The following is a 99,923-nucleotide window of genomic DNA, read 5'->3' on the forward strand; positions in this document are numbered from 1 at the left end:
TAAACTAATAAAATAAGATAAGCACTTTTCAATACAAGTCCTACCTAAAAAAATCACAAATTATCCTAAAAAAAGAACATTCAAAAACATTCATCAGATTCTTAAAATGAAAGAAAGGTAAACGTTTTCAATATGGGGGGGAATCAAATGAATGTCATCAAAAAAATAGGGCTAGTCATCGATGCTATTTTTGAAAAATTCACTCTATTTTCATTAGTTGCTTTAATTTTGGTCGTAACCACACAAGTTTTGACCCGGAAATTATTTAATTTTGTATTTTTTTGGTCAGAGGAAATCACGCTTTTATTACTTGCTTGGTTTGCTTTTATGGCAATAGCGGTGGGATTTCGGGAGTATATCCATTTAGGGATTGATTCTTTCACAAATTTATTTCCGAAAAGCTTTAATAAGGTCTTAGATAAAATCATCAGTGCCAGCATTTTTGCTCTCGGTGTATACCTGGTGGTTCAAGGCTGGGACTTTACGGTTTTGATGATGGATTCAACACTGCCGGCTACTAAACTTCCAAGCAGTATCACTTATGCGGTTATGCCCGTTACAGGAGTAATGATTTGCGTTTATTCACTGTTACAATTCTTTAACATCAACACGACTCGCCACAAAGAGATAGAGGAGGGTATGTAAATTGGACAGCAATACAATTGGAATTATTATCTTACTTTCAAGCTTTGTCCTATTAATCTTACTTCGGTTTCCAATTGCCCTAACGCTTGTTGCATCGTCATTATTAACGGTTATCTATTTAGGGATACCACTTCCTGTAGTTGGCCAGCAAATGATCCAAGGGATGAATTCCTTTTCTTTACTTGCAATTCCGTTCTTTATTTTAACTGGACAAATTATGAGTGAAGGGGGACTGGCTACTCGGATCGTGAATCTTGCTAGTTTAATGGTTGGTAGAATCCGTGGAGGACTTGCAATGGTTAACAGTGTTGCTGCACTGTTCTTTGGAAATATATCCGGCTCAGCGGTAGCAGACGTTTCTTCCGTTGGGTCCGTTATGATTCCAATGATGAAAAAGAAGGGCTACGAAGCAGATTATGCAGTTGGTGTAACGATTGCCTCTGCGATACAAGGTGTAGTCGTCCCGCCTAGTCATAATCTTGTTTTATATTCGTTAGCAGCAGGTGGGGTTTCCATCGCCAGTTTATTTATGGCTGGCATCGTACCAGGCTTTATTATGCTAATTTCCCTCATGATTACAGGCTACATTATTGCTAGAAAACGGGGTTATCAAAAAGCGGACCCTGTTCCGAAATCAGAAATTGGAGGTATACTTTTCCACGGAGTTTTATCACTAAGCCCAGCTGTCATCATATTGGGCGGTATCATGAGTGGATGGTTTACCGCAACCGAATCTGGAGCACTAGCATGCTTGTATTCTTTTATTCTAGCGTTTGTTGTCTACAGAGAAGCAAAAATATCTAATATATGGAAGATATTAACTCGAACAATGCGTACGGTCTCGATGGTATTTTTCTTAATCGCAGCTTCTGCATCCTTTGGCTGGATTTTAGCCTATTTGAAAATACCATCCATGGTAACCAACTTATTTTTAAGTATTTCAGATAATCCGCTTATTATTCTATTGATTATTAATATATTATTGCTGCTTCTAGGGGCACCAATGGACATGGCGCCAATGATTTTAATTATGACACCTATTCTCCTACCGGTGGTAACGAGCTTTGGAATGGATCCGGTACACTTTGGAATCGTCCTTATCTTAAATGCAGGGATTGGGCTTTTAACGCCGCCAGTTGGTACCGTATTGTTTGTTGGCTGCGCAATCGGGAAGGTTTCCATACAACAAGGGACAAAAGCGATGATGCCATTTTTCTATGCGTTACTAATTGTTCTACTGGTTATTACCTATATTCCTGAGGTAGTCATGTGGCTTCCGCATCTGGTAGCTCAGTAACCGAAGGATAGGTGAAAATAAAAAAATTTTAAGGAGGGTTATAGAAATGAAGAGAAAAAAGATTACAGGAATTCTTGCAGCAACGTTGTTAATGGGTACCATCCTGGCTGCTTGCGGAAAAGAGGAAACGACTAGTTCAAAAGAAGGTGGTTCAAAAGCTGAAGAACCAAAGTATACCTTCCGCTTGGCCGATAATCAGCCGCCAGATTATCCAACTGTTGTTGGTGACAAAAAGTTTGCTGAATTGGTAGAAGAAAGATCTAACGGCCGAATTAAAATTGAAGTATTTCCATCCGCACAATTAGGGGATGAAAAATCCGTTCTAGAGCAGGTTCAGCTTGGAGCCATTGAGTTTACGCGGATTAATTCCAGTCCACTTGCCGAGTTTAATAATCAGTTTACGGCTCTTGGGCTCCCATATGTATTCGAAAGTGAGGAGCATTTATGGAATTTCCTAAACGGGGATATGGGAACAAAATTGTTAGACGGATTAGAACAGTCCAAAATGAAAGGGCTTGCTTATTACGATTCAGGATCACGAAGCTTTTATTCTGCGAAACCACTAAAAAGCGTAAAGGACTTAAAGGGTCAAAAAATCCGCGTACAGCAGAGTAAGATCAATATTGATTTCATGGAGGCCCTTGGTGCAAGTGCAACGCCAATGCCATATGGGGAAGTATTTAGTGCCCTGCAAACAGGAATTATTGACGGAGCAGAAAATAACATCCCAAGCTTAGACTCTTCCAACCATTATCAAGAAGCTAAAAACTTTATCTTAGATCACCACCAACGAATCCCTGAAGTCCTGTTAATTAGTAAAGCGGCATGGGATAAGCTTTCAGAAAAGGATCAAAAACTTATTAAGCAAGCTGCATTAGATTCAGTAAAGAAACAAAGAGAAGAATGGGATAAGTGGGAAGAACGTTCCACCAAGAAACTGAAAGAAGCTGGAGTGATTTTTACTGAGGTTGATGATATGACTCCTTGGAAAGATGCTGTTAAAACAATGGTTGAAAAATACTCAAAAGATTATAAAGAGGTAATGGATGCAATTGAAAAAGCCCGTCCATAATCGATAATCTGTCTATCAGCCTAGTTGGTAAATTCTTCTAAAAGCCAACTAGGTCTTTTCTGTTTAAAAAATTCAAAGTGTAAGGAATGGATCACGATGAAGAAAACGTGGAGAAAAATAGCGGCGTTTATTGAAACATACATTCTCTTAAAAAATCAGTCACTAATGATTAAGCTATGCGCTTTCTCCAGTTTTCTGGTTATATTTCCTGTGCTTTCAGTTGGCATCATTTCATACAAGCGTTCATCCGCAGAGCTTGAAAATGAACTCAGGCAATCAAGCAGGCAGGTAATTGATCAAGTAGAGACCCATATTGAATACTATCTACAGGATTTTGAGATTACCAGTCTAAAAATTATCAATTCTCCTGAACTATCAAGTCTATTGAAAATGAAGCCATCAGAAAGTAAGGAGCCCTTGATCGAACCGACACGAAACACTCTAAAAACAGCAGAGTACTCAAGAGCAGATATCTCAAATATCACGATCCTTCTCGATGACGGCCCGGTCATTGATACTCTTGGTAAAAGAAATTTCTATCCTGCCATGAAAATGAGGGATGAATATTGGTATTCCTCCGTCCCGCTTAATGGAATGAGTATGCTCGTCACAAGGAGGCTCAAATTAGAAAATAATGAGCAGCCTGTTATTTCACTAGTGAGGAGACTATTTAACCCAAGAACCCTCCTGCCAGTAGGCATGCTTATTATTGATATTAATTTCCGAAGGATTGAAGAAATCTCTAACAAAGTAACGATTAGTAAAAATGGCTATTTTTTTATATTAGATGCGAATGGACATTATGTCTATCATCCCGAATATTCGAAACTGGGGAAAAAGGTTGAATTCAAGCAGCTTTCCCAACTAAAAACAGAAGAGAGCAGCACGGAAATATTAGAGAATGAGCGAAAAGATTTTGTGACCAATACCTTTTCACGGAACCTTGGCTGGAGGTTCTTAACAGCTGTTCCCTACCGAGATTTAACAGGTGGGATTATTCAAATTGAAAAAGCCATATCTCTTACCATTATTGTTTCTTTAATCGCCGCCTATTTGATCGGCTTTGGATTTGCGACCAGTATCATTCGGCCGATACGCCGTCTCAAGCATTTTATGAAGGAAGTGGAAATTGGAAATCTAAACGGAAGAGTAAGAGTGGATTCAAAGGATGAAATTGGACAATTGACTGCGGGGTTTAATAATACGGTTGAAAAACTCTCGAATCTCCTGGAAGAAGTATATGTCTCGAAGTTGAAAGAGGCGGAAATGTCACTGAAACAAAAAGAAGTAGAACTAAAAATGCTTCAGTCACAGATGAATCCCCATTTTTTATACAATTCACTAGAAACCATTAGGGGAATGGCTTTAGAAGAAAATCAGCAAAATATTGCCATTATGTCTTTCTCGCTAGGAAAACTACTACGGTATAATCTGAATAATTCATCCTCCACTGTTAGTCTTAGAGAAGAAATAAATTTTAGTGAAATGTACCTTCGGATTCAAAAGTTTCGTTTTGAAGATCGTTTTGAGTATATGTTTGATATCCCTGATTGGGCCATGGAACTTAAGGTGGTAAAGTTTTCACTCCAGCCATTAGTGGAGAATTGCTTTGTTCATGGATATGGTCCGGATACTAGAAAAATAGAAATTGTGATTTCTGCCATTCGTCAATCGGAGTCTACCTTCGTGATTCGCATTTTTGACTCAGGTAATGGTATAGACGAAGAACTTTTAGAAGAGATAAGGAATCGCATTCAACAAAGAAGGACTTCTATGGACGGGAAAAATATAGGAATCTTAAATGTTCACCAAAGGATTCATTATTTATTTGGGTCTGAGTATGGAATCACGATGAAAAGTGAGCAGGGTATTGGGACAGAAGTATTAATCCATTTACCTTTTCCAGATGATACGGAGGGGCGAAACAATGAAAAAGAGAACGATCCTGTTAGTTGATGATGAGAGATGGGTTCGAACGGCTCTTAAATGGACAATCAAGCAGTTGAATCTTCCGTTGCTGATAGCCAATGAATGTGAGAACGGATTAGAAGCACTTGATTGGATCAAGCAAAATGAGGTAGACCTTGTCATTACGGATATTCGGATGCCAATAATGGACGGACTTTCGTTAGTTAAGGAAGTGAATCATTTAAAAAAGACACCAGATGTCATCGTCATCAGTGTACATGACGATTTCCAATTTGTTCAAAAAGCACTTCGAAACGGGGTAACGGACTACATGTTAAAACCAGTGGAGGAGCTCGATTTAAAAGCATGCCTTGAAAAATGGCTAGACCAACTATATCAGGCAGAGACAAAAATGAACGCACCCATTATAGTGGATGAGAATCTGCCTTCATCCACGATTGAAAGAGTTTTGCATTATTTAGAAAAGACCCCATTAGACCAAATTACACTGAAAGATGCAGCAGAGAGCGTCCATATGAATCCTAGTTATCTCAGTCAATTATTCAAGCAACAGTTGAACAAAAAGTTTGTTGATTATATTACCGAGCTTCGAATTGAGGAAAGTAAACGGTTGTTACAAAATACATCATTAAGAATGTCCGAGATTGCCGAACGAGTAGGGTATTCCGACTTAGCTTATTTTAGTAATAACTTTAAAAGGATAATGGGTTTTTCTCCATCTGAGTTTCGGAAATCAGTCATCATTCCATAAAATGAAAGTATAAGAAGGATAAATAAATTTTGGAAACAAAAAAAAGACTCCTTAGCTGGAGCCTTTTTCCTATTCAATGCATCTTACCATGTCCCATTTATTAGATGAAAGACGCTCCCACAATGATAAGAAGAATGAACAATACAACAATTAAAACAAAAGTGCCGCCGCCATAAAAGCCACCTCCGTAGCCATATCTGCCGCATCCGAAGCCGTATCCAAACATATTTATCACCACCTATTGGTTTATGCGAAGAGAAACTCTCTCTATAATATATTTCTTAAGAGAAAGTTCGATTGGACAATCATCATGGTAACAAGACAAAATCAGCGTTTTATTTAACAAAGAAAAGAAACGTTTGCAATACATGCAAACGTCTCTTCGGAGGTAACTATCTATGTTTTGGCTTGGCGGTAATAATAATATATGTCGTATAAATAATAAGGAATGGACAAGTGCTGATTTTAAGAAAATTAATAAATAAAAATGATCTCAAACAAACCGAAAAATTATGAGGATGAAGAAGATGAACATTACGATTGATTTTCATTTCAAAGCTAAAAGTAAAGCATCACGACATGGTTCATTACAATTAAACGGACGGAATCCTGAAAAGATGACTTATTACTGGTGGAAACGGATCATTAAGGAACTGTCTTTCCATGCAAATCTAGAAAATGTAATTGTTGAAGGGGATAGGGATATAACCTAGTTAGTCGTGGAATTGGAAAAGCAGGAATTTAGAAATAGTGACGACAATTGGAATTTACCTTTTTAGTTGCTGCGGCGTCATTACTGTATGGCTGGCGAAATCAGGTAATCTATAGGAACGGTTCTCATGGCTCAAAGGATGTTATTTCATAATAGTCCACTAGAACCGTCCCCATGGCCTTTGACACAAATTTTTAAGCAGCTTCATGGGCATAAGTTCGGTATAAAACCGGACTTATGCCTTTTAATTTTGCCCTAATTCGTTTGTGGTTGTTAGCGGTTCTTGATATTGTATCTCCCAAGACAGGGACGAGTATTCGACTAGATGCTTTGTCAGTAGAAATCATGGCATGGCAAGATGAACAGCTTTTTAGAGAATAAGGTATTAATTTAGATACAGTATAGACAAAGTCATGTTTTCTTACTGGAGGAGGCGCTTGCAAAGTGAATAATGATGTTGACCTCCGGGAAATCTATTAACTTAAATACAAAAATAAAACCTAATAGCTTTGATAATTGTAGTAGGTTAAATTTTCCATGTATGTCAGCTACAAAGTATAAATTTTTGAAAAAATAAAATTTTTCAAAAATTATAAAAATTAGTATTGCAATTTGAGAGAGTACTGGGATAAAATCATCTTAAGTCATCGGACGACCAACGTAGGTGGATAGACAAAATTTTGAAATAAGTGAGGGAATAGACAGATGAAAATAGAGCACAGGAGTTTATATATGCAGGCGAGGGATATGATATATGAGCTGATAAAAAAAGAATTTGAACCAATGCAGAAAATTCCATCCGAGCAAAAACTGTCGGAACAGCTTGGAGTTAGCAGAAATACGGTCAGGGAAGCCATTCGGACATTGGAGCAGGAAGGGATATTATTAAGCCGACATGGCGTAGGGAATTTTGTAATCGGTTCCAAAAAGGAGCTGAAAACAACCATCACGACGCTGGAAAGCTCAACCAATATTATCAAGGCACATGGATACATTCCAGGGACAAAAAATGTGGTGTCGAGTGTAATTGATATCTCCGAAGAGGTGAGAGGCCAGCTCTTGCTTGAAGACAATAAAAAGGCGTTTTATATCGAGCGTGTACGGACCGCTGACGGAGAATCAGTTGTTTATGTGGAAGACTATATTCCTTATCAATCAGGCATGGAACTTGAATACAAAGAGACGTATCATGAATCCTTGCTAGAGTTTTTAGAGAAATTCGATCACAAGGTTTCCTTTTCGATTTGTACGCTAAAAGCCGTCATCAGCTGCGAAAAGGTAGAAAAGAAACTCGATTTAAATGAAAAAAGCGCTCTACTATTACTAAAACAAGTTCACTATTCTACTGCAGGTGTACCTGTCCTTTATTCGGACAGCTATTATTTGAGCGACAAATTCGAATTTAATGTGGTACGAAAAAGAGGTTAGAGTCTTTAAAGGAGGTGAGGAAGAAACAGAAAAAGGTAAAGGGTGGTTTTTAAACAGGGGAATAACTAAAACAGGGAGGAATGCAAGTTGACAAAAGAAAAATCAAAACGTCTTACTACGGTTGATATTGTCTTAATGGCCATTTTAGCGATTGTGAATGGGGTAGCCATGACCTATTTGGCGATGTTGAACCAAATGTTAACGGCGATAGGCGGCCCGATATTAACTTCTATTACTCTAGGACTCTTCACTATTTCTGGCGTATTGGCTGCATATATCATTCGGAAACCGGGTGCGGCATTTTTTACTTTAACACTTGCAGGGGTTGTACAAATCCTATCTGGAAACCCGAACGGCCTCATTTCCATTACAGCTGCAATAACGGATGGCTTAGGAGCTGAATTGGGGTACTTATTATTCCGGTATAAGCGTTGGGATTGGTTGAGTACTGCCTTATCAGGGTTGTTTGCTGTACCGGTCTGGTTCGTCATCGCATCCTTTTGGTTCGGATACTACAAATGGGGTTGGGTCGTTTTAATTATTGCTTTCGGAGTACGCTGTGTAAGCGGTATTATTTTATCGGGCTGGCTTAGCAAGGCCATTGGCGATTTGCTAGAAAAGACAGATATTTTAAAAGGCTTTAAGATTGCTAAAGACCGCAAAGCAGGAAGGGTGAATACGATTGACCCCAATTATCGAGCTTAAAAATCTCACCTACACCTATGAAGATGAGACGGAGCCAGTCTTAAAAAATCTTTCTCTTCAAATCCATGAAGGTGAGTTTGTGTTAATTGTTGGACCTAGCGGATCAGGAAAAAGCACCATCTGTCAAACCTTTAATGGGATTATTCCCAATGTGCTGGATGGCGAAATTGAGGGAGAAATTATCGTTGACGGCAAAGAGGTGCTGAATCTTGAACTGAAAGATTTATCCACCAGCATGGGATTGGTGTTCCAGGATCCTGACGCGCAGCTATGCAATATTTATGTCGAAGACGAGGTCGCCTTTGCACCGGAAAATTTAAAGGTCGAACCGCAAGAAATCCATCATCGCATCAAAGATGCACTGGAAAAAGTGGGAATGCAGGGATATGAAACAAGAAAGGTGTTTGAGCTGTCAGGAGGTCAGAAACAAAAAGTAGGAATTGCTTCCGTTCTCTCCATGAAGCCAAAAATTCTGGTGCTGGATAATGCAACCGCCAATCTTGACCCTCAAGCCACAAAGGATATTTTTGATTTATTACAGATGCTTCACAAGGAATACGGCCATACCATTATAGTGGTCGAAAATAAAATTGACGATCTGATGCATTTAGCTGACCGCGTTATTGTTGTTGATGACGGGCAGATTGTCTCACAAGGCACTCCTCGAGAAATTCTTGAACATTCGATTGACATTCTAATCAAGATGGGATTATGGGTCCCTGAAATCTCAGAATTAGCGGTCAAACTTCAACAAAAAGGCTTTTCTTTTGAAAAGTTTCCTATCACCGTAGATGAGGCAACAAAAGAGTTGCAAGGAAAGTGGAGAGATGCATTTTTGCCGTCAAGCCGTCCTTTCCGCTCACAACCCAACTCAGATGATTGCATTACTGTTGATAATTTAAATTATCGCTATCCGAATGGCACCTATGCCTTGAAAAATGTCAGTTTCTCCATCAAAAAAGGGGACTTTGTCGCCATCCTTGGCACGAACGGCTCCGGAAAAACGACATTGGTCAAGCATTTGATGGGCATTATTAAACCTCCTAAAAAAACAATTTTCGTAAATGGTGAAGACATTCACTATAAAAAGCTGCTTGATATGACAGAGCATATCGGCTATGTGTTTCAAAATCCTGAGCATCAATTTGTGGCGGATAATGTATTTGAAGAAGCCATTTACAGCCTTAGAGTCCAGCAGGGCATCGGAAAAGATGAGGACCTGCCGCAGGAGATTATCCAGCAAGGGATTGAATCGCTTGAAAGCATTAAATTGCTTGAAGCGAAAGATAAGCATCCATTTGTGCTGAGCGGCGGGGAAAAGCGCAGGTTAAGTGTGATTGCCTCGTTAATTCTCGGTCAAGACATTGTCATTCTCGATGAGCCGACAACCGGACAAGACTATGCCAGTGCCACAAAGCTTCTTGAATTGTGCAGCCGCTTACAAGAACAAGGGAAAACAGTCATTATGATTACCCACGATATTCGTCTTGTGTGCAAATGGGCGAACACCGCCCTGGTTATGCATAATGGGGAAAAAATCTATAACGGTGATATTGGCGACCTGTTTTTACAGGAAGACATCTTAAAGAAAGCTTCACTGATCGAACCGCCGATTTCACAGCTGGCGAAACGATTGGCGGGCAGGAAGCTAGAGCATGGCGTCATCACGATCGATCAATTTATGCAGACCAGAGAGGGGGTTAAACAAGCCCTATGAGCATGGCCTTTCAATATCAAGAAAAAAAATCATTCATGCATGACGTTGATCCACTGACAAAAATTGTTTGGATGATGTGTATCTCAGTGCTCGTTTTCATCTATGAAACAGCCTTTCCACAGATTGAATTGTTTGTGGTTACCTTGATGACGGCTTTCCTTTTGGCTCGGCTCAGTCCGAAATTTGTGTTCCGCGGTATTTGGATTATGCTGCTGTTCAGCATTGGATTTTTTATCCTTCAAGTATTATTTGTTCCAGGGCATACACAACTTTTTACGGTTGGGCCGCTCCATATCTACAAGGAGTCTGTTGACTTCGCGACAGCTATTACTTTCAGAATATTGACTATTTTCACATCATCTCTCGTATTCGTAGCAACAAGCGATCCAAGGGATATTGTCATCTCATTGACGAAACAGCTGAAAATTCCGTACAGATATGCCTATTCCATCTTTGTCGCGCTTCGATTTGTCCCGACACTTGAAAGTGAAGCGCGCATCATAGAAGCCGCTCAAACCATTCGCGGTGTCGGGAAACAAAAAGGGCTGAAAAATAAAGCGGAAAACTTAAAGCGTTTCAGTCTGCCGCTCTTAATGGGGGCGTTAAGAAGGGTTAGGGTTACAGCCAATACAATGGAAGCAAAAGGGTATGGCGCCTATTCCGACAGAACCTATATTAGGACGATTAAGATAAGTAAAAAAGGGGTTGCCTTTGTCCTAATCTGGGTGGTGTTAACCGTTTATTTAGTAGCGTCGAAGTGGATGTAAGGAAAAGGGAGGGGGGATTTGGATGAATGAAATGAAGTTTGAAGTCGCTTTTATGCCAAAGGAAATTAATGCTGGGCAGACGCAGGTATGTGTGCTGGTAGATGTATTGCGGGCTACTTCAGCGATTGTCACCATGTTTGAAAAAGGCTGTGCCGAAATCATCTTAACAGACGATGAAATCAAAACGCTTGCCGAACGGAACGATTACCTTCATGATGGGACGCTTGTATGTGCAGAGGAACATGACGGAAAGATTTCTCCGTCTGCACAGTTCAGCCCGTCCTTGAGTTCCATCCGCACCATCGGGATTGAGGGGAAGCGAGTGGTGATGCGGACGACAAACGGCACGCTTGCTGGCTTAACACTTTGGAAATCCGGGATAAAAGAAATTTTAATCGGTTCCCTGCATAACGCAAAAGCGGTTATGGAAAAAGCAGTCAGCAAAGCAAAAGAGTTGAAGGGCAGTGTCACCATTGTTTGTGCGGGTAGGGAAAATGGACAAATTGCCGCACTCGATGACGTCTTTTGCGCAGGTGTCCTGCTGCAGTATGGAGAGGAAGCAGCAAGGGCGCAAAATTTGGTGCCATCGCTGAAAGACTCGGCAAAAATCAGCCGTCATTTACTTTCGGTTTATCCGGACACGAATATGGCTTTCGAAGATTCCGGAAGTGGAGAAACGATGAGAAGAATTAATTGCAAAGAAGATATCCGGCTTAGCACCGAAGAAAATATATCAAAGTGCGTGCCTGAAGTTTATTTTTCAAAAGAAGATGGAATTAAAGTGAAAAATTCGAATGGAGTGATCGTACAATGACAGAATGGAAATCAAATGCAACAAAACCGGTAATGGATGAAGGGCTTCAATATCATATTCGCTGCAAGGAAGGCGATATTGCCAAATTTGTGTTGCTCCCAGGCGATCCGGAGCGTGTCGATTTGATTGGCGAAGAGTGGGATGAGAGCAGGAAAGTGGCGAATTATCGTGAGCATCGAACATTTTCTGGAAAAATCGGCGGAGTAGAGATTTCTGCTTGTTCGACCGGTGCAGGGGGAGGCTCTACAGCCAGTGCCTTCGAAGAACTCGCTGAGCTAGGCGGTGAAACGTTCATCCGAGTCGGCACTACTGCCGCGATTCAAGACTATATCCAGCCGGGAGAACTAATCATTTCTTCAGGTGCGGTGCGCCATGATGGGACAAGCCCGTTTTATGTGGATGAGCGTTATCCGGCAAGTGCCCATTACGAAGTGACCGCGGCGCTTGTTGAGGCAGCCGAACAGCTGAATTACACTTACCACGTCGGGGTATCCTGTTCATCTGCTTCTTGGTACTGCGGACAAGGCCGGAAAGGATTTAGAGGATATGATCAAACCTTCTTTGCTAATAAAGTAGAGGATTTACGAAAAGCGAATGTATTGAATTTCGAAATGGAAGCAGCGACGATCTTTACCTTGGGCGGTCTTTACGGACTTCGCACGGGTTCTGTATGTACAGTGGTTGCCAACAGAATTACAGATGAGTTCACTTACGGCGGGATTGAAAAAAGCGTACGAGTAGCAAATTTAGCTGCGCAGATTCTGGCCGAATGGGACGAAGTGAAGAAAGCTCAGGGGAAAAAATATTGGTTCCCGTCTCTTACGAAAGCAGGAAAAATTACGGCTAAATAATCAGAGGAGTGATTTTGATGTTAGTTGGCACCAAGCATGGTATGTACATTAACGGAGAATGGATAAGTGCTGCCGCAGGGGATGTAATAGATGTATTCAATCCGGCTACCCGTGAAAAAATTGCAGAAGTTCCCAACGGTTCTGGGGAAGAAACGGAGCTCGCTGTCCAAGCGGCAAAGGCTGCTTTTGAGCCATGGGCAAACCTGACGGCAAGAGAACGTTCTGGTTATTTGTATAAAGCCTATCACAAAATGATGGAACGCAAAGAAGAACTGGCAAGAATATTGACAATGGAGCAAGGAAAGCCGCTTCAGGAAGCCCGTGGTGAGATTGAATTTGCGGCCAGTTTCCTGCAGTGGTATGCCGAAGAGGCAAATCGTGTATATGGCGAGATGATTCCTTCATCCAAAAAAGGCAAGCGTTTATGGGTGGTGCCAAAACCAATTGGTGTAGTGGCGGCCATCACCCCATGGAACTTTCCTTCTGCTATGGTTACACGGAAGGTGGCGCCGGCGATTGCGGCGGGATGCACCGTTGTCCTGAAGCCGGCGGAGCAAACACCGCTCAGTGCGATTGAGATTGTTAGAATATTCGAAGAAGTAGGTTTGCCAAAAGGCGTCATTAACCTAGTCACCGGAGATCCAGTCCAAATCGGCAATGTGTTGATGGAAAGCTCCGATGTCCGTTCGATTACCTTTACGGGTTCGACAGAAGTCGGAAAGCTTTTAATGAAAGGTAGCGCGCAAAACGTCAAAAAATTATCTTTGGAATTAGGCGGTCATGCCCCGCTGCTCGTATTGGATGACGCGGATCTCGATCTTGCCGTGGAACAGGCTGTCGCAAGTAAATATCGGAATTGCGGCCAGACGTGTATTTGTACAAACCGGATTTTCGTCCACGAGAATGTACAGGAAGAATTTACACAAAAGCTGCAAGAAAGAGTGGGGCAGTTACATTTGGGCAATGGATTGGATGAAGGTGTTACGATTGGGCCGCTTATTGATAAAGGCGGATTGGAGAAAGTGAAAGGGCAGGTAGAGGATGCTGTTTCTAAAGGCGCCGTTGTAACAGCGGGCGGAAAGGAATGGAAAGGCCCGGGAGGATACTACTATGAACCTACTATTCTTACAAATGTGTCTAATGAGATGAAAATCATGGGTGAGGAAACATTTGGACCTGTCGTACCGGTTGTACCGTTTACAAGCATTGATGAGGCGATCCAAGCAGCCAATGATACGGATTACGGGCTGGCGGCCTTCCTATTCACCAATGACCTTTCTAAGGCCATTAACGTGATGGAAAAGCTGGAGTATGGCATCATCGGCATCAATGATGTGTTCCCTGGAACCGCGGAAGCTCCGTTCGGCGGCATGAAAGAGTCTGGCCTCGGACGTGAAGGCGGACATGAGGGCATCCAAGAATTCATCGAGATGAAATACGTTTCCGTTGCCATTAAAGAATTATAAGAGGTGGATACGATGAATCTGCCGAAACTTGTGCATGTAAAGCAGCGATTTCCGCAAAACAAAATACTTAATCTTGAACTTCATGTAAAGAAAGAGCTCAAACGGAATCTGCCTTCCATTCCTAAAGGAAGTTCAATCGCGATAACGGTGGGAAGCAGAGGAATCAGTAACCGGGTTTTAATCGTAAAAACGGTCGTTGATTATCTAAAAGAAGTCGGATGTTCCCCTTTCATTATTGGAGCAATGGGAAGTCATGGAGGAGGAACAGCGGAGGGGCAGCTCGATGTGTTAACTAGTCTAGGCTTTACGGAAGAAACGATCGGCTGCCCCGTCGTTACTTCCGATGAAGTGATTGAAATTGGCAAAACGAAAAAGGGCTTTACGATGTATTGCGATCGATATGCCTGGGAAGCAGACGGGATTATCGTCATGAATCGCATTAAACTGCATACGGCGTTTCGCGGTCCGAATGAAAGCGGCCTATTAAAAATGATTACCGTTGGCTTAGGAAAGGCGAAGGGCGCCAACCAGCTTCATCGCCAAGGCCCTGCCAACATGTCTGAAACCATTCGTGAAGTCGGGGGAGCCTTTCTTCAAACCGGAAAAGTTCTTGCAGGCATTGGGATTGTCGAAAACAGCTTTGATGAAACGGCCAATTTGGAAGTCATCCGTCCTGATGAAATCATTGTGCTAGAGCAAAAGCTTTTAGAACTATCAAAGTCCTATTTTCCTAGAATTCCTATTGAGGAACTGGATCTCCTCATTATTAAAACAATGGGGAAAAACTATAGCGGAACGGGTATGGATACAAACGTAATCGGCCGCAACAAAATATTCGGTGTACCAGAACCCGAGAAACCTACCTATAAACGAGTTGTGGTGCTTGACCTCGATGATGCTTCTCACGGAAATGCGACGGGTATTGGTCTTGCGGATCTAACAACCGAAAGACTGTACCAAAAAGTGGATAAGCAAAAAACATACTTAAACTGTTTGACGAGCACTTACGTACAAAGAGGGATGATACCTCTTGTACTGCCTAACGATAAGGAAGCCATTGGAGCAGCAGTCCAAAGTCTTGGAATCGACAATCCTATGTCTTTAAGACTAGCGGTGATTGAAAATACGCTGGAGCTTGAACATTTGTATATATCGGAAAACCTTGTGGGCGAGATCGAGGGGAAGGCGGACATTCAGTCAACCCCATTTGAGATACAGTTTACGGAAGCCGGTACACTAAATCTCTCCATATCGGTTCATTGAGAGGAGAAAGTATATGAAAAAAACACATACATCTTATGGTGATGCAGGCTTCAGTCAATTCCTCCGCATGGCCTTTCAGCGTCATCTTGGCCATGAAGAAGCGGATTTTGAAAAACCGGTCATCGGCATATGTAATACGTATAGCGAAGTGAACCGCTGCCACAGCCACCTACAACCAATGGTAGAGGCGATTAAACAAGGGGTTCTGATGGCGGGAGGAACCCCGCTTGAGTTTCCGACCATTTCCCTCGGAGAGATGTTTACAAGTCCTACGACCATGCTTTACCGTAATTTGGCGGCGATGGATACGGAGGAAATGATTACGGCCCAGCCGATTGACGGGGTCGTGCTAATCGGAGGCTGCGATAAAGTGCTTCCTGCCCAGCTGATGGGAGCAGCAAGCGCGAACAAACCGGCCATTGCTTTCACAGGCGGGCCGATGAGTAATGGCAAATATAAAGGACAAACGCTTGGCGCGTGTTCAGATTGCCGTTTTTACTGGCAGGAGTATAATGCTGGAACAGTGAGTGAGGAAGAAATTAAAAACATTAATGCCCAATTGGCGCCGACGGCAGGACATTGCATGGTAATGGGCTCTGCTAGCACTATTGCCGCATGTGCAGAGGCAATGGGCATGATGCTCCCAGGTGCCTGCGCAGCACCGGCAACCGTAAATGAACGGATGCGTCTGGCAAGGGAAACGGGAAAAGCCATTGTGCAAATGGTGGAAAACAATATTCGTCCTTCAGACATCATGACAAAGGGAGCTATTGAAAATGCGGTGCGAACGTTGATGGCTGTAGGGGGATCGACGAATGCCGTCATCCATCTGATCGCCATCGCCAGAAGGCTGGGCATCCAGCTTACGTTAGAAGACTTTGAGAGGCTAAGCCGAACCACCCCGTTTATTGCCAATTTAAGACCGGCAGGCTTTTATCAAATGGAGGACTTATATCATGCAGGCGGCATCCCTGCTGTTCTAAAAGAACTGTCCCCACTTCTGAGCCTTGATGAGCTGACCGTTACGGGCAAATCACTTGGCGAAAACTTGAGCAATGTTCAAGTGGATGAAGTGTATCAGGATATTATCAGGCCTTTCCAAGATCCGCTTCATCCAGAAGGAGGCATCGCCGTACTGAGGGGCAACCTGGCTCCGAATGGCGCGATCATGAAACCGAAAGCAGCCATTGACAAAACCTTGCTTAAGCATCGCGGGAGGGCGGTTGTGTTCACTTCTATTGCCGACATGGAAAAGCGGGTGAACGATCCGAATCTTGCGGTCGATCGGGACAGCGTGCTTGTTTTGCAAAATGCGGGTCCAGTCGGTGCGCCGGGTATGCCGGAGGCCGGGATGATCCCGATTCCGAATAAGCTTCTGAAGCAAGGGGTCCGAGACATGGTGCGCCTTTCGGATTGCCGCATGAGCGGCACCGCCTTTGGGACAGTCGTCCTTCATGCTTCTCCGGAAGCAGCAGTCGGCGGGGCCATCGGCTTGATTAAAGACGGCGATTGGATTGAGCTGGACGTTGAAAACCGAACGCTTGAGCTGCTGATTTCAGAAAAGGAGCTCGAACGCAGAAGAAACGAGTGGAATCCGCCTCAGTTTTCCGATTACAAGCGAGGCTATGGCTGGTTATTCCGTCAGCATGTGTTGCAGGCGGATGAAGGCTGTGACTTTGACTTTTTACGACCTGCACCTGAAACCGATAAGCTGGAAGTTCCTTTTTCATTTGAGTTAGAAGGTGAGAAGGTATGAGGGAGATATTCTTAGCCCTGATTGCGGGCATCATTGTGGGGGCTGTCTTTAAGGTCGTACGGCTCCCGCTTCCTGCACCGCCTGTATTCGCGGGGATTGTCGGCATTGTTGGGGTTTGGCTGGGCGGCACAGCGGTCTCCGCAATGATGGAAAAAATATTCGGATAAGGAGGAAACGCATTGAAAATCGGCTTGATTGGCGGCACAGGATTGTATGATCTGTTTCACACACTTACCGAGCAATGCATCGAAACGGATTACGGGCAGGTTACCCTGCTTAGAGGAGAGTTTGAGGATAAAGAGGTTTATTTTTTGCCAAGGCATGGAACGGAGCATGGGGTACTGGCGCCTTTTGTGAATTATAAAGCGAATATGATGGCCCTCAAAAAAGCCGGGATTGAGCAAGTCATCGCCGTTTCAGCTGTAGGCTCCATTAATCCGGACATTCCGATTGGCGGGTTATCCATGCCGGATCAAATTGTCGATTTCTCGCGAAGGAGGGACAATACATACGGCCAATTTTCAGCCGATATGACCTATCCGTTTTGCCCGGATCTTCAGAAGGCAGTGAGTACGGCAGCTACGGAGAATAGTCAGACATTATATGAAAATACGACTCTCATCTGTGTGGATGGACCAATCTATGAAACCCGCAGTGAGCTGCAGCTTTTTTCTTCATGGGGAATGGATGTAGTCGGCATGACGAACTCAACGGAAGCGGCCCTGGCAAGAGAGCTGGGAATCTGTTATTCGGCCGTCACGCTCTCAACCGATCTCGCTACGGGATTTGCGCCGATTCCTCCTGACCTGGGGACGCATAAAAGAGTGGCAGCAATAAACAAAGATAAAGTCAAAGCGCTCATGGTAAAAACTCTTGCCTTACTTCCAGAACAGAAGAGCTGTCAGTGTGCCAAGTCTTATAACGAATATATGATAGTAAAAAAATAACTAATTAGCTGGGGTGTAATGATGAAAATAGGAATTATCGGTGGAACAGGATTCTATCAACTTTTTGATCAAATGGTAGAAAAAACGGTTCATACGGAATATGGTGACGTCACGGTTTTCCGTGCCGTATCAGAAGGTAAGGAAGTTTATTTTCTTCCAAGGCATGGAAAGCATCATGATGCTCTTGCTCCGTTTGTAAATTATCGTGCTAATATTCTTGCATTAAAGGAGTTAGAGGTTACAAGAATCTTGTCTGTTTCTGCGGTTGGGGCGATTAATCCTGAAATTGAAGTCGGAAGCCTATCTTTGCTCGACCAATTTGTGGATTTGACAACCCGAGTGAAAACATATGGAAAATATTCCGTTGACATTACGGAACCGTTTTGTCCGGAATTACAAGAGGTTTTTGTTCAGGCTGCGAAAGAAATCAATGAACCGCTTAGAGAGAAGACCACATTAGTCTGTGTGGAAGGTCCACGTTATGAAACAAAAGCGGAAATACAATTGTTTGCAAAATGGGGAATGGATGTTGTTGGGATGACAAACGCAACGGAAGCATCGCTTGCAAGAGAGCTTGGGATGTGCTATTCCGTGGTCACGGTGGCTACCAACACGGCTCCGGGTATAACCGACCATAAACCTTCTTTAAAAGCACATAAGGAAGTTGGAGAACGCAAACGCGAAACGGTGAGCACCCTTATGCTCGAAGCTATTAAGCTTGCAGGTGAAAGGAAAAACTGCTCTTGCCAGGAAGCCTACGAACGGGCTGTATTGTCAAGGACATGATCGCAAAGAAAACGCTCATTAAAAATCCCTTGATTGTTTCCAACATGTCTTCTGTTGGGAACAAGAAGGGGACTGTTATGGTAGAAGGGCAGAAAATCACGCATGTGTTTTACAATCAAGAGAATCTTGTTAACGCTCTTGAACAATATGCAGATGAAATCATCGACGCTGAGAACATGGTATTAATTCCAGGAATGGTAAATGCTCATTACCATTCCTATACGAATTTACTCAAGGGTACGACCAACAATCTCCCGCTGGAAATATGGGCGCTATATACCATGGCATATGGTTATTCGCTTGAAGACGAGGATATTTATTATTCTGTGCTCCTAGGCTGTATCGAGATGATGAAATCAGGTGTGACAAGCTGCGTAGACCACTTTCCGCATATTGCGGCATCCGAGGCAGCGCTTAAAGCCTATGACGAAGCTGGCATGCGGGTAGCCTTTGCCCCGATGCTGCAGGATGTGCCTGACCAACAATTTTTTCAAGTCTCTTTTCCGCCATCTATTCAGAAACAAAATTCGCAAAAACCTCGCGCTTCAATCGAAGAAATGAAATCCTTTTTTAAAACGCTCATATCAACATGGCATCAAAAAGACGGAAGAATCACTGTCCAACTAGGCCCGAATGCTCCGCAGCGTTGTTCAGAAAACATCCTTCATTTATGCAAAGAACTTAGTGAAAAAGAAAATTTGCGGATTCATACGCATCTGCTGGAAACAAAAGCACAATTTGAGCAAAGCCGGAAGCTGTATCAAGAAGGCATCGTCCGTTACCTCGACCGTCTAGGTTTCTGGAATGAAAAAGTATCGGCAGCCCATTCCGTCTGGCTGGATGACGAAGAAATCCAGCTATTAGCCGATCGAAACGTATCCATTATTCATAACCCAGCGAGCAATTTGCTGCTCGGAAGCGGCATCGCACCCATTCCAGCCTTTTTGAAAAAAGGGGCAAATGTGGCAATTGGAACAGACGGCTCTAATTGCGGAACCGTTCACAATTTATTTGATGCCATGCGTCTGACTGCGATGATTCATCGTCCGCGGGAAAGCGATTATTCCAATTGGCTGACGGATGCGACGATATTTAACATGGCAAGCACATCAGGCGGGAAGGTATTGGGGCTAGAAGGAGACTTGGGTAGGATTGAATCAGGCCAAAAAGCAGATCTGGTGTTATTGGGAACGAAAAATTCATTTTGGACCCCATTGAACAGCCCAATATCCCAACTGATTCACCAGGAAAATGGCTCGTCTGTCGATTCCGTTCTCATCAATGGAGAGTGGACAGTGCGGAACGGGAAAACAGTGAATATTGATGAAGAAAAAATCCTTCATGAAGTGAAAAGAAGACAAGAGAGTTTGCTAGAAAAATGGCAGGAACCATTAAAACGGGCTGAACAACTTAGACCGCACTTTGAAAAAATCCTATTAGAATATCATTGATCATAGGGGGAATTGAGTGTGAAAGAAGAACTTTTGAAAAAAGAATTGGTCCATATTTCTCATAAAGTATACAGCCGGAGACTGACACAAGCGACAGGCGGAAATATCAGTGTACGAGTTCCAGAACGTGATGCCATACTTATAAAAAGATCAGGAATCAGCCTTGGTGAAGTCACAAAAGAGGACGCTCTCCTTTTATCGATGGATGGAGAGGTTTTAGAGGGATATGGGACGCCTTCGAAAGAGTACCGATTCCATTTAGGAATTTACCGGACACGCCCTGATGTCCAGGCGGTAGTTCATTGTCATCCAAACTATGCAATCGGATTTGCTTGCTTAGGAATAGAGCTCCCGCTGCCCACTGTAACGGCTCAAAAGATTCTTGGTCATGTACCCGTTGCGGAAGCGGCGCCCTCCGGTTCAGAAGAGTTAGCTTATTATGTTACCGAAGTTTTTGAAAAGTACCCAGGTATTAAAGCAGCTTTAATGAAAGATCATGGAATATGTACGGTTGGTCCTTCCCTTGAAGCAGCTTATAACATTGCCACCCTTGTGGAGGATACAGCCAATCAGGCTTTTATCAAAATGCAAATTCAAGCATCACTACCACAGCTTAGTAAAAAGGAGGTAATGAAATGAGCAAGCTTGAGCAATTCGTTCGGAATCTAAAAGACCAGCAGCTTTTACTTCCCATTTGGTTTGAAAATGGGGCACTAAAACTGATCAATCAGTTAAAGCTGCCCCATAAAGAGGAAATTCTCACAATCCAGAAAGTGGAGGATCTGGCTGAGGCGATAAGAAATATGACCATAAGAGGGTCAGGGGCAATCGGGATTGCAGGAGCGTGGGGGATGTATTTGGCCGCTCTTCATTCTGGCGGAACGCGGGAAGAAATGATTCGTGCGGCTAGATTGCTCAAAAGCACCCGCCCGACCGCAGTCAATTTGATGAAAACGATTGATGAAATTATGGATTGTGTAAATGGTTTTGAAATGACGCCGATTGACAGAATCGAAGCAAAGGTAATAGAGATTTTAGAACGACAGTTGCAATTCGAGCATTTACTAGGAAGCCATGGAGCCAATTTAATAAATGATGGCGATACGGTACTCACCCATTGCCATTCCGGGGCATTGGCTGGATCTGGTTATGGCGGACGAGCCCTGTCAGTCATTCGCAAGGCTTATGAACAAGGGAAAAACATTCAAGTCATTGCTTGTGAAACAAGACCATATTTACAAGGAGCGAGGATCACCGCTTATGAGCTTCAGAAGTTCGGAATCCCTGTCACGTTAATCACAGATAACATGTCGGGCTATTGTATGAGCGTAGGCAGGGTGCAAAAGGTGGTCGTAGGTTCCGACAGGGTTGCCGCAAACGGAGATTTGGCCAATAAAATCGGAACATATATGCACGCCCTAGCAGCCAAGGAACATGATATTCCCTTTTATACAGCCACCTCTAGTCATACGATAGACTTTTCTATTCAAAGCGGCGCCGATATTGAAGTGGAATTTCGCGGTGCAGAGGAAGTGACTTCCCTAAATGGACAGCGCCTTTCTCCAAAGGGAGTGGAAGCAATTTATCCGTCTTTTGATATTACGCCAAACAGTTATCTTTCGGGAATCATCACCGAAAAAGGTGTCATTACTCATCCCTTTTCCCAAAATCTACAACAGTTAAACAGTAAGGTCGTTCAGTAAGATCGAAAAAGATCAAAATAATCCATTTTGGAGATTAGGAAAATGGAGCAGCAACTAAGGGAAGAGGAGGCAGGTGACAAGGATCCCCCCTTAGTCACCTGCTTTCGTATTAATTTGGGTCGGGTTGTTCATTTCAAATACATTTTCGTTGGGTAAGCCCCATTAAAACAGGCTATACAACGACTGCTTGTATCTGCAAGATTTACATCAACTGCCTCTAATAACCCCTCTGTGCTTAAAAAGGCTAATGAATCTGCTCCGATAACTTGTCCCATTGCTCGTTCATGTTCGTGTTTGTTTGCAAAAAGTTCCTCTTTGGTTGGCATATCGACGCCATAAAAACAAGGGTTTTTTACCATTGGTGAAGTGATTCTTACATGGACTTCCTTTGCACCTGCCTGGCGGATCAATTGAACAATTCGCTTGCTTGTGGTTCCACGAACAATTGAATCGTCAACAAGTACGACTCTTTTATCCTTAAGTATTTCATGTACGGCACTTAATTTAAGACGGACGGCTAAATCACGTAATTCTTGAGTTGGTTCAATGAAGGAGCGCCCCGCATAAGGGTTTTTGATGATTCCCATTTCATATGGAATTCCTGATTGCTGTGCATAGCCAATAGCCGCAGGAACACTAGATTCTGGAACAGCAACCACAACATCAGCTTGTGTTGGGTGTTCTTTAGCTAAAATTTGACCTAATTCTTTCCTGGTGGCTAAAACACTTCTTCCATGAATCACACTATCAGGACGGGCAAAATAAACAAATTCAAAGGAACAAAGAGAAATCTCTCCTTTTTCAGCAAATCTTCCGGTTTTTATTCCCTTTTCGTCTACAAGAATCCACTCTCCTGGTTCAACATCTCTCCAAAACTTAGCATCAACTGCATTTAAAGCACACGTTTCAGAAGCCGCGATGATGGATTCACCAATTTTCCCGAGGCTAAGGGGCCGTAATCCATGACGATCTAAGGCAATTAGCATTTGTTTATCTGTCATGATAAGCAAAGCGAATGAACCGTCGATCCGCTTAAGAACATCAGGCCCAGCTTCATGAAAATATTGTTTACTGGATCGTGCTATTAAGTGAGCAATCATTTCTGTATCAGTTGTTGTCTGAAAGATGGCTCCTTGTTGTTGGAGAACTTTCCGTTCGATATTAGCATTCACAAGGTTCCCGTTATGGGCAACGGCCAAATCGCCCTCACTATATTTAAAGACAAGGGGCTGTGCGTTTTGCAGTAAACTAGCACCAGAAGTGGAATACCTTACATGCCCAATGGCCATATTTCCATTAAGCCCATCAAGGATTTGTCGGGAAAATACTTGGGTTACCAAACCCATTCCCCTATGATGCCTAAATGTTTTCCCATCACTTGCAACGATTCCGGCACTCTCCTGTCCGCGATGCTGAAGGGCATGAAGTCCGTAATATGTTAAATCCGCCGCTTTCGGGTGATTAAACACCCCAAATACACCGCATTTCTCCCGCATTTCTAAATCCATTTGTATAAACCTCCCCATAGAACATCATTTCCTTATTTTTGTCGAGTGATAAATTTCTATCCTACTAATTTACTGTAATGCCAAAAGGATAATTTTTTGGTTATTTAGAGTGGAAAACAGGAGAACATAAAATGATTAAAACGTTTGAGAAGGCTCTTTTCGTAAACTATGTTGCTTTTGGGGCTTAATAAAGGGCATTTACTAAGTCTGTAGGCAATTTTCGCAAATGTTCTTACGAAAAGATGCCACGATGCAAGTAGTTATACGTGTTGATGAACTTATACGAAAAACAATAATCTTTGCGAAAATAGCCTTTGAGAAACTACGGCTGTAAAAAGGAGGAGAACACTGTGAAAGTAATTAAACCCGGCTCAACAATAGGTATATTAGGGGGAGGACAGCTGGGCAGAATGATTTCACTTGCTGGGAGAAATATGGGATACCGCTTCATTACTTTGGATCCGACACCCGATTCACCTTGTGGACAGGTTGCTGATTTTCAAATCACAGCTCCTTTTTCAGAGTTAAAGGCTGCCAAAGAATTAGCGGAATCCTCAGATGTTATTACTTACGAATTTGAGAATGTTGACTCTAATGTAGCCTCCATCTTAGAAACAACTTCGTTTGTCCCACAAGGTAGCACGCTTCTTAAAATAACTCAAAATCGAATTCGTGAAAAAAGCACCTTACAGTCCAGCGATGTGCCTGTTGCCCCTTACATGGTTATAGAAACTGAAAATGACATTACCTCGGCAATAGATTGTCTTGGACTTCCTTATGTAATGAAAACAGCAACTGGAGGATACGATGGGAAAGGGCAATGGGTGATAAGAAACCAGGATCAGATTTCCATTGCCATTGAGGCTTGGAATAAAGCTGGTGTAGACATGATCATTGAACAATTTATTCCGTTTAGCAAAGAATTATCGGTGATTGTTGCCCGAAATGCACATGGTCAAATGAAAACCTTTCCAGTAGCTGAAAATGTACATACAAATAATATCCTGCATCAGTCAATTGTGCCAGCAAGAATCACAGATGAACAACGAAAGTCGGCAGAAAGAGTCGCATTGAGAATCGCAGAATCCTTCCAAGTTGTGGGGTTAATTGCCATTGAAATGTTCCTTACAAATGAAGGTGAAATTATCGTGAATGAGCTTGCACCTAGACCCCATAATTCCGGTCATTATTCAATGGATGCTTGTATTACATCACAATTTGAACAGCATATTCGGGCAATATGTGGACTGCCTTTAGGAGATACTACCCTTTTGAGTCCGATTATCATGGTGAATATTTTAGGCCAGCATTTAGGTGCTGTGTTAGATAAAATGGATCAGCTTCCCTCAACTTCCAAGCTTCATTTATATGGTAAGAAGGAAAGCGTAGAAAATAGAAAAATGGGCCATATCAATTTTTTGGGTCCAACGATCGAAGAAGTGGTCCTGCAAATCAATAAACTTCAAATTTGGACATAAAACAGGTTGCCAGATGAAGTTTTATGGATAGGTATTGAAATGAGCGAATAGGTCGGAGCAGAGGAGTGAAAACAGTGGAAAAATTAGAACTGCTTTATGAAGGAAAAGCCAAAAAGGTGTTTAAAACATCAGAACCTGGAAAGTATTGGATTGAATATAAAGATGATGCCACCGCCTTTAATGGGGAGAAAAAAGCTCAAATTGCTGGAAAAGGAATGCTAAATAACGAGATTAGTACCATTTTTCTTAGTTTATTGAAGGAAAAAGGAGTGCACAATCATTTTATTAAAAAAATCTCAGCCACGGAACAAATCGTACAGCAAGTAGAGATAATCCCTATTGAGGTTGTGGTTCGAAATATAGCAGCAGGATCACTTGCCAAAAGGCTGGGATGGGAGGAAGGAAAAGAACTTTCACAGTCAATTGTGGAGTATTACTTTAAAAATGATGAGCTAGGAGACCCTTTCATTAACAATGATCATATAGGCATTCTTGGACTAGCTAATGAGCAGGAAATGGGTGAACTTCGAGAACAAGCCCTAAAAATCAATGAGATATTAAAAGAATTTGTTTTAAATAAAGGTATTATTTTAGTTGATTTTAAATTGGAGTTTGGGAAAACTCCTGCTGGCGAAGTGATTTTGGCAGATGAAATCTCTCCGGATACCTGTCGATTCTGGGATGCCGAAACAAAGCAAAAGTTAGACAAAGATCGGTTTAGACGGGATTTAGGGAACGTCGAGGAGGCTTATCAAGAAATACTACGGAGAATTGGGGGTAGTGTCAATGTTTAAAGCTACGGTATATGTAACATTAAGGGAGAGTGTTTTAGATCCACAAGGAAATGCTGTTCACGAGTCGCTTCATTCTCTTGGCTATGACGAGGTCGGAGATGTTCGAATTGGGAAATACATGGAGCTTGAAATGAATAGTGAGGATCAAAAGACGGCAGAAGAACGAGTAAGGGATATGTGTGAAAAATTGTTAGCTAACACTGTCATCGAAGACTATAGATTTGAACTTAAAAAGTTAGAAGGATAGGAGGGGAATAAGTTGAACTTTGCTGTACTGGTTTTTCCAGGTTCAAACTGCGATATAGATATGTATAAAGCTGTTTCAGATACGATTGAACAGCCTGTAGAGTATGTATGGCATATGGAAACGGACCTGGCAAAATATGATGCAATCCTGGTTCCAGGAGGGTTTTCTTATGGAGATTATTTACGTCCAGGGGCAGTGGCGAGCTTATCTCCCGTAATGGATCAAGTAAAAATAGCGGCGGAAAAAGGCAAATTGGTTCTTGGGGTCTGCAATGGTTTTCAGATTCTAACGGAGGCTGGGTTATTGCCAGGTGCGTTAAAAAGGAATCAACGTTTAAAGTTTTATTGTGACACCATTGATTTACATGTGGAAAACAACAAAACTCCGTTCACGTTAGAATATGAAGAAAGCGAAACCATTCGTATTCCCATTGCTCATGGGGATGGAAATTATTATTGCGACGAAGAGACACTAAAAGCTTTAGAACAGAATAATCAAATCGTCTTCAGGTATAAAGGAAACAATCCAAATGGTTCCATTTCTGAGATTGCCGGGGTGATCAATGAAAGAGGAAATGTTTTAGGTTTAATGCCCCACCCAGAACGCGCCGTTCATAAATGGCTTGGGTCGGATGATGGAAGGCGGATGTTCTCTTCTATTTTAAGTTACTGGAGGCAACAAAATGGTACAGAATAATGAACCAACTCCTGAGCAAATCATTGAGCAAAAAGTCTATCGGGAAATGGGATTGACTGATGAAGAATTTGATAAAGTAATCAATATTCTGGGGCGGAAACCAAATTATACAGAAACGGGCATATTTAGTGTGATGTGGTCCGAGCACTGCAGCTATAAAAATTCGAAGGTAGTCCTTAAACGGTTTCCCACCTCTGGTCCTCACGTACTGCAAGGTCCGGGTGAAGGAGCAGGGATTGTTGATATTGGAGATAATCAAGCAGTCGTGTTTAAAATTGAAAGCCACAATCATCCTTCGGCCATTGAGCCCTACCAAGGCGCTGCTACGGGGGTTGGCGGTATCATTCGAGATGTTTTTTCTATGGGTGCCCGCCCGATTGCCTTATTGAACTCGCTCCGTTTTGGCGAACTGGACAACCCAAAAACCAAATATATTTTTGAAAATGTGGTCGCGGGTATTGCTGGCTACGGTAACTGTATGGGCATTCCTACGGTTGCCGGAGAGATCTACTTTGATTCTTCTTATGAAGGAAATCCCTTGGTCAATGCCATGTGTGTTGGCTTAATCAACCATGATCAAATTCAGAAAGGGGTAGCCAAAGGGATTGGCAATCCTGTTATTTATGTTGGTGCGGCAACCGGAAGAGATGGGATACATGGAGCTACATTCGCATCAGAAGAGTTGAGCGAAAATTCCGAAGCGAAACGACCAGCCGTTCAGGTGGGAGACCCTTTTATGGAAAAATTGTTACTGGAAGCAACACTTGAACTTATTGCCTCTGGTCATGTGGTGGGGATCCAGGATATGGGAGCGGCAGGATTAACCAGCTCCAGCTCTGAAATGGCCAGTAAAGCGGGAAATGGCATTGAATTGAATCTTGATCTTGTCCCACAACGTGAAAAGGGAATGAGTGCCTACGAAATGATGCTTTCAGAATCCCAAGAAAGAATGCTGGTTGTAGCAAAAAAAGGGAAAGAAGAGGAAGTAAAAAAGATTTTTGACAAATGGGGACTTCATTCTTCTGTTATTGGACGAGTGACAGATGATAATCTACTTCGAATCATTCATAAAGGAGAGGTCGTTGCGGAAATCCCAGCAGACAAGCTGGCGGATGATGCTCCGGTATATTGTAAGCCATCTAAAGAAGCTCCTTATTATGAACAATACTCCTCTTTAGATCCAGCTGTACTCATAGAAGAACCTGACGACTATATTTCCGTCTTAAAGCAGCTGTTAGCTTCGCCTACGATTGCTAGTAAGGAGTGGGTATATCAACAATATGACTTTATGGTTAGAACAAATACAGCGGTCATACCAGGATCGGATGCAGCTGTTGTGGCAATCCGAGGAACACGAAAAGCATTGGCGATGACAACGGATTGCAACGGAAGATATGTTTACCTTGATCCATTCGTTGGTGGAGCCATTGCTGTAGCCGAAGCAGCTCGTAATGTCGTATGTTCCGGTGCGGAGCCTTTAGCCATAACCGATAACTTAAATTTTGGGAATCCAGAAAAACCGGAAATCTTCTGGCAGTTTGAAAAGGCTGCAGATGGAATTAGTGAAGCGTGCCGTCAGTTAAACACACCGGTCATCGGCGGAAACGTCAGTCTTTATAACGAGACAAAAGGAGAAGCTATTTTTCCAACTCCAACGATTGGCATGGTAGGGTTAATTAAAGATATCAATCATATTACTACTCAGGAATTTAAAAAAGAGGGAGACTTAATCTTTTTAATTGGGGAAACCAAAGCAGAAATTGGCGGCTCGGAATACCAAAAAATAATAACAGGAAAAATCGAAGGGCGTCCACCGAAAATAAACCTTGATTTGGAAAAGAATATCCAAGCTTTTACCCTCAAGGTGATTCAAGAAGGATTGGTCCAATCAGCTCATGATACGGCAGAAGGCGGTTTAGCAGTTGCTATAGCGGAAAGTTGTATTGGTGGGAAGATGGGATCAGAAATTCAATTAACTGACGAACTTCGAGCAGATTTTAGCCTTTTTAGTGAATCTCAATCTAGAATTATTCTTTCCGTGTCAGCAGAACAGGCGGAAAGGATAAAGGAAATGGCGAAACAAGTAGAGATACCAATAAAAGAAATCGGTAAAGTGAAAGGTAAGGAACTGTCAATTACACATAATGGAAGAATGGTCATCTCGGAGCCGATTGCTGCATTGGAAACAGCCTGGCGGAATGCAATTCCAGACATTATGCGTTCAGGATTATTAAAAAAGTTCAACATGCAGGAAATCTCTGCAAGTTTACCGTAAAGGAGAGAAGCAAATGAGTGATGCGTACCGTCAAGCTGGAGTCGATATCGATGCGGGGAATGAAGCAGTTGAACGAATGAAAAAACATGTAAAAAAAACCTTTCGTCCAGAGGTGCTAACCGGATTAGGGGGTTTTGGAGCTCTATTTAAGCCAGACCTAACGGGGATGGAAGAGCCCGTTTTTGTTTCCGGTACGGATGGAGTAGGGACCAAATTGAAAATTGCCTTTGCCATTGACAAGCACGACACCATTGGAATCGATGCTGTTGCGATGTGCGTAAATGATGTCATCGTCCAAGGGGCCGAGCCCCTTTTTTTTCTAGACTATTTAGCCTGCGGTAAGATCATCCCCGAAAAAATTGAAGCCATCGTGAAAGGGATCGCAGATGGCTGTGTGCTGGCCGGGTGTGCATTAATTGGCGGCGAGACCGCCGAGATGCCGGGAATGTACCAGGACGAGGAATATGACATTGCTGGATTCACAGTAGGTGTAGTGGATCAAAAACATGTTATTGATGGAACCAAAGTAAAAGAAGGCCAGGTCCTAATTGGTTTAGCTTCAAGTGGTGTACATAGCAATGGGTTTTCGCTTGTCAGAAAGGTTCTATTGGAGGATGCAAAGCTCACATTAGGTGACTATGTGGATGAATTAGAATCTGAATTGGGTAACGTGTTACTAGAACCAACCAAAATTTATGTGAAATCGGTCCTTTCAACCATACGAAAATATAATGTCTCTGGTCTGGTACATGTAACAGGTGGAGGCTTTTACGATAACATTCCACGGATTCTTCCAAAAGGCTTACAAGTTGGAATTAATCGTGAATCATGGAAGGTCCCGAAAATTTTTTCCTTTATCCAAAATGTAGGCAAAATTTCTGATTATGATATGTTTCGGACTTTTAATATGGGAATTGGCATGATTTTAGTCGTAGATTCTGCAGACTCCCGGGCCATTATCGAGCACCTGCAATCGTTGGGTGAAGATGCGTATGTAATTGGTACAGTGCAAAAAGGAACCGAAGACGTCGTATTCAAGAAGGAGTAAGTATGAAGATTGCCGTTTTTGCTTCTGGTACGGGTTCTAATTTTTCAGCAATTCTAGAATCCATCCAATCAAAAAAAATCACTAACGTAGAAGTGGTTTTACTAGTTAGCGACCGCCCTGAAGCCCTTGCTGTTCAGAAAGCTAAGGATGAACTGATTCCTGTGCATACTTTTAGGGCCAAGGACTATCCAAACAAACAAGCCTTTGAAGAAGAGATTGTAGAAAAATTAAGACAAAGGTTTGTCGATTTTATCGTATTGGCTGGATACATGAGACTGCTGGGTCCTGTTTTACTACAAGCCTATGATAGAAAAATCATCAATGTCCATCCGTCCTTATTACCAGCCTTCGCAGGAAAAGATGCCATAGGCCAAGCACTTGATTATGGGGTAAAGGTGACAGGTGTGACGGTCCATTATGTGGATGAGGGAATGGATACAGGTCCCATTATCGCCCAGCGAGTCGTTACTGTCGATTCAGATGAAACAAAAGATTCATTAGTAAAAAAGATTCAAGAGCAGGAGCACCAATTATTACCAGAAGTGATCCAAATGCTTGCGAATAAGGAGGCAGTAAAATGAAGCAGCAAATAAGAATGGAATCGCTATGGTGTATACAGGCATAAGACATTTTAAACACTAGGAGGTATTAGCGGAATGAAGGTGTTAGTCGTAGGGGGAGGCGGCCGTGAGCATGCCGTTGTTTGGAAATTGTCTAAAAGTCCTAAGATTAAGCAAATTTATTGTGCTCCTGGTAATCCAGGAATCGCACAATTAGCGAAATGCGTATCTATTTCTGTTTCAGAGATTGAAAAATTAGCTGATTTTGCAAAAAATGAACAAATAGATTTTACTTTTGTGGGACCAGAGGAGCCTCTCTCAAAGGGGATTGTCAATTATTTTAAACAACAGGGATTAGCGATTTATGGCCCTACAAAAGAAGCAGCACTGATTGAGGGAAGCAAGGCGTTCGCAAAAGAATTAATGATGAAGTATCATATTCCCACAGCAAAATATGCTGCTTTTACAAACTACGATGAAGCTTTAGCCTATGTTCGCAGTGAAGGAGCACCAATCGTAATAAAAGCAGATGGCTTAGCTGCAGGAAAAGGGGTAATTGTAGCAAAAAAACTGGATGAAGCAGAGGAAGCCCTAAATAGTATGATGAAAGAAGTCACATTTGGTTCGGCTGGAGCAAGAGTGGTCGTCGAGGAGTTTCTGGAGGGCGAAGAAATGACCTTGCTCGCATTTGTTAATGGGACTACTGTGAAGCCAATGGTACCGGCCCAAGATCATAAGCCTGTATATGATGGTGACAAGGGACCTAACACAGGTGGAATGGGAACTTATGCTCCATTACCTCATATTGATTCCTTAATGGTTGAGCGGATTGTCCAAGAAATAGTCCAACCAACGGTAAGAGGGATGGCATTAGAAGGCTGTCCTTTTGAGGGGATTCTTTATACGGGTTTGATGCTGACGAAGGAAGGTCCAAAGGTGATTGAATATAATGCACGCTTTGGTGATCCGGAAACACAAGTAGTTCTACCACTTTTAGAAACGGATTTACTTGATATCTTAATGGCAAGCATCTCAAGTGAATTGGAAAATCTAGAGGTGAAATGGAAAAACAAGTCAGCAGTTTGCGTGATTATGTCTTCTGCCGGCTATCCAGGCCCATACAAAAAAGGCCAAGTAATTAATGGATTGGATCAGGTTTCTTATCCAACGATTGTTTTTCATGCTGGAACCTCTGAACAGGAAGGCGAGATCCTAACAAATGGTGGACGTGTTCTTGGGATCACTGCTATTGGTGACACTTTGAAAGTAGCGAGGCAATTGGCATACCAGTCTGTAGAAAAGATATCTTTTACAGGTGCTCATTACCGAACAGATATAAGTTCTAAGGCTTTCTAATTAACATGCTTGAATCTTATCAGGAATAGGAGAGACATCAAGGGTGACTCTCTTTTTTTGATGTTCAACATCTTTTTCACATTCGTTTGAAGCAAATCTATTAAAAATCTGGTTATGTTTTAAAAATCGCGTGGTTCAAATGATATTAGCTGAAATTAGACCATAAGAACCGTCCCCATGAAACACAAAGAAAATAACTAAAAATCAAACGAAATTGCAAAAAACGCCTTCAAAAACGATTTTTGAAGGCGTTTTTTGACGTTTGGCTTTAAAAATGCCCTCAAAATTGAAAAATGCAAATTCGCTTTAAACCGTCTATCTCGATATTGTAGAAGTACCAAGAAGTGGTCTTACATAAAGAGTACGCAAAGGACTATTGAAATACATATGACCATTTCTTTCATTTTTTTCTATACCAAGTATGAAGGAATTTTATTAGGAGAAAGGCAGTGGTTGAAAATGGCAAAATATAGAATGGTACGTACTGATTTTTGGAAGAATCCGAATGTTTCAGAAGAGATGACGCCGGAGGACAAATTTTTCTTTCTTTATCTTCTTACGAATCCATATACCACTCAAATTGGAATCTACAAGATTACCAAAAAAGAAATGGCATTTGACTTGGGTTATTCGGATGAAACTCTAAATTTGATAATGGAGCGATTCATCGAACATCATAAAATGATTCGTTACAATCCAGTAACAAGAGAGCTCGCGATTAAAAACTGGGGGAAATTTAACCTGGATAAAGGCGGTAAGCCATTCATGGATTGTATTTACTCCGAATTAAAAAATGTCAAAGATACCTCACTTATCCAATATGTTTCGGAAGCCATACAAAAACAGGAAATTCGCAGCCTGTTTGAATCATTTTGCGAACAAGAAGAGAGGGATTCCAGCAATAAAGTTAACGACCAAAAAGAAAATAATACATATTCAGCTCCTGATTGTGGAGAGAATGACGACACGTTTACGTCTCGTTATACGATAGGTGGACAAAAAGAAAATAAAAAAGAAAAACAACAACAAAAAGCTTTTAAAACCATAATAGAGAACAATCCAGAAATAGAAAATCATCTAAAAACAGCAGATGCGAAAGAAATTATTGAGTTTTGGGATAACAATGGATTTGGTTTTTCAAACGTAAATGCGAAACAACAGCTGTTATCTTGGTTAGATGACTCTAGCTTTTTACAGCCGAAAGAGGTGATTCTAAAAGCCATGACTATTGCGTGTGCCAATAACAAGCGAAAGCTGAACTATGTGGTTGGGATTCTGAAAAACTGGGAAAATGAATCCTTACTGACCATTGAAGAAATTGATTCATTTCAGACGAAGGAAAAGCCTGGACCAAAACAGAGGCCATTAACTCAATCCATTTCTGCCGGTAGAGATATTCCTAGTGAATTTAAACTCGACCTTACAGCAGGTGAAGATTGGTGAGTATAGCGGAAAAAGCTTTCTTAGGCAGCTTGATAAAGGCGGATTACTTATTGAAGGATACCGTTATTCAACCAGAACAGCTAGAGAGCATTCAGCATAAAGAATTAATGCGGAGAATGCTGGAGTTGCACCGAGCCGGAAGTAATGTTGATTTAATCACATTAACCACTTTACCTGATCTAGAATCATTGGGTGGAATTTCCTACCTTTCGGAGCTGCTATCGTATGCAGATCCAGAAAAATTTGAAGGAATGGAGAAGCTGATTCTTGGCCTTTGGAAGGAACGGGAAAAGAGAAACATTCTAACAGTTGCAGCTATGAATGATTGGGAGATTGCGAAAGTCATTGCCGAATTGGATAAAATTAACCAAATGAAAATGGAGGATCACACGTCCTTACAACAAGCGATGTCCTTTATCTATGAAGCACCCTGGGAAGATCAAAATACGTTGAGAAATGCACCAACAGGTATTAAACAGCTCGACGAAGTAACAGGAGGATTTCAGGATGGAGAAGTAACGATTTTAGCAGCAAGACCCTCAATGGGAAAAACCGACGTCATGCTTCATTTTGCCAAGATGTCGGGTTGGGCAGGATTTTTGCCACTCGTATTTTCACTAGAAATGCCTGAAAAGCTAATAACCACACGATTAATTGCTTCGACAGGAGGCTTTAACCGTGCCAAAATGCGGGATCCGAAAAGGATGCTCACACCAAGACAAAAAGATAAATGGTCGGGTGTGATTAATGAGCTTACTGAAACCAATATACAAATATTTGATGGGGCAGGTCAAACGATTGCGGAAATGAGAGCGAAAACCCGAAAATTAATGCATCAATTTCCTGCCAAGAAACCGATCCTTTTTATTGATTACTTAACACTAATACATTCCAGCCAACCTTTCGGAGGGAATTCCCATTTACAAGTAACGGAAATATCTAAATCTCTTAAAAGGATGGCGAAGGATTTTAATTGCCCTGTTATTTGTTTAGCGCAGTTAAATCGATCGGTAGAATCAAGAGCCATCAAACGGCCTATGATGTCTGATATTCGGGAATCAGGCAGTGTCGAACAAGATGCCGATGTCATTTTGTTTTTGTACCGTGAAAAGTATTATGACAAGGAGTCGCAGGACTATTCCCTTGAAATCATCGTTTCGAAAAACCGAAACGGTCCTGTCGGAACGATCGCTGTGAATTACAACGAACATACTGGAAAGATTGAGGATCAAAAGGGACAGAGTCAAACTGTTGAATCATCTCTTTAAGAACAAGCTTATGAACAATAATAAAATCCCATATTGAGGTGCTATTTATGAACGTAAAAGAACTTTACCTAAATTGTATACATTGTGAAGAATCCTCATTGGCTCATTATATTCACCATTTACTAGGAGAGAAGAAAATTTCATTAGAGGACAACATTTCCAAACTAGACTTAAAACAAGCAAATCATCAGAAGGTAGCAGAAATGATTAAAACAAATCTATTAGGTTTTCGCAGGAGGAATGGTATTTACGCTTTGAAGATGAAGCAGAAAGAATTTGTCTTTATCTATGCAGCCAGCAAGCAAGAGGCCATCCAGTTCTATACCGACACCTTTCACCAAACACCATTGAACTGCCACGAATATTCACTAGATTTCCAGCTTTCTAGAGGAAATGAGGTGATTTCGTTTCGAGATATGAAGAAAGAATTTGATCGTTTTCCAGCTATTGCAGGGTATTCTCATAGGGTGTGATGTTATGCCCAAATATATTTTGTTCTTTTCCACAAGGTCATTTATGTAAAAAGGAATTCCTACCTTGTCCTTTTGGATCATTTTTATCTATATAAAGGGTGTAAGGTGAAAGGATGGTTAGCTAGATTTAGAAATTGCATTTTAGCTAATCAACCTGGCGTGAACAAAAGTATATGTTGGGAGATGATGGTACTGAAGGAATCACAATTGGAAGAAATTTCGGTAGAGAACATCAATTCGTGGATTCTTAGCATTGGTTTAAAGGAAGCCTTTTTATTGTATCAGTTTCATAAATTGATAGAAAACAAAGGACATTTAATTAAAGGTGAGAAATGGGTAAATATCACCTATGATGAGCTACATGAGCATTTGAGTATTTGGTCAAAGAGTTCGATCAAAAGACTGGTACATCTACTCGAAGAAAAAGGATACATCGTTTCTGCCAATTGGAATGAATTAAAATTAGATAAGTCGAAGTGGTACACCTTAAATTATCAGAAACTACTAAAAAAGCTTGATCCTCATACATATCGGAAGTCAATGGATATAAGTGGAAATGCTGTCTCAGATTCAGCTTTAGATTCAACCGATTTAGATTAACTGTAATAAACCAGCAAGGTGTGGAATAAATGCAGCGTGATCGAAGTCATGCTGCATTTTTATGTAGCTTCGATCATCAACCCACATGATAAATGGGCAGTTTGTCAATTTGAGAGGATAGGAGGAGGTTTGGATGAGAAAAAAAATAGTTGGAGTTACTCTATTCGCAGTTGCAATCATTCTTGGGTTTCCACAAATCCAGAATGAAGAAGCCAACCAAAAGCTCAACATTAAGTCGGATGCAGGGAGTTCTACAGGGCAACAACCCATTACCTTAGTAAGAACTATAGATGGTGATACGATTAAAGTGAAAGTGAAGGGAAAAATCGAAACAGTACGTTATCTTTTGGTCGATACACCTGAATCAAAAAAGGAAGGAATGTGTGTACAACCTTTTGCGATAGAGGCTTTTCGAAGGAATAACCAGTTGGTAAACAGCGGCAGATTAACGTTGGAGTTTGAAGAAGGGAATACAAGGGATTCATATGGACGACTTTTAGCTTATGTTTATGTCGATGGAAAAATGGTTCAAGAGACCTTGATCAAAGAAGGGTTGGCACGGGTGGGATACATCATGAATCCGCCCTATAAGTTTCTTAATCTGTTAAGGGAAAATGAAAATTTAGCAAAAAGGGAAAAAGAAAACATATGGAGTCATCCGAACTATGTAACAAAAAGGGGATTTAATGGGTGTGTGCAATAGATAAATAACTCCATAAAATTTATTTACTGTAGTAAGTCTTTTTGAAATCGGACTAATTACTTAACTCATTTCCTAGTAATTTACAAGAAATTACAGAAAATAGATTAATATTTTCAAAGGAAAATGATAGAATTAATAGTATTAAAGACATAAAATGGGGGGCAATATGAGGAAGTTTATTATTTCAGGGTTGTTTGCATTTGGTCTATTTGCTTTTATCATACCAAATGTACAAGCAGCGAGCGTTCAGGGGTGGAAAAGTGTTAAAGGCAATTGGTACTATTACACCTCAAGTACAACTACATATAAAGGATGGCTATTCGATAGAGGACACTGGTACTATTTAGATTCAGATGGAAAAATGAAGAGAGGTTGGCTTCAACAAGACGGCAAATGGTATTATCTCAATGAGATAACTGGAGCAATGAGAACTGGTTGGCAAAAGGATAAATACCAATGGTATTACTTTAATCGATCTGGGGTTATGCAAACAGGCTGGGTAAAGGATAATAGCAAATGGTATTTCATGGATTCCAACGGTAGGATGCAGACAGGCTGGGTATATGATGATGGCCATTATTATCTGGATTCAACTGGAGCAATGAAAACAGGCTGGTTTATAGAAAGACATCCGCTGGGGACCACTAGAGGGGTCGTATATGCATATCCTAATGGTAAGGCTGCATATAACGAAATGGTCGATGAAGCTTATTTTGTCAATGACGAAGGGGTTTGGGTACCGAGTGAAAATCTTGAAAAATATTACAAACCTTTAAAGATGGCAGCACAAGCAAATGGAGCGAGACTTAGTGTTCTTACAGATAGGGGTCCTAGTTCCGAGAGTGGTCCTTTTATTGACCTATTTGTTATAGATGTTGATAAAAATGATATTGCATTTAGTTTTTACTACGAACCGGGTAAGGAAACCGACATTGACTTTACCAGTATCACAGGCAAAGCTGATAGCAAATACACAAGCCTTTATGTTGATTCCGCTATAGCACTAGGATGTCCTTTGGACAAACAGAGTTTAACGGACGTAATTACCCAATCTTTAAATCAAGGCGGTAAGTTTACTGATGGTTCGGTTACAGTAACTACCACTAACCAAACCATTTATATTGATTGGTAATTTTTGAATCTACCCTTCTTTCAGAAGGGTTTTTTTATTGAATAAAGAATTCTTTTCAAAGGAAGGAATATTTTTAATGAAATGACTTATGAATTCATCTATAGGGATGCTGTTTTTCCAGCTTGTATTTTTCCAAAAAAAACTAAATAATGAATATAGTAAATCGTAAGGAATGAGTATAATGATCGTATACGAAGCAACCAAATCGGAATTTCTAAAAGACGTTTTTCAGGATGAATTAGTAAATAATATAGTTAGAAACTATAACTCCAAAATTGGCCGGATTAATGAGCGGGAAGTCCGTGCATGGGATAATTCCATGCAATACATGTACCGAGTGCTAAGTGATCATGAGATACCTAAAGATGCCGGTGTGGCCATTGAGTTTAAAATTCCTTATACGTCCAAGAGGGTTGATTTTTTAATCTCCGGTAAGCGTGGAGAACAAAATTCAGTTGTAATAGTAGAACTAAAGCAGTGGAAGTCTGTTGAAGTCATTAGAGGAAAAGAAGCGATTGTAAAGACCGTTATAAATCGAGGATTAGTGGAAACAATCCATCCATCCTATCAAGCATGGTCCTATGCAGCTTTAATAAAAGATTATAATGAAAACGCACAAAAAGAAGAGATTGATTTGTATCCATGTGCATACTTACATAATTATATAGATCAAGGGCAAAATGATCCGCTGACGGACAAAGTGTATCAATATTATATCGAGGAAGCCCCAGTATTTATTAAGGGACAAGCCAGAAATCTTAGAGATTTTATAAAGAAGTATATTCAATACGGCGATAACAAGGAAAATCTTTATAAAATTGAAAATGGCCGGATTCGCCCGTCCAAGTCTTTACAGGATTCCTTAAGCAATATGTTAAAAGGTAATCCTGAATTTGTCATGATTGATGATCAAAAAGTGGTTTATGAACAAGCGATCTATATGGCTAAAGAAGCAATGAGGACGAATACGAAACAGGTGCTTGTGGTTACAGGAGGACCAGGAACAGGAAAATCTGTGCTGGCAATAAACCTTCTGGTTGAATTAACGAAATAAAGTATGGTGAGCCAATAAGTAACCAAAAATGCAGCACCAAGAAATATTTATGCAACTAAATTGAAGCAGGATTTTCGAAAAGGTCACATCGATAATTTATTTAAAGGTTCTGGAAGCTTGAAATCAGAAAAACATAGTTATCAAGAGATAAATGAGGATTTTAAGAAATACGGAAAGGATAGCTTTGTATTTATAATTTTAACTTATTGTAATAATTCGCAATTACATAGGTTTGAAAAAAGTTGGCTCCAAACATATAGCGAAAAAGAAAAGCTATACAATCAAGTTGAAATTGATAATTGGGATACGGCAAAAGGTAGATGGGTTAGGAATAGGTAGTGAAAAAGATATTTTAATGAAAGTTTTACGAAACAAAATAACGAGGCTTTAGTGAAATAAGATAATACATGAAAAAGGCTTAGAGTTCCTCTAAGCCTTTTTGACTGTGAAATATAATGTGAATTGTGTTGTGAAGTTTATATGATATCCTATGTGTTTAAGTCTGTGATTTACCGTTTTGTACCTCAAAAGTAAACCCGTTAAGTCATTCTGAGAAGGTTTTATTACATAAGTGCTGCAACTTCAGAAAGCTGTTTTTCTATTTCCTTCCAATCTGCCCCTAAGTCAAGTGTTTTAACGCTAAATCGATTCCCGCCAATTTGATAGTCATTGTCAGGTGTTATTTCTTCTTCTGTTTTTGCGTATAAAAGAAACCGGCTTACGTTGCCGCTGCCGTCCCGATCTTTGTTTTTAACATAAGTAAAAATCTGATATAGATTTCCGGAAATGATAGATTTACTATTAAACAAAGGATTTGTTTGCAAGGTTCGGCCATAATATTTGGCATCGATAATGAGTGTCTTAGAACCATCTGTTAGTGTAATGTCTGTTTTCATGGCTGGCAGAAAATCGTTCATGCCATCGTCCACGTTCCATTCAATATACGAAGCATTGGCAGAAAAATGAGGATACTCCTTTTTGAAATAGCCCAATATGAATTTCTCATATAACCGATGCATTTGCTGGTCGTCCAAATACTCTTTCATTTTATATTTGCCAGTTTCTGTCGTCAGTAATAAACCTTTAATGACCAACTGGCAGATGTTGATTAGCATTTTATACGTCGCATTATTACGGTGATAAATAATCGCGCTCCAGTTTATGGAATGTGGATTGAGTGTTTCCACACTTTGAAAAAATAGGGTAAGCTTACGTAATCCCTTCCGATTATCTTCCTTCACATCCCCGTATCGAATAAGAAGGAGCATGGTTGTTTTCAATATTTGATTTAATGGTGTATTTTCGGAAAATTGATCGTAATGACAGACCATCCTTCGTGCAAGGAGGGTGTTCTGTTTAATTGAATTCGTCACGTCAATTTTTCCGCGCAAATTGCTTGTTGCTTCTGTTTGTCCTATATATTCCCGATGTAAACCACGTTTAATTTGATTGCCAATTCCCCGAATAAGTATGGCTGCCATTAGGTCATGGAGGTTTTTAAATTCCTCCGCCTGGATGCTGCGAAATTCAGCTTCATTTAGTGTTTGAAAGGCATATGCGAGCATATAGTACACATTCTTAATCTTAATCACGTAAAGTACCCCGTAGTTTGCCGGTCCATAATTCTACCTTGGATGGTTCGTCAAACCAGTATTCATTAATCAGGGGGATAAGCTCATATTCCACGATTCCAGACAACCACTCGTCGTCTATGGTTTCATTGGTAGAAAAATAGCTATGCCCAATCCGGAATCCTTTACCGAGGGAAGCATCTTCCACAATTACGCTATTAAGCGTAACAACGGTATCGATTAACCGATCAAACTTTTCGTTTGCCACAGCAGCCTGGTATTTTTTAAAACCGTCGCTGTCAAAAGCGGGTTCAAATTCAAAAAAGGCAAAACGCCGGCGAAGGGCATAATCGATCATGGCAAGACTCCTGTCTGCTGTATTCATCATCCCGACAATATTGACGTTTTTTGGTACAGAGAATTGTTCATCTGAATAGAGGAGGCGGACATCCTTTCCTCGCTTATCGTTTTCAATCAGCATTAATAATTCACCGAATATTTTACTTAAGTTTCCACGGTTGATTGCGTCTATGATAAAGAAATATGGGCGATCATCCGGCTCTGCCTTTTTACAGAACTCATAAAATGGTCCTTTTAATAAAGAAAAGCCTTTTTCAGTAGGGCGATATCCCATAATGAAATCTTCATAGCTGTAACTTTGGTGAAATTGGATAATCATTACTCGATTCGTATCTTTCTCACCCATAATGGAATAGGCAAGCCGCTCGGCAGCAAATGTTTTTCCCACACCCGGTGCACCCATTAAAATCAAATTTTTCTTTTTGAGCAGGAGGTTCTTAAGTGTGTTATACCTTTCTTCATCTATATACACTTCGTTTAGGAAGTCCTCAACCGTATAACTTTCATATTGCGATACTTCATCATCATCTGTATTTAATTCTTCTTCGGCTTCCTCCGCAAATATATTTTCGAGCTTTTTGTAGTAATCCGTATAGGGGGTAATATCCGTGAGGGTTTTTAGGACGATTTGGCCTTCGTGATCCCATTCCCCTTTATGAGTCCAGCGGACAGCTCGGATATGCTTGTACTCATTTCTTGTATCGTCATACTGGTAATCCGATGTAACAATACCACGGCCGATGATTTTTTTTAGGCCTTTTTTCACGATAATAACATCACCGATTTGCATTTCATTGGCAAATTGCCAGGTAAGATGACCAGCATTAATATAGGAATATTCATCCCCATAGATTTCTTTCATTTTGGTCTTCATTGCTTCTTTAGAAGGGTAATTTTTTAAATCTCCGAGGCCATCCCAACCAATCCCCATTATCCCTTTGTCATAAAACTCTTCCCACATCCTCGAGCCTTCACCAGGCGCATAAATCCAATAACGTTTTTTATCGTTTTTCGTTACTGCTGTATGAGTGGAGACAGGTACTTGTTCATATGTACCACTGATGATGCTTTCTATGACTTCATTTTCTTCTTTTGTTACACGAAAATTGGTCGCACCTGGAAAGGTTAAGATCTCCATCCGTTTCGTCCGCTCATCGGCTAGCAATGTCGTCCTTTTGACTAAATTGGTTGTAAGTTTCCTTTGTATCAGAATCTCAACTGCCAAATACGGCTCTTTATTTAAATTATCGCTGCGGTTGTAAGGATCATTTAAATCTGGTTCCGTAATTCCTGGGTCACAAAGAATGGAACCTACGGCAATGATCCCTCCGTCAGACCCGGAAAGCCAAATATAGGCTTTGTCTCCTTTTTTAATCTGATTTTTATTTTGGTTTACAGCCCATTTTATTTGATTAAGGTCATTTACTGCACCAATAACATCATAATATTTAGGGTTCCCTTGAAATATCCAACAAGATGGCTCCTCTAATTCCTTAAGAAATTTTGCATATAAAATCAGTGCATAGGAAAATGCCTTCTTGCTGGTGGCTATATCTACTTCATCAAAATTCGTTGCGGATGTAAGGATCGGATATATATCTTCAAATTCAGTGGAATTTGTAATATAGAACAAATCTGTCTGTTGAATATTTTCAAGCTCTAACTTAGAAGATGCATTTTTAAGCGCATTAATATACGAGGTAATGGTATTGGAAGAATACGGTTCCCCATTTGCTTTTTTCTGCTTGCGCATCCAATTTTGGAAGGCAGTTTTTAAATATGTCTTGCTCATATTTTAGCTTCTCTCTCCTTACCATTTTTTTGCAATATATTTGTTTTCCTTAATTTTACCAAGTGTAGTAATAACATTCAGAAATTACCTTCCCTGTGTAAAATTCATCATAACTTTCTATATTAACTTCATAGATTATTCCTATTTGAAGTGGCTACGAAATACCTTGACAAATACCTATACTGTTTCCGATATTTGGAACAAAGTAAAAAAGTTGCTCACAAGAACGTGTAAAGCAACTTTTGTTTAGTGCTATTCGTAATTCAAATTAAGCAACTGTTGATATGTTTAGATTTTCTTAAATCTAACGCTATACTAAGTCGTGAGTTTTTTCAAACTTTTATATATCCATTCTGCAATGAATCCAGCAACAAAACCGTAGATAATTGGATTCAATGAACCACCAAAGGTAAATCCTCCATTTGAGGTTTCTTCAAAATTGAACCAACTGAACAATTCGATATTATACAAATGATCGCATAAGTATAATACTGAGGTTGTAATCATAAATACAATTGTTGGTATCCAAAAAGTCCCCATTTTCATTCAAATACCCCCTTAATTGGATTTTAATGGAAATATACATAAAGTCAATCATTTTCTGAAAGGGACATGCTGAATAACTAAAAATGTGCTGCCTATTTCTCTCCATGGAAAGAAAAAATAGCTCAAATTCAACCGAATGATTTAGTATTTTTATATTGAAATGGCAACTGAATAATTGCAAGGGGAATAGCAACAAGGGTAGTTGAAATAGCTGATTATATTAATCACGAAGGTTTCCATGAAAATGAAGAATATTATATGCATTTGGTGAGGTGAAGGAAGAAAAGTCCTTATCCTATAAGGAAATAAAGGAGCTTCCAAAGACCATATCAACCGTTAACATGCATTGTGTTACCACCTGGTCTAAATTTGATACAACTTTTGAAGGAATTGCACTTAGAGAGTTATTGAAATTTGTTGAAATTAATGAATGCGTAAAATACATTAAAATTTACGGTTACTACAATGGGGACAGATTTGGTTATTGTGCAAACCTGCCGCTAGAGCCTTTATTAGGGGAAGAGCGTGGCTATTCAATAACCGCAAATCCATTTAAAGAAGAGCGGTACCGTTAACACAGATTCGTCTACGAGGGAAGATCACAAAGATCCAATAGCTCTGCAAAATCCCTTCTTATTTCAAAATAAAAAATCTCAAAAACAATTGTTTTTGAGATTTTTAACGCAAGAAGCATAGCAAATTTTTATCATGTTATTAATTTCCATTTATTTAAATGGCCGAATATTCAATAAATAAAATAAACATTTTCTTTATGAACATGATATGAAAGTAGATATCGATTACCCCGCCTCCACCTCATATAGTTCCTTAGCCAGAACTGTATTAATTTTTAATGGCTTTCTTGAAATGACTTGTTCCTTTTCTAATACTCCTAAAAATAAACTAACGGTTTCTCTTGATGACCCGATCATACTTGCGATGTCATGCTGGGTGATTTTGACCCCAATTGTTTGCCATTCCTCACTTCTTACACCAAAACGGTTACTCAACTGCATGAAAAGTAAAAGAATTCGATATTTGACATCTTTATAAGCAATGCTTTCTGTTATTTGGTACATCTCTTTTAGCTTCGAAGTCATAATGGTTATAAGCTTTAAAGAAATATCAGGATTTTGACGAAGAAACTCTTCAAATCGCTCCTTTGTTAGCGTACAAACAAATGAATCAACCATCGTTTCTGCATAAATATCAGACTCTGTTAAGGAAAAACTAGAGGTTTCTCCAAAGATATTACCTTCACTTAAAAGATCAACCGTGAATTCCTTTCCTGTTGAAGATACCTTAAATAAACGAACCTGTCCTTTTTTCAAGAAAAATAACGACCCCATTTGTTGAGTCGGACTTAAGATAATTGTACCTTTTTTAATAGGAGCGGTTAGCGTCACTTCACCTATTTTCTTTAATTCTTCTTCCGGTAGCTCATCTAGTAAATTAATTTGTGATAGAAGCCTGAGTTTATCCAAGTCTACACTCCTTTGTTATACCGTTTCATAATCATTTCATAATCAAGCGACTCCTATATTTACGAACGACTTTAACAATATTCATAATTCTTCTCTATCGTTCGATATGTTCCATTAGATAGGGACAGTACACTTAGGTCGTACGTAATGTCCTTCTTTCCTTAACATTTGTGTATAGAGGAAAAAAGTTCAGTTAATTCCTGCAGTAGAACGTTCTGATAGTCAGTTGAATGATACAACTCACCTATTTCCCCATATACTTTTCCTATTTTCTCTTTGTAATCAGGAGCTTCCTTGTCAGGATTGGAACTTTTAAATCGATCCATGACAGCTTGAATATAGGCAGGACGAGCTCCCCACCTACCTAATACATTACCATTTTTATCTAGAATGACAGCAATCGGTTGATTACGAACTCCATCAGTTAAAAAATGGTCCATAGTTTCCAAGTGTTCTTCCATTAATAATACTTCTGTAGGAATGTTGCATTGTTCCATAACCCGGAAAAGGACCGGGACATTCCAAATAACGTCTGGGCACCAATCGGTACAAAGAATTAAGCAATAAAGATCTTGAGGATTACGAAAAGAATTAAAAAACAATTTGTCCGTTTTATTTTCCCATGAGAAATTTTCATAGTTGTACAAAAATTGGTCCTTCGTATTTAAGATTTTGCTTTGCTGCATTATTCGATTTTCCATATTGTCTATAAACTGTTGAGGAGTTATTCCAAGCCCAAATTTATGTTTTAAATTTATTGTTTCGTACATCTTTATCTTCATCCTTTCAAAAAAACTATCATTTTTCACATCACAATATTAGAACTAAACTGACCCTTTATAAATGGTCAGTTTAGTTCTATTTAAAAAGTCAGATTAGCATGAGGGTTACTGTTTAAGAAGAAAGGGTAACCAAGCCTTCTTTAATAACTCTATTCCTTTTTCCATGTCTTTCTCACTCACTCCAGCGAACCCTAAATACAATCTTGGGAAAGGATCAGTCCTTATGGTCATCCACATTTTTTTAAAGTCATAGACAATTATTCCCTCTTCAGCAGCTGATTTAATCAGGGTCTCTGTGGATTGATTCGTATTAACCGTGATTTGTATATGAAGGCCGGCATTTTGGCCAGTAATTTTTATATGGTTATGAAAATTTTCCTGTATAAGCTCAATTAATTTATGATGTTTTTTACGATATAACTTTCGTACTCTTCGGATATGCCGATACCAATGTCCTTGTTCTATAAAAGAAATCATTGCCCATTGGGTGATTCGAGAAGGGGCAGATGTGAATTCATAAGAACTTTCCTTCAATTTTGTCAATAACTTTTGTGGCAATACCATGTAGTTCATTCGTAAAGCTGGCGTAAATACCTTGGAGAAAGTACCAATATAAATCACTCTGTCATATTCATCTATACTTTGTAGAGAAGGGATAGACTTTCCTATATACCTGAATTCTCCGTCATAATCGTCTTCGATAATATATGCATCTTTATTAATTGCCCACTTTAATAAATGTTCCCTTTCGGAAAAAGGCATAATACCTCCTGTGGGAAACTGGTGTGAAGGAGTGATATAAACAAGTTTTGCGGAACTACCTTCTATATCGTTAACTGAAATCCCTTTTTCCCCTACTTGGATAGGTAATACTTCAAAACCATTCATTATAAATTGTTGACGTACCAAGTTATATCCTGGTTCTTCAAATGCTATTAGGGAATTATCGTTAAACAGATGGCAAAGTATTCGGATACTATCTGCTATTCCACTGCCAATTATGATTTGTTCAGGAGTGCAGCGAACGCCCCTCGCATTAAATAAGTAATCTGCTAGTGCTGCACGAAGTTTAGATTCTCCCTGGAGATCACCATATTTTCCAATATCCATTGAAAAATTTTCAAGAGCTTCTTTCAACATCTTATTCCAGGCTCGAATAGGGAAAGAATGTGGGTCAACAGCAGAAGGATTAAAATCAATTGTCGGTTTAGATTCAATAGGTGAACAGTTAATGCCTTTAATTTCTTGATCAGCATAGAGTTCATATTGTTTGGCAGGCAAAACAGCTTGTGGATTTATTGCGTAAAAACCCGATCGTGGCTTGCTAATTACGTATCCTTCAGCGATTAACATTTGAAACGCTGTTTCTATCGGTGTTTTACTGATATTCAGTTGCATTTGTATTGATCTTATAGAAGGCAGGCGCATACCATTCGTTATTTCTCCATTTCGAATGGCGTCTCGAATGTGCCGATAGACGGTAAGATAAATGGGTGTATTTTGTTCATCTTTTATTAAAATTTCAAACATCTACTATCACTTCCAGATAATAATTTTTTTAAAACTGTTTCAATTTCTAAGCGTTTAATTTATTAAATAAAGTTTTTAGATATTTTAACTAAATACTAACTGATTCAAGATTGTGAATCTATTTTATATGTAAGGCACCTAACATTTTTTTAAGTTGATTCCAAGTATACTCCTAAGTGTAAGTTAAAAAAAACACTTTAGAGGAGGAATTAATCATGGCATTAGTGAATTTCAATATCGAATCTACATCTCAAAAGGTAACAACTGAAGTGAAGGCAGGAGCTCATACATTTTTTGTAGACGAGCCAAAAAACTTAGGTGGAAATGATAAGGGGGCAAATCCATTAAATACACTACTAGGCTCTCTTTCAGGCTGTGAAAATGCCATTGCCAACATGGTGGCAAAGGAAATGAAGTTTAATTTAAATGGAATCGACTTCAAAATTGAAGGAGCTTTAGATCCAAAAGGCTTAAGGGGAGATGCATCCGTAAAGCAATACTTCCAAACCCTTACGATTGAAGCACTTGTTGATACTGAAGAGTCTGACGAAAGAATTCAAGAGCTTAAAGAAAAAACAGATTCAAGATGCCCGGTATTCAACATTTTAAAGGATACAAACTTTATTAAGATTCAATCTACTTGGAGAAGAAAATAATCTTACTGTTTGGCAAGGAACCCTTTATGAACTGAGAGTTATTTAAAAAAATGAAGAATAAATAAGGTCTGGGTAAACTAGGGATATATTGACTATACTGGAGGTCTGTTTATGTCAACACAACATGAATTAGCTACGTTTGCTGGTGGATGTTTTTGGTGTATGGTTCAACCCTTTGATGAATTACCAGGTATTATAAAAGTAGTGTCAGGCTATACAGGTGGGCATAAAGAGAGCCCAACTTATCATGAAGTGTGCTCTAATACAACGGGTCATTATGAGGCAGTTCAAATTACGTTCGACCCTACCATTTTTCCGTATGAGAAGCTGTTAGAGCTTTTCTGGCAGCAAATTGATCCTACCGATGCTCATGGTCAGTTTGGTGATCGAGGAGAGTCCTACAAAACGGCTATTTTTTATCATACAGAGGAGCAAAAGCGATTAGCCGAAGAATCTAAGCAGAAATTACAAGAAAGTAAAAGGTTTTCAAAGCCAATTGTGACAGAAATTAAAGAGGCGTCTGTGTTTTATCCGGCAGAAGAAAATCATCAGCACTATTATAAAAAGAATTCCTCTCATTATAACCTTTATAAGGAAGTGTCAGGACGAGCAGGATTTATTCGAGAAAACTGGAAAAAGCATCAGGCTGAAAACATCAAGAAGCTTACACCTATTCAGTATCGTGTCACACAAGAAAACGGAACGGAACCACCCTTCCAAAACGAATTCTGGGATCATAAAGATGAAGGGATTTATGTCGAGATTGTCTCTGGCAAACCATTATTTAGCTCTCTTGATAAATTTGATTCTGGCTGTGGGTGGCCCAGCTTCACAAAGCCAATCAGACATCAAGAGGTACTTGAAAAAGTAGATACGTCCCATGGAATGAGACGGATAGAAGTAAGAAGCACGTCGGCAGATTCTCATTTAGGACACGTATTTGATGATGGTCCACGTGATAAAGGTGGGCTTCGATATTGTATTAACTCTGCTGCACTTAAATTTATCCCAGTAGACAAGCTAAAAGAAGAAGGCTATGGGGAATATCTTCGTTTATTTAAATAGATATAAAAACGTTCCTGGATACTTCTCTAGCGTTTTTTATATTTAGCATAAAGGAAATTGAATTGAATAAACTTTTTTAGGAGGAAATAAAATTGACACAAAGAATTGATTATTACAATGTAGCACCAGACGCATTTGACATCATTGGGAAATTGGATAAGTATACGGCAACTACAGGTATAGACCGTAAACTTCGTGAACTTATTAGACTTCGTGCTTCTCAAATTAACGGCTGTCCACTTTGTATGTATATGCACACAACAGATGCCCTAAAAATGGGTGAAACGGAAGAAAGAATATATTGTATTAGTGCTTGGGAAGAGTGTGAATTTTACACAGAAGCAGAAAAAGTAGCTTTAGAGTTGACAGAGCACGTAACGTTAATCCCGACAAAACGTGTGCCAGATCAGCTTTATCAACGAGTGCGTAACCACTATGACGAAAAACAGTATGTTGACCTTGTTCTAATAATTAATCAAATTAACACTTGGAATAGAATGGCTATTGCAATGGGGCAAACAGCAATTGAAAAATAATAACTCTCAGCATAAAAGGGCCGTCGGGTGTGTGTATGCCTACGGTCCTTTTTTGGTTTGATACGGACTTTTATTTTTCTTCAATTTCAAATAACTGAAAAATTACGAAAGCAGAATAATCTTCTAAACGGTTAACCTCATAAATGTGAAATAGCTAACATTATTCATTTCCAAAATCAGCTACAGTCAAATAAAATAATGTGACCATTATGATATGAATGCGCTTATTCGATGTAAGAATGGTAAAACAGTGAGGTAAACGGTTATGGAGAAGAAGTACAGTGATTCGATAGCACCTATTTACTTTTTGAGGTATATGATTGAGGTAAAACGGGAAGAATTGACAAAATTATTCAACATTGATAAAAAACTTCAAAAAACTACTATCCTACAATTAAGTCAAGAACTTGACCAATTAATCAATCAATATTTAAAGATACATGAGGAGTCTTCAAAAAGAAAATGATGATTCATGAAGTTAAGAAAAGGGGGGCGAGCACAATGCTCGGTCCCTTGCTTTTATTTAAAATTAGTTGTAAATGTTAGCCAACTAACATTTTTAAATACAGAAAAAAACTATACTCGTAAGTGTAAATAAAGGAAAAAACTATTACAGATTTTAAGGAGATGGATAAGAGATGGCAGTATTAAACGTCACCGATCAAACATTTACGGCAGAAACTAACAATGGAATAGTGTTAGCTGATTTTTTCGCCACTTGGTGTGGACCTTGTAAAATGATTGCACCCGTTCTTGAAGAGCTTGATCAAGACATGGGGAACCAAGTTAAGATTGTAAAGATTGATGTCGATCAAAATCAAGAAACAGCCAATAAATTTGGTATCATGAGCATTCCGACTTTACTAGTCATGAAAAATGGCAAGGTTGTAAATACTTTGGTTGGTTTAAGATCTAAGGAAGCACTTGAGGAAGCATTAAATAAGCATATCTAATCCTAAAAAAGCATTGAGAAGTAACCATCGTTTTGGGGTAGTACCAGCGTTGCTGAGACCACCCGCAAGTGATGCTGGTATCATAATGTATCCCCATAAAGTAATTCAAGACATTGAGTTTTTAAACAAGCTAAGGATCTAGGGTTTACTTTGGAAGAAATTAAAGATCTACTTGCTGCATCAATCGGGGAAAAAGAATTTCATTCAGAAGAAATGCTCGAACTTGCATCAGGAAAAAATGGAGGAACATTTTTTTAGTCTTTCGGTAAATAACAAACTTACAATCGCTAATGGCGGAGGAGGAAACGTTATGTTCAAGTTATTTGAAGCTTTCGGTCAAAAAATTGAGATCATCGGAAAAAAGGGTTTGTTTATCGCACTGGCCATCGTTTATATTTGGATTGGCGCGATGAAATTCACGACCTACGAAGCGAAGGGGATTGCCCCCCTTGTAAACAACAGCCCAGTACTTGGGTGGCTTTACAACTATTTTTCAATTCGTACGTTTTCTTCACTATTGGGCATATTAGAATTATTAGTCGGCCTACTCATTCTCAGTCGCTTTGTGTCTGCAAAGCTGTCAGCTGTTGGAGCGTTTCTTTCCTGCATTCTATTTCTGACGACATTGAGTTTCATGGTCTCCACGCCGGGTGTCTTTGAGCCGAGCCTCGGTTTCCCCGCCCTTTCTTCGTTGCCAGGTCAATTTCTGTTGAAGGATCTCGTCTTGCTGGGCGCTTCTGTGTTTGCCTTGGGCGAGTCACTGAAGGCTGCTAGCCATGGAACGTTTCATAAAACCAGGGAGAGGTGCTATCCGGATGTGGGAAAATAATCAGATCATTTGATGGTTCCGAATGTCTTGATTTGTATCGATTTATTAAAGATCTGCATGTTTTTTACCCAATTTAGAAGCGAAAGCCTATGGAGTTAAATCCGTTCCAGCAGTTGCAATCAATGGGAAATTAGTGAACGCGAATGGTATCGATATTGATGTGTTAGAAGTTGCTGGGTTTTGGTCTATGTTCATAATGAATTCGCAAGGGTGAAGACTTCACCCTTGTTTTCTTATTTAAAGAAAGAAGAGTGGTCCTTGAATACAGTTGTTTCAAAGGTGTCAGCGACGCTGGTACTACCCCGTTTCGGTAGGTCACTTTTCCTATAATTTGTATGATGTTCAAGCAATGGTATTAGCTAATCTGTAATGCAACTGACATTTTTCTTTTAAATTTTCCACTATACTCTTACCTGTAAGGAGTAATAAGTAAAATAAAAGAGTGGGAGGAAATAAAATGAAGAATCAGATTAACGTGACGGAGCAAATTAGAACAGTTTTAAAAGAAGGAAAGATAGAATTATTCATGAAAGAAGAACTGATAGGAAGAGTTTCAATTACTCCAGAAAAACAGGGTAAGGTAGAACTGATTCAAGGCTTTACAGAAAAAGACGGAAAGATATTTAGATTGATAGAGCATTTACAAAATGATCATCCTAAAGCCTATGTGGAGGGCTGTGACCTTGGCTGGTGCTAAATTTGGAAGAGAGGATGACAACATCATGAACGTTCTATTTACAGAAAGAGCAATGGAAAGACTTAGTCAGGAGCCCGCACAGGCGTATCAGTTAAATCCTAGCCTGGGTGGATGCTCCATTGGAGCAGATTGGGTAACGTTTGTTGGGATAAAGGAACTGAGTGCAGAACTAAACGAACAATTCCTTTCAACCAACTTTAAACCAGTCCTACTGGGACATAAGTCAGACCATTTATTTAATGAAGATTTAAAAGTGGACTATAATCCAAATACATCCACGTTTATTCTAAAAAGCAACAGTCAAATTTATACAGCGTATATGAAGCTAGAATATAAAAATTAAAAATGATACAAATCAGGCATCTTGTAATCGATTTGCCCTGATTTGTATTTTTTTGAGGTGATGAGATTGGATACCGTAACATTTGGAATGGGTTGCTTTTGGGGGCCTGAGGCACGATTTGGGTACCATCCAGGGATTCTTAGAACGAGAGTCGGGTACGCAGGTGGAAAAGAAGGTCAACCGACCTCGAAAAACACGTTAGACTACACGGAGGTTTTACAAGTCCAGTTTAACGCAGAGCTTTTAAGCTTAGAGCAAATCGTAAATCAATTTTTTAAGCAACATAATACAATGAGAGCACCTCGTTCTATGAAGTACCGATCTTTATTGTTGTTTGAAAACGAAAAGCAGAAGAGTGAAATGCTTCAAAAACTAGGCACCATGAGCTACGATAAAAGTTTAACACAACCGGCCCCTTTTCTAACTCTTTATACAGATAATATATTGTAAGGTATCTTACATTTACATTTAAAATATATGTGTAAAATAATGTTGACCATACAGACAAATTGTTTGCTGCAACTTTAGAGGATAAGACAACTTATGAAGAAGAGGAAGAGTGAAGGGGAAATGGTTTTATATATATTACCAAGCTGTTGTAAATGCCAAGAAGTTATCAAGCTATTTACCAAGCTAGAGATAGAAGTGAAAGTAATCAATATTTTTGATACGATGAATGCAGACCGAACCTTAACATTGGATAATGGGCTACCAGTTTTAGAGGAAAATAATGAGTGGCTTGATTATGAAATGATTATGAAACGGTATAACAAAGGAGTGTAGACATGGATAAACTCAGGCTTCTTTCACAAATTAATTTACTAGATGAGCTCCCGGAAGAAGAATTAAAGAAACTAGACGAAGTGACGCTAACCGCTCCTATTAAAAAAGGTACAATTATCTTAAGTCCGACTCAACAAATGAGGTCGTTATTTTTCTTGAAAAAAGGACAGGTTCGTTTATTTAAGGTATCTTCAACAGGAAAGGAATTCACGGTTGATCTTTTAAGTGAAGGTAATGTCTTTGGAGAAACCTCTAGTTTTTCCTTAACAGAGTCTGATATTTATGCAGAAACGATGGTTGATTCATTTGTTTGTACGCTAACAAAGGAGCGATTTGAAGAGTTTCTTCGTCAAAATCCTGATATTTCGTTAAAGCTTATAACCCTCTTGACTTCGAAGCTAAAAGAGATGTACCAAATAACAGAAAGCATTGCTTATAAAGATGTCAAATATCGAATTCTTTTACTTTTCATGCAGTTGAGTAACCGTTTTGGTGTAAGAAGTGGGGAATGGCAAACAGTTGGGGTCAAAATCACCCAGCATGATATCGCAAGTATGATCGGGTCATCAAGAGAAACCGTTAGTTTATTTTTAGGAGTATTAGAAAAGGAACAAGTCATTACAAGAAAGCCATTAAAAATTAATACAGTTTTGGCTAAGGAACTATATGAGGTGGAGGAGGGGTAATCGATATCTACTTTCATATCATGTTGATAAAAGAAAATTTGGAACAAAAACAAAACATTCTAAACACCCTCTTATTTGGCATACCCATAGGAGGGTGTTTAATATTATGGGGAAATTTAAACTTCAAATTGTTTGGCCATTATCAATTGTAAAACTAAATAGACTCCCGGATGCTCTTAGGAAGGTTTTTCACAACCAAATCGTAAGAGTGGTCAATCATTTCAAAGATAGCCGACTCTGTCAAAGAACCCTCGAGAATAATCGTATTCCAGTGCTGTTTGTTCATATGATACCCTGGTCGAACGTCCTCATGCTGCTCTCTCAAGTTTTCCGAAATCACCGGGTCGCATTTTAGGTTCAAGTACCCTTTTTCCTCATAAAAAAGAGCGAATATTTTACCTGCAATTTTAATTGCTAATGGATCGTGTCCCAAGGGATAATCCTTAATCGCTCCTTTTTTGTTTAGACAGTATTCGATGAAATTATTTTTCAAACCAGCTCATCTCCTTCGTAAATGACATCGTATAGTCCACGACGTCTATCTAGACTGCTCCGCATGGATGGTCTGTGATGGGCTGCCCTCGAACTCCTGCCATCCAAGACAAAATAAAATTGACTGATAACTCAATGGTATTTGGCGGTTTAGTTTTCAGTATAACATGCTAACCGAAACGACATCTGTCATCTACATTACATTTTTCTGCCGTTTACACAATTTCAAAAATAAAAGATAACTGTAAGCTGCATTACAGAACTCCGATTCTTTTAGAATTATAATCAAGCTATCACTTGAAATTGGAGGTTTCAGAACGATGAGCAACCAGTGGTATGCTAATTTTTAAATAAAAGTTGATCTGATGGAATCCAATTTTACATCCTAACATGGATATTACCAATACAAAGTTTCAGAAAGAAGATGAAACCGATGAACCTTCGAACCTTGTTTATTCGGACCCGTGAACGGAATGTTCGAAATAGTGAAGCAATCTCACAACCTCCGGGAATATTGTCGAAGGCGGCCAACTGGCTTCTGATCGCCGCCCTTTTTATGGCATCTCTGAATCTGAGGCCTACGATTAGTTCAATCGCGCCCATACTAGAGGTCATTCGAAGGGATCTGGGCATGAATGCATTTGCAGCCAGTTTATTAACCTCTATCCCGGTTCTTTGCATGGGCTTTCTTTCGCCGCTATCCATTCGACTCGGCAAACATATTGGCTTTGAACGGGGGATTGCCTGTTCTCTGATTATGATAACGGGAGGCGCGCTTTTGCGTTTGGTCGCGCATTCTGCTCCCATGTTGCTTCTTACCGCCTTTTTAACAGGTGTTGGCGTAGCTGTGATGGGGCCACTATTATCTGGATTTATCAAAAAGCACTTTTTTCGCAACATTCCAATGATGATCGCCTTATACTCTATGGCCTTGTCGCTGGGGGCCGCTCTTGGTGCAAGCTTGTCCGCTCCTATTCAAATGAAATTACACTCATGGCAGTCTGCGCTTGCTTTTTGGGCGCTGTTAGCGGTCGCGGCTGTTCCGGTGTGGTATGCAGTAGTTAAACAGCAGGTCTATTCTCCAATCGTAGAGGCTACGGAACCGTCTCAAATGTCCGCGTTGCCGTGGGGCAATAAAAAGGCATGGCTGTTAACCTTCCATTTTGGACTTATGGCTTTTGTTTTTTATTCCTTGATGGGATGGTTGCCGCCTATAATGGAAAGTGCGGAGTTCTCACACTTTTACTCTGGAATTCTACTGACGATGTTTGCCTTGATTCAAATACCGAGTGGGCTGGTGGTTCAGATGCTGCTGAAACGCTTTCCTTCCCGCTTGGTCTGGCTTCTTTCAGCCTCATTTCTGCAGCTAATTGGGCTGATCTTAATTTTTTTCGCTACACTTCCATGGTTGGCGGCTCTTTTATGCGGGTTTGGCTGCGGGATGCTATTTACTCTAGGCACCTTGCTGCCGATAGACGAAGCGGAAAATCCACATGAGGCGGCATCCTGGGCAGCTATGACACAATCTGTAGGATATTTGATCGGGGCGATGGGACCGGTCTTTGTCGGCTGGGTTAATGATACTACACATAAATTTGGCTTTGCGATATCGGGATTGATTCTTATCACGCTGATATTGGCGATGGTTCAATGGCTGATAGTTCCGCGAAAAGCAAAATCGGGAGTTGAAACCGCAGCGAGAATCATGAATAGCATTTGATAATAAAAAGTTGGTAGTTGTGCATATGGAGATTTTGTAGCATGTTCTACTGGGGTAATCGGCAAATTGCTTCTTCCCAAATTAGTGCAAGCAGGGCACGAAGTTATTGGGAGTCTCATATCCCGGAACGCACACCGTTGATTTGAGCTTTCGGTGCAAAGGCGATCGTGGTTGATTCATTTGATCGAGAAGAGCTATATTCAGCACTTGTCTACATTCAGCCCGATGTGGTTATTCATCAGTTAACTTCATTAAGCAATTGGAACTTTGAGGATAACACCAGAATCAGAATAAAGGGAACGTGTAATTTGGGAGACGCCGCTCGCGCGCAACTTGGTGAGATCGTCCAGCTGGTCCGGGATGGTCGGCTGCGGACAAACATCGGCAACGTGGCGTCCCTCGACGATGCTGTCGCCGCCTTCAACCCGACGGAGCGGATCAAAGGGAAAGACGATCATCCGCGTTCGTCCGTAAGGGCTCAGGGACAGTGACCGGGCCTCGTGGAACATCGTCAGCCGGGAGGCCCGGTCATTTCCAGCTTCGGACATGGGAACTAAATAGCAATTTACGACATATGTCCTTAAAGAGTAAAAGCAAAGACCACCGGAAATCCGGTGGTCTTTGCATATCAATGTATAGAGTTTCGAGGAATATTTTCTTCAAGTATTGTAACAGCAAGTTGAACAGACATGCGTGATGTCTTAACGACGCCCTCCTTGGCAAGCTCGCTCATCACGCTACTGACCGATTCACGGCTAGCACCGATCATATTGGGAATCTCTTGATGGGAAAGCGGCAGATCGATCAACGCATATCCGTCTTGATTGACGCCGAATTTGGCGCCCAGTGTGGAAAGGAGATGGAGCGCTTGCCCTCCTTGACGAAATAGAGTCCCTCGCGCGCGGACTCCGGGGTTTGGACCAATGTGTTTTTTGTGATCCGATTGAGATGATGGATGGTATCTAGCGGATCAATCTCTCTCATTTCTTCTAGCGGCATTTCTTCAAAAATACTTATTTGCGATAAATACCAAAGCTTGTTCATCGGATATATCGGTCCTCCAAAATAATGTTGGTAAAGTCATTGGCGTTCTTTGCAATAACATTATTGCAAAGAACGGACTTTTTTAAGGCTTCGGACGGTTCCATCCGCGCTCTATGGCTTAAATCTGAAGCACCGGCTATGACGGTTCCTTTTTTATCGATAATATATGTGGCTGTGAGAGGAAGCCCAAATGTATGGTCACTGTTATATTGATGTAGCTCAATACCTGATCTTTTCGGAATGGCTTGCATAAAGTCAGGCAGCTTGTATTTAAGATTGTAGTTTATCGGAATCTGTCATCTCATTGATCTGCGTTTTACACAATTTCAAAAATAAAAGATAACTGTAAGCTGCATTACAGAACTCCGATTCTATTAGAATTATAATCAAGCTATCACTTGATATTGGAGGTTTCATAACGATGAACAACCAAAATTTAACCGAACAACTGGAAGGGGCCACACAGCAGTTTAAGGCCAATGCACCGATTGAAGCGCAGATCCAGATCGGTCAAATGGATTGAGGAACTTCAGAAATCGGGGATCGCTTCCCGGAAGCAACCAGGCGAAAAGGCGGTAGACTTTAAATTAACAAACGCACTAGGCCGGGATGTAGTTTTATTTGAAGAGCTCGCGAAAGGACCGGTTGTGCTAGTCTTCTATCGCGGCGGATGGTGTCCTTTTTGCAATATGCAATTAAAGGCTTACCAGCAGATATTGCCAGAAATCCAAGCGATGGGAGCGCAGCTTATCGCGATTAGCCCACAAAAGCCGGATCATTCGTTATCCCTTCAAGAAAAGGAAGGATTGGAATTTCAAGTCCTTAGCGATCCGAACGGCTTGGTAACAGCCAAGTACAATCTGCTCTTCGATGTTCCGCCGGGAGTAAGGGAAATCACGGAAGGTATCGGACTTGATCTTGCGGAGTACAACAATACCTCCAAATGGATCTTGCCGGTTCCTGCTACTTTCATGATCGATGAGAGCGCCATTATCCGCTCCGCTTATGTCAATCCGAATTTCATGCAGCGTCAAAGCCCGGAGGAAATTTTGCGAGAGCTAAGAAAGCTGTAACGGATTGACATCAATCTACAAAGTGGTTGTGATTACAAGATCGGTTATCAAAGAAAGTAAAATAGAAGGAAGGTTGATTCCACATGATAGCAACGGAGAGTAAAAAACAAGAAATTTTAAAAGCTTACCAGTTCAGACGTGCTTATAAGGCATTTGATACCAACAAAAAGATTTCGGATGAAGATTTTCTCTTTATTTTGGAGACAGGAAGATTGTCTCCAAGTTCATTTGGCTTCGAGCCGTGGAAGTTTGTTGTAATCCAGAATGCAGCACTTCGCGAAAAATTAAAACCTGTATCTGGCGGTGCCCAGGGACAACTGTCCACTGCAAGCCATTTTGTAGTTATATTGGCCAGAAGAGAAAAAGACTTACGGCTTGGCTCGGTTCACGTGAACAAAATGTTTAAAGACATTCATCATATGCCTGAAGAAGTTGTACAAGATTGGTCCGATTTCTACAAATCCTTCGTCGAAACAGAACTCGAAGATAATGACCGTCTCATTTTTGAATGGTCAATCAGACAAACCTATATAGCATTGGGAAACATGATGACAGCCGCAGCTCAAATCGGTATTGATTCCTGTCCGATCGAAGGTTTTAATAAAAACCAGGTGACCGCTATTTTACAAAATGAGGGTATCATTAACGGCGACGATTTCGGTGTAGCCTGTATGGTCGCTTTCGGATATCGTCAAGAGGATCCCAAACGTCCACAAACAAGACAACATCTTCATGAGATTGTTGAGTGGCGATAAACTTAAGAAGATATTTCTCAGCATCAGGGGACATGTTTCGCTAACAGGTATTCGAGTTTAAGAATGGGGTTGCTGCGGGTGCGGCAACTCCTTTTTTATGGTGCTACCGGGTAGGATTCTTTGGGGGACTGTGAAAAAGAAGCTGCTTTAAGATTGGCTGCAAATTATAACAACGATAAAAGAAAAAAATGTAATTTATTTGGGGTTTTATCAATTAAAGAAAAAGGGAGCGTTTGATTTAACATGGCACAAGTTCTATATATTACCGCTAATCCAAAATCAATTGAAAGCTCAGTTAGTCATCGAGTAGGACAAGCTTTTCTTAAAGCTTATTTCGAAACTCATGCAAATTATGAGATTCAGGAAATAAATTTATATGAAGAGCAATTTCCAATCGTGGATCGCGATATCCTTAACAGTTGGGAGAAAATGCGTCGAGGGGGAATGCCATTTTCAGAGTTGAGTCAAGTCGAACAACAAAAAATCAATGCTTTAAATCAATTTATAGATCGAGTAGCGAGCGCTGATAAATACGTATTTGTATCTCCTATGTGGAACTGGAGTATTCCACCACGATTAAAAGAATTTATCGATTCCATTGTGGTGGTCGGAAAAACATTTCATTACACCGAAAATGGTCCTGTCGGACATTTAATAGGTAAAAAAGCCATTCATATTCAAGTTAGCGGCGGTATTTACTCACAAGGACCTTCAACGAAAATGGATCATAGTCACCCGTATTTAAAACAAGTGCTTAACAACATAGGTATACATAATGTAGATGTATTATATGTGGAAGGACATGATTTTGACCGAGAGCGAGCAGATGAAATTATTCGCAAGGGTATATCGGATGCAGAAAAGCATGCGATGACTTTTTAATCACGATGTCGATTTTCATTTCCGGTTACAGACATGGGAACTAAATGGCCATTTACGACATATGTCCTTAAAGTAAAAGCAAAGACCACCGGAAAATCCGGTGGTCTTTGCTTATCAATGTGTAGAGTTTAGAGGAATATTTTCTTCAAGTATTGTAATAGCAAGTTGAACAGACAAGCGTGATGTCTTAACGACGCCCTCCTTGGCAAGCTCGCTCATCACGCTACTGACCGCTTCGCGGCTAGCACCGATCATATTGGCAATCTCTTGATGGGAAAGCGGCAAATCGATCAACGCATATCCGTCTTGAATGACGCCAAATTTGGCGCCCAGTGTGGAAAGGAGATGGAGCAAGCGTTTTCTAAGACCATGAAGCGCAAGCTGTTCCAATTGATCCTCCCGCTCCTTTAACCGGTCACTGAGTGCTTTAAGAAATTTGAGCGCGAGCTGAGGGCGATTGATCATCAGCCGTTCGAACTTAGGCTCGGACATGGTGCAAAGAAGCGTGGATTCCATCGTTTCAATAAAAACCCTCTTGGTTCCGAACGAGAATGAATTTAACTCTCCGAATATATTTCCTCTTGTGAGAATGCCAAGCGTGAACTGTTTTCCTGTGTCGTTCAGTTTATAGAGTCTAAGCTTGCCCTCCTTGACGAAATAGAGTCCCTGGCGCGCGGACTCAGGGGTTTGGACCAATGTGTTTTTTGTGATCCGATCAAAATGATGGATGGTATCTAGCTGATCGATCTCTCTAATTTCTTCTCGCGACATTGCTTCAAAAATACTTATTTGCGATAAATACCAAAGCTTGTCCATCGGATATATCGGTCCTCCAAAATCATGTTGGTAAAGTCATTGGCGTCCTTCTCAATAACATTATTGCAACGACCGGACTTTTTTTAAGGCTTCGGACGGTTCCATCCGCGTTCTATGGCTTAATTCTGAAGCACCGGCTATGACGGTTCCTTTTTTATCGATAATATATGTGGCTGTGACAGGAAGCTCAAATGTATGGTCACCGTTATATTGATGTAGCTCAATACCTGATCTTTTCTGAATGGCTTGCATAAAGTCAGGCAGCTTGTATTTAAGATTGTAGTTTTCCGCCGTTTTGTTGTTCGCATCACTAAGGACGAAAAAGCTCAGTTCATGTTTTTCTTTCATGGAAAGCGAATGATCCGATGTTTGCGGGCTAATGGCAATCAATTGAGCACCGGCAGCTTTAATCTCATTCATGATGCGCTCATAGGCCCTCAATTGCAAATTGCAGTACGGACACCATTCACCCCGATAGAACACGATAATGACGGGGCCCTTGGCTAGTTCTTCAGATAATGTGACGGGTTTGCCCGTAGCATCTTCCAGGGTAAAATCGGGAGCCTTATCTCCGATATTCAGTCCTTTGCCTGCACCTTGATCTCGAAGGTCCTTTATCAATCTGGCAAATGTCGCCGCGGCATCTGGCGACATATTACGGTTTTGAGCCTGGAGTGCATCAAATTCATCTTTTAAGCTTCTTTCCCATTTAAAAACACTGTCCTGGACCATAAGCGAAATCGATTTTTTAATTGGCGGAAATTCAAATCCTAAAGATGCTGCTCTGGCATTCAATATCTTCCAAGTATAAGGATCCATGGCGTAGGGGGATAAAGTTTGTTCTTCATGTCGGCCTACATGAAACAGCGGGGTCGTATTCAAGCAGTCCCCTATCGCATAACAGAGTTCTTGGATGCTTAAGTAACCGCTATTCGCCGCATTGATTGGTCCGACAAAATCGGATTTGGCTCCGATAAAATGAAGAAATTCGGCCGCATCCCACGCTGTCACATAAGTAATAGGATGCTCGGCTTCCAACACACCGATAGATTTATGTTCAGCAACATGCCTCACATAGTAATCAAAACGACCTGTATAATCGTCGGTTCCCGATACGACCATGGCTACGCGAACCGCAACGACGGGAAATGCTGCATTCCGGAAGAAGTAGGCTTCGGCTTGGCGTTTTCCTTCGGCATAGTCATATTTCTGAGCGTCTAAATCATAGCTGTATTGTTCCGGCATTAAATCGTCTTCGGTGATTTCGGTATCTTTACTGTTATAAACCGCCATACTTGAGGTTAATACATACCGCTTAACGCGGTTTCCAAACGCGTCCAGAGCAATCTTGGCATCCTGAGGATTAAAGCAAATTTGATCGTAGACGACATCATAATAACAATTGCTGAACGCTTTCATCATGGCATCCTGATTCGTCCGGTCCACCTTTATTCGGGTCACGGCGTCGCCAAAATCATCCGGTGTCTGACCTCTTGTTGCAATGGTCACATCGTGGCCATCTCCGAGTAATATATGGACTAACCGGCGACCGAAAAACGCTGTTCCTCCTAAAACGAGTATCTTCACCTATATTCTCCTTTCACATTTTTATTCTTATTTAATTAATTGAACGAATTTTATCCTGCCATCAAGACAAAATAAAATTGACTGATAACTCAATGGTACTTGGCGGTTTAGTTTACAGAATAACATGTCAACCGAATCGGAATCTGTAATCTACATTACATAGTTCTGCCGTTTTACATAATTTCAAAAATAAAATGGAGAACTGTAAACTACATTACAGAACTCCGAATTTTATAGAATTATAATCGAGCAATCATTCGATATTGAAGGAGAGAATATATCATGATAATGACAAAGGAAGAAATTTTGGAAGTTCATCGTTTTCGGCATGCAACCAAAGTATTTGATCCTAGCAAAACCATCTCTGAAGACGACTTTGAATTTATTTTGGAAACGGGCCGGCTCTCGCCCAGCTCGTTTAGCAGTGAGCCTTGGAGATTTGTTGTTGTTCAAAACGAACATCTTCGAAACAAAATAAAAAACGCTTCGTATGGGGCGGCCAGCAAACTGCCGGAAGCCAGTCATTTCGTCATAATTTTGGCCCGGACCCCGCTGGATACGAGATATGACTCTGCCTACCTGAAGGAGCAGCAGTTCAAAGACGTTCCGGAGGAACATCTGACAAGGCGGCTTGAATTGATTGAAGAGTTCCAAAGAAATGATTTCAAACTCCTAGATCATGAACGCTTTCTTACCGATTGGGCCATCAAGCAGACGTACATACCGTTAGCGAACATGATGACGGCTGCTGCTCAAATCGGCATTGACTCATGTCCAATCGAAGGTTTCCCCATTGAGAAAATGAATCAGCTGTTGGATGAAGAGGGGCTGCTTGAGGACGGACACTTTACCATCTCGGTCATGATTGCCTTCGGCTATCGCAAAAAAGAGCCGAGACCGAAAATACGCAGACCGTTTGATGATGTTGTAAAGTGGGTCAAATAAATATAATCTATATAATCTGGCGGCATATGTAGCGGCGTAGGGAGGGATGAATCCTTGCGCCGTTTTTTTATGCACAACGTTAGGATAATCGAAGGGAACGCTCGGTTAAGCCGTCTGTGATTGGAAGAAAAAACTTTCAGTTTAGCAACACACCGCGCGGAGCCAAGGCAAGTGCGAGCATTTACAGCATCGTGGAAACGGCGAATCCAAATGGTCTGAAACCACTGGCTTACCTTTAGCATCTGTTTGAACAGTCGCCACAGTTTGCAGATACGACAGATCCTGAAGCCTGATTAAGCTGGCTTCCTGGTCAGCATCATTGCCACTCAACTACCGTTTATTCACGAAATAACTTGAGCTAGGTACCCACTTTGCATAACGGAGGGCTTTTTGGCATACTCGGCCTCTTTATCCGTATCTATTCCTCGCGCGAGCACGCTATATTCATATTCTCATAAAACTGGCCTTACTTCCTTGTGTAGGGGATTTAACGCTTACATTGGTAGTCAGGATGAAGGGAAAATTACTTTCTATGTTGAGAGGAAAGAAAATGAAATATTACCTACTAAGCTGTATGTCCCATTAAAAGATGGCACAAATGCGTATTTTAAAGGCCATCGAAATTATGGCTGAGATGATAAATGTGCTATGAATAGACTAAATTGCATTTTAATAAAAATCAGTCAAAGTACGTGAATTTGCTTATCAGTAAAAAGATTGATACTCAGAATGCTAAGGAAACATTGCTAAAAATTGCAAATTTAATTGGGATAATTTATCATATTAGAGCATTGGCAATTATTTACGATTCCAGTTCGCAAATTGTTACGATTTCTGTTTTGTTACTTAACAAGGAGGCTGTCATTGAGACAGCCCCAAGGTTAAGTTTATTTAAAAACTTTTATACGTTCTTGTACCGGATTAAATTTCTTTTCTCCTGCTGAGGCAGTCGGTTTACCGAACGGCATTTGGGCAATCAGTTTCCAGCTTTCCGGCAACTCCCATTCTGTTTTTACCCGTTCATCGATCAATGGATTGTAATGCTGCAGGTTTACACCCAGCCCTTCAGCCTCCAGCGCCATCCAGATCACCAATTGGTGCATTCCATTTGTTTGCTGTGACCAAATCGGGAAGTGTTCTTGATAAGTTGGATATTGTTTCATAAAGCTATCAATAATTGACTGATCTTCAAAGAAAAGCACTGTACCGTATCCGTTCCGAAATCCGTTCATTTTTTCTTGAGTAGAAGAAAATTGTTCGGCAGAAACTTCTGCTTTGAGAACTTCGGTCGTAATATCCCATAACTTGTCATGTTGTTCACCCAAGAGCAGAACAACCCGGGTAGTTTGATTGTTAAACGCCGATGGTGTATGTTTAACGGTTTCCTCGATTATTTCTTGGATTCTTTGATCCGAAATTGGTGATCCTTTGCTAATTCCATAAATGGAGCGCCGTTCGCGTAGTGCAGTGAATAAATCTTTCTCCAAGGCTATCATGATATCTCTCCTTACCATATTTTTTGATTTTCAATGTTCCAATTTCCTATTTCCACGGAACACAAATTTATTATAACCATTACAAAATTAAAGTTATGTAAAGTAAATTACATACTTGAATCGATCATAGTGCGTAAGGGAAAATTAGTTCTATTAATTAGTGAACAGGAGCGATTTAAGACAATACGTCACATGTTTTTTCGTGGTCAAAGGCTGTACGATTTTCCTCAAGTGGGCATCAACCAAAAAGCGCAAGTTCTGAGGTGAATTCCCTTTTCGAACTTACGCTTTTTTTCATGACTAATGATGATGGACTGCTCATTTAAGCTGTTCCTAATAAAATAAACAACTTATGGGACAACCCCTTCTCACCATCAGGCTTATGATTCTTTATTTGCGTTTCAAGTAGGGGTACCGCCAACATAACGCGAAAACGTACACTAAGCTCCCATATCCCCAAAAAAATTCCGGATTTCCCGTACGTAATGGAATACCTTTTTGTCAATGAGTTTGCAGAAACAGTCTGCAGCGACTTGATCCCGTTACTGGATACCACAATGCTTTTCCCGTAGCCGCCGCCAGTACCCATTCAATAGCCTGACTGAACAACGACGTACAGATCATTGCTCACAGTCCTTGATCAGTCGAAATTTTTTGTGATTCCACGAATGGATAAAAGAAAAGTTTTTACAAAAAATAACATGGTGCCATAAAGAACATTTGGATACTTTAGCCAGGAAGGATTTATTCGCAATGAAAAAAGAAATTAAAAACCTCGATCAATTATTAAAATTATCTGTACAATCGAGTGACTTTAAGACAACAGTGATTTTACTTGGTAAACAAGAAGTGAGTATTTTCTATTATAGTACCTTAATCGATGCGAAGTGGATGCAGCAACATTTGATTCTTGTGATGCAAAATCGATCATTGGATTCCGAAATCAAGGAAATTGAGGATATTAAGACCTGGATTCCCATTAATGATATAGAGATTACCGACGATTTAACAAATATTCAATCTAAACTCCTGAAAGGTTATGCGATCGTTCAACTTCATGAAAACGATCAAAAGTGTGCATTGGTTAATTTAGCCGATAATCATGGATTGCGAGAAAACAATGATACGGAAAACGAGTTTAGCGTCGTCGGACCTAAAGTCGGTTTCGTTGAGGACCTGGATACAAACATCGGTTTGCTAAGAGCACAAATCAATCTCCCAAACTTGATTATAAAAGAAATTATCGTTGGAACAACTTCAAAAACAAAAGTCGCAATCATTTATATCGATGGGTTGACAAATGAACAGTATATTCAAACTGTTGAGCAAAGGCTTACTGATATTGATATCGATTTCGTGTTTGATTCGTCCTTACTGGACCAAATGATGTCAGACAATTCTTTGACGCCATTTCCATTGTTTGCATCCACGGAACGCAGGGACCGAGTGGTGTATTCACTTATTAACGGGCAAGTCGCGGTCATTAGCGACGGATCACCTTATATTGTTACGGGACCCTCTACATTGTTTGATTTTTTTATTTCCGCGGAGGATTATTATTTGCCATGGATATTAGGTTCTTTTTTTCGATTGATTCGAATCTTTGGTGTCATTTTTTCGCTGTTTAGCACGTCAATGTATGTTGCGATAACCACATTCCATTATGAAGTCATTCCAAAAGATTTGCTTAGTCCCCTTATTTTTTCCAGAATGAATGTTCCATTTCCGCCCGTCTTTGAAGTGCTTTTTTTAGAAATAACCATTGAATTTCTTCGGGAAGCAGGGGCCAGATTACCAACAAAAATTGGCCAAACCTTAGGTATTGTCGGAGGAATTGTTATCGGTCAAGCTGCGGTCGCAGCAGCTTTAACAAGTAATATTTTACTCATTCTTGTCGCGCTATCGGCTTTAGCCTCATTTACGACACCGATATTTAAGATGTCAAATACGATACGATTTTTACGCTTTCCTTTCATCATTCTGTCAGCGATATGGGGGGGAATTGGCATATTTATCGGGGTGGGTTTTCTGTTCGTCCATCTTATTCGTTTAAAATCATTTGGCGCTCCTTACGCTGTTCCGATATTCCCTTTAAGGATTATGTCTTTTAAAGACAGTTTTATACGTTCATCTTTTCAAATTCTGAATAAAAGACCCCAACATTTAAGACCAAAATCTTCAGTTAAGTATTTGCCTAAACAAGTTAAACAGAAAAATGACTTAGATGAAGAATAAATTATGGAAAGAGGGCCATTATGTATAGGAGGAAAATTTTCCCTGTTATCATTTTGTGTGCAGTTTTATCGGCTTGTGCCGATCAAAAAACTGTGAATGAGATTAGTCTTGTCCATGCAATTAGCTTTGATACCGTTGCGAATGGGCTAAAAAGCGCTGTTCTAATTTCTCACTTTAAAGAACAGGGAAAAACAGAACTAGATGTTTTATATACGGAATCCAACTCTAATATTGGCGCTGTGTCACGACTAAATACGCGGACAAATGATCCCCTTGAAAGGGGACAGCTAAGGATGGCGTTATTCGGAAAAACGAGTGCAGAAAAAGGGATTGAGACTGAAATCCATCAATTTTTCCGCAATCCTAAAATTTCATCGCGGCTTCAGCTTGGAGTCGTGGATGGGGACGCTTCGGAACTGTTGGAAATCACCACAAAAACCCAAGAACCGTTTTTTTTATCGGATATGATTGAGCAAAACATAAGAAGCGGAAATTTACCATTGATGAACCTTCATGTATCCTTGTTTAATTATTATGGTGAAGGACGAGACATGTTTTTACCGTATTTTAAAATAGATCACGGAGAAGTAGGAATCGATGGTCTGGCTTTATTTAGAAGTGATAAGATGATAACCGAAATTAGCATGAAGGACGCTTTCTTATTAAAAATGCTTATTCAGAACTCGAAGAATGGAAACTACAGGGTTCCAGTTGGAGGAAAAGCATCAAACAAACAGGGTGAAAATTTCATTTTATTGAGAAGCATGCATTCAAAGGCAAACTATATTGTGAATAAAGTTAATCCAATCCCTTCTATTTCAATTCGGTTGAACTTGGTGACGGAACTTCAGGATGTCCCGGATTGGGTGGATTTGAGATCAGAAGAGCAGCTTGCACAACTTGAAAAAACGTTGGGTTCTTATTTTAAAAAAGAAATTGAAAAATTCCTGTCACTATTGAAGGAAAATAAGGTTGATCCAGTCGGCCTGGGCGACTTAGTAAGAAGTCGGTCTAAGAAATGGAGTGACAAAGATTTTGAAGAAATTTATCAAGGAATAAAAACAACAGTAAGCGTTCAGGTTAAAATCGCCAATAATGGTAGTAGTTGAATGATGTCTGGAAGTACAGTTTAGTGAGGTGTTTCGTATATGAAAAATGCTGTTGACGAAAAACACTTAATATCTCCCTTCTTAATTGTTCCTCTTATGTATGTCAGTATGGTCGGGGTCGGAGTTCTGAATTTCCAACGAGAATTGGCCGAACATGCCGGATATAATGCTTATATTTCTGTTGTTTTAGTAGGGATTAGCATTCATTTAATCTTATGGATGATTTATAAAATTTTACGTTCTAATCAAGAAGGTCTAGATGTAACTGCAATCAACAATACATGTTTCGGGAAAATGGCAGGGAACATAATCAATTTCACAATCGTTCTTTATTTTTGTTTCGGAGCTTTTATTGAATTTAATGCCTATATTGAAGTTATTCAACTCTGGGTGTTTCCCTCAATGAAAATTTTACCCATAAGCACCATTTTGGTGTTGCTTATATACTATACCGTATCCGGCGGGTTTCGGTCCGTTACCGGGCTAAGTTTTTTGGGATTAATAATTACACTTATTTTTATTTTACCACAGAATTTGTTAGTTTTGCCTTATACACATCCGTTAAACTTGATGCCTCTTTTTAACCATTCATTAACCGACATATTACTATCTTCTAAAAGCATGATATATCAATTCATGGGATTTGAAGCTCTTCTATTCTTTTACCCATTTATTAAATCACCGGAAAAATCTCAAAAATGGGCACATTTGGCGGTATTTTTTGTTACATTAATGTATTTGGTGATAATAATCATAACGTTTATGTATTACAGTGAAGGGCAGCTGCGCAAAATCTTTTGGCCGACGCTTAATATGCTTAAGATTATTGAAAGTCCTGTGTTCATGAGAGTAGAATATCTAGCCATTTCAATGTGGTTGATTAAAATATTAGCAAACATATCTTTAAGCTTATGGGTGGCATGCCGTGGAATGAAAAGCGTTTTTCAGATCAAACCGCGTGTGAGCTTGCTTGCTTTTCTGGTCGGAATTCTGATAGTAGAGTATTTTGTGAAGGACCGTAGCATATTTCGATGGAGTTCCGAGTTTTATTCAGACGTCGGACTTTATTTTATTTATGGATATATCCCGATTATGTTCGTAGTCACGCAGGTAAGGAAAATTTGGAATAAGGGGTAGTAAAAAAGGTTAAGTAAGATTTGACTAATCATAAGTAGAAGGAGGATTTGAAATGAAATTTACGATTCGTATTTTCTTCAGGGAAAACTTTAATAATTCAATATTTGAAAGAGAATTAAAAAAATCCTTAGAGGAGATAAGTGTATCTGTTACAAGTATTCATTTTAATCAATTTGAAGAAAAATACATACATAATAAAAGGAATATTATTGAGATAAATGTTGAAGTTAAAGGGGACTTTATCGATTACAGAACCGTTTTCGGTTGTGTATTTTTAGTATTAGATGAACTTTCTTTAAATTTATCTGGATTAGATATAAATGAATAATAGGCTTCCCTAAGTGCTTGAAGAAGAGAAAAAAAGAGAAGTTTATGATGGATGATCTATATCACAATACAGACTGAAGTGTTGACCATTTTGTCAATGCTGCAAAATTCATAGCTAAAAATTATCAAAAATCAGGCTGCCAAATTTGGTGGCTTTTCTTATTGAACGGGGCAGGATAGGTAAACATTCTGTATATATTGCTATTTTTAGAAAAAAAATCCTAGACATAACATTTAAGGATGGTAGAAGTGCATAAAATCCGAACATACAGCAGATTTTTCTGATTGTTACCATCCCTAAAGTATGTCTCGAGAAGTTTCCATTTCTTGATTAGCACCTGCCACCGTTTCTATTTATGTGACCAATTAGACACAGGTGGTTCATTAAACCAATTTTTCCTAATTAATAACTTCAGCCCTTTCTCTGAGTAGTTTTCAATCATCTTGATTAGTTCCTTTAAAGAATCTATATGATCCTTTTTATAACTGGATACCACTGCATATTGTAGATTGGTTATACTTACTGGATTTAGAAACATTATTAAGTTTGCCATTAATTTATCTGAAAAAGGTGATTCCTTTACTTTATTAACGTGAGCCTCAAGTCCAGTTATAGTTGGAATTCCATTTTCTCTATAGATATCGGATAAAGAGGCTGATTGATAAAATGCTAACTTTTTCCCTTCCAGTATAAATTTCTTTGTGTCCATATCCTCTGCGACTTCAGAAAAACCGGTACAAAGAGCAACTCCAACATTGTTACATTGAAGGGCACTGAATATATTTGCCAATTCTACCGCATTAAGTGGCCGTTGCTGAGTTGATGCGACTTTGAATAGTTTCCCAGCCCTTTCATCTGCTTTTTTGTAAGAGAAGGAATTATTTTGTAATAAATCTTTATCATTAAGCAATTTTAATAAAGAAAAATCTAATTCAATTACATCATTGAGTAGTTTTTTATAAAAATTTTTTACTTTATAATCTGTTAATTCAACATATTGAGCAGCAAGCGCTCGCAATCCATTACCCGTTATATGCTTTAAGATTTCTAGAATCAATTGGTCAGAAAATAGCTTTGCTGTTGAAATATATAAATCATCTTCCCTGAAGAAGGGCGTATCTTTATAACCTTCCTCAAACAATAATTGAGTAGCCTCTTGTTCTTGATAGGTAGAGATTTCATATATTTCATTTAAGATATTCCTTAAATCAGTATCCTCAGAAGTTTCACGAAGATATTTTAAAAATAAATTGATCATGTTTGAACTTGATTGTAAGTACCAAAGGAAACCTAATTCATTTACGTTCATGGTATACCCCCGAAAGACCGAATTTTTTTTTAGTTTGTCAATAAAATTCTTGATTATTCATGAATCAGTAATTCTTCCTAAATACACATAGAGTTTCCGTTCAAATTATTTTTAAGAAAAAAAGAGACTCCAATTCCTTTATGAAAAGGGGTCTCTTTATGTCTGTATATATGTTCCGAAATTAAGTTTCCTTTTTAAAATTTACCTTTCCTCCGCAATACTCCTTTCTTCACAAGATTTACTAAAATCCCTTTATTTTTAAATTTGTTAAAAGCAATTAACTTATTCAAATCTTTCACCGTCAAAGTTGCAGGATCAGCAGCAAGCTCATACTCATTTTTTACTTTATCAATTATGGAGAGGGCAAATTCAATTTGCTTTGGTGTTAATGTATAGTCCTCTTGATCCGTTGCCTGAACCGCTGAATTCATTTTTTCTTCTACTGATTTTTCAATCGTAGCAGCATGCTCTTTTAACCTTGCCTCAACTAATGCCTCTACTTCCGCTTGACTAATGGAATTGAGCTCTGGCCGGGGAGGTTTTTGATTGGCATTAAATAATTTATCAATGATTCCCTTCAGCATTTTTTTCACATCGCTTTCATTTTTTCTTCTCTATGTATGGAAATAATTTCTATCTTTCTATTATTAAAACAATCTTTCAAAAAAACAAGACTTTCGGTTGATTTCTTGTATATTTTTGTAGAAAAATGCTGTTTATCTAGGGTAATTATAGTAATTGTTTAGGACAATGTTCCTAATTGTTGTATAATGGAGAAAAATGCAAATTTTGGAGCGGTTGTTATGGCCATTACGATTCCTGAAACGATTCGATCATCTGCCACTGCTGGAGAACGATTATTTTTTCGAACGCTAAAAAACTTTCTGCCGGATGATTATATTGTCTACTTCGAACCTGAGATTCAAGGGAGAAGGCCTGATTTTGTCATTATTGGACCAGACCTTGGTCTAGTGGTGTTAGAAGTAAAGGATTATACCAAAAATACTCTTTTCCAAATTAACCATGATGAATGGCATATTGTCACGACTTCCGGAGATCAGGCTGTTCTCAAAAGCCCAATGAAACAGGCTAGAGATAATATGTTCCATGTGATAGATGTACTGAAAAAGGATAAAAATTTGGTTCAATTAGATGGAAAATATAAATTTCAATTAAAATTTCCTTACGGGCATGGTGTTGTTTTTACCAGGATGTTCTCTAAGGACTTTATCAAGGAAGGGCTCTACTCGGTGATTGAACCCCATCTATGTTTAACGAGGGATGAGATTGATCCAGATAAAGTGGAATTTTCTGAAGAGGTCCTTATGGAGAAAATCTTGAATATGTTTGTCGTTCCTTTCCGCTTAAAAGAGCCGCTTTCGATAGAGGATATTAATGCCATTCGTTATCATTTATTCCCTGAAGTGCGGATCAGTGCTGAATATAAGCCACCTGTTCCTTACCAGGATCAGCTTTTGTTATCTCTTCATGATATCAAGACGATGGATCTTCACCAAGAGAATTTGGCCAAACAAATAGGCGATAAGAACCGTTTAATACGCGGGGTAGCAGGCAGCGGGAAAACGATTATTTTGGCGAGCCGGGCGAAAATGCTGTCAAAACAGCATCCTGATTGGAAAATTCTCATCCTTTGCTACAACATTTCCCTTGCCAATGCCATTCAGCAAATGATCAATCATATGTTGAATGAACCTGAGGATTTATTTGATTTTGATCCAAATCATAAAGCGGTTCAAAATCAGAACATTCTCGTAAGGAATTTTCATGCTTGGTTAAAGAATGATTTAAAGATAAGGGAACAGCAGCTTCCTCAATTCATTGAAAAACTCGAGAAGAAAGAAGCCATTCTGCCAACCTATGATGCTGTTTTGATTGATGAAGGTCAGGATTTTGAGGCGGATTGGCTGCATCTAGTAAGTTTACTCATAAATGGTGATACGAAGTCGCTTTTATTAGTGGAAGACAGGGCTCAAACCATTTATCGCAGGAAACGTTCTTATTTGCAGGATACCGGTTTAAGCTTTCAAGGAAGATCCAAGGTGCTGTCGATCAATTACCGAAATACGCAGCAAATCGTCAAGTTTGCCTGGGATTTCTATCGCAAGCATTCCCTGTTTAAAAATAAAGTAGTAAACCGCGAGCTAGAAGGGGACATTATTGCCCCGCAGAGTACCAAGCGAAAAGGTCCGGAACCGGGCATGGTGAAGGCAGCCAATTTTTTTGACGAAATGAGACTTGTCTCAAGGCAAATCAAAAAGCTGCATGAAGAAAGAAAGGTTCCTCTAGATGAAATGTTAATCCTTTACCGGGTCAAGCGGACACATAAATACCCGATTATCGATATTATTAAGAAGGCATTAACTGAAGCAGGGCTGCCATACTTTTGGATTACGGAGAATGATGTTTCGAAGAGAACATTCGCAAAAGAGGATGGAAAAGTCAAAATCAGTACCATTGATAGCAGCAAGGGCTTGGATTTCAGAGCGGTATTTATTGTAAATGTTGATTCCATGCCGTTTCCTTTGGAAGAGGATAAAGAGCGGGAAGTTTCACTTTTATACATAGGGATGACTAGGGCGAAGGAATTCCTTTGCTTGTCCTATTCAGGGGTATCGGAGTTTACGGAGTATCTTGATCAAATATTGCTTGAGAGAAATAAGAAGAAGACGGGGATTGAAAAAGTAAATTAACTTTTAAATCAAAAACCCCCAAAAAACAAAACATACGTTTCTGTTTTAAGCTGTGAATGAATTACTTAATTGGCAATAGAATAGAATGACTCCAGGGTGGTCGGCACCACTCCTAAGAAAAAAGGGGGTGGTGCTATATGACAGTGTATGAAACATTTATGTTTGCGATTGGTTTTGCAAGTAATCGTAACTATACTGTCCTTTTAATCAAAAAAATAATCCACCCTATAATTATCTTTTATTAACATTCCTATTATGCGTTTCAGTCAATTCTCTAAAACAATTGCATTTGCTCGGAGGCATCACTTTTCTCGTTTACTGAAACATATCCCATTGATTTATAACCGTTTAGCCGCTTATCAAACATGGATTTTAAGACGGGGACATGTATATCAACGTAATCATATACTTTAACCTCTTGTTTATTGGCATGTAGTCGATGCAAGCGCCCTACATATTGCTGAAGTGTCCCTTTCCATGAAATAGGCATCGCTAAAAACAATGTATCTAGTCTCGGATCATCAAATCCTTCGCCAATGTATTTTCCGGTTGCTATTATTAGCCGTTCCTCGTTATCCGGAATTTTTGCAAGACGATCCAATTCATTTCTTTGTTCTTTTTTCATCATTTTTCCGGATAGGACAATAATATTTTTAGCAAAACCTTTAAACTTTTTAACGAGATTTTCCAAATGTTCAATTCTCTCTGTCAAAATAATGGGAGAACGTTGATTATCCAGCTCTTTCAATACATCATCAAACAACAATTGAATTCGAGATTCATCACTGGAGATTACCTGGTAAATTTCTTTAATATCAGTTGAACTGGACCTGAAATTTGTATACCTCGGGATTAATTTATGATTATATGGCCGAATTTTTGCTTGTATTTTGGCATCCGTTTTATATCGAATTGGACCGCACTGCATCAAAATAATAGGATGAAGCCCATCCTTTCGTATGGGTGTTGCAGTAAGTCCATAAACAAATTTTGTACGAACTTGTTTCAAAACCTTTTCAAAACTAAATGCAGAGATATGATGACATTCGTCCACTATAATCATACCGTATTGAGTAATAAAGGATTTCAATTCTCCTTTAAAATTGAGGCTTTGTATCGTCGCAACATCTATTTTTCCTGTTATTTTCCTCTTACCTCCGCCAATAAGACCGATTTCTTGTATCGATACTTGGAGAAAGGCAGATAAACTTTCACTCCATTGCTGAATGAGCTGAGTCCGGTTAACAATAATTAAAGTATTTGTTTTTCTTTTTGCAATAAGTGCCGCAGCTGTAACAGTTTTTCCAAAACCTGTGGCTGCTGCAAGTGTACCGTTATTATGCTTTAATAACTCAATGAGAGCTTCATCCTGTTGAGAGGTTAATTGGCCGCCAAAGTTTACTTGAATGTTTTCTCCAGCATAAGACTCATCAACTATTTCCATTTCAATCGAATGTTCTGTAAAAAGCTTTTGTACCTCTTCAAAACATCCCCTCGGAAGGATAAGATATTCAGAATCTTCGTCAAAACAGCTAATGGATCTTTGCATACCATTTGTAGACATTCTCCTAGACTGTGCTTTGTAGAATTCGGGGTTTTTTATTGTCGCTAGTGTCATCATCTTCGAAATAATAAAAGAAGGAATACCTTGCTTTTTTATAAAAATTCCATTTTTAATAGTCACGTTCACTTTATCTGGAACTGGCATGTTCTTAATCTCTTCTTTTACTTGCACGTACATCAGTTTATCAATAACAGACAAAATTTTTGGTTTGTCTATTTTTTCAATCGAAGAAAGAAAAAGCCACTGATCTGGATAAGGAACAAAATTTTCATCCACAAATACACTATTCCCTTTATTTTTTGAATGGAGCTGAAGTGGTAATGCGATTAGGTTGCCGAAACCTCCTCGAGGAAGCGTATCCTGGTTCGGGAACATTCGATCAAACGAGTCTACCCCAATTTGATGCCTTTTTTCTAATGTTTTCGTTAGAAGATGGACCCCAAGATTCCTCGCTAAAACTGCAGGAATTTTCTCAGAAAAGAAGATCCAGATATGTGCACCATTACCAGATCTTGATCTTTCTACATAGGCTGGTATTTTTGCATTTTTACATTCACTTACAAATGCCAAAACGTCCTGTTTCCAGTTCTGCTTGTCAAAATCGAGCGCTAGAAAAAAACAGGTTTCATCATGAAGTAAAGGGAATAGCCCTACTGTTTTTTCTCCACTTAGATGATTATAAAGAACTTGATCAGTGAGTGGTATCAGCTTTCGATGTTGACAAGCGGAACATTTAAGCTGTGGTTTTTGACAAATCGGTTTTTGCCATTCGAAGTCGCATGCTGGGGTATAGCCACTTCGCCCATCCTTGGACTCCCACCGATTAGCAAAGACATCTGTTCTCCCTTTGAATAGACTTTTAAACAACTGAATCTTTTCTTCTGGTAATGACCTATGACTAATCATTTTTTGTTTTTCGGAGATGTCCTCCTTTTTATCCTTCTGATGCATCATATTAGATAACAGTTGTTTTAAATAATTATTTTCTTTTCTCAAATACTCCAATTCTTTCAAAAGATGTTGATATTCCACGATAACTCCTTCTAAATTATTTGTATAATATTATTGTACCTTATTTTCTATGATATATTCAAAGAGTGGAATAATATGGAGGATTATGATGAAAATTAAAGTAACTGAATTAAAAAAACGGTTAAATGAGTATGAGCATAAAGAATTAATCGAATTAGTTGTTGAAATATTCAAAGCAAATAAAGAGGTCCAAAACTACTTATCCAGCAAATTTCTAGGGGACGAAGTCATTGAAGAAATTTATAAGGTGGCCCGTAAAAAAATTAAGGATGAGTTTTTTCCGGAGAGAGGATTTGGAAAGCTCCGGTTAGCAGATGCAAAAAAAGAAATAACTGCTTTTAAGAAAGCCACAAAGGATGATAAAAGAACGGTTGACCTCATGCTTTTCTATGTAGAACAGGGGGTTGATTTTACCTGCTCATATGGTGACATTAATGAAAATTTTTACTCCAGCATGGTTAAAATGTTTGATCAAGTAGCCATGGAATGTGACCGGGATGAAGAACTATACCAAGAATTTTCGACTAGATTACGAAACGTAATATCCAACACAGAGGGAATTGGCTGGGGGTTCCATGAAGCGTTGGTAGATTGCTATTATTACATTGAATGGGTCCATGAGGAAGACGAGGATGAATAGGATATGTTCTGTATATGCTTTTTCAGCTTAGGGGTTTAAATATTGATGAAAGATAAAAAATCAAAAGAGGAAAGGCAAAGAGATAGAATAATCGTAGAGCTATGCCACCAATAGGTGACAAAGGAAGCACTTGAACCCCTAATATTTATTGAATAAACAAGACAAAGAAAAATATCAAAATTGATTAAAAGAGTGGGAGTAGATGGCAAAAAATAAAAATAAAAACAATACACCAAGACGAAAGCGGTATAATCGGAATGCCAGGCTTCAAAATGCAATGAAATGGATGGAGCAATACACCGGAAAAAATATTGCAAAAGGCTATAGTAATTGGTTTGGGGTAGACTTATTTTGTGCGATCAAGGAACTAGAGCTGCTTGGTTATAAATTTAAAGAGTCGTATAAAAAACAATTACAACAATCATTAATAGCCAGACAGAAACAAAAAGAAAGAAGAAAAAAAGAAAAAGAATTGGACTATGAATACTATGACGGTACCTATTATTACGTTGAAGGTTTTACATTAAATGGTATACCAGATGGAATAATGGATGTAGAAGAAAATGAGGATGATGAATATAGAGAAATAATATTCAAAAACCTACGTTCTATTATTGATGACGAGGATTTACCGTTTTGATAATTCAACTAATAAGACGGATATAGGAGAATACAAAAAAGTAAAGAAAAATCCGGTAGAAATGATCTTGCACTAGGGGAAATGGAAAAAAGTATAAATTTTGTTGCTTCGGAGGTAATTGGAATTGCGGGGGAGCATGTCCCTAATTAAATATGTGCTAGGAGCAATACATTATCAGGTTGTTCCTAGCACTTTTTTGTGAATATCATATAGCCTATAGGAGTAAATCCTTTAACAGATAATTTTCTAATGAAATTTCTTGATACGAAGGTTCAACTCGATATGCATATTTTTCAGGGTAAGTAATGTATTCTTTACCACTAATAATGTCTTTAGGTTCTAAAAATAGATGAATGGGTTCATTAGAATAGATATCAATCTCTTCATACTTATTTCCGTAGGCTCCCCCGAAAACATAACAAGAATCTTTATTAATTAGGTTCTCATTATTGATAAAGTTGGCCAAAGCAAAATGTTTCTTTAGGTCATCATTTGGCCCTCAATAACAAATATTTGTTGGTTTTATGATAAACCTGGATATTCCAGCTATATATACTTCATCATCTTCTTCAAACTTTATATCAAAAGGAAGTTTTTCCTCAGATAAAAATGTTTTTAAATTAAAATCTACTCCTCAAATCTCAATCGCAAGAATGTTTTTAATGCTTAAAATGCGTACAAAACGTGACTCACCGAAACCCATTTCCTCTTCAAATTTATCAAAGGTTAGTTTAAATTGTAATTGCAATTAAGGCAACCTCCTAAGTACAACTTGTTTTAGGGTATATATTCGTGACAAGCTGTGCCATCTGATATGAAACTTTCTTGTAAATCAGGATAAGGAGGATTTGATTTTGATATTAATTCAAACCCAAAACCTTCTAATTCATTTGATGAAGCTTTCCAAATTGATTTAAAATATCGATTTCTTGTACTTCCAACTACAACTAATAATCCTCCAGGTTTTAATACTCTTGCTGCATCTGATCTTAATGGATAGTATAAATAAGGACTAATCATTGTTACAACATCAATTGTACCTTTTTGATATTTAAGATCATGCACATCTCCATAAACAGCCTTCTCAAGTCTGATATCTATATCTATGTTTTCTGCACAAGGATAACAGACTTTTCCACAACCTACATTTATTATTTTTTGCATATTTCTCTTTCTCCCATATTATCTAATATGTTAATTTTACCAAATATTGGTTCAATAGAGAAAACCATTTTTAGCAATTCTTGGGAATATCATATTTAGAATGCAATAAACAATGAGAAGTGAGAGAAATGTCCTTCATAATGTAGATGTATGAAAAACTGGCAGAAATCAACAACCAACCTTTCAAATGGTCATCCAACCCCCGTGTTGATATTCTATGCGTAATAGAAAAATCCTCTACTAAAAAAAATCTTACCAAAATATTTTTTAAAAATATTGAATTTTTAGTCATTTTTGAATATCATTATCTCAAAAATGACTAGGAGGTAAAAATGAATCTAAGTGAGAATGATACGATTCTATTAAAACATATTTTAGAGCATTCTTTTGATGAAATTTTTATTGCGGATGCATCTGGAATGGTTTTATATACAAGCCAGACCACTGAACAAGTATTTGGCATTCCCCGCGAGCAAATCGTCAATCACAACCTTTTCGACCTTGAAAAACAAGGGCTTTTTTCACCTTCTGTCATTGCCAATGTGTTAAGAACCAAAAAGAAAGATACCCTTATTCAAGAAACCATCCGTAATCGAAAACTTATCATCTCCGGGTACCCCATTTTTGATTCATCAGGCCAATTAATCGGCGCCATGAGTGTTTCAAGGGATGTAACGGAATTCGAGTATTTAAAAAAGGAAAATGACCAGGTCGCAAAGGCATTACAGCTCTATCAAGAGGAAAATGAAAAACTACGAAAACAGGCTGCCAGCCCCTTCTTACATAGGAATGAAAAGATGGCAAAAGTTTTCGATATTGTTTCAAAAGTAGCCAATATAAACGTTACGGTCTTACTTGAGGGGGAGTCAGGTACAGGGAAAAACCATATTGCCCATACGATCCATCAAATGTCTTCAAGAAAGGCTGAGCCCTTTATTGAAATGAATTGTGGGGCGATACCTGAATCTTTATTTGAGTCAGAGCTTTTTGGATACGAGGAAGGGGCTTTTACCGGTTCTAAAAAGGGCGGGAAGAAGGGATATTTTGAATGCGCAGGAAAGGGAACCCTTTTTCTCGATGAAATCGGAGAACTGCCTATGAATCTTCAAGTGAAATTACTGTCGGTTTTGCAAAATCACTCCTTTATGAGAATTGGCGGAACCAAAGAAATAGAAGTGAACTGTAGAATAATTTGTGCCACCAATCAACAATTAGAAACGCTGATCAAAGAAAGGAAATTTAGAGAAGATCTCTATTACCGAATTAATGTCGTAAAAATAGACATTCCTCCACTAAGGGAGCGAAGGGAAGAAATCATTCCACTTATTTACGAGATTACCGAGCAGCTGAATCGAAAATACCGTTTAGACAAGTATTTTACCCCAACAATGGCCGCCTGGCTAAGCCAGCAGCAATGGCCAGGTAACATCAGAGAGTTACGAAACTATATTGAAAAGCAGATTATCACAACTAGTGGTAACGAAATCGACCTCGAATCAGAAGAGGAAACGAAACAAAATTCCTCCATCGTTGCAAATCAAGAAATCCCTTTAGACGATTACATAGAAACACTTGAAAAGGAATATATCGTGCGAATGTATCAAAAATATCCCAGCAGCATTAAACTGGCCGAAAAATTGGGAATCAGCCAATCCACTGCGAATCGAAAAATACAAAAATATGTTGAAACCAGGTAGTCAATTTTGACTAATGGAACGACCATTTTCCCTTTCTATCAACGCTGGCATGATAATTGCAACCTCCAATAATAAGAAATGTTAAAAGGAGGCAGTTTTATGTCAAATCAAGATGAAAAACAATTTTTAAATCTACCTTTTACTGGAATCTGTACGTTCGGGAAATATCCTGTCTGCCCAGATTTGGATCAATTAAATGCGGATGTAGCTGTCATTGGAGTGCCAAATGATATGGGCACCCAATGGAAGTCTGGAGCAAGAATGGGACCAAGGGGGATACGTGAAGGTTCTACCCTTTACAGCTTTGGCTTAAATGGTGCCTATGATATTGAAAAAGACATTATGTATTTGGGACCTAAATGGAAAGTGGTCGATTGCGGCGATGTGGATATGGTCCATGGGGATCTCATGCAGTGTCATGATAATACAGAAGCGACGGTACGAAAAATTGTCTCAAAAGGAGCCATGCCGGTTGTGTTAGGCGGCGATCACTCCATTACCATACCAGTTGGAAAAGCATTGGAGGAATTGGGACCTTTTCACGTCATTCAAATCGATGCCCATTTGGACTGGGCAGATCATCGTTCAGGTCAGCGTTATGGACACGGCAGCTGCATCCGCCGGTTATCAGAAATGGACCATGTTCAGAGGATATTCCAATTTGGGATTCGTGGAATCAGCAGCAGTCTTAAGGAGGATGTCGATGCTGCACGAGAATACGGCAGTGTGATTTTATCGCCTAGGCAAATTAGAAAAATGGGAATAGAAAATGTGATCGAAATGCTTCCAGAGGGAGAAAAATACTATATTACTTTAGATATTGACGGACTGGATCCTTCCGTGGCACCTGCAACAGGTACACCTTCCCCAGGAGGATTTATTTATGATGAAGTAAATGAATTGCTAGAAGGAATTGCAAAAAGAGGGAAGGTGATTGGCTTTGATTTAGTAGAGGTAGCACCCCCATATGATCCGGCAGGCATGACAGGTCAAGTAGGTGCCCGGTTAGCATTAGATTTACTGAGCTTTGTTTTAAAGGAAAAAGAGAACGCTGAGGACCGCAATTTGAATAAGAAGGAAGTTCACTCCTAGGATAAATCAAGAAAATAATTGATAACAGGGGGCAGGTCTATGAAAATTGAGACAAGAAGCATTGAGTATATTCCAGCAAATGAACGGCATGGAAAACCAAGAGGATTATTTTCAGTTTGGTTTGCCGCCAATATGCATATTACCACACTTGTAACAGGATCACTTTGTGTCACTTTTGGTTTAAATCTTTTTTGGAGTGTAGTAGCTATTATTGTTGGAAATTTACTAGGAGCCATTTTCATGGCGTCCCATTCTGCTCAAGGACCTAAACTTGGTATTCCGCAAATGATTCAAAGCCGTGCCCAATTTGGTGTGATTGGCGCGGTGATTCCTTTAATTCTCGTTATTTTTATGTATTTAGGCTTTTTTGCCAGCAGCGGTCTGTTAGGGGCACAAGTATTGAGCAGTGCCTTAAACCTTAATTTAACGTTAAGTATCATTATTCTGAATGTCATCACCTTTATTGTGACAATGGTTGGACATGATCTTATTCATAAAATACAAAAGTATTTGACCTGGGTGTTTTTTCTCGTCTTCATTGCTGCTACGGTTATCGTCTTTCAACTACCTGTTCCGGCAGGAAGTTGGTCTCCAGGAGGGTTTAATCTTCCCATTTTTATGTTAAGTGTTAGTGTGGTCGCAACTTGGCAGATTTCCTATGCACCCTATGTTGCTGACTACTCCAGGTATTTGCCTGCTGATACCAATTATTCGAAAACCTTTTGGTATACGTATGCGGGGACCATTTTAGGAACGGTTTGGATGATGGTTTTGGGAGTCCTATTGACTACGGCCATTCCGAATTTCTTAAGTAATTCTGGTACCAATCTCGCTAACCAGTTTGGCAGTTTCTCCATCATTATGTTTGTTGTGATCATCCTCGGTCAACTTTCCATAAATGCTTTTAATTTATACGGTGCATTTATGTCAACTGTAACCACTGTGGAGCCTTTTTCAAAAATTAAAGTTACGCCAAAGGTAAGGATGTTTTTTGTCGCTGGAATAGCAGTTGTCGGTACTTCGCTATCAATTTTGGGACAGGGAAATTTCTTATCCAATTTTATCGACTTTATTTTATTTATTAGTTACTTCTTAATCCCATGGACAGCGATTAACCTCATTGATTTTTATGTTGTCCGCCACGGCGAGTATAGTATTAAAGATATCTTTGATCTTAATGGTAAGTACGGAAAAATTAACAAAATTACATCTATTTCTTATATCATTTCTGTAATAGCTGAAGTCCCTTTTATGAATACTTCTCTTTATGTAGGACCAGGAGCGAAAGCAATGGGAGGAGCAGATGTTGCCTGGATTTTAGGATTGGTCGTTCCGTCGGTGCTTTACTATGTCTTGATGAAACGTAAATTAAAATCCGAGGAGACCATTGAGGCACCTATTCCATTTGAAGATGAGCAACTTCACAAAATTTAATGAAGTCAATTTTTAAAGGATAGAAAATGGGAATAGAACGATTCCCATTTCTATCCTTTTTAATGAAGGTTGAATACACCGAAATGGAGGAATGACGATGAGCAAGAATTTTGAACTACCGAACCCCAGTACGATGCCAAGATTTTCGGGAATCCGTACGTTTATGCGATTGCCCTATCAACAGGAAATTAACAAAAAAGACTTTGTGATCCTCGGTGCTCCCTTTGATACTTCTGCGACTTACCGCTCTGGTGCGCGATTTGGCCCTGAGGCCATTCGCCGCAGCTCTGTCCTGCTAAGGCCGGCAAATGTTTACCATCAAATTCGTCCTGTTGATTTTCTGGAGGGGGTGGATGGAGGAGATGTCATGGTTATTCCCGGCAACACGGGTCAAAGCCATCAATACATTACCGAGCATGTCAAAGCGTGGGCGATGGAGGGGGCGGTTCCGATTGTGCTTGGCGGGGATCACTCGATTTCTTTACCGGAATTAAGGGCACTTGCCAGTATTCACGGTCCATTATCCCTTATTCATTTTGATGCCCACGGGGATACATGGGACGAGTATTGGGGTGAAAAGTATACGCACTGGACACCTTTTCGCCGAGCGTTTGAAGAAGGGATCATTGATCCGTCCCGTTCGATTCAAATTGGGATGCGCGGCACCGTCTATGATCCTAATGATATCAACGAAGCGCGGGAACTTGGGTTTGAAGTCATTACGGCCGACGAAATGCGGGTCATCGGGTTCAATGAAACGATGAAGCGCGCTCGCGAAAGAGTTGGAGACAACAAGGTATTTCTCACCTTTGACATTGACTTTCTCGACCCAGTCTATGCACCCGGAACCGGCACTCCAGAAATCGCTGGATTTACCAGCGCAGAAGCCCAACATATGCTGCGCCAGCTTTCAGGCATAAACTTCATTGGATTTGATCTGGTAGAAGTGCTCCCTGCACTCGACCCCACCGAAGTAACAGCTGTAACGGCCGCAAGTATCGTCTTTGAATTTTTAAGTTTATAAGCTGTTGCGAGAAGGGAACAAAATCGATAATAAGACTGGAAATAGGTAAAAACGGATGCCCATTAACATGGCATCCGTTTTTACATTACGTTGCTTTTATTTTCGATTTTCCTGCAAGACATTGCTTACCCGATATATTTTCCTCGGCCGTCCTTTAGCGGTCGGAGCTTCGTCCCCAATAATTTCAGCAATTCCTTGTTCAACCAATCCGGTTAGAATTCGCAGGGCGTTTCTTGGAGTCATTTTTAGCCATTCCGCAATCTGAGATGTAGTGATGGAACCATTACCCATTCTTTTTTGAACCGATAAAATTTTGTTGAAGGTTGTAATCGTGACTCCGCTGTGTTTAAGTTTCTCACTTATTTCCTTGTTTTCGGTCCGGTATTGATAGGTGATCGATTCTTGTTCTTTTAATGGGCCTTCAATAGTTCCATTATCATCAACGAGGAAAGCACAAAAAGAGTCATAGTTTTGGGCATGATTGATGGCAAGACGAGCATTCTCTTCAGCAGATAGGGCCGTATCACCGTAACCAATACCAATATTAGACGGCATGTCCGTAATTAACGCTAATTTTTCCAGAAGAGAACTAATGGGTTTCTCCGTTTCTTCCACCGAACCTCGTGTGGAAAAAATAACAAAGATACCTGTGCCCACTGAGACAAACGATCCTGAAATCGATTCGGCAAAGTTTAAAACGGCAGCCTGAATTTCTAAATGTAATCGGTGTAAGTCATAAGTACCCATGTTATGAACATCTTTTTTCTCGATTCCTTCAACCTTGACGAGGATGGCAGCAATCTGCGATTGTTTAAAGTGCAGTGTTTCCCACTGCTGAACGGCTGATGATAAAGTCTCGCGAATGTTGCTTCTTGTAGGAGTCACCCGATAAGCTGGTATGTTTTCTTTACGTAATTGATCATAAATGGACCTTAAACACGTGACACAAAGATCCACTCTCCCCGTTCGATAAAGTTGTTGATGAAAGGATAGTAGATTGCTAACTGGTGTTTCATTTGTATACTCATGTACATGAACTTCATTGCTCGGAATTCCAAGATCTCGGAAGGTTTCATATACATCTCGTTTTGTTAGCATATCAATACTGACCGTCTCCACGTTCTTCTTATCGTTGTACCCGATTTCAACTAAAGTTTTGGTTAAACTTGCACCATCTAATTTAAATAAGTAATAAGGTTGGTTAACGCCGCTCTTTTGATATGAATTATAAAGAGCCGGCCCTGTTAGGATCCAAAAGTCTACTAAATGTTGATTATTTCGGATAATCTCTGCCGCTTCCTCGGTATCCCGATAGATGAAGGGAACAGGCTGGAGCCGGTCACTAAATTCAGTAGCAATTTCAGAAGTAAGACGGATATAGTCATCTGGTCCGATTAATCCAGCTCTTGGTTTCAAATTATCCCCCCAAAATGTTGTTTCCTTATAACTATAATTTACTATTTTTGAATAATCTTCTTCAACTATAAGTTTATCTCATCTTTCAAAAATTTCCAATATAAACATATTGAATATTGTGAAAATTCTGTTGACAACCGTTCTTTTCAGCTGTATAGTCACATTAAAGGAATACATTAAGAATAATTCCGTTAATAAAAAAAGGAGGAATGGTTATAACATGGATTCAACTAAGGATAACCGAAATACTGTCACTACAGTGGAACAAAATCAGTATAAGCATGTCATCGGACACTTTACGACCGGTGTCTCGATTATTACCGTAACCAATAACGAAATCGATTTTGGGATTACAGCAAGCGCTGTCAGCTCCGTTTCTGTTGAACCTCCCATGCTGCTTGTTTGTGTCAATAAAAATACGGGAACATGTCATGCCATATTAGAATCGAAATCCTTTACAGTCAATATTTTGACGGAGGATCAGAAAGATTTAGCCCTGCAATTTGCTAAGGCCCATACAGATAAATTTAAGAATGCAGACTTTAGGTATGGTGAGCTCGGAAATCCTGTCTTTAACCAAACATTGGCTTATCTTGAATGCCGTGTGGTGGAAGAAGTTACGGGAGGAACACATTCTGTTTTTATGGCGGAAGTACAAACCGCACATGCAGCCACTGGTGAACCATTGGTTTACTATCGCGGAAAGTTTGGTCAATTTATAGAAAATAAGTGATAAATTTGGGGGAGGAAATTTAATGGCATTAATGACAGGTAAACAGTATCGTGAATCACTGAATGACGGCAGGGAGGTCTATATTGATGGGGAAAAGGTTCGGAATGTAGCCGAACATCCATCCTTTAAGCCGATTATTGATGTAAAGGCGAGAATGTATGATATGGCGCTTGAAGCCAAATATGCCGATACCTTAACGGCAAGACTTCCTGATGGGGAAATCGTATCCCGTGCTTACAAAGCCCCAGAAACAAAAGAAGACTTAGCGGCCATCCGCAAGCATGTCGAAACCGTACTCGATGATCTTAACGGGGTCGTTTACCGGGTGGGGGACGAAACGATTGGGGAAATGTGGTCCCTATATGACGCCCAGGATAAATTAAATGAAATCGATCCAACCTATGCAAAAAATATAAAGTATCATATTGACCGAGTGGCAAGGGAAGACTTGTTCCATGTATCAGCCAACACGGACCCGAAAGGCGATCGAAGCAAACTCTTCAGTGGAAAAGACGGTGGAACACTGCTTCATGTCGTCGAGGAAAATGATAAGGGAATTGTCGTGAAAGGAGCAAAATTTGAGACGGCCGCCGCTTATGCCCACCAAGCCTTCGTCAAACCGACGATTTTGGACTGGAATGCCGGATCTGAGAAAATGGCCCCATTTGCCTGCGGATTCATCTGCGATATGGGCTCGCCGGGACTTAAACATATTTGCCGGACCTCCCTTGGTAAAGATCGAAATGCTGAAGATTATCCGATTGCCACAAAATTTGAAGAAATCGATACGTTACTTATTTTTGATAACGTCTTAATCCCTTGGGAAAATGTCCTTTTCCATCGCTCCTTAGAGTCTGCCGCCTATATCCGTTCTACTCTTCATCGCTATTCTGCCTTTAATTACACCCTTAGAATGCTCCGCCGGGCCGATTATTTAATCGGAGCCGCTTTATTAAATGTCGAACAAACCGGTTTAACTCATCTGCAGGCTGTAAAAGAAAAAATATCTCAATTAATCAACTACCGTGAGGGAATCAATGCTCATTTAACCGCAGCAGTTGCGGAGGCGGAAAGAAGCCCGGGCGGATTAATGATGCCAAACCAATCACTTCTTTATACCGGCCGTGTGTTCGCACTGGCGAATTTCCCAGCCATGGCCCATTTAACAAGAGAACTTGTCGGAGGCCAATTAGCGGTAACGCCGGATTCAGCAACGATGGCAGATCCGGAAATCAAGCAATATTTTGATGAATATTATGCTGTTGGCGAGTGGACGCCTGAGGACCGTGGGAAATTACTCTACTTTGCAAGGGACTTATTAAATTCCTCCTACGCAGGTCATCGAACCACGTTTGAATTATTTGCTCAAAGTCCGCCATTTGCCCAACAAATGGCCGTGTTTAATAATTTTGATCTGGAACCACAGCGTGAATTGGTGCGAAAGGCAGCAGGGATCAACCAGTCCGTTCGTATTTCCAGCCGCTAATTCCTTAAGCTAGAAAGGAGTTATTCCATTGGAAATTCATCCACCTGGTACGCTAAAGCTTCCATCCTCCGTGCTTACGATCGGTGCCTTCGATGGTGTGCACCGCGGCCATCAGGCTTTAATTTTAAAAACAAAAGAACAGGCAGAGGCTCATGGTGTTCCATGTGTGGTCTATACCTTCGATCCACCTCCGAAGGTCCATTTCAAAAAATGCCAATTGATCACCTCACTGGATGAAAAGCTGAACCGCTTACAGGCACTTGGAGTGGATCATGTTATCGTGGGGCAGTTTAATGAAGCGTTCATGAACAAATCGGTTTCTGCCTTTATTGAAGAGCTGCAATTCATCCATCCCATTGAAATCTGGGAAGGTCCTTGCTTTCAATTTGGAAAAGGCCGTATGGGCACGATTGAAGATTTAAAAACCCATTTTCATGTCGGTGTATTTCATCCGATGCAATGTGAACAGGGTGAAGTCATTTCATCCACACGTATTCGTTCCCTTCTAAAGCAAGGAAATTTTTCGTTGGCGAAAAGTCTTCTTGGGGATATCCGTTACATTTCCTTTTTGGAAGAAAGAAACTTCGTGGGAACGGCCATGAAAGTAAATTAGTAGAGTAAGTGAAAAACCGGAGCAGCAATAATGGTGTGATGCCATTCGTTGCTCTCTTTTTTATGAAACAGGAAGAAAGTGAGGGCATAAAGGGTTGAAAATAAATCTTACCAGGTTACAAAAAGACATTGAAAGATTTGCAACATATGGGAAAAATGAACACGGAGGTGTCACGAGACCTAGTTTCTCTAATGAGGATCATCAAGTCCGAAAATTGTTTATAGAAGAGTTAAAAGAATTGGGCCTACAGGTAACGATTGACGGAGCCGCCAATATTTGGGGCAAATATGAAGGCACCGGTAAAAAGAAAGGAAGTATTGTGATTGGCTCCCACTTGGATTCCGTTCCCAATGGGGGGAAATATGATGGGCCGCTGGGTGTACTAACGGCAAAAGAAATCATCACCACGTTACAGGAACATCAAATCAAACTGAATCATGATCTTGAAATTGTTTCCTTTACGGCAGAAGAATCAAACGATTTCCATTTATCCACCTTTGGCAGCCGCGCTTTTGTTGGGAAACTAAAACCCGAAGGCTTAAAAGAAACCCGTGATTCGAAAGGAGTTCTCCTTCAGGATGAACTGATGAAAGTGGGAGGGGGACTTCATCAATTCTCCAACATGGAGTCGATGAAAAAAGATAAAAAAGCATTTATTGAAATCCATATTGAGCAGGGACAGCGGTTAGAAAATGCCAATATTTCTATGGCGATTATTGATAGAGTCGTAGGGACGTTTCGTAGTTTCGTTACCGTCATCGGAGAAGCCAATCACTCTGGAACCACGATGATGAACAATCGAAAAGACGCGCTTACCGCAGCAGCTGAAATGATTCTCGAGATAGAAAGGTATTGCGCAATAAAAGGAAATATCGTTGGGACAGTTGGAAAATTAACGGTCACACCGAATGGGGCCAATATTATTCCTGGCCAAATTGACTTTATTTTAGAAGTAAGAGCCGAAACGAAGGAAGCCATTCAGAACGCGGTAAACGCCATCAATCAGGTTTGGCAGGAGATTGCCGAAAAAAGAGAGGTAGTCATCCAGCAAGAAGTCTTTCTACATCAAAAACCTGTTGTGTTAGATAAGGACCTTGTAGCGATTCTTGAGAACACAGCCAAGGAAATGAATGAGCCTTATTTGAGGCTGCCAAGCATGGCCGTCCATGATGCAGCCCATATGGCTAGTGTCACCAAATCCGTTATGGTTTTCGTGAAAAGCATTGGCGGGAAAAGTCATTGCCCTGAGGAGTATAGTGAACCTTACGATATTGAAAAAGCCGCCAATTTAGTGTTGCAGGGCATTGTTGGGTTGGATCGCACGCTGTCTGAAACGGAGCTTAGTGTTTTATCAGAAAGAGAATAATTTTTAAAAAAATTGAATTTTTGGAAAATTGAATTGACTTAACACTATGGACCTGTTATTTTTAATTAAAAGAATAATTAAAGAAAATATCCGTAAATAAAACAACATATGCTCCCTAGAATCTGCCGCTTATTTTCCTTTCAACTCTTCAAACCATCAGGATTTAACCCCAAAACTACCATATCAATCACCCTGTCATTGATTTTGCCAATATAGGTTTTTACATTTACAAATTTCTATATAAGTTAAAAGAAAAAAGGGGGACTAAAGTTGGTACATTCCAAAAAATTATTTGTTAAAAAGATGGCAATGTTTATGGTATTAGCCTTCTTATTGGTAGGGTGTTCAGCAAAAAATTCTTCTACTGGTACTAGTAACTCAGCAAGCGGTGACACGTTACGTGTAGGTCTTCAGGCACCCATGACCGGTGATAATGCCCAATATGGACAGGATATGAAGAATGGAGTGGAGCTCGCTTTTAAAAAGATTAATAGTGAGGGCGGTATCAATGGGAAGAAGCTGGAGTTAATCGTAGGGGATGATAAAGCCACTCCATCTGAAGCCGTTGCCGTGGTCAATAAAATGATTAATAACGATGGGGTAAAGGCCATTATTGGAGGCTATAATTCCTCGCCAACATTGGCTTCTCAAGAAGTATCCGGACCGGCAAAAGTGCTTCATTTAAACATGGGGGCCAGCCCTGATTTGTCTAAAACAAAGAATCCATACCTTTTCCGTGTCATTTTAACTGGTTCAGTTTACGTTCCTGCCGTTATGAATTATATGGCAAAAGAAAAAAATGTGAAGAAAATTGCCGCGATATTCGAAAATACGGACTATGGTATTACGATGTATGATGCTGCGAAGCAATCTACTAAAGATCTCGGGGTAGATTTTATCACCGCTGAAAAATATAACCCAGGCGATAAAAACTTTTCGGCTCAATTATCCAAAATTAAAACGCTAAAACCGGATGCCGTCATGGTAGTAGGCTTGTACAACGAGGTCGCCTTAATCGAACAGCAGGCCAAGCAGGCTGGGTTAAATGTCCAGTTCTTCTCCCCGGATGATTCGATGTATTCAGAGCAGCTCATTAAATTGGGTGGAGACGCGGTAGAAAATCATATTTTTGCCTCCATGATTGATTTAAATGCAGCTACTCCTCAAATGAAAGAGTTTAAAGCTTTAGCTGAAAAGAATAATGTTCCTGCCCAAGCGAATACAGCCATTGCTTTTGACGCAGCCATGGCGATTGCCAAGGCATTAGAAAAAGGCGGAGGAAACGCCGATAAAGACCGTGATGCCCTAGCAAACATTGATATTTCAGGAATCACAGGTCCGATTAAATTTGATAAAAACGGAGATCGTTCCAACACACCAATGATCATGCAAGTTCAAAACGGTACCTTTAAAGTGATTAAAGATTCAGAATAGGGGGATAATTTGTGTTCGTAGATCAATTGATAAATGGAATTGTCCTCGGCAGCATTTATGCTTTAATGGCAATTGGTTACACCATGGTGTGGAATGTGCTGCGTTTTATCAACTTTGCACATGGTGAAGTCTATATGGGAGGGGCATTCGTGTCCCTTTATCTTCTATTATTAGATACTCCGATCTGGTTAGCTTATCTCGGCGGAGTATGTGCAGGGGCATTTCTCGGCTATTTAATGGAAAAAGTCGTATACATGAGGATGCGAAAGGCACCAAAGTTAAATTTGCTGATTGCAGCCATTGGGATATCGATTGTTCTCCAAAACGTTGCTCAATATATTTGGGGGGCAACACCTGAGAGATTGAACTCACCATTCCTCTCCAAGAATTTTACGATTGCTGACATGGAGATTAATCAGCACTACGTTTTTATCATTATCCTTACCATCCTTGTCATGATCGTATTAGAGTTATTTATGAATAGAACGCTAATGGGAAAGGCTGTTCAAGCAGCCTCGCAAGATATCAATGCCACACAATTAATGGGAATAAACGCAAATAAGATTATTTCGATCACATTTGCCATCGGATCAGCTGTCGGTGCCCTTGCGGGAATATTAGTAGGACCTGTTTTCCTGGTTTATCCAACGATGGGTGTATTTGCAGGTCTGAAAGGATTTACTGCTTCCGTTATGGGAGGGATGGGAAATATTCCGGGTGCCATGATAGCCGGTTTATTATTGGGTATCATTGAGAGCTTTGCGGCTGGTTTTATTTCCTCTGGCTATAGGGATGCAGTCGCGATGGTGATCTTATTATTTATTTTACTTGTTCGTCCTCAAGGAATCTTTGGCAAGATCATTCAGCAGAAAGTGTAAGGGAGGAGAAGAGATGATACAAACCAATAAAACAGTTTACCGTAAGCTCCTGTTGATTCTTGGAGTGATCGCCTTATTTTTCCTCCCCCTTGCCGTTACCAATCCATACGTGATGTATGTTATTAATCTCATTTTAATCTATACCCTGCTAGCCTTAGGTCTGGATTTAATTGTTGGTTATACGGGTCAAGTCTCGGTTGGACACGGTGCATTTTTCGGAATTGGCGCCTATGTTGCCGCCATATTGTCCAAAAACCTTGGATTTTCCTTTTGGGTAAATCTGCCGTTATCGATCATCATAACAGCATTAATCGGGTTTATCATTGGCTTTATTGGGTTGAAACTCATTGAGGAATACTTGGTAATGGCGACACTGGCATTCGGAACGATTATCTGGCTTGTATTTTTAAACTGGACTGATTTAACTGGCGGACCAATGGGGATTGCAGGCATAGCTCCTCCTCCTCCGATCAAAATCGGCACCTTTGAATTCGCTTTTTTTCAATACGAGGATTATTACCCATTATTATTACTATTTGTTTTTCTTGGTATTTTGGTCACAAGGTTAATCATTCATTCTGGATTTGGGCGTGCCTGTACGGCCATTCGTGATGATGAACTTGCGGCGCAATCGATGGGAATACCTGTTTTTAAAACAAAGGTCATCATGTTTACTATTTCAGCTGCTTTCTGTGGGGCTGCAGGTGCCTTATACGCTCATTTTCTTCGTGTCGTTAGTCCGGAAACCTTTTCGTTTTCAATGTCCGTCACCATTCTGACGATGGTCATGATCGGCGGCCAAGGATCGATTGCTGGGGCGGTGATTGGAGCATCCATCCTGACTGTTTCATCGGAGGCATTGCGAGAAACCCCTGAATTGAGAATGATTATTTACGGGTTTCTGATCGTTGTCATGATTATGTTTTTCCCTAAGGGAATGATGGGATTATTCCAGTTAGTCAAAAGACGGCTTCAGAAAAGAACGATTCAAGCTGCCGAAACAACTCCAGAGAAAGAGGGGCTTAGTTATGAGCATTGATCTCACTAATGATTCCGCTATACTAACCGTCCAAAATCTTTCTAAATCTTTTGGAGGCGTTAAGGCCGTTAACAATCTATCCTTTTCTGTTTTGAAAAACAATATTCATGCGATTATTGGTCCTAACGGAGCAGGGAAAAGTACGTTGTTCAACCTTATTACTGGAGTGATTAAACCAGATATGGGGAATGTCCAGTTTTTAAATCACGACATTACACGCCTGAGACCAGATAAAATTGCCCAGTATGGGGTTTCACGAACGTTCCAAAATATTCGATTATTTCCAGATATGACTGTGTTTGAAACGGTGTTAATAGGAACCTATCAATTTACAGGCGGAAATCTTCTACCTGCTCTTTTCCGGACCAAAACCTACCGGAACAAAGAATCAGAAGCGAAAGAACGGATTGAAGAAACCCTGAAATTCGTGGGATTATGGGACGTTAGGAACGAGTACGCTGCCCAACTTTCATATGGAAATCAAAGACGTGTCGAAATAGCTAGGGCATTAGCCACGAATCCAGATCTGTTATTACTTGATGAACCTACGGCCGGTATGAATCAGAAGGAAACGAAAGAGCTAATGAGTCTATTTTCAGAGGTGAATCATCAGGGGATAACCATCTTAATCATTGCTCATGATATGCATCTGGTAAATTCCTTATCCAACCAAATTACGGTGATAAATTTTGGAGAAAAGCTAGCAGAAGGTCCCCCTGAATTGATTCAAAATCATCCAGCCGTACTGGAAGCCTATATGGGGAGGGCTGAAGCGCATGCTTAATGTTCAAAATCTAAGTACCTATTACGGTCAAATATGTGCTTTAGACAATGTTAGTTTAATAGTGGAAGAAAGGGAAGCCGTTTCCGTTATAGGTGCGAATGGTGCTGGTAAAAGCACACTATTGAAAACGATTATTGGAGAAATTCGTCCCAAAAATGGAGATATTCAACTATCAGGCAAATCGATTGTTAAAGAAAAAACGTTTAAACTTGTAAGCCGAGGTATGTCTCTAGTACCAGAAGGAAGACATGTTTTTCCATTACTCTCCGTATGGGATAACTTACTTTTAGGCGGTTATACGCTGCCAGCTAAATATCGCCAGCAGCGGGCGGAAGAAGTAACAGAACCTTTTCCAATCTTAAGAGAAAGAAAGGATCAATTAGCAGGCCTTCTTTCTGGGGGAGAACAACAAATGCTAGCAATAGCCAGAGCGATGATGACAAGTCCAAAGCTATTATTATTAGATGAACCGTCCATGGGTCTTTCTCCTAAATTAGTTTTTGAGGTTTATGATAAAATCACCGAACTGCATCAGCAGGGAACGACGATCCTTTTGGTCGATCAGAATGCGGAAATGGCGATTGATTTTTGCAGCCGTGGCTATGTTTTAATGGCAGGGCGTTTAGCCGGACAAGGAACGAAAAGCGAGTTAAAAGAAAGTGAAATCGTGCAGCGTTCCTATCTTGGATCTGCTTAGATTAAGAAATATTCTATAAAACTTACATTTAAAGGAGGAAATATTAATATGTCAGTCCATGGTGAAACAAAAAAAGTGGGAATTCAAAGAATTCGAAAGTTCAAAACGGACCAGTTTTATCCGAAAAACATGGGAAAACCAGAACATCACATTGCGAATGAGTTTAGCATGGCTGTTCGAGCAGGAAATCGCATTTTCTTGAGAGGGCAGACAGGATTTGATTTGGATGGAAATTTTCACGGCGTTGGCGATGTGGCAGCACAGGCGGAAATGGCATGTGCATGTGTTAAACAACTAATTGAAGAGGCAGGCGGCACGATTCAGGATATTTGTAAAATAACTGTTTATCTCATGAATCGTGAAGATCGAAGCAAAGTCTATCCGGTGATTGCCAAACATTTTAAGGATGTCTATCCGTGCAGTACTGGTTTGCTCGTAAGTGGATTTGCCATGCCTGAGATGTTAATGGAAATTGATGTAGAGGCCGTAATTAGCGAGTAAAACTTCATTTTATTTTAATGAAAAATAACGCCAAGGAGGAGAAAAATGACATTTTCAGTAGCAGGACGCTGTTCTTCCACAGGTGCATTAGGAGTCATTGTTACGTCAAGTAGTCCATCCGTTGGGGCAAGATGTCCCTGGGTTAAAACAGAAGTTGGTGCTATATTAACCCAAAACGTTACAGATCCAAGATTACCTGGCATCGGTTTTACTGTGTTGGAAAACGGATTTGATGCAGAGTCCACAATCCGAGCGATGAAGGAAGCTTCCCCGTTTCCAGAATACAGGCAGCTAGCTGTTGTCGATTCTAAAGGAAACTCTGCAGCTTTCACAGGTACTAAGGCTTTAGGTGTACACGGAGAATTTTGTGCAAAAAATGTTGCCAGTATCGGGAATCTTCTCAGTAACCCTAAGATTCCGGAAGCCATGGGCCAGGCGTTTTTACAAACTGAAGGTCGGCCATTGGCTGAAAGGTTAATTTTGGCGATTGAAAAAGGCTTTCAAATGGGTGGGGAGCTGGATCAGGAGCATTCGATCGGTCTTCTGGTCTATACGGATGAGCCATTCGCATATGTTGACTTAAGAGTGGACTATAGTGAACAACCTCTTGAGGATTTAAAGAAGCTTTGGGAAATCTACAGTCCACAGGCAAACGACTATAAAGTCAGGGCGATTGTTCCAGAGTTGGCTCCATCTTATGGCGTTGTAGGTGATGAATAACCTTTAATAGGAACTAGATATAACCGGGTTTTCACGATATCTGTTTAAAATAAATTAGAACCTGCTAATCAATGCAGAGCAAATCAAAGGGCATCCTAGACGTTGCCCTTTTTTGTTTTCACTTTATCATTTTTTCGTCTTCAATAAGGCCGCGTAGTTTGCCGCCTTTTCGGGTGAAGCAGTGAGTGATTTCTCATAACCCTTTTGGAAGCTACTTTTGTACGCCCTCACAAACCTTTTCCCGAGTATCCGCTGAGCAGCCTGTACCGCATTCATTTCCGGATGGGCATGAAGGTAGGCGTTGAATTTCTCCTCAGAGGAAAAAAAGAGGGACACCTGGCGAAGAAGTCCTATTTTCATGAGGGGGCGAGCGATCTCCTTCTTGTTTTCCAAACTCAGCTGAGAGGGTGGTACCTGCTGCCAAGCACGGGAGATCCTAAAATTGTGCCGGTCTTCTAGCCCAGAACGGATTCCTTCATAAAAGCCTTCTTTCATCCCCATCTGGACGGGATCCGGAGGAGGTTGGCCGTCAGTGTGAAGACCACCGGCGAAAAGGAAGCCCGCAAATAGGAAAAAGGCCATAAGTTTCCGTATCACAGCTTTTGTCCTCCTTTCTGTGTTTTTCGTTTCTTTAGTGTAACCAATCATTTTCTTCATATGTAGCAGGGAAGGAGAAGCTCTCATTGATAAAAGAAGAATGTGAGAACAAGCTCCTATTTAATTCCAAAACCTCATTGGATAAAAAGGACCTATTTAGAAAGCTTTTTCTTTCTAAAAAGAGGAATTAAGTTCAATTACAACTTATGTAAAATGGCTCTTGTTACATTAGGCCAAGTATTTTATTGTTAAAAAATGAAGACTAAAAATCAAAGAATTAAAAAAATTGCAGCAAGATAAGATTTTCAAGCGATTGTTGATAGGAAGGTAAAAATAAATGCTTTATATTTGGGATATTGAGAAGATCATTATAAATACATTACAAGAGCTAAAACTAAAATTTAATGTTGAATTCAGCGATAAACTCTCTGCACCGATGAGTTATAACGTATCGACAAATACGATTAAGTTTAACTACATACAAATTAACGGCTATAACGCTAAAATTAACTTTAAAGTTAGAGAAACAGATGAAAACTTTGTGAAAATTATTCTTTACCATCAACTCGGTTATTACTTAGAATTCAGGAAAAATCCACGGGTTTTAAAGACTCTTTATTATGGTAAGGAAGATGAAAAGAAACAGCTTTTGGAAGAAGTCGAAGAGAATGCTTGGGAACATGGAAGAACATTCGTACCAATACATCTGTTAAAAGCCTATGATCAAGTACGTGACTTGGATAAACTTTTGTTAAAGATGTAATAGATGATTCTATTATAAAATTGATAGTAAAAATACTTAAGAAAGTGGTTGAACGATGCACGTTCCAGGATATATCACTCAAGAAGAAGAAGCAGCGCTCCCTTTTTTCAACAGCCATGATGAAGCTCTTATATGGTTTAAGAATAAATACGAATATAACTTCATATTTACCGGTTCTGAGATGATTGATGAACTGAAATGTCATTTTTATTATTTAATTATAAATCGGGAAATATATGAAGCCGGTCAGAATGAATTTGTGACAAAAGGTATTATCACCGATGTCATAAAATACATGAGCAGTTATCAAGAGGTCCAAATCTTTGATGATGGAAGTATTCATATCGCACATTAAATCTAAGCTCCTTCTTAAAAGAGTAAAGGGTTACGTTTTCGGGTGCTTTCTTAATAAATGACGTATGAATTGGCATACGTCTTTTTCTTTATTTATCAAGGTTTTTGCGGAATTTCTTTAACTTTGACATAGCAATTGACATTAATTATGATGGACAATTAATATGTGGAGAATAGATAAAATAATTATTTTTATTAAATTGTACATAATTTGAATGAATTTGTTCATGATATTAGTATCGGGTACGTAACGGTTGAGCCAAGATTTATATATGCTCTTTTGGGGTGTATATAGGTCGGCCAAAGATTATATACAGGTCATCTAATCATGGTTTGTGTATAGTCGGAGGGAAGATTCTATATGGTGGAGAAAGGTTTTATTGTAGTCGTACCTCTAGAAGGTATTATTACAATAGGGTCCCAATTTATCATATAGGGTCGAGCGAAGATCGTATCGAGTGCCGCAGACTAAGTTGAGTACATGACTCAATAAAGTTAACGTTCATATAATAGCCGAGAGGTTATATATGGGTGTACAGGTATTTTGTACGGTCGAACGAACCATTATTATGGGTGGTAAACTGTTTATTTATGGTCGAAAGATTATAAATAGGTAATCAGCTATTCATGATAGTGCTAGGTAGATCGTTACGTGCTCGTACCTTCCAATCTAAATACATATAATTTTAAAGAAGATATGTAACAATTAAGTCACCTTCACAGGTTACTTTTTATTTATGCAACATAATAAGCTATACGGTAAAAAGTACCCCATAGTGTAGATACTAAAAAAGTCTACTAAGGGGTACTTTTTCTTGTTTGTTTACTATACTTCATCTTCCTTTTCTTCCGTACTGGATCCCGAACATCTCATTCGCATAAATTATTCCCAGTCCGTAAGCACCCCCGTGTAGTTTTATAATATCTAGTGTCCCATTGTAAGTCTCTTTAATAGCAAAATCACGCTGTAATTCTAACAAATATTGTAACCAAGTGATTGGGCGTGCTCCTGCCTGTGTCATACGAATTACGGCCATGTCATGTGATTCTTTATTTACTCCACCAGATGCATCAGTGATAAAAAACACTTCATATCCGTCGGCGATAGCACTTAGTACAGGTTCAAGCAAACACACCTCTGTCCAAAGACCCGCCATGACTATTTTACGTTTTCCATATTCGATGATTTGTCTAACTACTCTTGGATCTTCCCAAGCGTTAATCACTGTTCGATCAATTGGTCTTCGGTCAGGAGGAACAAAAAGAGTTGAATATCCAGTTCGCCCCCTTCCAAAAATTTTTAAAACAAATATTGTTTATGACATATTGTTTTTCCCGATTTTAAGTGTTATCTGGGTGAAAATATCTTACAATGATAATTTCGGTAAAATTTTATTAAAAAGCTTGATTTTTAGTGTTCCTATGAGTGTTGGTCAATGGTTTATGGAAAAGAACACCAGATTATTTAAATGGAATAAATGGTCACCATTCCATACTTTTGCAAGTGTTAATTTTACATTATTTACAATCAGAGGGTTCCATGTTTTACCCTTGTTTTTTATATGTTTGCCATGTATGATGCTTATAAATTTGCAGAAGGGGAAAATCCTCGGTTATCGTTTGTCCCATTTGCATTTGGAGCCTATTTTGTCACTATTGGTCTTATGTATTCACCAAATGAAATTTTTGGCATATTTTTTGGGCCTATTTGGCTTCCAATGATGTCTCTTATTCCTGGGTTAGTAATTGGATTTATCGTTCGTAATATTATAATAAAAATTGGTCAAAAACATAATTATAGTGAGGGACATTCCTAAAAGGACAAAGGGTAGGTAACCTTTTTTATAAAGGTAAAAGATTGTGAAGAAATGTACTGATATGAACGAAACTGTCAATGCTCCCTAAACAATTTGACCTTGGTTTTGGTTTTTGGGCAACACTAAGAAGAGAAGCGGTTTTCAGCTTCTTTTCTTTTTAGTTTGGGTAGAGCCTTTGCAGGCTAGGGGATCTCCTTCTCAGCTTACTGACTGCTCCTCAATCTCCAAATTGGCTGTCAAGTGCTTTCCTTGACAGGCAATTTGGAGATTGAGATACTTTTTAAAGCTGAGAATAAAAAACTTCTCCTTTCGTATTGATATAAAAAGTTAAGCACACGGCACGAAGGCAAAAATCTCAACTGCGGTTAGCACTCTGATATTCGTGGGTTTTCACATTTTATCTTTCCGTATAAAGGAGCTTCCACTAACTTAAGACGTGCGTTAGCCTATTTAGGGGTAGCACAAGTACATTTCGTGGTTTCTCCTTACCGGTTTTTACCTTTGCCTCCGAGCCCTAAGCTCCGACTTCTAAACAAAATTGATATTTATTTTATTCGAAAACTATTACTTTGCCATGGAGTTATTTTCAATTTCTTGAGTTACTGCCCAGATAAATCCTGCTAATTCTCTTGCAATGGCTGTTATTGCCTTTCCAAATGCCTTTCCACGTGATAGTAAACGAAAATATTTTTTATGAAGGCGATTTTGAGCTTTCCATGAGATTAATTGAACATTAGGTATCTGTCCTTCTAGTCTTTTCTTTAAATCTCCCTTAATAGCAGGCGGAAATCGATAACTCCAAGCTGCTTCTACAAGCAACCGACGAACATGACGATTGCCTGTTTTGGTAATATTACCTTGCCTTCTGGTTTCACCACTAGAACTTTCACTTGGAATTAGCCCAACGTAAGACATTAATTTTTTTGGAGAAGCAAATCTTTTAAATGATCCTATCTCAGCCACAAGACTAGTAGCTGTTATAGTAGCTATTCCCCTTAATGATTGTAGTGCTTGAATCATTGGCGCATGGTAACCTTCGGTTGATTGTAATTTTATTTCTTCCTCTAATCGTTTTACCCTTTGCTCAATTTCTTGTAGATGATGCAGATACTCTTGAAAAACTACTTTGGATGCGGACCGCTCAAATTTTAGAGTATTTAACCATTCACGATATCTACGAGTCCACTTTTTTCCTTTGAAAGGAGGGTGAATATCATTTCTTAAAAGAAATTTAGATAATTGATGTTTTGCTCTCAATTCATCCTCTTTGGCATCTTCACGAGCCCGAACTAAATCCCGAAGGGCTTCATCATCCTCAGTTGGCACATAAACAGGAGTTAATTCGCCAGCGCGAAATAACTTTGCTAGTTTAATCGAATCTCTACGGTCAGTTTTAATACGTTCACCTGGTTTTTTAGGAATTAAAGATGGTGCGATTACTTCACACTCAATTCCTAGGGTAAGAAAAAGTCGATGTAAACCATAGCCAGT

Annotated in this window: 101 protein-coding genes and 6 pseudogenes; 82 read left to right on the forward strand and 25 right to left on the reverse strand. The window is 39.7% G+C overall.

The window, feature by feature from the left end:
- Positions 1-147 precede the first annotated feature (147 nt).
- From ACIFOT_RS00495 to ACIFOT_RS00515, 5 genes are all read left to right on the forward strand, one after another.
- Positions 148-645, forward strand: a complete 498-nt coding sequence (locus ACIFOT_RS00495) for a TRAP transporter small permease (RefSeq protein ID WP_430060555.1) — start codon at positions 148-150, stop codon at positions 643-645.
- 1 nt (position 646) lies between these two features.
- On the forward strand, positions 647-1,942 hold the full coding sequence (locus ACIFOT_RS00500; RefSeq protein ID WP_430060558.1) for a TRAP transporter large permease: 1,296 nt from the start codon (positions 647-649) through the stop codon (positions 1,940-1,942).
- 46 nt (positions 1,943-1,988) lie between these two features.
- A complete protein-coding gene (locus ACIFOT_RS00505) occupies positions 1,989-3,014 on the forward strand; it encodes a TRAP transporter substrate-binding protein (RefSeq protein ID WP_430060561.1) in 1,026 nt (341 codons plus the stop codon).
- 96 nt (positions 3,015-3,110) lie between these two features.
- Entirely contained in the window at positions 3,111-4,970 is a 1,860-nt protein-coding gene (locus tag ACIFOT_RS00510; protein WP_430060563.1) for a sensor histidine kinase, read from the forward strand.
- On the forward strand, positions 4,942-5,694 hold the full coding sequence (locus tag ACIFOT_RS00515; protein WP_430060566.1) for a response regulator transcription factor: 753 nt from the start codon (positions 4,942-4,944) through the stop codon (positions 5,692-5,694). Before ACIFOT_RS00510 ends, ACIFOT_RS00515 begins: the two co-directional genes overlap by 29 nt.
- A 100-nt stretch (positions 5,695-5,794) precedes the next feature.
- Here ACIFOT_RS00515 and ACIFOT_RS00520 read toward each other — a convergent pair whose 3' ends face one another.
- On the reverse strand, positions 5,795-5,920 hold the full coding sequence (locus tag ACIFOT_RS00520; protein ID WP_430060569.1) for a YjcZ family sporulation protein: 126 nt from the start codon (positions 5,918-5,920) through the stop codon (positions 5,795-5,797).
- 301 nt (positions 5,921-6,221) lie between these two features.
- Between ACIFOT_RS00520 and ACIFOT_RS00525 the strand changes: the two genes are divergently transcribed.
- From ACIFOT_RS00525 to mtnA, 16 genes are all read left to right on the forward strand, one after another.
- Entirely contained in the window at positions 6,222-6,407 is a 186-nt protein-coding gene (locus tag ACIFOT_RS00525; RefSeq protein ID WP_430060572.1) for a hypothetical protein, read from the forward strand.
- Between the two features lie 731 nt (positions 6,408-7,138).
- Positions 7,139-7,834: a GntR family transcriptional regulator gene (locus tag ACIFOT_RS00530; RefSeq protein ID WP_335445016.1), complete on the forward strand. Its 696-nt coding sequence runs from the start codon at positions 7,139-7,141 to the stop codon at positions 7,832-7,834.
- 87 nt (positions 7,835-7,921) lie between these two features.
- The gene (locus tag ACIFOT_RS00535) at positions 7,922-8,539 is read left to right on the forward strand and encodes an ECF transporter S component (RefSeq protein ID WP_430060575.1); all 618 of its coding nucleotides are present in this window, start codon (positions 7,922-7,924) and stop codon (positions 8,537-8,539) included.
- Entirely contained in the window at positions 8,517-10,256 is a 1,740-nt protein-coding gene (locus ACIFOT_RS00540; protein WP_430060578.1) for an ABC transporter ATP-binding protein, read from the forward strand. Before ACIFOT_RS00535 ends, ACIFOT_RS00540 begins: the two co-directional genes overlap by 23 nt.
- Positions 10,253-11,023 carry an energy-coupling factor transporter transmembrane component T family protein gene (locus ACIFOT_RS00545; RefSeq protein ID WP_430060581.1) on the forward strand — a complete coding sequence of 257 codons (771 nt, stop codon included), beginning with the start codon at positions 10,253-10,255 and terminating at the stop codon, positions 11,021-11,023. Before ACIFOT_RS00540 ends, ACIFOT_RS00545 begins: the two co-directional genes overlap by 4 nt.
- A gap of 22 nt (positions 11,024-11,045) precedes the next feature.
- Positions 11,046-11,837: a 2-phosphosulfolactate phosphatase gene (locus tag ACIFOT_RS00550; protein ID WP_430060584.1), complete on the forward strand. Its 792-nt coding sequence runs from the start codon at positions 11,046-11,048 to the stop codon at positions 11,835-11,837.
- Positions 11,834-12,688: a nucleoside phosphorylase gene (locus tag ACIFOT_RS00555; RefSeq protein ID WP_430060585.1), complete on the forward strand. Its 855-nt coding sequence runs from the start codon at positions 11,834-11,836 to the stop codon at positions 12,686-12,688. The genes ACIFOT_RS00550 and ACIFOT_RS00555 overlap by 4 nt, the downstream gene beginning before the upstream one ends.
- Positions 12,689-12,705: 17 nt before the next feature.
- The gene (locus ACIFOT_RS00560) at positions 12,706-14,154 is read left to right on the forward strand and encodes an NAD-dependent succinate-semialdehyde dehydrogenase (protein WP_430060588.1); all 1,449 of its coding nucleotides are present in this window, start codon (positions 12,706-12,708) and stop codon (positions 14,152-14,154) included.
- Positions 14,155-14,166: 12 nt separating this feature from the next.
- Positions 14,167-15,417, forward strand: a complete 1,251-nt coding sequence (locus tag ACIFOT_RS00565) for a lactate racemase domain-containing protein (protein ID WP_430060591.1) — start codon at positions 14,167-14,169, stop codon at positions 15,415-15,417.
- 13 nt (positions 15,418-15,430) lie between these two features.
- Positions 15,431-17,173 carry an IlvD/Edd family dehydratase gene (locus ACIFOT_RS00570; RefSeq protein ID WP_430060594.1) on the forward strand — a complete coding sequence of 581 codons (1,743 nt, stop codon included), beginning with the start codon at positions 15,431-15,433 and terminating at the stop codon, positions 17,171-17,173.
- Positions 17,170-17,340: a XapX domain-containing protein gene (locus ACIFOT_RS00575; protein ID WP_430060596.1), complete on the forward strand. Its 171-nt coding sequence runs from the start codon at positions 17,170-17,172 to the stop codon at positions 17,338-17,340. Before ACIFOT_RS00570 ends, ACIFOT_RS00575 begins: the two co-directional genes overlap by 4 nt.
- Before the next feature lie 12 nt (positions 17,341-17,352).
- Positions 17,353-18,120, forward strand: a complete 768-nt coding sequence (locus ACIFOT_RS00580) for an MTAP family purine nucleoside phosphorylase (RefSeq protein WP_430060599.1) — start codon at positions 17,353-17,355, stop codon at positions 18,118-18,120.
- 18 nt (positions 18,121-18,138) lie between these two features.
- Positions 18,139-18,906, forward strand: coding sequence for an MTAP family purine nucleoside phosphorylase (locus tag ACIFOT_RS00585; RefSeq protein ID WP_430060602.1), 768 nt, complete (start codon positions 18,139-18,141; stop codon positions 18,904-18,906).
- Positions 18,864-20,357 (forward strand): amidohydrolase family protein, encoded by a 1,494-nt coding sequence (locus ACIFOT_RS00590; protein WP_430060604.1) that lies wholly within the window; start codon positions 18,864-18,866, stop codon positions 20,355-20,357. The genes ACIFOT_RS00585 and ACIFOT_RS00590 overlap by 43 nt, the downstream gene beginning before the upstream one ends.
- Positions 20,358-20,375: 18 nt before the next feature.
- Positions 20,376-20,996 (forward strand): class II aldolase/adducin family protein, encoded by a 621-nt coding sequence (locus ACIFOT_RS00595; protein WP_430060607.1) that lies wholly within the window; start codon positions 20,376-20,378, stop codon positions 20,994-20,996.
- Complete coding sequence (mtnA, locus tag ACIFOT_RS00600; protein WP_430060610.1) at positions 20,993-22,060, forward strand: S-methyl-5-thioribose-1-phosphate isomerase; 1,068 nt, start codon at positions 20,993-20,995, stop codon at positions 22,058-22,060. Before ACIFOT_RS00595 ends, mtnA begins: the two co-directional genes overlap by 4 nt.
- Positions 22,061-22,188: 128 nt before the next feature.
- Here mtnA and purF read toward each other — a convergent pair whose 3' ends face one another.
- The gene (purF, locus tag ACIFOT_RS00605; RefSeq protein WP_430060613.1) at positions 22,189-23,568 is read right to left on the reverse strand and encodes an amidophosphoribosyltransferase; all 1,380 of its coding nucleotides are present in this window, start codon (positions 23,566-23,568) and stop codon (positions 22,189-22,191) included.
- Between the two features lie 350 nt (positions 23,569-23,918).
- Here purF and purK point away from each other — a divergent pair, with 350 nt between their 5' ends.
- The 15 genes and pseudogenes from purK to ACIFOT_RS00680 all read left to right on the forward strand — a co-directional run.
- On the forward strand, positions 23,919-25,046 hold the full coding sequence (gene purK, locus ACIFOT_RS00610; RefSeq protein ID WP_430060616.1) for a 5-(carboxyamino)imidazole ribonucleotide synthase: 1,128 nt from the start codon (positions 23,919-23,921) through the stop codon (positions 25,044-25,046).
- 74 nt (positions 25,047-25,120) lie between these two features.
- Complete coding sequence (gene purC / locus ACIFOT_RS00615; RefSeq protein WP_430060620.1) at positions 25,121-25,840, forward strand: phosphoribosylaminoimidazolesuccinocarboxamide synthase; 720 nt, start codon at positions 25,121-25,123, stop codon at positions 25,838-25,840.
- On the forward strand, positions 25,833-26,087 hold the full coding sequence (gene purS, locus ACIFOT_RS00620; RefSeq protein WP_430060623.1) for a phosphoribosylformylglycinamidine synthase subunit PurS: 255 nt from the start codon (positions 25,833-25,835) through the stop codon (positions 26,085-26,087). Before purC ends, purS begins: the two co-directional genes overlap by 8 nt.
- Positions 26,088-26,099: 12 nt before the next feature.
- Entirely contained in the window at positions 26,100-26,783 is a 684-nt protein-coding gene (purQ, locus tag ACIFOT_RS00625) for a phosphoribosylformylglycinamidine synthase subunit PurQ (protein WP_430060626.1), read from the forward strand.
- The gene (gene purL, locus ACIFOT_RS00630; protein ID WP_430060629.1) at positions 26,770-29,058 is read left to right on the forward strand and encodes a phosphoribosylformylglycinamidine synthase subunit PurL; all 2,289 of its coding nucleotides are present in this window, start codon (positions 26,770-26,772) and stop codon (positions 29,056-29,058) included. The genes purQ and purL overlap by 14 nt, the downstream gene beginning before the upstream one ends.
- A 13-nt stretch (positions 29,059-29,071) precedes the next feature.
- Positions 29,072-30,106, forward strand: a complete 1,035-nt coding sequence (gene purM, locus ACIFOT_RS00635) for a phosphoribosylformylglycinamidine cyclo-ligase (protein ID WP_430060631.1) — start codon at positions 29,072-29,074, stop codon at positions 30,104-30,106.
- A gap of 2 nt (positions 30,107-30,108) precedes the next feature.
- The gene (purN, locus tag ACIFOT_RS00640) at positions 30,109-30,687 is read left to right on the forward strand and encodes a phosphoribosylglycinamide formyltransferase (RefSeq protein ID WP_430060634.1); all 579 of its coding nucleotides are present in this window, start codon (positions 30,109-30,111) and stop codon (positions 30,685-30,687) included.
- Positions 30,688-30,762: 75 nt separating this feature from the next.
- Positions 30,763-32,022, forward strand: coding sequence for a phosphoribosylamine--glycine ligase (purD, locus tag ACIFOT_RS00645; RefSeq protein ID WP_430060637.1), 1,260 nt, complete (start codon positions 30,763-30,765; stop codon positions 32,020-32,022).
- A 459-nt stretch (positions 32,023-32,481) separates the two neighbouring features.
- Positions 32,482-33,465: a DnaD domain protein gene (locus ACIFOT_RS00650; RefSeq protein WP_430060639.1), complete on the forward strand. Its 984-nt coding sequence runs from the start codon at positions 32,482-32,484 to the stop codon at positions 33,463-33,465.
- Positions 33,462-34,733 carry a replicative DNA helicase gene (locus ACIFOT_RS00655; protein WP_430060642.1) on the forward strand — a complete coding sequence of 424 codons (1,272 nt, stop codon included), beginning with the start codon at positions 33,462-33,464 and terminating at the stop codon, positions 34,731-34,733. Before ACIFOT_RS00650 ends, ACIFOT_RS00655 begins: the two co-directional genes overlap by 4 nt.
- A gap of 47 nt (positions 34,734-34,780) precedes the next feature.
- A complete protein-coding gene (locus ACIFOT_RS00660; RefSeq protein WP_430060645.1) occupies positions 34,781-35,206 on the forward strand; it encodes a hypothetical protein in 426 nt (141 codons plus the stop codon).
- 207 nt (positions 35,207-35,413) lie between these two features.
- A complete protein-coding gene (locus tag ACIFOT_RS00665; RefSeq protein WP_430060648.1) occupies positions 35,414-35,806 on the forward strand; it encodes a hypothetical protein in 393 nt (130 codons plus the stop codon).
- Between the two features lie 133 nt (positions 35,807-35,939).
- The gene (locus ACIFOT_RS00670) at positions 35,940-36,509 is read left to right on the forward strand and encodes a thermonuclease family protein (RefSeq protein WP_430060651.1); all 570 of its coding nucleotides are present in this window, start codon (positions 35,940-35,942) and stop codon (positions 36,507-36,509) included.
- 166 nt (positions 36,510-36,675) lie between these two features.
- The gene (locus ACIFOT_RS00675; protein WP_430060654.1) at positions 36,676-37,641 is read left to right on the forward strand and encodes a hypothetical protein; all 966 of its coding nucleotides are present in this window, start codon (positions 36,676-36,678) and stop codon (positions 37,639-37,641) included.
- A gap of 181 nt (positions 37,642-37,822) precedes the next feature.
- Positions 37,823-38,812: pseudogene (locus ACIFOT_RS00680) on the forward strand (DNA/RNA helicase domain-containing protein); the annotation flags it as partial.
- A gap of 446 nt (positions 38,813-39,258) precedes the next feature.
- On the opposite strand, the gene mcrC reads toward ACIFOT_RS00680, so the two are convergent.
- Together mcrC and ACIFOT_RS00690 are read right to left on the reverse strand one after the other, a co-directional pair.
- Complete coding sequence (mcrC, locus tag ACIFOT_RS00685; protein WP_430060657.1) at positions 39,259-40,287, reverse strand: 5-methylcytosine-specific restriction endonuclease system specificity protein McrC; 1,029 nt, start codon at positions 40,285-40,287, stop codon at positions 39,259-39,261.
- Positions 40,280-42,418 (reverse strand): AAA family ATPase, encoded by a 2,139-nt coding sequence (locus ACIFOT_RS00690; protein ID WP_430060660.1) that lies wholly within the window; start codon positions 42,416-42,418, stop codon positions 40,280-40,282. The genes mcrC and ACIFOT_RS00690 overlap by 8 nt, the downstream gene beginning before the upstream one ends.
- Positions 42,419-42,568: 150 nt before the next feature.
- Here ACIFOT_RS00690 and ACIFOT_RS00695 point away from each other — a divergent pair.
- Positions 42,569-42,690: pseudogene (locus tag ACIFOT_RS00695) on the forward strand (IS1595 family transposase); the annotation flags it as partial.
- A gap of 43 nt (positions 42,691-42,733) precedes the next feature.
- On the opposite strand, the gene ACIFOT_RS00700 reads toward ACIFOT_RS00695, so the two are convergent.
- Positions 42,734-42,964 carry a hypothetical protein gene (locus tag ACIFOT_RS00700; protein WP_430060663.1) on the reverse strand — a complete coding sequence of 77 codons (231 nt, stop codon included), beginning with the start codon at positions 42,962-42,964 and terminating at the stop codon, positions 42,734-42,736.
- 263 nt (positions 42,965-43,227) lie between these two features.
- Here ACIFOT_RS00700 and ACIFOT_RS00705 point away from each other — a divergent pair.
- A pseudogene (locus ACIFOT_RS00705) lies at positions 43,228-43,539 on the forward strand (molybdopterin-dependent oxidoreductase); the annotation flags it as partial.
- 225 nt (positions 43,540-43,764) lie between these two features.
- Here the strand turns inward: ACIFOT_RS00705 and ACIFOT_RS00710 are convergent.
- The 3 genes from ACIFOT_RS00710 to ACIFOT_RS00720 all read right to left on the reverse strand — a co-directional run bounded on the left by ACIFOT_RS00710 (position 43,765) and on the right by ACIFOT_RS00720 (position 46,760).
- Complete coding sequence (locus tag ACIFOT_RS00710; RefSeq protein WP_430060666.1) at positions 43,765-44,448, reverse strand: Crp/Fnr family transcriptional regulator; 684 nt, start codon at positions 44,446-44,448, stop codon at positions 43,765-43,767.
- 161 nt (positions 44,449-44,609) lie between these two features.
- Positions 44,610-45,218: a thioredoxin family protein gene (locus ACIFOT_RS00715; RefSeq protein WP_430060669.1), complete on the reverse strand. Its 609-nt coding sequence runs from the start codon at positions 45,216-45,218 to the stop codon at positions 44,610-44,612.
- A gap of 117 nt (positions 45,219-45,335) precedes the next feature.
- Positions 45,336-46,760 carry a PLP-dependent aminotransferase family protein gene (locus ACIFOT_RS00720; RefSeq protein ID WP_430060672.1) on the reverse strand — a complete coding sequence of 475 codons (1,425 nt, stop codon included), beginning with the start codon at positions 46,758-46,760 and terminating at the stop codon, positions 45,336-45,338.
- Positions 46,761-46,975: 215 nt separating this feature from the next.
- Between ACIFOT_RS00720 and ACIFOT_RS00725 the strand changes: the two genes are divergently transcribed.
- The 12 genes and pseudogenes from ACIFOT_RS00725 (at position 46,976) to ACIFOT_RS00780 (ending at position 53,308) form a co-directional block, all read left to right on the forward strand.
- Positions 46,976-47,416, forward strand: coding sequence for an OsmC family protein (locus ACIFOT_RS00725; RefSeq protein WP_430060675.1), 441 nt, complete (start codon positions 46,976-46,978; stop codon positions 47,414-47,416).
- A gap of 111 nt (positions 47,417-47,527) precedes the next feature.
- Positions 47,528-48,481 carry a peptide-methionine (R)-S-oxide reductase MsrB gene (gene msrB, locus ACIFOT_RS00730; RefSeq protein ID WP_430060678.1) on the forward strand — a complete coding sequence of 318 codons (954 nt, stop codon included), beginning with the start codon at positions 47,528-47,530 and terminating at the stop codon, positions 48,479-48,481.
- A 92-nt stretch (positions 48,482-48,573) separates the two neighbouring features.
- The gene (locus tag ACIFOT_RS00735) at positions 48,574-49,017 is read left to right on the forward strand and encodes a carboxymuconolactone decarboxylase family protein (RefSeq protein WP_430060680.1); all 444 of its coding nucleotides are present in this window, start codon (positions 48,574-48,576) and stop codon (positions 49,015-49,017) included.
- 316 nt (positions 49,018-49,333) lie between these two features.
- The gene (locus ACIFOT_RS00740) at positions 49,334-49,483 is read left to right on the forward strand and encodes an aspartyl-phosphate phosphatase Spo0E family protein (protein ID WP_430060815.1); all 150 of its coding nucleotides are present in this window, start codon (positions 49,334-49,336) and stop codon (positions 49,481-49,483) included.
- Between the two features lie 172 nt (positions 49,484-49,655).
- Entirely contained in the window at positions 49,656-49,970 is a 315-nt protein-coding gene (gene trxA / locus ACIFOT_RS00745) for a thioredoxin (RefSeq protein WP_430060683.1), read from the forward strand.
- A gap of 135 nt (positions 49,971-50,105) precedes the next feature.
- Positions 50,106-50,228: pseudogene (locus ACIFOT_RS00750) on the forward strand (hypothetical protein); the annotation flags it as partial.
- A 52-nt stretch (positions 50,229-50,280) separates the two neighbouring features.
- Positions 50,281-50,799, forward strand: a complete 519-nt coding sequence (locus ACIFOT_RS00755) for a YkgB family protein (RefSeq protein ID WP_430060685.1) — start codon at positions 50,281-50,283, stop codon at positions 50,797-50,799.
- A 457-nt stretch (positions 50,800-51,256) separates the two neighbouring features.
- Positions 51,257-51,496, forward strand: a complete 240-nt coding sequence (locus tag ACIFOT_RS00760) for a DUF2553 family protein (RefSeq protein ID WP_430060687.1) — start codon at positions 51,257-51,259, stop codon at positions 51,494-51,496.
- Complete coding sequence (locus ACIFOT_RS00765) at positions 51,483-51,839, forward strand: iron-sulfur cluster biosynthesis family protein (RefSeq protein WP_430060689.1); 357 nt, start codon at positions 51,483-51,485, stop codon at positions 51,837-51,839. The genes ACIFOT_RS00760 and ACIFOT_RS00765 overlap by 14 nt, the downstream gene beginning before the upstream one ends.
- Before the next feature lie 66 nt (positions 51,840-51,905).
- The gene (locus ACIFOT_RS00770; RefSeq protein ID WP_430060692.1) at positions 51,906-52,289 is read left to right on the forward strand and encodes a peptide-methionine (S)-S-oxide reductase; all 384 of its coding nucleotides are present in this window, start codon (positions 51,906-51,908) and stop codon (positions 52,287-52,289) included.
- Between the two features lie 93 nt (positions 52,290-52,382).
- Positions 52,383-52,622: a glutaredoxin domain-containing protein gene (locus ACIFOT_RS00775; protein WP_430060695.1), complete on the forward strand. Its 240-nt coding sequence runs from the start codon at positions 52,383-52,385 to the stop codon at positions 52,620-52,622.
- 2 nt (positions 52,623-52,624) lie between these two features.
- Positions 52,625-53,308 (forward strand): Crp/Fnr family transcriptional regulator, encoded by a 684-nt coding sequence (locus tag ACIFOT_RS00780; RefSeq protein ID WP_430060698.1) that lies wholly within the window; start codon positions 52,625-52,627, stop codon positions 53,306-53,308.
- Positions 53,309-53,462: 154 nt separating this feature from the next.
- Here the strand turns inward: ACIFOT_RS00780 and ACIFOT_RS00785 are convergent, their stop codons facing one another.
- Positions 53,463-53,801: an MmcQ/YjbR family DNA-binding protein gene (locus ACIFOT_RS00785; RefSeq protein WP_430060701.1), complete on the reverse strand. Its 339-nt coding sequence runs from the start codon at positions 53,799-53,801 to the stop codon at positions 53,463-53,465.
- A gap of 555 nt (positions 53,802-54,356) precedes the next feature.
- Here ACIFOT_RS00785 and ACIFOT_RS00790 point away from each other — a divergent pair.
- A complete protein-coding gene (locus ACIFOT_RS00790) occupies positions 54,357-55,520 on the forward strand; it encodes a CynX/NimT family MFS transporter (protein WP_430060816.1) in 1,164 nt (387 codons plus the stop codon).
- Positions 55,521-55,577: 57 nt separating this feature from the next.
- Positions 55,578-55,846 (forward strand): annotated as a pseudogene (locus tag ACIFOT_RS00795) (NAD-dependent epimerase/dehydratase family protein); the annotation flags it as partial.
- Here ACIFOT_RS00795 and ACIFOT_RS00800 read toward each other — a convergent pair.
- The 4 genes from ACIFOT_RS00800 to ACIFOT_RS00815 all read right to left on the reverse strand — a co-directional run bounded on the left by ACIFOT_RS00800 (position 55,772) and on the right by ACIFOT_RS00815 (position 56,815).
- Positions 55,772-55,978, reverse strand: a complete 207-nt coding sequence (locus ACIFOT_RS00800) for a hypothetical protein (protein WP_430060703.1) — start codon at positions 55,976-55,978, stop codon at positions 55,772-55,774. The pseudogene ACIFOT_RS00795 and the gene ACIFOT_RS00800 overlap by 75 nt on opposite strands.
- A 170-nt stretch (positions 55,979-56,148) precedes the next feature.
- On the reverse strand, positions 56,149-56,289 hold the full coding sequence (locus tag ACIFOT_RS00805) for a helix-turn-helix domain-containing protein (RefSeq protein WP_430060818.1): 141 nt from the start codon (positions 56,287-56,289) through the stop codon (positions 56,149-56,151).
- Positions 56,290-56,324: 35 nt separating this feature from the next.
- Complete coding sequence (locus ACIFOT_RS00810; RefSeq protein WP_430060706.1) at positions 56,325-56,564, reverse strand: hypothetical protein; 240 nt, start codon at positions 56,562-56,564, stop codon at positions 56,325-56,327.
- Entirely contained in the window at positions 56,561-56,815 is a 255-nt protein-coding gene (locus ACIFOT_RS00815) for a hypothetical protein (protein WP_430060709.1), read from the reverse strand. Before ACIFOT_RS00815 ends, ACIFOT_RS00810 begins: the two co-directional genes overlap by 4 nt.
- Before the next feature lie 228 nt (positions 56,816-57,043).
- Between ACIFOT_RS00815 and ACIFOT_RS00820 the strand changes: the two genes are divergently transcribed.
- The 3 genes from ACIFOT_RS00820 (at position 57,044) to ACIFOT_RS00830 (ending at position 59,274) form a co-directional block, all read left to right on the forward strand.
- Positions 57,044-57,637 (forward strand): peroxiredoxin-like family protein, encoded by a 594-nt coding sequence (locus tag ACIFOT_RS00820; protein ID WP_430060712.1) that lies wholly within the window; start codon positions 57,044-57,046, stop codon positions 57,635-57,637.
- 83 nt (positions 57,638-57,720) lie between these two features.
- A complete protein-coding gene (locus ACIFOT_RS00825) occupies positions 57,721-58,392 on the forward strand; it encodes an NAD(P)H-dependent oxidoreductase (protein ID WP_430060715.1) in 672 nt (223 codons plus the stop codon).
- Positions 58,393-58,635: 243 nt separating this feature from the next.
- A complete protein-coding gene (locus ACIFOT_RS00830) occupies positions 58,636-59,274 on the forward strand; it encodes an FMN-dependent NADH-azoreductase (protein WP_430060717.1) in 639 nt (212 codons plus the stop codon).
- A gap of 114 nt (positions 59,275-59,388) precedes the next feature.
- Here the strand turns inward: ACIFOT_RS00830 and ACIFOT_RS00835 are convergent, their stop codons facing one another.
- Positions 59,389-60,090: a Crp/Fnr family transcriptional regulator gene (locus ACIFOT_RS00835; protein WP_430060720.1), complete on the reverse strand. Its 702-nt coding sequence runs from the start codon at positions 60,088-60,090 to the stop codon at positions 59,389-59,391.
- 60 nt (positions 60,091-60,150) lie between these two features.
- The gene (locus ACIFOT_RS00840) at positions 60,151-61,677 is read right to left on the reverse strand and encodes a redoxin domain-containing protein (RefSeq protein ID WP_430060723.1); all 1,527 of its coding nucleotides are present in this window, start codon (positions 61,675-61,677) and stop codon (positions 60,151-60,153) included.
- 282 nt (positions 61,678-61,959) lie between these two features.
- Between ACIFOT_RS00840 and ACIFOT_RS00845 the strand changes: the two genes are divergently transcribed.
- Together ACIFOT_RS00845 and ACIFOT_RS00850 are read left to right on the forward strand one after the other, a co-directional pair.
- On the forward strand, positions 61,960-62,622 hold the full coding sequence (locus ACIFOT_RS00845) for an NAD(P)H-dependent oxidoreductase (protein ID WP_430060726.1): 663 nt from the start codon (positions 61,960-61,962) through the stop codon (positions 62,620-62,622).
- 83 nt (positions 62,623-62,705) lie between these two features.
- Positions 62,706-62,858 (forward strand): annotated as a pseudogene (locus tag ACIFOT_RS00850) (IS66 family transposase); the annotation flags it as partial.
- A gap of 651 nt (positions 62,859-63,509) precedes the next feature.
- Here the strand turns inward: ACIFOT_RS00850 and ACIFOT_RS00855 are convergent.
- Complete coding sequence (locus ACIFOT_RS00855; protein ID WP_430060819.1) at positions 63,510-64,109, reverse strand: nitroreductase family protein; 600 nt, start codon at positions 64,107-64,109, stop codon at positions 63,510-63,512.
- Between the two features lie 331 nt (positions 64,110-64,440).
- Positions 64,441-64,707: a hypothetical protein gene (locus ACIFOT_RS00860; RefSeq protein WP_430060729.1), complete on the reverse strand. Its 267-nt coding sequence runs from the start codon at positions 64,705-64,707 to the stop codon at positions 64,441-64,443.
- Positions 64,708-64,871: 164 nt separating this feature from the next.
- Between ACIFOT_RS00860 and ACIFOT_RS00865 the strand changes: the two genes are divergently transcribed.
- From ACIFOT_RS00865 to ACIFOT_RS00880, 4 genes are read left to right on the forward strand one after another with little or no spacing between them, the layout of a single operon-like run.
- Complete coding sequence (locus ACIFOT_RS00865) at positions 64,872-66,353, forward strand: spore germination protein (RefSeq protein WP_430060732.1); 1,482 nt, start codon at positions 64,872-64,874, stop codon at positions 66,351-66,353.
- Between the two features lie 20 nt (positions 66,354-66,373).
- The gene (locus ACIFOT_RS00870) at positions 66,374-67,462 is read left to right on the forward strand and encodes a Ger(x)C family spore germination protein (RefSeq protein WP_430060735.1); all 1,089 of its coding nucleotides are present in this window, start codon (positions 66,374-66,376) and stop codon (positions 67,460-67,462) included.
- A 39-nt stretch (positions 67,463-67,501) separates the two neighbouring features.
- Complete coding sequence (locus ACIFOT_RS00875) at positions 67,502-68,599, forward strand: GerAB/ArcD/ProY family transporter (RefSeq protein WP_430060738.1); 1,098 nt, start codon at positions 67,502-67,504, stop codon at positions 68,597-68,599.
- Between the two features lie 52 nt (positions 68,600-68,651).
- Complete coding sequence (locus ACIFOT_RS00880; RefSeq protein WP_430060741.1) at positions 68,652-68,927, forward strand: hypothetical protein; 276 nt, start codon at positions 68,652-68,654, stop codon at positions 68,925-68,927.
- 349 nt (positions 68,928-69,276) lie between these two features.
- On the opposite strand, the gene ACIFOT_RS00885 is transcribed toward ACIFOT_RS00880, so the two are convergent.
- Together ACIFOT_RS00885 and ACIFOT_RS00890 are read right to left on the reverse strand one after the other, a co-directional pair.
- Positions 69,277-70,236: a DUF3231 family protein gene (locus ACIFOT_RS00885; RefSeq protein WP_430060743.1), complete on the reverse strand. Its 960-nt coding sequence runs from the start codon at positions 70,234-70,236 to the stop codon at positions 69,277-69,279.
- A 194-nt stretch (positions 70,237-70,430) separates the two neighbouring features.
- Complete coding sequence (locus ACIFOT_RS00890) at positions 70,431-70,820, reverse strand: ABC transporter ATP-binding protein (RefSeq protein WP_430060745.1); 390 nt, start codon at positions 70,818-70,820, stop codon at positions 70,431-70,433.
- A 219-nt stretch (positions 70,821-71,039) separates the two neighbouring features.
- Between ACIFOT_RS00890 and ACIFOT_RS00895 the strand changes: the two genes are divergently transcribed.
- Complete coding sequence (locus tag ACIFOT_RS00895; RefSeq protein ID WP_430060747.1) at positions 71,040-72,947, forward strand: 3'-5' exonuclease; 1,908 nt, start codon at positions 71,040-71,042, stop codon at positions 72,945-72,947.
- A 274-nt stretch (positions 72,948-73,221) separates the two neighbouring features.
- Here ACIFOT_RS00895 and ACIFOT_RS00900 read toward each other — a convergent pair whose 3' ends face one another.
- Positions 73,222-75,543, reverse strand: a complete 2,322-nt coding sequence (locus tag ACIFOT_RS00900; protein ID WP_430060749.1) for a TOTE conflict system archaeo-eukaryotic primase domain-containing protein — start codon at positions 75,541-75,543, stop codon at positions 73,222-73,224.
- An 85-nt stretch (positions 75,544-75,628) separates the two neighbouring features.
- Here ACIFOT_RS00900 and ACIFOT_RS00905 point away from each other — a divergent pair, with 85 nt between their 5' ends.
- Together ACIFOT_RS00905 and ACIFOT_RS00910 are read left to right on the forward strand one after the other, a co-directional pair.
- Positions 75,629-76,183, forward strand: coding sequence for a DUF6155 family protein (locus ACIFOT_RS00905; RefSeq protein WP_430060751.1), 555 nt, complete (start codon positions 75,629-75,631; stop codon positions 76,181-76,183).
- Positions 76,184-76,385: 202 nt separating this feature from the next.
- A complete protein-coding gene (locus ACIFOT_RS00910) occupies positions 76,386-76,823 on the forward strand; it encodes a hypothetical protein (RefSeq protein WP_430060754.1) in 438 nt (145 codons plus the stop codon).
- A 777-nt stretch (positions 76,824-77,600) separates the two neighbouring features.
- On the opposite strand, the gene ACIFOT_RS00915 is transcribed toward ACIFOT_RS00910, so the two are convergent.
- Positions 77,601-77,987 (reverse strand): hypothetical protein, encoded by a 387-nt coding sequence (locus tag ACIFOT_RS00915; RefSeq protein ID WP_430060757.1) that lies wholly within the window; start codon positions 77,985-77,987, stop codon positions 77,601-77,603.
- 332 nt (positions 77,988-78,319) lie between these two features.
- Between ACIFOT_RS00915 and ACIFOT_RS00920 the strand changes: the two genes are divergently transcribed.
- From ACIFOT_RS00920 to speB (ACIFOT_RS00935), 4 genes are all read left to right on the forward strand, one after another.
- Positions 78,320-79,684 carry a sigma-54 interaction domain-containing protein gene (locus ACIFOT_RS00920; protein ID WP_430060760.1) on the forward strand — a complete coding sequence of 455 codons (1,365 nt, stop codon included), beginning with the start codon at positions 78,320-78,322 and terminating at the stop codon, positions 79,682-79,684.
- A 99-nt stretch (positions 79,685-79,783) separates the two neighbouring features.
- Positions 79,784-80,776 carry an agmatinase gene (speB, locus tag ACIFOT_RS00925; protein ID WP_430060762.1) on the forward strand — a complete coding sequence of 331 codons (993 nt, stop codon included), beginning with the start codon at positions 79,784-79,786 and terminating at the stop codon, positions 80,774-80,776.
- Between the two features lie 39 nt (positions 80,777-80,815).
- Positions 80,816-82,210, forward strand: coding sequence for a purine-cytosine permease family protein (locus ACIFOT_RS00930; RefSeq protein ID WP_430060765.1), 1,395 nt, complete (start codon positions 80,816-80,818; stop codon positions 82,208-82,210).
- A gap of 97 nt (positions 82,211-82,307) precedes the next feature.
- Positions 82,308-83,234: an agmatinase gene (gene speB, locus ACIFOT_RS00935; RefSeq protein WP_430060767.1), complete on the forward strand. Its 927-nt coding sequence runs from the start codon at positions 82,308-82,310 to the stop codon at positions 83,232-83,234.
- A 96-nt stretch (positions 83,235-83,330) separates the two neighbouring features.
- On the opposite strand, the gene ACIFOT_RS00940 is transcribed toward speB (ACIFOT_RS00935), so the two are convergent.
- Entirely contained in the window at positions 83,331-84,650 is a 1,320-nt protein-coding gene (locus ACIFOT_RS00940) for a hypothetical protein (protein WP_430060769.1), read from the reverse strand.
- A gap of 220 nt (positions 84,651-84,870) precedes the next feature.
- On the opposite strand from ACIFOT_RS00940, the gene ACIFOT_RS00945 reads away from it, so the two are divergent.
- The 11 genes from ACIFOT_RS00945 to ACIFOT_RS00995 all read left to right on the forward strand — a co-directional run bounded on the left by ACIFOT_RS00945 (position 84,871) and on the right by ACIFOT_RS00995 (position 94,901).
- A complete protein-coding gene (locus ACIFOT_RS00945; protein ID WP_430060771.1) occupies positions 84,871-85,383 on the forward strand; it encodes a flavin reductase family protein in 513 nt (170 codons plus the stop codon).
- A gap of 22 nt (positions 85,384-85,405) precedes the next feature.
- Positions 85,406-86,869: a 4-hydroxyphenylacetate 3-hydroxylase family protein gene (locus tag ACIFOT_RS00950; RefSeq protein WP_430060773.1), complete on the forward strand. Its 1,464-nt coding sequence runs from the start codon at positions 85,406-85,408 to the stop codon at positions 86,867-86,869.
- A gap of 28 nt (positions 86,870-86,897) precedes the next feature.
- Entirely contained in the window at positions 86,898-87,482 is a 585-nt protein-coding gene (locus ACIFOT_RS00955; RefSeq protein ID WP_430060775.1) for an FAD synthetase, read from the forward strand.
- Between the two features lie 94 nt (positions 87,483-87,576).
- Positions 87,577-88,848, forward strand: a complete 1,272-nt coding sequence (locus ACIFOT_RS00960; protein ID WP_430060778.1) for a Zn-dependent hydrolase — start codon at positions 87,577-87,579, stop codon at positions 88,846-88,848.
- Positions 88,849-89,118: 270 nt separating this feature from the next.
- Positions 89,119-90,282: an ABC transporter substrate-binding protein gene (locus tag ACIFOT_RS00965; RefSeq protein WP_430060781.1), complete on the forward strand. Its 1,164-nt coding sequence runs from the start codon at positions 89,119-89,121 to the stop codon at positions 90,280-90,282.
- An 11-nt stretch (positions 90,283-90,293) separates the two neighbouring features.
- On the forward strand, positions 90,294-91,160 hold the full coding sequence (locus tag ACIFOT_RS00970; protein ID WP_289984008.1) for a branched-chain amino acid ABC transporter permease: 867 nt from the start codon (positions 90,294-90,296) through the stop codon (positions 91,158-91,160).
- Positions 91,161-91,173: 13 nt separating this feature from the next.
- Positions 91,174-92,199: a branched-chain amino acid ABC transporter permease gene (locus ACIFOT_RS00975; protein WP_430060783.1), complete on the forward strand. Its 1,026-nt coding sequence runs from the start codon at positions 91,174-91,176 to the stop codon at positions 92,197-92,199.
- Complete coding sequence (locus ACIFOT_RS00980; RefSeq protein ID WP_430060784.1) at positions 92,189-92,983, forward strand: ABC transporter ATP-binding protein; 795 nt, start codon at positions 92,189-92,191, stop codon at positions 92,981-92,983. The genes ACIFOT_RS00975 and ACIFOT_RS00980 overlap by 11 nt, the downstream gene beginning before the upstream one ends.
- Positions 92,976-93,680, forward strand: a complete 705-nt coding sequence (locus tag ACIFOT_RS00985) for an ABC transporter ATP-binding protein (RefSeq protein ID WP_430060786.1) — start codon at positions 92,976-92,978, stop codon at positions 93,678-93,680. The genes ACIFOT_RS00980 and ACIFOT_RS00985 overlap by 8 nt, the downstream gene beginning before the upstream one ends.
- A 48-nt stretch (positions 93,681-93,728) precedes the next feature.
- Positions 93,729-94,181: a RidA family protein gene (locus ACIFOT_RS00990; protein WP_430060787.1), complete on the forward strand. Its 453-nt coding sequence runs from the start codon at positions 93,729-93,731 to the stop codon at positions 94,179-94,181.
- A 45-nt stretch (positions 94,182-94,226) separates the two neighbouring features.
- Positions 94,227-94,901, forward strand: a complete 675-nt coding sequence (locus ACIFOT_RS00995) for a DUF1028 domain-containing protein (RefSeq protein WP_430060789.1) — start codon at positions 94,227-94,229, stop codon at positions 94,899-94,901.
- 126 nt (positions 94,902-95,027) lie between these two features.
- On the opposite strand, the gene ACIFOT_RS01000 is transcribed toward ACIFOT_RS00995, so the two are convergent.
- Positions 95,028-95,498, reverse strand: a complete 471-nt coding sequence (locus ACIFOT_RS01000; RefSeq protein WP_430060791.1) for a hypothetical protein — start codon at positions 95,496-95,498, stop codon at positions 95,028-95,030.
- Between the two features lie 337 nt (positions 95,499-95,835).
- On the opposite strand from ACIFOT_RS01000, the gene ACIFOT_RS01005 reads away from it, so the two are divergent.
- Entirely contained in the window at positions 95,836-96,261 is a 426-nt protein-coding gene (locus ACIFOT_RS01005) for a hypothetical protein (RefSeq protein ID WP_430060793.1), read from the forward strand.
- A gap of 55 nt (positions 96,262-96,316) precedes the next feature.
- Positions 96,317-96,616 carry a hypothetical protein gene (locus ACIFOT_RS01010; RefSeq protein WP_430060794.1) on the forward strand — a complete coding sequence of 100 codons (300 nt, stop codon included), beginning with the start codon at positions 96,317-96,319 and terminating at the stop codon, positions 96,614-96,616.
- 832 nt (positions 96,617-97,448) lie between these two features.
- On the opposite strand, the gene ACIFOT_RS01015 is transcribed toward ACIFOT_RS01010, so the two are convergent.
- On the reverse strand, positions 97,449-97,841 hold the full coding sequence (locus ACIFOT_RS01015; RefSeq protein ID WP_430060795.1) for an isochorismatase family protein: 393 nt from the start codon (positions 97,839-97,841) through the stop codon (positions 97,449-97,451).
- Here ACIFOT_RS01015 and ACIFOT_RS01020 point away from each other — a divergent pair.
- Positions 97,798-98,337 carry a CBO0543 family protein gene (locus tag ACIFOT_RS01020; RefSeq protein WP_430060797.1) on the forward strand — a complete coding sequence of 180 codons (540 nt, stop codon included), beginning with the start codon at positions 97,798-97,800 and terminating at the stop codon, positions 98,335-98,337. The two genes, ACIFOT_RS01015 and ACIFOT_RS01020, sit on opposite strands and share 44 nt — an antisense overlap.
- A gap of 659 nt (positions 98,338-98,996) precedes the next feature.
- Here ACIFOT_RS01020 and ACIFOT_RS01025 read toward each other — a convergent pair.
- Positions 98,997-99,923: IS110 family transposase (locus ACIFOT_RS01025; protein WP_430060799.1), on the reverse strand; the 927-nt coding region annotated here is incomplete at its 5' end.

The organism is Neobacillus sp. NRS-1170 (assembly GCF_050468025.1).

What these genes read in the sequence shown, in the direction of transcription:
- ACIFOT_RS00585 (WP_430060602.1), top strand. Translation starts at nt 18,139, where the DNA reads ATGATGAAAATAGGAATTATCGGTGGAACAGGATTCTATCAACTTTTT.
- ACIFOT_RS00885 (WP_430060743.1), bottom strand. Translation starts at nt 70,236, where the DNA reads ATGAACGTAAATGAATTAGGTTTCCTTTGGTACTTACAATCAAGTTCA.
- ACIFOT_RS00805 (WP_430060818.1), bottom strand. Translation starts at nt 56,289, where the DNA reads ATGATCGGTGCTAGCCGTGAATCGGTCAGTAGCGTGATGAGCGAGCTT.
- ACIFOT_RS00550 (WP_430060584.1), top strand. Translation starts at nt 11,046, where the DNA reads ATGAATGAAATGAAGTTTGAAGTCGCTTTTATGCCAAAGGAAATTAAT.
- ACIFOT_RS00875 (WP_430060738.1), top strand. Translation starts at nt 67,502, where the DNA reads ATGAAAAATGCTGTTGACGAAAAACACTTAATATCTCCCTTCTTAATT.
- ACIFOT_RS00905 (WP_430060751.1), top strand. Translation starts at nt 75,629, where the DNA reads ATGATGAAAATTAAAGTAACTGAATTAAAAAAACGGTTAAATGAGTAT.
- ACIFOT_RS00825 (WP_430060715.1), top strand. Translation starts at nt 57,721, where the DNA reads ATGATAGCAACGGAGAGTAAAAAACAAGAAATTTTAAAAGCTTACCAG.
- ACIFOT_RS00670 (WP_430060651.1), top strand. Translation starts at nt 35,940, where the DNA reads ATGAGAAAAAAAATAGTTGGAGTTACTCTATTCGCAGTTGCAATCATT.
- purF (WP_430060613.1), bottom strand. Translation starts at nt 23,568, where the DNA reads ATGGATTTAGAAATGCGGGAGAAATGCGGTGTATTTGGGGTGTTTAAT.
- ACIFOT_RS00505 (WP_430060561.1), top strand. Translation starts at nt 1,989, where the DNA reads ATGAAGAGAAAAAAGATTACAGGAATTCTTGCAGCAACGTTGTTAATG.
- purL (WP_430060629.1), top strand. Translation starts at nt 26,770, where the DNA reads ATGGTACAGAATAATGAACCAACTCCTGAGCAAATCATTGAGCAAAAA.
- ACIFOT_RS00830 (WP_430060717.1), top strand. Translation starts at nt 58,636, where the DNA reads ATGGCACAAGTTCTATATATTACCGCTAATCCAAAATCAATTGAAAGC.
- ACIFOT_RS00740 (WP_430060815.1), top strand. Translation starts at nt 49,334, where the DNA reads ATGATTGAGGTAAAACGGGAAGAATTGACAAAATTATTCAACATTGAT.
- purM (WP_430060631.1), top strand. Translation starts at nt 29,072, where the DNA reads ATGAGTGATGCGTACCGTCAAGCTGGAGTCGATATCGATGCGGGGAAT.
- ACIFOT_RS00780 (WP_430060698.1), top strand. Translation starts at nt 52,625, where the DNA reads ATGGATAAACTCAGGCTTCTTTCACAAATTAATTTACTAGATGAGCTC.
- ACIFOT_RS00565 (WP_430060591.1), top strand. Translation starts at nt 14,167, where the DNA reads ATGAATCTGCCGAAACTTGTGCATGTAAAGCAGCGATTTCCGCAAAAC.
- ACIFOT_RS00495 (WP_430060555.1), top strand. Translation starts at nt 148, where the DNA reads ATGAATGTCATCAAAAAAATAGGGCTAGTCATCGATGCTATTTTTGAA.
- ACIFOT_RS00890 (WP_430060745.1), bottom strand. Translation starts at nt 70,820, where the DNA reads ATGCTGAAGGGAATCATTGATAAATTATTTAATGCCAATCAAAAACCT.
- ACIFOT_RS00530 (WP_335445016.1), top strand. Translation starts at nt 7,139, where the DNA reads ATGCAGGCGAGGGATATGATATATGAGCTGATAAAAAAAGAATTTGAA.
- ACIFOT_RS00985 (WP_430060786.1), top strand. Translation starts at nt 92,976, where the DNA reads ATGCTTAATGTTCAAAATCTAAGTACCTATTACGGTCAAATATGTGCT.
- ACIFOT_RS00845 (WP_430060726.1), top strand. Translation starts at nt 61,960, where the DNA reads ATGATAATGACAAAGGAAGAAATTTTGGAAGTTCATCGTTTTCGGCAT.
- ACIFOT_RS00575 (WP_430060596.1), top strand. Translation starts at nt 17,170, where the DNA reads ATGAGGGAGATATTCTTAGCCCTGATTGCGGGCATCATTGTGGGGGCT.
- ACIFOT_RS00950 (WP_430060773.1), top strand. Translation starts at nt 85,406, where the DNA reads ATGGCATTAATGACAGGTAAACAGTATCGTGAATCACTGAATGACGGC.
- ACIFOT_RS00800 (WP_430060703.1), bottom strand. Translation starts at nt 55,978, where the DNA reads ATGATCGTCTTTCCCTTTGATCCGCTCCGTCGGGTTGAAGGCGGCGAC.
- ACIFOT_RS00895 (WP_430060747.1), top strand. Translation starts at nt 71,040, where the DNA reads ATGGCCATTACGATTCCTGAAACGATTCGATCATCTGCCACTGCTGGA.
- trxA (WP_430060683.1), top strand. Translation starts at nt 49,656, where the DNA reads ATGGCAGTATTAAACGTCACCGATCAAACATTTACGGCAGAAACTAAC.
- mtnA (WP_430060610.1), top strand. Translation starts at nt 20,993, where the DNA reads ATGAGCAAGCTTGAGCAATTCGTTCGGAATCTAAAAGACCAGCAGCTT.
- ACIFOT_RS00945 (WP_430060771.1), top strand. Translation starts at nt 84,871, where the DNA reads ATGGATTCAACTAAGGATAACCGAAATACTGTCACTACAGTGGAACAA.
- ACIFOT_RS00860 (WP_430060729.1), bottom strand. Translation starts at nt 64,707, where the DNA reads ATGGGTACTGGCGGCGGCTACGGGAAAAGCATTGTGGTATCCAGTAAC.
- ACIFOT_RS00815 (WP_430060709.1), bottom strand. Translation starts at nt 56,815, where the DNA reads ATGCAAGCCATTCCGAAAAGATCAGGTATTGAGCTACATCAATATAAC.
- purS (WP_430060623.1), top strand. Translation starts at nt 25,833, where the DNA reads ATGTTTAAAGCTACGGTATATGTAACATTAAGGGAGAGTGTTTTAGAT.
- speB (WP_430060767.1), top strand. Translation starts at nt 82,308, where the DNA reads ATGAGCAAGAATTTTGAACTACCGAACCCCAGTACGATGCCAAGATTT.
- purD (WP_430060637.1), top strand. Translation starts at nt 30,763, where the DNA reads ATGAAGGTGTTAGTCGTAGGGGGAGGCGGCCGTGAGCATGCCGTTGTT.
- ACIFOT_RS00760 (WP_430060687.1), top strand. Translation starts at nt 51,257, where the DNA reads ATGAAGAATCAGATTAACGTGACGGAGCAAATTAGAACAGTTTTAAAA.
- ACIFOT_RS00990 (WP_430060787.1), top strand. Translation starts at nt 93,729, where the DNA reads ATGTCAGTCCATGGTGAAACAAAAAAAGTGGGAATTCAAAGAATTCGA.
- ACIFOT_RS00690 (WP_430060660.1), bottom strand. Translation starts at nt 42,418, where the DNA reads ATGAGCAAGACATATTTAAAAACTGCCTTCCAAAATTGGATGCGCAAG.
- speB (WP_430060762.1), top strand. Translation starts at nt 79,784, where the DNA reads ATGTCAAATCAAGATGAAAAACAATTTTTAAATCTACCTTTTACTGGA.
- ACIFOT_RS00930 (WP_430060765.1), top strand. Translation starts at nt 80,816, where the DNA reads ATGAAAATTGAGACAAGAAGCATTGAGTATATTCCAGCAAATGAACGG.
- ACIFOT_RS00775 (WP_430060695.1), top strand. Translation starts at nt 52,383, where the DNA reads ATGAAGAAGAGGAAGAGTGAAGGGGAAATGGTTTTATATATATTACCA.
- ACIFOT_RS00915 (WP_430060757.1), bottom strand. Translation starts at nt 77,987, where the DNA reads ATGCAAAAAATAATAAATGTAGGTTGTGGAAAAGTCTGTTATCCTTGT.
- ACIFOT_RS00515 (WP_430060566.1), top strand. Translation starts at nt 4,942, where the DNA reads ATGAAAAAGAGAACGATCCTGTTAGTTGATGATGAGAGATGGGTTCGA.
- ACIFOT_RS00880 (WP_430060741.1), top strand. Translation starts at nt 68,652, where the DNA reads ATGAAATTTACGATTCGTATTTTCTTCAGGGAAAACTTTAATAATTCA.
- ACIFOT_RS00660 (WP_430060645.1), top strand. Translation starts at nt 34,781, where the DNA reads ATGAACGTAAAAGAACTTTACCTAAATTGTATACATTGTGAAGAATCC.
- ACIFOT_RS00570 (WP_430060594.1), top strand. Translation starts at nt 15,431, where the DNA reads ATGAAAAAAACACATACATCTTATGGTGATGCAGGCTTCAGTCAATTC.
- ACIFOT_RS01005 (WP_430060793.1), top strand. Translation starts at nt 95,836, where the DNA reads ATGCTTTATATTTGGGATATTGAGAAGATCATTATAAATACATTACAA.
- ACIFOT_RS00545 (WP_430060581.1), top strand. Translation starts at nt 10,253, where the DNA reads ATGAGCATGGCCTTTCAATATCAAGAAAAAAAATCATTCATGCATGAC.
- ACIFOT_RS00560 (WP_430060588.1), top strand. Translation starts at nt 12,706, where the DNA reads ATGTTAGTTGGCACCAAGCATGGTATGTACATTAACGGAGAATGGATA.
- ACIFOT_RS00865 (WP_430060732.1), top strand. Translation starts at nt 64,872, where the DNA reads ATGAAAAAAGAAATTAAAAACCTCGATCAATTATTAAAATTATCTGTA.
- ACIFOT_RS00675 (WP_430060654.1), top strand. Translation starts at nt 36,676, where the DNA reads ATGAGGAAGTTTATTATTTCAGGGTTGTTTGCATTTGGTCTATTTGCT.
- ACIFOT_RS00975 (WP_430060783.1), top strand. Translation starts at nt 91,174, where the DNA reads ATGATACAAACCAATAAAACAGTTTACCGTAAGCTCCTGTTGATTCTT.
- ACIFOT_RS00790 (WP_430060816.1), top strand. Translation starts at nt 54,357, where the DNA reads ATGGCATCTCTGAATCTGAGGCCTACGATTAGTTCAATCGCGCCCATA.
- purN (WP_430060634.1), top strand. Translation starts at nt 30,109, where the DNA reads ATGAAGATTGCCGTTTTTGCTTCTGGTACGGGTTCTAATTTTTCAGCA.
- ACIFOT_RS00995 (WP_430060789.1), top strand. Translation starts at nt 94,227, where the DNA reads ATGACATTTTCAGTAGCAGGACGCTGTTCTTCCACAGGTGCATTAGGA.
- ACIFOT_RS00555 (WP_430060585.1), top strand. Translation starts at nt 11,834, where the DNA reads ATGACAGAATGGAAATCAAATGCAACAAAACCGGTAATGGATGAAGGG.
- ACIFOT_RS00720 (WP_430060672.1), bottom strand. Translation starts at nt 46,760, where the DNA reads ATGTTTGAAATTTTAATAAAAGATGAACAAAATACACCCATTTATCTT.
- ACIFOT_RS00715 (WP_430060669.1), bottom strand. Translation starts at nt 45,218, where the DNA reads ATGTACGAAACAATAAATTTAAAACATAAATTTGGGCTTGGAATAACT.
- ACIFOT_RS00980 (WP_430060784.1), top strand. Translation starts at nt 92,189, where the DNA reads ATGAGCATTGATCTCACTAATGATTCCGCTATACTAACCGTCCAAAAT.
- ACIFOT_RS00700 (WP_430060663.1), bottom strand. Translation starts at nt 42,964, where the DNA reads ATGAAAATGGGGACTTTTTGGATACCAACAATTGTATTTATGATTACA.
- msrB (WP_430060678.1), top strand. Translation starts at nt 47,528, where the DNA reads ATGTCAACACAACATGAATTAGCTACGTTTGCTGGTGGATGTTTTTGG.
- ACIFOT_RS00910 (WP_430060754.1), top strand. Translation starts at nt 76,386, where the DNA reads ATGGCAAAAAATAAAAATAAAAACAATACACCAAGACGAAAGCGGTAT.
- ACIFOT_RS00820 (WP_430060712.1), top strand. Translation starts at nt 57,044, where the DNA reads ATGCACCGATTGAAGCGCAGATCCAGATCGGTCAAATGGATTGAGGAA.
- ACIFOT_RS00650 (WP_430060639.1), top strand. Translation starts at nt 32,482, where the DNA reads ATGGCAAAATATAGAATGGTACGTACTGATTTTTGGAAGAATCCGAAT.
- ACIFOT_RS00755 (WP_430060685.1), top strand. Translation starts at nt 50,281, where the DNA reads ATGTTCAAGTTATTTGAAGCTTTCGGTCAAAAAATTGAGATCATCGGA.
- ACIFOT_RS01010 (WP_430060794.1), top strand. Translation starts at nt 96,317, where the DNA reads ATGCACGTTCCAGGATATATCACTCAAGAAGAAGAAGCAGCGCTCCCT.
- ACIFOT_RS00920 (WP_430060760.1), top strand. Translation starts at nt 78,320, where the DNA reads ATGAATCTAAGTGAGAATGATACGATTCTATTAAAACATATTTTAGAG.
- ACIFOT_RS01020 (WP_430060797.1), top strand. Translation starts at nt 97,798, where the DNA reads ATGATTTGTCTAACTACTCTTGGATCTTCCCAAGCGTTAATCACTGTT.
- ACIFOT_RS00520 (WP_430060569.1), bottom strand. Translation starts at nt 5,920, where the DNA reads ATGTTTGGATACGGCTTCGGATGCGGCAGATATGGCTACGGAGGTGGC.
- ACIFOT_RS00835 (WP_430060720.1), bottom strand. Translation starts at nt 60,090, where the DNA reads ATGGACAAGCTTTGGTATTTATCGCAAATAAGTATTTTTGAAGCAATG.
- ACIFOT_RS00870 (WP_430060735.1), top strand. Translation starts at nt 66,374, where the DNA reads ATGTATAGGAGGAAAATTTTCCCTGTTATCATTTTGTGTGCAGTTTTA.
- ACIFOT_RS00510 (WP_430060563.1), top strand. Translation starts at nt 3,111, where the DNA reads ATGAAGAAAACGTGGAGAAAAATAGCGGCGTTTATTGAAACATACATT.
- ACIFOT_RS00525 (WP_430060572.1), top strand. Translation starts at nt 6,222, where the DNA reads ATGAACATTACGATTGATTTTCATTTCAAAGCTAAAAGTAAAGCATCA.
- ACIFOT_RS00725 (WP_430060675.1), top strand. Translation starts at nt 46,976, where the DNA reads ATGGCATTAGTGAATTTCAATATCGAATCTACATCTCAAAAGGTAACA.
- ACIFOT_RS00810 (WP_430060706.1), bottom strand. Translation starts at nt 56,564, where the DNA reads ATGAACAAGCTTTGGTATTTATCGCAAATAAGTATTTTTGAAGAAATG.